Genomic DNA, 88,877 nt, shown 5'->3' with positions numbered 1-88,877 from the left:
CGCCCGGTTACATTCCGAACCCGGAAGCTAAGCCTTACAGCGCCGATGGTACTGCAGGGGGGACCCTGTGGGAGAGTAGGACGCCGCCGAACAATTCTTCGAGAGAAGCCCCCGCCGGGTGAACCGGACGGGGGCTTCTCTGTTGTAGGGTCAACGTGCATTGTCGTGACAAGGGACAGGAGGCCCCCGGGTGGAGGTCCAGGAGACGCGGGTCCAGACCGATCGCGTCCTCACCATCCCCAACCTGCTGAGCATGGGCCGGCTGGTCGGCGTTCCGCTTTTCCTCTGGCTCATTCTGTGGCCGGTCTTCGATGGGCCCAACAACGACGGCTGGGCTTTGCTGATCCTGGCGCTGAGCGGTATCAGCGACTACCTGGACGGAAAGCTCGCCAGGCGGTGGGGGCAGATCAGCCGGGTGGGGCAGCTGCTGGATCCGCTGGCCGACCGGCTCTATGTGCTGTCCACGCTGGTCGGATTGACCTGGCGTGAGATTCTGCCCTGGTGGCTGACGGCGATTCTGCTGGCCCGGGAGGTGTTTATCGCCGCTCTGCTGCCCATTTTGAACAAGCACGGGTACGGGCCGCTGCAGGTGAGTTTTCTGGGGAAGGCCGCGACCTTCAACCTGATGTACGCGTTTCCGCTTCTGCTGCTCGGCAGTGTGGACAGTTGGATCGCGCGGCCGGCCGAGGTGGTGAGCTGGGCCTTCATCTGGTGGGGCGCCACGCTGTACTGGTGGGCCGCCATTCTTTACGCGGTTCAGGCGCGGCAGATCGTCAAGGGCCGCCCGGCGGGCCCGGCGTCCGCAGTCTGAGACGTGATCTGAGAGAAGCCCCACGCTCCATCGGTGCGTCGGACGATACCTTCCGGGTAGAGAACCCTCTGGAACGGTTTGATGGACCTGCTGGTCCACCACCGCGAAGGAGGACGCACCCGTAATGAAAGCCGTTGTAATGGCAGGGGGCGAGGGCACTCGACTCCGCCCGATGACCTCCAGCATGCCGAAGCCGCTGCTTCCGGTCGCCAATAGGCCGATCATGGAGCACGTGCTTCGGCTGCTGAAGCGGCACGGTCTCCTTGACACCGTCGTCACCGTGCAGTTCCTGGCGTCACTGGTCAAGAACTACTTCGGTGACGGCGAGGAGCTGGGCATGCACCTGACCTATGCCCACGAGGAGACACCACTGGGCACTGCGGGGAGTGTCAAGAACGCCGAAGACGCGCTCAAGGACGACTCCTTTCTGGTGATCTCCGGTGACGCGCTGACCGACTTCAATCTCTCTGAATTGATCGACTTTCACCGCAGCAAGGACGCTCTGGTCACCGTCTGTCTCACCAGGGTGCCGAATCCACTGGAGTTCGGCATCACGATCACGGACGACGAGGGACGGGTCGAGCGGTTCCTGGAGAAGCCGACCTGGGGGCAGGTCTTCTCCGACACGGTGAACACCGGTATCTACGTGATGGAACCCGAGGTCTTCGACTACGTCGCGGCGGGTGAGTCCGTCGACTGGTCGAGCGACGTCTTCCCGCAGCTGTTGAAGGAGGGCAAGCGGGTCTACGGCTACATCGCCGAGGGCTACTGGGAGGACGTGGGCACCCACGAGAGCTACGGCAAGGCCCAGGCCGACGTCCTGGAGGGCAAGGTCGAGGTCGAGCTGGACGGGTTCGAGATCTCGCCCGGCGTCTGGGTTGCCGAAGGGGCCGAGGTTGACCCCGAGGCGGTGCTCCGCGGGCCGCTGTACATCGGGGACTACGCCAAGGTCGAGGCCGGCGTCGAGATCCGCGAACACACCGTGCTGGGCAGCAACGTGGTCGTCAAGCGCGGCGCGTTCCTGCACAAGGCCGTGGTGCACGACAACGTGTACGTCGGGCCGCAGAGCAATCTGCGGGGCTGTGTGGTCGGTAAGAACACCGATGTGATGCGGGCCGCCCGGATCGAGGACGGGGCGGTGATCGGGGACGAGTGCCTGGTCGGCGAAGAGTCGATCATCGGGGCGAACGTCCGGGTGTACCCGTTCAAGACCATCGAGGCCGGCGCCGTCGTCAACACCTCGGTGATCTGGGAGTCGCGCGGCCAGGAACACCTCTTCGGTCTCCGCGGCGTCTCGGGGATCCTGAACGTCGAGATCACCCCGGAGCTGGCCGTGCGGCTGGCCGGGGCCTACGCGACGACGCTGAAGAAGGGGGCCACCGTCACCATTGCGCGTGACCACTCGCGTGGTGCGCGTGCGCTCAAACGGGCGATGATTTCGGCGCTGCAGACCTCGGCGATCGACGTCCGCGACCTCGAGAACGTGCCGATGCCGGTGGCCCGGCAGCACACGGCGCGGGGGAGTGCGGGCGGGATCTTCCTGCGGACCACACCGGGAGTACCCGACTCACTGGACATCCTCTTCTTCGACGAGCGCGGGGCGGACCTCTCACAGGCCGGGCAGCGCAAGCTCGACCGCGTCTACGCGCGGCAGGAGTACCGGCGGGCCTTCCCGGGCGAGATCGGGGACCTGACCTTCCCGTCCAGCGTCTTCGACGCCTACGCGGGCAACCTGCTGCGGGCGGTGGACACCACCGGGGTCCGGGAGGCCGGGCTGAAGGTGGTGGTGGACACCGCGCACGGCAGTGCGGGTCTGGTTCTGCCGAGCATCCTCGGCCGGCTCGGCGTGGAGGCGCTCACCGTCTCCAGCGGGCTCGACGAGGCGCGGCCGACCGAGGACGCGGAAACGCGAAGGGCCGGGCTCGCCAGGCTCGGCGAGCTGGTGGCATCCTCGCGGGCGGCCTTCGGTGTCCGCTTCGACCCGGTCGGTGAGCGCGTCGCGTTCGTGGACGAGCTGGGCCGGGTGATCGACGACGACCGGGCGCTGCTGGTGCTGTTGGACCTGGTGGCGGCCGAGCGGCGCAGTGGGCAGGTGGCGCTGCCGGTGACCACGACCCGGATCGCCGAGCAGGTCGCCGCGTACCACGGCACCCAGGTCATCTGGACCACGACGACGCCGGACGACCTCGCGAAGGCGGCCTCCGCCGAGGGCACGGTGTTCGGCGGGGACGGGCGCGGCGGCTTCGTGGTGCCCGAGTTCAGCGGGGTGCTGGACGGGGCCGCGGCCTTCGTCCGGCTGGTCGGCCTGGTGGCGCGGACCCAGCTCACGCTGAGCCAGATCGACGCGCGGATCCCGCAGGCGCACATCCGGCGCCGGGACATCGCGACGCCGTGGGCGGCCAAGGGCATGGTGATGCGCTCGGTGGTGGAGGCGGCCGGCAGCCGGCGGCTGGACACCACCGACGGTGTCCGGGTCGTGGAGGCGGACGGGCGCTGGACGCTGGTGCTGCCGGACCCGGCCGAGGCGGTCACCCACCTGTGGGCGGAGGGCCCGGACGACGAGGCCACCGAGGCGCTGCTGGACGAATGGGCGGCGGTGGTCGAGGGCGCCGGGCGGTGACGGCCCGGAGCTGAGGACGAGACGGCCCGATCGGCGGGGCGCACGGCATGGTTCGTGCGCCCCGCTGTCCGTTTTCACATCATTCGGAATGGTCCGCCACTTCCGTCTTGTGTGCAGCGTGTGTGCAGCTCAGGGGCCGTGCACAAGGCCCCCTCGCCGCCATGGGACGATGGTTTCCATGCCAGCGACGCCGACACCGAGTGCCCCGAACGGGCGGTACAACCGCCCGGACGCCTCGATGTCCCTGCTGACCAATGTGATGGACCACAGCCTGGACGAGGGCTACGCCGAGGCGGCCGCGGCACGCGGCGGTGCCCGCGACAGCCGGATACCCGGAACGCTCCAGGGGCTGCTCACGCTGGCCGCCGGGCTGGCGCTGGTCGGAGCGGTGGTGACGGTCGGCGCGGTGAACGCGCACGAGGCCGAGCCGACGCTGGCCAAGGAGCGGGACGCGCTGATCCAGCGGATCAACGACAGCAACACCTCGGCCGACCAGCTGCAGAAGCAGGTGCAGGAGCTGCGGCGCAAGGTCGACAGCACCCAGCAGCAGGCGCTCCCCTCGGGGGACGGCGACGCGGGTGCTCTGACCGGAGCGGTGGGCCTGGGTGAGGTCACCGGGCCGGGCGTGAAGGTGGTCCTGGAGGACGCCGCGGGGACGGGCCTGGGCGGCAACGTCGACCCGCGGGCGGGACAGGGCTTCTCCAACAGTGGCCGGCTTCGGGACCGCGACCTGCAACTGGTGGTGAACGGCCTCTGGGGGGCCGGGGCCGAGGCCGTGGCGATCAACGGCCAGCGGCTGACCGCGCTCTCCGCGATCCGGGCTGCGGGCGAGGCGGTGCTGGTGGACAACCGGCCGCTGGTGCCGCCGTACAACATCCAGGCGATCGGGGACGGGCCGAAGCTCCTCACCGCCTTCGAGAACGACATGGCCGGGCAGTACCTGCGGCTGCTCCAGGAGAAGTACGGCATCAAGTCGACGCTCTCCACGCAGAAGAGCCTGACGCTGCCGGCGGCGGTGGGGGTGACGCTGCGGACCGCGCAGCCGGTCACGCCCGAGCCCACGGCGACGGCGACGCCGTCGGCCACGGCCACGCCGAGCGGAACGCGCTCCGCCGGCCCCGGAACCTGGGAGAGCCCGGGCGCGTCCGTCTCACCATCGGCCTTACCAACCGCTTCACCATCGGCGACCAGCGGTGGTGCGACCCCGAAGCGGCATCCGTCGACCGGATCCGCGAAGACCACGACAGGGACAGGAGCAGCCAGACCGTGATTGCCGTACTGGGTCTTGTGATCGGAGTGGTCGTCGGCCTCTTCGTCCAACCCGAGGTGCCGGACGCCGTCGTGCCCTACCTGCCGATCGCGGTGGTCGCGGCCCTGGACGCGGTCTTCGGCGGTGTCCGGGCGATGCTCGACGGGATCTTCAACGACAAGGTGTTCATCGTCTCGTTCCTGTCGAACGTGGTGGTCGCGGCGCTGATCGTGTTCCTGGGCGACCAGCTGGGCGTCGGCTCGCAGCTGTCCACGGGTGTGGTCGTCGTCCTCGGCATCCGCATCTTCTCCAACGCGGCCGCGATCCGGCGCCATGTCTTCCGTGCCTGAGTCGGGCCGCGAGGAGGCGGCGGAGAAGCGGGAGCCGAGGACCGTCGGGAGGACGGTTGAGGAGACGGTCGAGGAGGCCGTCGAGGCGCCCGAGCCGGAGACGGACCGGGAGTCCGGGCCGGACGGCTCTGCGGATCCGGACGGGGCCGCAGAGGAGGCCGGAGCGGCCGTCCCGGCTCCGGAAGCCGAGCCCGGCGAGAGCGCCGTGGAGAACGCGGCCGAGGACGCGGCCGAGGATGCGGCCGAGGACAAGTCTGACGCTAAGGCTGAGCTTGAGGCCGACTCGACCCCGGAGCCGACGCTCCGGCTGGTGAAGGCGGTCCGGCTCGAACCGGAGCCGGAGCCCGAGGCAGCGGCCAAGCCCGAGCCCGTCGAGTCGGGCTCCGGCGCAGGGCCCGTGCCGGAGCCCGAGCCCGAGCCGGTCGCAGCGGAGGCCGTCGAGCAGGCGCCCGCCGTGGACCGCAACGCCGGACGGCGGCGTCTGCAGGCGGCGCTGTGGCCGCCGCGGCTGTCGCGCGGGCAGTTGGTGGTGGCGCTGCTGCTGTTCTCGCTCGGCTTGGGGCTGGCGATCCAGGTGCGGTCGACCAACGACCACCACAGCCAGCTGCGCGGGGCCCGCCAGGAGGACCTGGTTCGGATCCTCGACGAACTGGACAGCCGTCAGCAGCGTCTCCAACAGGAGAAGGCGGAGCTGGAGCAGTCCCTGGCGAAGTTGGAGAACAGCTCCAACCAGGCCAAGGAGGCCCAGGAGCAGACCAGGAAGAAGGTGACGGAACTCGGCGTGCTCGCCGGTACCGTCAAGGCCACTGGTCCGGGCATCGTCCTCACGGTCGATGACCCCCAAGGGCAGGTGAAGGCAGATATGCTGCTGGACACCCTGCAGGAACTTCGAGCGGCGGGGGCGGAGGCGATTCAGATCAACGATGTGCGCGTGGTGGTCAACACCTACTTCACCGACCTGTCGGGCGGTGGGGTGCAGATCGACGGGAAGAAGGTCTCGCAGCCCTATCGGTTCACCGTCGTGGGGAACCCGCAGGACCTGACGCCCGCGCTGAACATCCCGGGTGGTGTCGTCCGCACGTTGGAGAGCCACCAGGCGCGGGCGACGATCACCCAGCAGCAGAAGGTGGTCGTGGACGCCCTCGTGGATCTGAAGACGCCGCAGTACGCCAAGCCGGCTTCGAAGTGACGAGGCGCCCGACGAACGGCCCGTCACGGGCCGGCGGCACCCGGTGCGGGGAGCCGCCGTCACGTGGGCGAGACTGGTTCGCACCAGTTCGCTCCGGAACAACAACCGCAGCATCAACTGTCGGAGTACCGCTCCAGCGGGCCCGAGCCGCAACCGGGCTCGCGGCCTGTCCGAGGTTCTCACCCTGCCCCGCGGGCGGGTCTGTCACACGCAAGGGGATTCGCCCGTGAGTTTCTTCTCGAAGTTGTTCGGTCGCAACAAGGGCCGTGACGCGGCCGCCGTGGAGGCGCCGACCGCGCGGCACCGTCGGCCTGAGGACGAGCCCGCCGTGCCGGGCATGCGACCCGCCCCCGAGGCCGCCCCGTACGCCGGACAGCAGCTGTTCCGGGACGGCGGCGCCCAGTACGCGGGGAATCCGGCGGGCTACGGCGCGTCGGTTGACCCCTCCGGCGACCCGCGCATAGGTTTCCCGTCGGGACCCTCAACCTCTGGTGGAGGGTTTGCTCCGGACCCGTACGCCGGGCACAACCCGTCGGGTGTGCCGCGCCAGGAGGCTGTGAACATGGCTGGCCCCTCTCCGTGCCCCAGGTGCGGCAACCAGAACCCGGCCGCGGCCCGGTTCTGCTCCAACTGCGGTGCGGCGCTGCGCGGCGGCCTGCTGCCGGAGGGGGCGGCGGAGACCACGTCGACCATCTCCATCTCCGGCCTGGAGTCGTACGACCCCACCACCACGACCGGCACCGGTGCCACGCCGGCCCTGTCGGCCGAGGTGCTGTCGGCGATCGACGCGCTGCCGCCGGGCTCGGCCCTGCTGATCGTGCAGCGCGGTCCGAACTCGGGCAGCCGCTTCCTGCTGGACTCGGACGTCACCACGGCGGGGCGTCACCCGCAGGGTGACATCTTCCTGGACGACGTCACGGTCTCGCGCCGGCACGTGGAGTTCCGCCGCACCCCGGCCGGCTTCAGCGTCGCGGACGTGGGCAGCCTCAACGGCACCTACGTGAACCGGGAGCGGATCGACGAGGTGTCGCTGAACAACGGCGACGAGGTCCAGATCGGGAAGTACCGGCTGGTGTTCTTCGCCGGCCACAACCGGGGGTACTGAAACCAACGTCGGCAGGAGCCCGAGTGAATACGAATACCCCTTCCTCTTCTCTCGGGGCGGCCACCCCAGTCCCGTCCGGTCCGCAGGCGGACCGCGGCGGGCGCGGGGTGGTCGCGGGCCCCAGGCAACCGGTCCGTGCGGAGCGGCCCGCCGGGCGACGGCGCGGCGGTGACGAACTGCTGAGCATCGGCGCGGTGCTGACCTTCCTGCGCGACGACTTCCCCGAGGTCACCATCTCCAAGATCCGCTTCCTGGAGGCGGAGGGACTGGTCGAGCCGCAGCGCACGCCCTCGGGGTACCGCAAGTTCAGCCCGGCCGACGTCGAGCGGCTGGCCTACGTCCTGCGGATGCAGCGGGACCACTACCTGCCGCTGCGGGTGATCCGCGAACACCTGGACGCCATCGAGCGCGGCGAGAGCCCGCCGGCGCTGCCCTCCTCGGCCGACACCCGGCCCGGGCCGATGGAGGAGGCGGACCGCGAGCTGGTGGCCTCCGCCGACGTCCCGTCCGGGGTCCGGCTGGGGCGTGCCGAACTGCTCGCCGCGGCCGAGGCCGGGGAGCGGGAGCTGGCCGAGTGGGAGTCGTACGGGCTGGTCGCGCCCGGCCCGGACGGCGGGTACGACGGCGAGGCCCTGCAGGTGGCCCGGCTGGTCGCGGAGCTCGGCCGGTACGGCCTCGAGCCGCGGCACCTGAGAGCCATGAAGGCGGCGGCCGACCGCGAGATCACACTGGTGGAGCAGGTGGTGGCGCCGCTGCGCCGGCACCGGAACCCGCAGACCAGGGCCCATGCCGAGGCCACCGCGCGGGAGCTCGCGACGCTGTCCGTACGACTGCACGCGGCAATGGTCCAGGCCGGTCTACGGACCCGCGGGTAGCCTCCCGGGCGGCCTCCGCATGCCGGGGGCACCGCGCTGACCAGCGGCGTCGGCTCTGCGCTTTCATATCCGGGACCGGAGCCATAGGGTTGCCTGTGTGAATGAGCTCGACGTCGTGGGTGTCCGAGTGGAGATGCCTTCCAACCAGCCGATCGTGCTGCTGCGGGAGGTCGGGGGAGATCGCTACCTGCCGATCTGGATCGGCCCCGGCGAGGCGACTGCGATCGCCTTCGCCCAGCAGGGCATGACGCCGGTGCGCCCGCTGACGCACGACCTCTTCAAGGACGTCCTGGAGGCGCTCGGCCAGCAGCTCACCGAGGTGCGGATCACCGATCTGCGGGAGGGCGTGTTCTACGCCGAGCTGGTGTTCGCCGGTGGGGTCGAGGTGAGCGCCCGGCCGTCCGACGCGATAGCGCTGGCGCTGCGGACCGGTACGCCGATCTACGGGAGCGAGGAGGTGCTCGCCGAGGCGGGCATCGCGATCCCGGACGAGCAGGAGGACGAGGTCGAGAAGTTCCGGGAGTTCCTCGACCAGGTGTCGCCCGAGGACTTCGGCGGCGGCGGCCCGCAGTAGCGGTTCTGCGAGCATTCGGCTCAGCGTTTTGCCAAAATTCGTCGACCTACCCACACTAGGGGCACGAAAAACCACTCTCCTGAGTGACGTGGATTGTCTGACCCGGCGTGGCGATCGTTGACGGGTCATAGGGGACTGCCTACCGTCAGGAGTGGCTGTCCGGGTGCCCGATGCCCGCAGTCGGGTTGCCCGCAGCACAAGTGGACGGAGGCAGGCATGAGCAGCACCGGCGATGACGCGGCCCTGGGAGGCCTGTGCGCCGTGCACGTGCCGCGCACCGCTCGTACCGTCACGGACATGGCCCGGGTGGGCAGGTTCCCGGCCGTGCAGCCGGGGCAGCCGGCCATCGAGCGGCTGGCCCCGACGTCCGAACTGATCGGCTTCCGCGGCCCGACGGCCTGTGCGGCGGCCGGCATCACATACCGTCAGCTGGACTACTGGGCCCGCACCGGGTTGCTGGAGCCCAGCGTCCGGACGGTGTACCCGGCGGCCAGTCAGCGGCTCTACAGCTTCCGCGACGTCCTGCTGCTCAAGATCGTGAAGCGGCTGCTCGACGCGGGGGTCTCGCTGCAGAACATCCGGGTGGCCGTCGCCCATCTGCAGGCCGCCGAGCAGGCCGACCTCGCCGGGATGACGCTGATGTGCGACGGCGCGACGGTGTACGAGTGCACCACGCCGCAGCAGGTGGTGGATCTGCTGAAGGGCGGTCAGGGGGTCTTCGGCATCGCGGTGGGAGCGGTCTGGCAGGAGCTGGAGCGCACCCTCGGGCGGCTGCACGCGGAGCGTACGGACACCGGCGAGACCCTGGTCGGGCAGGACCCGGCCGACGAGCTGGCCCAGCGGCGCAACCGGGCGGTCTGAGCAACGAGTCGACGAGGCCGCGGGCCCGGACGGGGAACCGTTCGGACCCGCGGCCTCGTCGTGTTGCCTGGCGAAACGATCGAGGGAGGGCCTGTGGGAGTCGGCACCGGTATAGCGGGACTGCTGCGGCGCAGGGCCGGACTGCTGCGGACACGGCTGGGGCAGCGGAAGACCCAGCGCAGGGTGTTCCAGGTCGGGACGGTGCTCTGCTCGCTGGCGCTGGCACCGAGCGCCTGGGTGTGGCTCTCGGCGGGTGACCGGGTGGGAACGGTGGAGAGCGCTCCCTCGGCGCCGGTCGCGGTGGTCTTCGGCGCCGGACTCGACCAGGGCAAGCCCTCGCCGTACCTGGAGCACCGGCTGGTCGCGGCGGTGGACCTGTACCGGGAGGGCAAGGTGCAGGCGATCCTGGTGACCGGGGACAACGGGCGGATCGAGTACGACGAGCCCGACGCGATGTTCACGTACCTGACCGAGCACGGCGTGCCGGCCGAGCGGGTGGTCCGGGACTACGCGGGCTTCGACACCTGGGACTCCTGCACCCGGGCGCACCGGATCTTCGGCGTGGACCGGGCCGTGCTGGTCAGCCAGGACTTCCACGTCCGGCGGGCGCTGGCGCTGTGTGAGGCGGCGGGCATCCGCTCGTACGCCGTCGGGGTGCCGGAGCTGCATGACGAGACCTGGCTGTACGGCGGGGTGCGGGAGGTGGCCGGGGCGGGCAAGGCGGCGGTCAACGCCTGGCTGCGGCCGGACCCGGTGTTCCTCGGGCCCCAGGAGGACGGCATTCCGAAGGCGCTCGCGGACGCGGCGAAGAAGCAGCCGTAGGCGTCCGACCGCGCCGGGCGTCCGGCCGGGTTCGTACGCACTGTCGGACCCGTACGCGATGATCTGCGGGTGCGATCACTGCCGAGCATCATCCACCTCGACATGGACGCCTTCTTCGCGGCGGTGGAGCAGGCGGCCAAGCCGAGCCTGCGCGGCAAGCCGGTGGTCGTCGGCGGGCTGGGCGGTCGCGGGGTGGTGTCCACGGCCTCGTACGAGGCGCGGAAGTTCGGGGTGCACTCGGCGATGCCGATGGCGCAGGCGCGTCGTCTCTGCCCCAACGCGGCGTTCCTGTCGGGTCGTTTCGAGGCCTACCGGCAGGTCAGCGAGATCGTGATGGGCCTGCTGCGGGAACTGTCGCCGCTGGTACAGCCGCTCAGCCTGGACGAGGCCTTCGTGGACCTGGAGGCCGGTCCGTACGGCCCGGTGCTGGCCGAGGCGGACCACGACACCGGCGAGCGGCTGGTGCTCGCGCTGGCGGAGGACCTGCGGTCGGACATCCAGCGGCTCACCGGGCTGACCGGCTCGGTGGGGGCGGCCGGGTCCAAACTGATGGCCAAGATTGCCTCCGAGCAGGCCAAGCCGGACGGCCTGGTGCTGATCGAACCCGGGCAGGAACGGGCGGTGCTCGGGCCGATGCCCGTACGGGCGCTGCCCGGGATCGGGCCGGCCACCGAGCAGGTGCTGCGGCGGGCCGGGCTGAGCACGGTGGCCGACCTCGCGGAGGCGGGCGAGGCGGAGCTGGTCCAGCTGCTCGGGCGGGCGCACGGGGCCGGGATCCACCACATGTCGATAGGGCTGGACGAGCGGCCGGTGGTGGCCGACCAGGACGCCAAGTCCGTCTCGGTGGAGGACACCTACGAGGTGGACCTGGCCGACCGGGACCGGGTGCTGCGCGAGGTGGAGGCGCTGGCCGCCCGGTGCGTGCGGCGGCTGCGGGCGGCCGGGCGCTCGGGGCGGACGGTGGTGCTCAAGGTCCGGCGGTTCGACTTCTCGACGCTGACCCGCTCGGAAACGCTCGGCGGGCCCACGGACGACGAGGCGGTGATCACCGCGACCGCGCGCCGGCTGGCCGAGCAGGTGGACATCACGGGCGGGGTCAGGCTGCTCGGCGTGGGCGTCGCCCAACTCGCCGACTACACCCAGGAGGACCTGTTCGCACAGGCCCTGCGCGAGGAGGCGGCGGAACACGCGGAGGCGGCGGCCGAGACCGAGGAGGCCGAGGAGGAGCCGGAGGCCGTCGTGATGCGGCGGTGGATGCCCGGACAGGACGTCCGGCACGCGGAGTTCGGGCCGGGCTGGGTGCAGGGCAGCGGCGTCGGGAGGGTCACCGTGCGGTTCGAGACGCCGTGGAGCGAGCCGGGGCGGGTGCGGACCTTCGCGGTGGACGACCCGGCGCTCGAGCCGACCCGGCCGCTGCCGCTGCGCCGGGGCGAGGACACCGAACCGGACCGGGACGGCGGTGCAGCCGAGCGGGACTGAGACACGAAAACGGCCCCACCCGGTGGGGGAGTACCGGGTGGGGCCGCATCACCGTGCCGGACCCCGTGCGTTCGTGATGCCCTCGCGACGTACGGAGACCGGGGCCCCGCGCCCTGTCCCTGAGCGCGGGGGCCGGACGCCTCGTCAGGCGTCGGTCTTCACCAGCTTGTCGCTGGAGTCCTGCTGGGCCGAGTCGCCGACGACGGTCAGCGGAGCGGCCGGCTTGACGGTGCGGATCAGGAACGGGACGACACCGGCGATGATGCAGACCACGGCCGCGGTCCAGAACGCGTGCTTGTACGCGTCCAGGGTGGGCAGCAGCAGCGGGATCTGCGGCGGCAGCTTCATGACGTCGCCGGTCAGGATGGCGGCCATGACGGCGGTGCCGATCGCGCCACCGACGGTGCGCAGCACCGAGTTCATGCCGTTGGCGATGCCGCTCTGCTCGGCCGGGACGGCGCCGTTGATGTAGGCCGGCATCGCGGCGAACGCGAGGCCGACGCCGAGGCCGAAGATCGCCGAGGCGGTGTAGATGTCGCCCTCGTGGCTGTGCCGCAGGGCCAGGTAGGCCATCGCGATGGCGCCGAGGACGCCACCGAGGACCAGCGGCATGCGCGGGCCGCGGCGGGCGATCAGCAGCGCGCCGAGCGGGGCGGCCACCATGGAGCCGATCGCGGACGGCAGCAGCATGACACCGGCGTGCAGGACGGTGGCGGTGAAGCCGTAGTGGGTCAGCTTCTCCGGGGTCTGGGCGAAGTTGCTGATGACCATGAAGGAGCCGTACATGCCGAAGCCGATGAGCAGGCCCGCCAGGTTGGTGAAGGCCACGGCCGGACGGGACATCATCTTCATGTCGACCAGCGGGTGCGCGACCTTGGTCTCGATGATGCCCCAGACCAGGGCGACGACGGCGGCGACGGCGAACAGGCCGAGGGTCTTGGTGGAGGTCCAACCCCAGTGGTTGCCCTGGCTGACCGCGACCAGCAGCGCGGAGAGCCAGCCCGCCAGGGTGATCGCGCCGAGCGGGTCGGCGCCGCCCTCCTTGTCGGTGACCGGGTCGGACGGGACCCGGAAGGCGACCAGGGCGACCGCGATCAGGCCGAAGACCAGGCCCATCCAGAAGATCGACTTGTAGCTCCAGTGCTCCAGCAGGAGACCGGTGGCGACCAGGCCGAGGCCGGAGCCGACGCCCATCGAGGCGCTGATGGCGGCGACGCCGCCGGTCACCTTCTGCTTGGGCAGCTCGTCGCGGACGATGCTGATCGCCAGCGGCATGACGCCACCGCCGGCGCCCTGCAGGACGCGGGCGACGACCAGCCAGGTGAAGGAGTGGGTGCTGACTGCCAGTGCCGAACCGGCGACCAGGCCCGCCAGCGAGATCAGCAGCATCGGCTTACGGCCCCGGAGGTCGCCGAAGCGGCCCAGGAGGGGAGTCAGCACGGCGGCGGAGAGCAGGTTGGCGGTCATCAGCCAGGTGACGCTGGAGGCCGAGACGCTCAGTTCCTTGGCCAGCGAGGGCAGGATCGGGACGACCGCGGTCTGCACCACACTGAACGACAGCATCGCCAGGATGAGGGCCGGCAGGACCCGGGCGCTGCTCTGCTTCTCGGCCGCGATGGTGGGCTGGGGTGCCTCACTCACGGTTGCTTCCTCCCGTACATAGTGAATGAACTGAAGTAACCATGCAGGGAGATACTTCAGAGTGTCAAATATCGAGCGGTTAAGCTTTGGCAAAGGGGAAGGCCCCGACCTCGGATGGTCGGGGCCCTGCTGGGGATCGCGGGTCAGACGAGCGGGCGCATCCCGGTGGCGCGGGAGGCGTCGGGGGTCGGGGTGACGGCGTCCTGGGGCGTGGTGGGGTCGTGGACCTCGACGTGTTCGCGGCGGAGTTCTTCCCGGATCACTTCCTCGTCGGTGTAGCGCTCGACGACCAGGCGGACGCGCTCGATGGGGGCGAGGTACTTGCGGACCGCCGGGCGCTCCTCACGGAGAGTGACTTCCTCGATGGCTTCGGCGATCTCCTTCTCGGTGAGGACGGCGCGCTCGGCCTCACCGACCGGGATCCGCTCGACCCGGATGCGCTCGCGGACCACCGGGACGCGGCGCTCGACCTGCTCGGTCGTCACGTACTTGCGCAGCTTCGCGGTGCCCACGTTGTGCCACTCGGTGGTGACCTCCAGACGCTCCTCGCGGCAGGTGATCTCGATCGGGTTGCCGGGAGCGGAGGAGTCGGCCCCCGAGCCGCGTGCGTGGGTGGTCGCCGCCGGCATCGGGTGCAGCTTGGGTTCCGTGATGGGCGCCGGGGAAGCCGTGGCGGGAGCAGGGGTGCTGAGGGTCCGCATGTTGCTCTCCATGGCGGTTACGGCGGTGGTCGCGCTGGTGCTCTCGGGCTCGGGGGAGTGGAAGGCGTGCGGCTTGGCGGCGACCGCGGCGGCGGCGGGGGTGGCGCCGAAGTCGAGGTCGGACTGCGCGGCGTGGCCGCCGTCCTCGCCGCCCGGGTGGTCCTCCGCTCGGGTGTCGAGGCCGTAGTAGCGGTAGAGCTGGAGCTCCTGGGAGGGGGACAGGTGCTGGCCCACGCCGAAGTCGGGGGACTCCTTGACCAGCGACTTGTCGTACGGCACCCGGAGCTCGTCGCCGGAGAACTCGCTCGTGGTGAGCGGGACGAAGGCGTCCCGGCCGAAGATGCCGGTCCGGACGGCGGCCCACTCGGGCTGGCCGGTGGCGTCGTCCAGGTACACCTCGTCGACCGTGCCGATCTTGTCTCCGTTGCGGTCGACCGCCTTGTGGCCGATGAGGTCCCGGGGGTCGATGTCGGTCTGCACTCTTTCCTCCAGTGCGCTGAGCCTGCGGAACTCCCACAGGAAGTCGGCCGGAGTACCCGTGCCGTCCGCCACTTCACACCAAATGCCATGAATCGGACGGGCGCGACCGGGGTGCGCCGGACGGGCTGCGGGCTGAGCCGTCCGGGGGACGCGCGTAGACCCGGGGTGACCCGAAGCACCCGTGATCCGACGGCCTCCCGCTGGTACCCTGGGCGGCGACCGCAGAGCCCGCTCGGGAGAGTCTCCGACCGCGAAAAGCGCTGGTCGGGGCGCCGAAGGAGCAACTCCTCCCCGGAATCTCTCAGGCATCCGTACCGTGTGGGGTAGGTCACTCTGGAAAGCAGGGCAGGAGTCTCGGCACAGAAGCCGGCGACCACCACCCTCACCGACGGTGCAAGCCGACGGAGCGCCCACAGCGCACCGTGCGGGCGAAGCTCTCAGGTCCCGATGACAGAGGGGGAGGCCTGTCGGGTCCGCCCGCCATGGCTCATTCGCTGTCCGCAGCGGGGAAGGCCGGTCGGCGCGCGTACCCCCGCCGGTCCGTGACCAGGAGGCCTCGACCACCATGAACGCCCAGCCGAACGCGGGACGCCCCACCAGCGCCTCGACCCTCACCGAGCTTGAGCTGGCCAGCCCCTTCGAGAACCGCCACATCGGCCCCGACGCCGCCGCGCAGGAGAAGATGCTGGCGTCCGTCGGCTACGGCTCGCTGGACGAGCTCGCCGCCACCGCCGTGCCCGAGGCGATCCGCTCCATCACCGCCCTGGACCTGCCCGCCGGCCGGACCGAGGCCCAGGTCCTCGCCGAGCTGCGCGAGCTGGCCGGCCACAACCGGGTGCTCCAGCCGATGATCGGCCTGGGCTACTACGGCACCTTCACCCCGCCGGTGATCCTGCGCAACGTCATGGAGAACCCGGCCTGGTACACCGCCTACACCCCGTACCAGCCGGAGATCTCGCAGGGCCGCCTGGAGGCGCTGCTCAACTTCCAGACCGTGGTCTCCGACCTGACCGGCCTGCCGACCTCCGGCTCCTCGCTGCTGGACGAGGGCACCGCGGCCGCCGAGGCGATGGCACTGGCCCGCCGCGTCACCAAGGTCAAGGGTGGCGTGTTCCTGGTCGACGCCGAGACCCTGCCGCAGACCATCGCGGTGATCGAGACCCGCGCGGTGCCGACCGGTGTCGAGGTCGTCGTCGCCGACCTGTCCGAGGGCATCCCGGCCGAGATCGCCGAGCGCGGTGTCTTCGGCGTGCTGCTGCAGTACCCGGGCGCCACCGGTGTGGTCCGCGACCTCGCCCCGGTGATCGAGCAGGCGCACGGCCTGGGCGCGATCGTCGCCGTCGCCGCCGACCTGCTGGCGCTGACCCTGCTCAAGTCCCCCGGCTCGCTGGGCGCCGACATCGCCTGCGGCACCTCGCAGCGCTTCGGCGTGCCGATGGGCTTCGGCGGCCCGCACGCCGGCTACCTCTCGGTGCGCGCCGAGTACGCCCGCTCGCTGCCCGGCCGCCTGGTCGGCGTGTCCGTCGACTCCGACGGCAACCGCGCCTACCGCCTCGCGCTGCAGACCCGCGAGCAGCACATCCGCCGCGAGAAGGCCACCAGCAACATCTGCACCGCCCAGGTGCTGCTCGCCGTGATGGCCTCCATGTACGCCGTCTACCACGGCCCGGACGGCCTGGCCGACATCGCCCGCCGCACCCACCGCTACGCCGCCGCCCTCGCCGAGGGCCTGCGGGCCGGCGGCGTCGAGCTGCTGCACGGCGAGTTCTTCGACACCGTCACCGCCGTCGTCCCGGGCCGCGCCGCCGAGATCGCCGCCGCCGCCCGCGCCAACGGCATCAACGTCCACCAGGACGGCGCGGACCGGATCTCCGTCTCCGCCGACGAGACCACCACCCGCGAGCACCTGGCCGGCGTCTGGGCCGCGTTCGGCGTCGAGGCGGTCGAGGTGGCCGAGGGCGCCGAGGCGCTGCCGGCCGCGCTCCTGCGCGACGACGAGTACCTGACCCACCCGGTCTTCCACAGCCACCGCTCGGAGACCGCCATGCTGCGCTACCTGCGCCGCCTGTCGGACCGGGACTACGCGCTGGACCGGGGCATGATCCCGCTGGGCTCCTGCACCATGAAGCTCAACGCGACCACCGAGATGGAGGCCGTGACCTGGCCGGAGTTCGGCCAGCTCCACCCCTTCGCGCCGATCGACCAGGCCCAGGGCTACCTGACCCTGATCCGCCAGCTGGAGCAGCAACTGGTCGAGGTGACCGGCTACGACGCCGTGTCGATCCAGCCGAACGCGGGCTCGCAGGGCGAGCTGGCCGGCCTGCTGGCCGTCCGCGCCTACCACCACGGCAACGGCGACACCCAGCGCGACGTCTGCCTGATCCCGTCCTCCGCGCACGGCACCAACGCGGCCTCCGCGGTGATGGCCGGCATGCGCGTGGTCGTGGTGAAGACCCTGGTCGACGGCGACGTGGACGTCGAGGACCTGAAGGCCAAGATCGAGCAGCACCGCGACAACCTGTCGGTGCTGATGGTCACCTACCCGTCGACCCACGGCGTGTACGAGACCCAGATCACCGAGATCTGCGCGATGGTGCACGAGGCCGGCGGCCAGGTGTACGTGGACGGCGCCAACCTGAACGCCCTGGTCGGCCTCGCCAAGCCGGGCAAGTTCGGCGCGGACGTCTCGCACCTGAACCTGCACAAGACCTTCTGCATCCCGCACGGCGGTGGCGGCCCGGGCGTCGGCCCGGTCGCGGTGCGCGCCCACCTGGCGCCGTACCTGCCGAACCACCCGCTGCAGTCGGAGGCCGGCCCGGCCACCGGTGTCGGCCCGATCTCGGCCGCGCCGTGGGGCTCGGCGGCGATCCTGCCGATCTCCTGGGCGTACGTCCGGCTGATGGGCGGCGAGGGCCTCAAGCGCGCGACGCAGGTCGCGGTGCTGAACGCCAACTACATCGCCAAGCGCCTCGCGCCGCACTTCCCGGTGCTCTACACCGGCCCGGGCGGGCTGGTCGCGCACGAGTGCATCATCGACCTGCGCCCGCTGACCAAGGAGACGGGCGTGACGGTGGACGACATCGCCAAGCGCCTGATCGACTACGGCTTCCACGCGCCGACGATGTCCTTCCCGGTGGCCGGCACGCTGATGATCGAGCCGACCGAGTCCGAGGACCTGCACGAGATCGACCGGTTCTGCGACGCGATGATCGAGATCCGGGCCGAGATCGACAAGGTCGGCTCGGGCGAGTGGGCCGCCGACGACAACCCGCTGCGCAACGCCCCGCACACCGCCGCCGAGCTGGCCGGCGACTGGGCGCACGGCTACTCGCGGCAGGACGCGGTCTTCCCGGCGGGCGTGAACCCGGCGGACAAGTACTGGCCGCCGGTGAGCCGGATCGACGGCGCGTACGGCGACCGCAACCTGGTCTGCTCCTGCCCGCCGCTGGACGAGTACGGCGTCTGACGGAGCCGGGCGCCACGGCGTCCGGACGAACGGCAGGGCCCCGGCGGAACTCTCCGCCGGGGCCCTGCCCGTACTGCCTCGAGTCGGTGTCCGGGCCGGCCGTACGGTCGGGACCGCGGTGCGGTCGCGCCCGGCGTACGGCCGGGGACCGGGTGGTCAGGCCGCGTGGGCGACGGGTCGGCGCGGCGCGATCACCCGGCCGTCCGGCAGCAGCTCTCCGGTGTCCTCGAACAGGACGACGCCGTTGCAGAGCAGGCTCCAGCCCTGCTCCGGGTGGCAGGCCACCGACACGGCCGCTTCGCGGTCTTCGGACTCGGCCGATGGGCACTCAGGACGGTGCTGGCACATACGCGTACCCTCGCTTCGCTCTGCGATCCTCCCCGTGGTGCGGTCGCCGGAGGTCGTGCCGTCCGGAGGCCGCCGCGGTAGTCGGATCCTGTCCGCACGCCGACCAGGTGTTGACCGGCGCTCAAGTGGGTAGGACAGGTGGTCCTTCCACGCTGGTTCCCAGTGTCGGCATCCGCGGACGTGCGCGCAGCGATTTCGTGACATGCGCCACAACTCCCGGGCAGAGATCACCCGTTCAGGTGGGGGCAGGGGGAAATCGCGCACCGGTGGGTCAGGCGGTGGATGGCCCGATCAGGCCATGGGGGATGGCCCGTTCAGGTGGTCGCCGTTCGGGTGACGCACCCGGGCCCGGGTGCGCGGGCACGACGGAGGGCCGCCGGGCGGTGGTCCGGCGGCCCGTGCGGATACGGGTGGTTCAGGAGGAGCCGAGGAGCAGCGGCCTGGCGAGCGGGGCCCGGGCGAGCAGCGGCAGCAGTTCGGCGGCCGGGTAGGCGCGGTGGGCGGTGACGCCGAGCGGGGCCGGGGCGAGCGGGATCAGCAGGTCGGCGGCCGGGCCGGTGTCGGGGCTGTGCAGCCAGAGCGCCGTCGCGTACTGGCCTGGGAAGGTCAGCAGTCTGGGCTGTTGGCGGATCCGGGAGTTCTGGGCGAGCTGCCAGGCCTCGCGCAGCGCCCGGACCGTCGAGTCGAGGTACGGGCCGGCGGTGAAGTGGGAGAAGGTGTGGCCCTCGACGGCCTGCACCACCTCGGCGGCGGCGGCCACGTCGGCGCCGTCCTTGATCAGGAAGCGCCACCCGGTGCGGCGGGCGGCGGGGAGATCGGGGTGCGGGCCGTGCAGGACATGGACCGCGAGCGGATGGGCGGGGATCAGGGGGCCGGCCGGATGGCGCAGTGCTGCGGCGGCGGGCTGGCGCAGCGCGGTCTCCGAGTCGAGTGCGCCCAGGACGGCACGCAGGGCGCTCGGCGGGGGCTGGGGGGTCTGCAGAGTCATGGCGGGGTCCGCCTCTCCAGGTGAGATCGGCGTGCGAGTGCGGCATACCGGCATGGCGTGGCGCGTCATCGGTGACGGGGGCCGGGCCGTGTCCGGTTGTGCAGGATCGCGGTGCCGGCGCGGTCGCCGCCGTCGACGAGGGCTTCGCGGTGGGAGCGGACCGGCCGGAGCGCTGTGCGAATTTTCATCGAACAGATGCGCAGGGTGATCTGTTTATCACGGGCGGTGGCGCCGAGCAAGTCTGCAGATAGTCTGAATTACCGTCAGTTTCCTTGCATTGCAAGCCAGTACAAGCATTCGGGTATCGATCTTCGAGGTGGGCATGATGCTTGCACGGTCGGTCGGCCGGGTGGCTCAACGGGGTGTCTCAGGAGGAGGGGACCGTGGGCGAGAAGGTCGTGGCGACTCGGGCGGATCTGGCGGACCGACAGCTCTACCGGCGAAAGCTCCAGGCCTGTCAGGAGGCGCTGGGGCGGATGCTGCGGGAGGACCGTTTCGACCGGCCGCGGGCGGTGATGGGGCTGGAGATCGAGCTCAACCTGGCCGACGAGCAGGGCCTGCCGGCCATGAACAACGCCCAGGTGCTCAGCGAAATCGGCTCCAGCGACTTCCAGACCGAGCTGGGCAAGTTCAACATCGAGGTCAACATCACGCCGCACCGGCTCTGCGGGCACGTCTTCGAGGAACTGCGGGAGGAGCTCGACATCGGGCTGCGCTACGCCGACCGGCGGGCCGCCGAAGCGGGCGCCCGGATCGTCATGGTGGGCATCCTGCCGACCCTCGAGCACGCCCACACCGGCCTCGACGCGATGAGCCACAACCAGCGGTACACCCTGCTCAGCGACCAGATACTGGCCGCGCGCGGGGAGGAGATCGCGCTCGACATCGAGGGCGTCGAGCACCTCCAGCTGGAGTCCATCACCATGGTCGCCGAGGCCGCCGCGACCTCGCTGCAACTGCACCTCCAGGTGACCCCCGAGCGCTTCTCCTCGGTGTGGAACGCCGCCCAGGCGCTCTGCGGGCCACAGCTCGCGCTGGGCGCGAACTCCCCCTTCCTGTTCGGGCGGGAGCTGTGGCGGGAGACCCGTCCGGTGCTCTTCCAGCAGGCCTGCGACACCCGTTCGGCCGAGCTCAAGGCGCAAGGCGTGCGCCCGATCACCTGGTTCGGCGAGCGCTGGGTGGACTCGGCGTACGACCTCTTCGAGGAGAACCTGCGCTACTTCCCCGCCCTGCTGCCGATCTGCGACGACGAGGACCCGCTGAAGGTCCTGGCCACCGGCGGCGCGCCCAAGCTCGCCGAGATGCGGCTGCACAACGGCACCATCTACCGCTGGAACCGGCCGATCTACGACGTCTCGGGCGGGGTGGCGCACCTGCGGGTGGAGAACCGGGCGCTGCCGGCCGGGCCGACGGTGGCCGACACACTGGCCAACGCCGCCTTCTACTACGGGCTGGTGCGGGTGCTCGCCGAGCAGCCCCGGCCGGTCTGGACCCGGCTGCCGTTCGAGCGGGCGGACGAGAACTTCCGGCAGGGCGCCCGGTACGGCATCGACGCGGTGTTCCAGTGGCCGCGCCCCGGACGGGCCGGACGCGGCGGCGGGCTGCAGACGGTGTCCGCCGTCGACCTGGTGCTCGGCGAGCTGCTGCCGATGGCCTACCAGGGCCTCGACGAGTGGGGCGTGGAGCCCGCCGACCGGGACCGCTACCTGGGCATCATCGAGCAGCGCTGCCTGCGCCGCACCAACGGCGCGGCCTGGCAGAGCGCGACCTTCCACCGACTGCGCGAGCAGTACGGGATGGACCGGCCGGCGGCGCTCGCGGCGATGACCCGGCGCTACGCCGAGCACATGCGCGGCGGGGAGCCGGTGCACACCTGGCCGGTGGGTTAGCCGGTACGCACCTGGCCGGTGGGTCGGCCGGTGTGTACCCCGGTCGGCCGGTACGCACCTGGCCGGCCGGCTGACCGGGCCGCTGTGTCAGGATGATCGCTCCGGCGGTCGGCCGACGGCCGGAGCGACCGCCCGTCCGCTGGAGCCCCCGTGACCACCGTCCCGACCGCGCCGGAGACCGAGCAGCCCACCCGCCGGCTGCTCGGGGCGGAGCTGCTGATCGTCCTCGGCCTCTCGCTCGGGGCCAGCGGGATCAGCGCGCTGATCAGCTTCGCCGGCTCGCTCACCGAACCGATCAAGCTCGGCCAGCAGGTCGCCACGCTGAACGGCTCGCGGGCGCCCGGGCGGCCCTGGCTGGACCTGGTGTGGCAGCTGTACTACATCGGGCGCGGCCTGATGCCGGTGGTACTGGTCGGCTACCTGCTGGTGCGCGAGGGCGCCGCGCTGCGGGTGCTGGGCTTCGACCTCGGGCAGAAGCTGCGCGACCTCGGCCGGGGCGCGGCCGTCGCGGCGGCGATCGGCGGGTCGGGGCTGGCGCTGTACCTGGCCTCGCAGGCGGCCGGGTACAACCTGACGGTCGCGCCCTCGGGGCTGCCGGACGTCTGGTGGCGGGTGCCGGTGCTGGTGCTGTCGGCCTGGCAGAACGCCATCCTCGAGGAGGTCGTCGTCCTCGGCTACCTGCTGCGCCGGGTCCGGCAGTTGGGGTGGTCCTGGCCGGCGGCGGTGGTGGCGAGCTCGGTGCTGCGCGGCTCGTACCACCTGTACCAGGGGGTCGGCGGGCTGATCGGCAACATGGTGATGGGGGCGGTGTTCTGCCTGCTGTACCGGCGCTGGGGGCGGGTGATGCCGCTGGTGGTGGCGCACGCGCTGATCGACACGGTGGCCTTCGTCGGGTACGCGCTGCTCGCCGGGCACGTCAGCTGGCTGCCGACCCCCTGAGCGCCTTGACGGGGAGGGCCTGGCCGCGCGGCGGTCGGGCGAGCAGCCGGTCGACGTGCCGGCGCTCCAGGCCCTGGCCGGGGTCGATCGGCAGCAGCAGGCGGTCGCGGCGCCAGAGCGATTTGCGGACCAGCCGGGAGGGGATGACGTCGTCCACCCAGGCGAACGGGCGGCCTCCGGCGTAGCGCAGCAGCGGGGCCCACTTGGCGGCGGAGAACAGCTCCATCAGCGGGACGTGCGGGTCGTCGGGCTGCGGGACGTAGCCGCTGAGGCGGACCACCGGGAGCGGGTCCAGGCCGATCGCCGGGGCGATGTGGGTGTTGGCGTGCTCCTCCCAGGTGGTGGCCCAGACCAGTTCGTACGTCCCGGCGAGCTCGCGCAGCCAGTCGCCGTGCCGGGCGGACAGCAGGACGGCGTAGCCGAGCAGGGTGTGGGTGTCGAATCCGGCGTCCGGATGCGGGCAGACCGGGTTCAGGACGCCGTCGACGTCCAGGAACAGCAGTGGCTTCGGCACCGGTGGCCCCCCAGAGCGGTCGTGATTCCTACCTGTCCGGACGTACCACCTGTCCCGTTGGTTGCCCACCGGTGGGCGCACGAGGGGCGCACGGGGCGCTCACGACGTGGGCACGGGCTCGGTGGCGGGCACCGGTGCGTCGGTGGTGCTCCGGCGGCTCAGCCGGCGCACCTGCGGCTCCAGCAGGACCGCCGCGCTGAGCACCAGGCAGGCGACGGCGCAGGTCCAGAGCGCGCCACCCAGGCCGAGCGCCACGGCGGCCGGGCCGGCCAGCGCGGTGCCGACCGGGGCGAGCGAGTAGGAGCCGAGCTCGTCGTACGCGGAGACCCGGGAGAACATCTCGGCTGGGATCTCCTGGCGGAGCGCGACCATCCAGTTGACGCCGAAGACGGTGACGCCGACGCCGGAGAGGAACATCGCGGCGATCAGCAGCGGCAGCGGTGCGGCGGCGGCGAGGGCCAGCGCGGGCACGCCGAACAGGAACACCCCCCAGTTGCCGACCAGCAGGATCCGGCGGGGCCGCCAGCGCGCCATCAGCAGGCCGGTGGCCACCAGGCCGACGCCGTAGGCGGACATCGCCAGGCCCCAGGCGCCCGCGCCGCCGAGCCGCTCCTTGGCGATGGCCGGCCCGTACACCGACTCGACCGCGCCGATGCAGGCGACCAGGACGGAGAACTGGAGCACGATCACCCAGAGCCAGCGGCGGGAGGCGAACTCCCGCCAGCCCTCCCGCAGGTCGCGCAGCATGCTGGCGCCCGAGGGGGCGGGGGCCTGCTCCGGCTCCAGGAAGAAGCGCAGCGCGGCGGCGATCAGGAAGCAGAGGGCGTCCAGGGCGAGCACCCAGCCGGGGCCGACCACGGCGGTGAGTGCTCCGCCGAGGGCGGCGCCGCCGATCTGGGAGGCGTTCTGGCCCATCCGGAAGACCGAGAAGGCGCGGGCCGCCTGCTCCTGGGGGACGGCCTGCATGATCATGCCGCCGGAGGCGGGGGAGTAGAGCGCGTAGCCGGCGCCGCCGGCGGCGGAGAGCACCAGCAGCTGCCAGAGTCGGGCGTTCCCGGCCAGGACCAGCGCGGCCAGTACGGCCTGGGAGGCGCCGCTGAACAGGTTGGCGGCGACCATGATCCGGTGGCGGGGCAGGCGGTCGGCGAGGGCGCCGCCGAGCACCAGGAGCAGCACCGTGGGCAGCAGGCGGGCGGCGGTGACGTAGCCGACCTCGGTGGTGGTGCCGCCGTTGCCGAGGACGGCGAAGGCGGTGGCGATGGGGGCGCCGGCATTGCCCAGGCCGCTGACCACGGTGGCGGCGGTCTGGATGCGGAAGTTGCGGCTGGCCCAGGCGAAGCGGCGGGGGCGCGGGGGTGGGGTGGGCACCTGGCGACTATGGCCGGAGTTCGTACAGGTGTCCATCGGGTTTGCGCACCTGTCGGGCCGCCTCGGTGGGTCGATGCCGGGTCGAGTCCGCCAGCCGGTGTCGAGCCGATCCCGGCAGCGGGGCCGGGCCGGCCCCGTCAGCCGAGGTGGCCCCGGAGGAAGGTGAGGGTGCGGCGCCAGGCGATCCGGGCCTGCAGGGGGTCGTAGGTGCCGAGGAGGTTCTCGTCGTTCATGAAGGCGTGCCCGGCCGGGTAGAAGTGGATCTCGGGGCGGACGTCGGTGGCCTCGCCGATCCGGATCGCGGCCTCGTCCACGGCGGTCATCGGGATCGAGCCGTCCAGCTCGCCGAAGTGGCCGAGGACGTGGGCGGTGAGGCCGCGGTAGTCGAAGTCCGGGTCGGGCGGGAGGCCGTAGAAGGGCGCCACGGCGGCCACCTTGTCGCCGGCCCGGGCGGCCAGCAGCAGGGCGAAGCCGCCGCCCATGCAGAAGCCGACCACGCCGACGGCGTCGCCGACCACCCCGTCCAGCGAGAGCAGATGGTCGACGGCCCCGGAGAGGTCCTCGACGGCCCGCTCGACCGGGAGTTCGCGTTTGAACCGGGCCGCCTCGGTGCGGTCGTGGGTGGTCGCACCGCCGAACAGGTCGGGGGCGAGGACGGTGAAACCCTCGGCGGCGAAGCGGTCGGCCATGGTGGCGACGTGCGTGGTGAGCCCCCACCACTCCTGCACCACCACCAGGCCGGGCCCGGCGCCCTGCGGCGGCCGGGCCAGGTACCCGTGCGCGGTACGGCCGTTGCTCGGGAAGGTGACGTTCTGCCGGGAGCCGCGCTGGTCGGGCATGGCTTCCTCTCGGTGGGTCGGGCCGCGTGCGGCGGGGTGCGGGGGGCGGGGGGCGGGGTCAGCCCATCTCCTCCAGGGGGCGGCCCTTGGTCTCCTTGATGCAGAAGGCCACGAACGGGATGGACAGCAGCGCGAAGGCCGCGTAGATGGCGTACGTCGCCGAGAGGTTCCAGTCGGCGAGGTCGGGGAAGCTGACGGTGATCGCCCAGTTGGCGATCCACTGGGCCGACGCCGCGACGGAGAGGGCGAGCGCGCGGATCCGGTTGGGGAACATCTCCCCGAGCAGGACCCAGACCACGACGCCCCAGGAGAAGGCGAAGCACAGCACGAAGACGTGCGCGGCGACCAGGGCGACGGTGGCGTGGGTGTTGTCCAGGGTGGCGGTGTCGCCGGTGCCGTACCGGAAGGAGAACGCCCAGGCGGCGGTGGAGAGCGCGGCCGCCATGCCGATCGAGCCGGCCAGGGCGAGCGGTTTGCGGCCGATCCGGTCCACCAGGGCCATCGCGATCACCGTGCCGATCACGTTGATGATCGAGGTGGAGAGGCTGATCAGAAGCGAGTTGGACTCGTTGATGCCGACCGACTGCCAGAGCAGGGACGAGTAGTAGAAGATCACGTTGATGCCGACGAACTGCTGGAACGCCGAGGCGCCGATGCCGACCCAGACGATCGGCAGCAGGCCGAAGCGGCCGCCGAGCAGGTCCTTCATCCGGGGCTTGTGGGCGGACTCCAGCACCGCGCGGATCTCCGCCACCCGGGCGTCCAGGTCCACGCCCTCGCCCTCGACCTCGACCAGCACCTTGCGGGCCTGCGCCTCGCGGTGGTCGGCGATCAGGAAGCGCGGCGACTCCGGGATGGCGAGCGCCATCAGCCCGTACACCAGGGCCGGGATCGCCTCGACGCCGAGCATCCACTGCCAGGCCTCGATGCCGCCGAGGTGGTTGGTGGACTCGCCGCCGGCGGCCTGGTTGAGCGCCCAGTTGGCCAGCTGGGAGACGGTGATGCCGAGCACGATCGCCATCTGCTGGAAGGAGGCGAGCCGACCGCGGTAGGCGGTCGGCGCGACCTCGGCGATGTAGGTGGGCGCGATCACCGAGGCGATGCCGATCGCGATGCCGCCGATCACGCGCCAGGTGGCGAGGGTCTCGATGTTCGGCGGGAACATCGAGCCGATGCCGCTGGCCGCGAACAGCGCGGCGGCCAGCAGCATCGTGCGCACCCGGCCGAAGTTGTCGGCGAGCCGGCCGGCGATCACCGCGCCGGCCGCCGAGCCCAGCAGCGCGATGGCGACCACGAAGGCGGTGGTGCCGTGGCCCACCGCGAAGTGTTTCTGGATGCCCGTCACCGCACCGTTGATCACCGCGCTGTCGTAGCCGAACAGGAAGCCGCCCATGGCCGCCGCCGCAGAGATGAACACCACGTGGCCGAGATGGGCCTCGCCGGCCGCCCGTTGGCCGTTGACTGTGGACACGCGCGCTCCCCGGGGTGGACGGGCCCGCTCTGACGCGGAGTGGGCAGGGCTCGTCTCACATTCGAGCAGCGGCGGGGCCGACCTGCCCGCGTTCAGGGCCGATCGGGTGACGCGGGGTCAGTCGGCGGCGCGCGGTGTGGTGGTGCGCCCCCGGGAGGTGGCCGGTTGGGCGGCGCGCCGCTCGTGGCGGCGGAGCAGCTGGGTACGGGCGGCGGCGTACTGGTCGCGGCCGCGCCCGCCGCCGTCCGCGCGCTCGGCGAGGCGGTCGGCCATCGCGTACTGCGTCTCGGCGGGCTTCTTGTCGTCGTACTTGAACTTGGCCCGCACCTCCTTCACGGTCAGCCGGAGCCCGCGCAGGCCGGGCAGCTGCCGGGCCAACTCGCCGCCGCCGGGCACCACTCGGACCTCCGGCGTCTCGGGCTGGAAGTGCGCCAGTTGGCGGTTGAGGATCTCCGCCTTGCCGGCGGCGGACTCCACGACCTCGGCGGTGCAGTGGAAGTGGACCGAGGCGTAGTAGCTGGTCGGTGTGCCGGGGGCGCCGCGCCAGTGGCCCGGGGCGAAGGCGTAGCCGTCGGTGACCGCGAGGGTGACCTGCGGGTCGGCCCGGACGGCGGCCAGCAGCGGGTTGGGCGCGGCGAGGTGGAGCAGGATCTCGCCGTGCTCGGCGTACAGCAGGAAGTGCGTCGGGACGAGGACCGGGCCCTCGCCCGGGCCGCCGTTGGCGGCGAGCAGGCCGAAGTCGCGGCCCTCGGCCAGCCAGGCGCGCCACTCGTTCTCGTCGCCGCGGTCCCAGGACCTGATCAGCATCGGAGCGCTCCTCGTCAGCGGGGGTAGGTGCGCAGGTGGGCGGGGAGCGGGATGGTGCCGTCGTCGTGCGGAACGGGGGTGCCGTGCACGGTGGTGACCGGGATCAGGCCGGACCAGTGCGGCAGGTCGGCGTCCTCGGGGTCGTCGGCGGCGTCGTCCTCGCGGGTCTTGGCCGAGACCTCGTCCAGCTCCAGCCGCAGGACGGCGGTGGCGGCGAGCTCCTTGGCGTTGGCCGGGCGGACCTCGGCGGAGCGGCCGGGTATCGCGTGGTCGACCAGGGCGGCCAGCGCGACGTCCAGCTCCTCGGGGTCGGTGACCTGGTGGGCGGTGCCGTGGGCGACGACCGAGCGGAAGTTCACCGAGTGGTTGAACGCGGACTTGGTCAGCACCAGCGCGTCGACCTGGGTGACGGTGACGCAGACCGGCATGCCCTGCTCGCCGGAGGCGCCGCGCATCGGACGGCTGCCGGTGGAGCCGTGGACGTAGAGCCGGCTGCCGACCCGGGCGTAGATCGTCGGCAGCACCACGGGGGCGCCGTCGGCGACGAAGCCGAGGTGGCAGATGTAGGCGCTGTCGAGGATGGCGTGGATCGCCTCCTGCTCCCAGGTGGCCCGGTCCTTGTACCGGGTGGGGGTGGTCCTGGGGGTACGGGAGTAGGTCGGCGAGCCTTCCGTGGTGTCTGACATGACATCCTCTATGTACTAGTGCATAATTTACTTTGTGCTAGGAGACTATCCGCTGAAAGGGCGACGCGCCAGCGAAATCGCGGCGCACATCGAACAGGGCGTGAGCAGCGGACTGCTCGCCCCCGGAACCGCGCTGCCCCCGCTGCGCGACCTCGCCGCCGAACTGGGCGTCAACCCCAATACCGTCGCCGCCGCCTACCGGCTGCTGCGCGACCGAGGCGTGATCGAGACGGCCGGTCGCAAGGGCAGCCGGATCCTCCCCAGACCCGCGCTCACCCCGCGCGACCAGATCCGCATCCCCGTCCCCCCGCACGCCCGGGACCTGTCCGCCGGCAACCCCGACCCGGCGCTGCTGCCCGACCTCGGCCCCGCCCTCGCGGCCGCCGCCGAGGCCGCGCGCGCCGAACCGGTGCTGTACGGACACCCGGCCGTAGACCCGGAACTGCTCGCGCTCGCCCGCGCCTCATTCGAGGCCGACGGCCTGCCCGGCGGCCCGATCGTCGTCGCCTCCGGCTCGCTCGACACCATCGAACGCATCCTCGACGCCCGGCTGCGCCCCGGCGACGCGGTCGCCGTCGAGGACCCGGGCTGGGGCAGCCTGTTCGACCTGCTGCCCGCGATGGGCCTCAAGCACCTGCCCGTCCGGCTGGACGACGAGGGCCCGCTGCCGGACGCGCTCGCGGCGGCGCTGGCCGAGGGCGCCCGGGCGGTGGTGGTCACCAGCCGGGCGCAGAACCCGACCGGCGCGGCGCTCACCGCGCGCCGGGCCGAGGCGCTGAAGGCCGTCCTGGCCGAGCACCCCGGGGTGCTGCTGATCGAGGACGACCACGGGCACGGCATGGTCGACCAGCCGTTCCATCCGCTGGCCGTGGCCGGGTCGCGGCACTGGGCGGTGGTGCGCTCGGCGGCCAAGGCGTACGGGCCGGACCTGCGGGTCTCGGTGGCGGTCGGCGACCCGGAGACGATCGGCCGGGTGTCCGGACGGCTGCGGCTGGGGGCCGGCTGGGTCAGCCACCTGCTGCAGCGCACCGTCGCCGAGCTGTGGCGCAGCGACGCCGCGCCGGTCGCGCGGGTGGCCGCGACCTACCGGGCCCGGCGGGACGCCCTGCTGGGCGAGCTGGCGGCACGCGGGATCGAGGCGCACGGGCAGAGCGGGCTGAACGTCTGGGTGCCGGTACCGGACGAGACCTCGGCGCTGGCGGCGCTGGTGCAGCGCGGCTGGGTCGCGGCGCCCGGCGCGCGGTACCGGATCCAGTCGCCGCCGGGGCTGCGGTTCACCACGGCCCGGCTGGAGTCGGCGCAGGCCAGGGAACTGGCGGAGGACCTGGCAGCGGTGCTGGGAGCGAGCGGGGACGGCTCCCGGCTCGTGTGAACGGCGAGGTGGGCGGTGGTGAACGGCGGGCTGCCGGTGGGGTGGGCGGGGCTGGTGTGACGGGTGTGCGCGGCGGGCGGCAGCCGGTCCGCGGTTGCCGGTCTGGTCTGAACCCGGCGGTAACAAAAGCGAAACCTGCTGCAGATACCTAGCGGTAACAGGCGAGGGCATGTCATCTTCATCGCGCCACCGGCCGGCGGCCCACCCTCACCTACGCGTCTTCCCGTTCCCCATCCACGGGAAGACCGAGCCGCAGGAGTTCCGCAGTGCCCGAAAACTGTTCGAGCATCAACCGCAGCGCACCTCGACTCGGCCGACGGCTGCTCACCGCAGCCTTCGCCCTCCCGCTCGCCCTCGCGGGCCTGGCCGTCGCCACACCGGCCTCCGCCGCACCGGCCGCCGTGCCCTCCGGGCCCACCGCCAGCGTCACGCTCGGCGACAGCTACATCTCCGGCGAGGCCGGCCGCTGGAAGGGCAACTCCGCCGGCACCAGCGGCAGCCGCAACGGCACCGACCGCGCCTGGACCGGCAGTTCGTACGACCCCTCGCGGGTCTACGGCGCCACGGCGGCGAGCGGCTGCGACCGCTCCGACGTCTCCGAGGTGATCAGCGCCTCCACCGGCGCCCAGAACGAGATCAACCTGGCCTGCTCCGGCGCCGTCACCGCGAACATCTTCCGCGCCTCCAACGGCGGCCAGTCGTACAAGGGCGAGGCCCCGCAGGCCGACCAACTCGCCGGCGTGGCGCGGCAGAACAACGTCAAGCTGATCACCCTGTCGATCGGCGGCAACGACCTGGGCTTCGCGGACATCATCTCCAACTGCGTGCAGGACTACCTGATCTGGTACTCGTACTGCCACGACTCCGCGCAGTCCCAGATCGACGACAAGATGCCCACGGCGATGGCCGGGGTCGGCAAGGCGATCGACGAGATCCGCGCCGTGATGGCCGGCGCGGGCTACGCGCAGTCGGACTACCGCCTGGTGCTGCAGTCCTACCCGTCGCCGATCCCGCGCAGCGCCGAGATGCGGTACCCGGAAAGCGGTTGGACCCGGTCCGACACCGGCGGCTGCCCGTTCTGGGACGGAGACGCCGACTGGGCCCGCGACACGATGGTGCCGCAGATCTCCCAGGCGCTGGCGGGCGTCGCCGCGTCCAAGGGCGCGCAGTTCCTCGACCTGTCGGACATGCTGCAGGGCCGCGAGGTCTGCTCGACGGCCACCAAGCAGCCGACCGCGAGCTCCGGCCCGTCCGCGACCACCGGCGAGTGGGCGCGCTTCCTGGACGGCGGGCTCAACTCCACGCAGGGCGCACTGCAGGAGTCGATGCACCCCAACTACTACGGGCAGCAGGCGGTCGGGCGCTGCCTGACGCTGCTGTGGGGCCGCCCGAGCGGTGACTACGCGTGCCGCAACACGGCCGGGCAGGACGCGAGCGGGATGTACCTCGCCGCGCGGTGACCGTGCGCTGGGCATGCGGTGACCGCGCGCTGAGCGCGCTGTGACCGAGTGCTGACCACATGCTTCGGCGCCCCCGCGGCCTTGGCTGCGGGGGCGCCGAAGTGATGTGCTGCGAGCAGGACTTGGTGAGCGCGGTCAGCCCTTGGCAAGCAGGGACTGGGCGTGCGCCCGCACCTGATCCTTCGTCAGATAGGCGTCGGTGTACTCGAAATCCTGAAGCCGGGCGGGCTGGCGGGCGAGGAAGCCGGTACGGACGAAGTCGTCCCCGGCGGTCGCGTTGAGCAGCCAGTTGGCGCCCACTCGGAACTTGGCCACATTGGTGCGCATCGCCATCAGGTGGTAGCCACGCGCGACCAGCTGGGCGGGCACCCCGCGCAGCTCCACACCGACCGGCTTGGAGACCGCGTCCTTGCCGCCGAGGTCGACCACCAGGCCCAAGTCCTTGTGGTAGTAAGGCTCCAGGGGCTGGTTGCGGAGCGAGGCGATCACGTTGTTCGCCACCGCGCGGCCCTGCCTGGCGGAGTGCTGGGCGGTCGGCGGGCACACCGCGCCGTCGCCCTTCGCCAGGTCGGGCACGGCGGCGGCATCCCCGAGCGCGAACACGCCCTCGAACTGCGGCACCCGCATCTCCGCCGTCACGGCGAGCCGGCCGCGGACCGTCTCGGCGTCCAGGGTGCCGATCAGCGGGCTCGCCGCCACCCCGGCGGTCCAGATCAGCGTCCGGCAGGGGAGCACCCGGCCGTCGGTGAACTTGACCGACTCGGCGCCGACCTCGGCCACCGACACGCCCAGCGACACCTCGATGCCGCGCTCCCGCAGGATTTCCAGGGCCGCCTCGCCGAGCGGGTCACCGAGCTCCGGCATCAGCTTCGGGGCGATGTCGATCAGGTGCCACTTGATCTGCCGGGCGTCCAGCCGCGGGTAGCGGTGGGACGCGGCGGTGGTCAGACGCTGCAGACAGGCGGCCGTCTCGGTGCCCGCGTAGCCGCCGCCGACCACCACGAACTGGAGCCGGGACTCCCGCTCCCGCTGGTCCAGGGTGGCCGAGGCGAGGTCGAGTTGGGCGATCACGTGGTCACGGACGTAGGCCGCCTCGGCCAGCGTCTTCATGCCGCGGGCGTAGTCGGTGAGGCCCGGGATGTCGAAGGTGCGGGTGACGCTGCCGGGGGCGAGCACCAGGAAGTCGTACTTCTGCGCGACCACCTCGTCGGTGATCTTGCGGACGACGCACACCTTGGAAGCCGGGTCCACGCCGATGGCGCCGCCCGGAACGATGTGGGTGCGGCGCAGCGAGCGGCGCAGGGAGACGGCCACGGACTGCGGGGTGAGGACGCCCGCGGCGACGTGGGGGAGGAGGGGGAGGTAGAGCTGGTAGCTGAACGGCGTGACCAGCGAGATCTCGGCCTCCGAGGGTGACAGCTTGCGTTCGAGGCGGCGGGCGCACTCCAGGCCGGCGAAGCCACCGCCCACGATCAGGATCCGAGGTCGTTCCATCGCTCATCCCTTTGCCGTGAAGGTCCCCATTACTGTCCGCCACACTCGCACGGAGCAGCGGGGGCTGCCACCGGGGTGGGGCGGATGAGGGAGGGGTGAAGGGTGGGCCGTGGTGGGGGCTTGGGACGGTGGTTGGTGCGCGGGGTGGGGCGGATGAGGGAGGGGAGGGGTTGTGGGCGTACGGCGGGGACGGATGCACCGATAGGCTGTGGGCGTGCTACCCGAGGTGACGGCGATCCGGTACGTGACGCCACTGAGAGAAGGCGGCTCGATGCCGGGCCTGGTCGAGGCCGATGATCGGCGGCTGTACGCGCTGAAATGGGTCGGTGCGGCGCAGGGGCGCAAGGCCCTGGTCGCGGAGGTGCTGGCCGGGGAGCTGGGGCGGCGGCTCGGGCTGCCGGTGCCGGAGCTGGTGACCGTCGACCTGGACCCGGTCCTCGCGCGCAGTGAGCCGGACCACCAGATCCAGGACCAGATGCGGGCCAGTGGCGGGACCAACCTCGGGATGGCGTTCGTCAGCGGCGCGCTCAACTTCGACCCGCTCTGCTTCGAGGTGGATCCCGAACTCGCGGGCCGGGTGCTCTGGTTCGACGCGCTGATCGGCAATGTCGACCGGTCCTGGCGCAACCCGAACCTGCTGGTGGCGACCGGCGGGCTGCGGCTGATCGACCACGGCGCGAGCCTGATCTTCCACCACAACTGGCCCGGTGCCGCCGCCTGGGTGCGCCGCCCGTACGACGCCTCCGACCATGCGCTGCTGCGCGCCAGGCCCGACCTGGAGTCGGCGGACAAGGCGCTCGCCCCGCTCGCGGAGACGGCGATCGAGGCGGCCGTGGCGCAGATCCCCGAGGTCTGGCTGATGGACGAGTTCGGCTTCGACTCGCCCGACGAGGTGCGCGCCGCGTACCGTTCCCAGCTGACCGGGCGACTGGCCGGTCCGCGTGACTGGCTGCCGGAGGTGCCCGCATGAGCGAGTCGTCGACGCCCGCGCTGCCGGCCATCGTCGAGCTGCACGACTACGAGTACGCCGTGATCCGCGCGGTGCCGAGGGTCGAGCGCGGTGAGTGCGTCAACGTCGGGGTGCTGCTGTACTGCCGGCAGAGTTCGCACCTGGCGGCGCGGACCCACCTGGACCAGGCGCGGCTGCTGGCGCTGGACCCGGTGACGGACGTGCAGGGGGTGCGGCGGGCGCTGCACGGGATCGAGGCGGTCTGCCTGGGCGGGCCGCAGGCCGGGCCGGCGGCGGGGGACAGCCCCGGGCAGCGGTTCCGCTGGCTGACCGCGCCGCGCAGCGCGATCGTCCAGCCGGGGCCGGTGCACACCGGGCTGACCGCCGACCCGGACGCCGAGTTGCGGCGGCTGTTCGACCAGTTGGTGCTGTGACCGCCGGGTGCATGTCTGTGAAGGTGTGAGGCGGCTCGCGACGGTTGCTCCGGTCAAAGCTTGAGTTGCTGAAGCACCTGGTCGTACCCTGACCCCATGGGTTCGACACCGACGACGACCGTACCGACCAACGCCGAGCTGATGGAGGCGTTGGCCGCCGTCGGCGCCGCGTATTTCCAGGACTTCGCGGCGGCCGCGGCCCGGCACGGGCTCTCCTCCTCGCAGGCCAAGGCGCTGGGCGCGGTCCAGGAGCCGGTGCCGATGCGCGCGCTGGCCGGACGGCTGGGCTGCGACGCGTCGAACGTCACCGGGATCGTGGACCGGCTGGAGTCGCTGGGCCTGGCCAACCGGGCGGCGGCGGCCGGTGACCGCCGGGTGAAGATCGTGGTGATCACGGCCGAGGGTCGGGAGATCCTGGGCCTCATCCGCAGCGAGATGGGCCGTACCCACCAGGCGTTCGAGGCGATGAACGACGAGCAGCGGATCGCCCTGCACTCGATCTGCACGCAGGTCCTGCCGGTGCTGGCCGGCCGGACGGGCGGCGCGCAGTAGGCCCTGCGCCGCCCGTACCCGCGGACCCGCGTCGGGCCGAGCGGTCCGGCGGGTTCCGGCGGCCGCGGCCGCCGGTGGAGCAGGGTGCCGACGTCCGGCGTGACCTCGGCTGTTACCCTTGCGAAGCGTGAGCGCGAAGCCCCAGATCCCCAATGTCCTGGCCTCCCGGTACGCCTCGGCGACCCTGGCCCAGCTGTGGTCCCCCGAGCACAAGGTGGTCCTCGAGCGCCACCTGTGGCTCGCCGTCCTGAAGGCCCAGCAGGACCTCGGCGTCGAGGTGCCGGCGAACGCCGTCGCCGACTACGAGCGGGTGATCGACCAGGTCGACCTCGGCTCGATCGCCGCCCGTGAGCGGGTCACCCGCCACGACGTGAAGGCCCGGATCGAGGAGTTCAGCGAACTCGCCGGCCACGAGCAGATCCACAAGGGCATGACGTCCCGGGACCTGACCGAGAACGTCGAGCAGCTGCAGATCCGCCGGTCGCTGGAGCACGTGCGCGACCGCGCGGTCGCCGTGCTGGTCCGCCTGGCCACGCTGTCCGCCCAGCACTCCGAGCTGGTCATGGCCGGCCGCTCGCACAACGTGGCCGCGCAGGCCACCACCCTGGGCAAGCGCTTCGCGTCGATCACCGACGAGCTGCTGGTCGCCTTCCGCCGGCTGGAGGAGCTGATCGCCCGCTACCCGCTGCGCGGGATCAAGGGCCCGGTCGGCACCTCCCAGGACATGCTGGACCTGATGGGCGGGGACACCGAGAAGCTGGCCGAGCTGGAGCGCCGGGTCGCCGCGCACCTCGGCTTCGACAACGTGCTGACCAGCGTCGGCCAGGTCTACCCGCGCTCGCTGGACTTCGAGGTGCTCACCGCGCTCGTCCAGCTGGCCGCCGCGCCGTCCAGCCTGGCCAAGACCATCCGCCTGATGGCCGGCCACGAGCTCGTCACCGAGGGCTTCAAGGAGGGCCAGGTCGGCTCCTCCGCGATGCCGCACAAGATGAACACCCGCTCCTGCGAGCGCGTCAACGGCCTGGCCGTCATCCTGCGCGGCTACGCCTCGATGACCGGCGAGCTGGCCGGCGACCAGTGGAACGAGGGCGACGTCTCCTGCTCGGTGGTGCGCCGGGTCGCGCTGCCGGACGCCTTCTTCGCCTTCGACGGCCTGCTGGAGACCTTCCTGACCGTCCTCGACGAGTTCGGCGCCTTCCCCGCCGTGGTCGAGGCCGAGCTGGACCGCTACCTGCCGTTCCTCGCCACCACCAAGGTGCTGATGGGCGCGGTGCGCGCGGGCGTCGGCCGGGAGACCGGGCACGAGGTCATCAAGGAGCACGCCGTCGCCTCCGCGCTGGCGATGCGCGCGGGCGCCCGGGAGAACGAGCTGCTCGACCGCCTGGCCGCCGACGAGCGGATCCCGCTGGACCGGGCCGCGCTGGACGCGCTGCTGGCCGACAAGCTCTCCTTCACCGGTGCGGCCGGTGCCCAGGTCGCCGAGGTGGTCCGTCAGGTGGAGGCCGTCGCGGCCGCCTACCCGGAGGCCGCCAAGTACGTCCCCGCCGACATCCTCTGACCACTCGTCAGCTGTCGGGCGAGGGCCCCGCCACCGGACCGGTGACGGGGCCCTCGTGCGTGTGGACGTGGCCCGGGTCGAGCGGCGGGGTGGTGCCGCAGGTCCACGCGCAGTCCGGCTCGGCCACCAGGTGGTCCTCGGGGGCGAGGACGTTGCCCCGGACGGTGGCGAAGGCGATCAGCCCGCCGCCGGCCAGCAGACCCGCGCAGATCAGCATCGCGGTGTGGAAGGCGGAGTCGACCGCGGACGGCACCCGGTAGGCGTCGCCGCTCAGTCCGGCCAGGGCCGGGAGGGCGGCCACCGCGAGCAGGCCGGCCGCGCGGGCGGCGGCGTTGTTCACCCCGCTCGCGATGCCCGCGTGCCGGACCTCGACGGCCGCCAGCACGGTGGCCGTCAACGGCGCGACCAGCAGCGTCATGCCGCAGCCCATCACCGTGACGGCGGGCAGCACGTCCGCCCAGTAGGAAGAGCCCGGGCCGATGCGCAGCATCAGCAGCACCCCGGCGGCGCACAGCAGCGGGCCGACGGTGAGCGGGATCCGCGGGCCGATCCGCTTGCCGAGGCGCCCGGCGCGCGCCGACAGCCCCAGCATCAGCACCGTGATCGGCACCAGCGCGAAGCCCGAGACCAGCGGCGAGAACCCGGCGACGATCTGCAGCTGCACCACCAGCAGGAAGAAGACGCCGCTGAACGCCGCGTACACGCAGAGGGTGACCAGGTTCACGGCGGTGAACAGCCGGGAGGAGAACAGGCCGAGCGGCAGCATCGGATCGGGCGCGCGGCGCTCGACGGCCACGAAGGCGACGCCGAGCACCACACCGATCAACCCGCTGACCCAGACCACGGCGGACACGCCCTCCCCGGCGGCGGTCAGCGCGTAGGTGATCGCGCCGAGGGCGAACGCGGCGAGCACCGCGCCGAGCACGTCGAAGCGGCCGGTGGCGCTCTCGTCCCGGCTCTCCGGCACGTACCGCGTGGTGACCGTGATCACGGCGGCCGCGAGCGGCAGGTTCAGCAGGAAGATCCAGCGCCAGCCCGGGCCGTCCACCAGCCAGCCGCCGAGGAAGGGGCCGACCGCGGCCGACACGCCGCCGAGGCCCGACCACAGCCCGACCGCGGCCGAGCGGTCGTCAGGGTCGAAGACGGCTTGGAGCATGGCGAGCGAGCCGGGGGTGAGCAGCGCCCCGCCGATGCCCTGGACGGCGCGGGCGGCGATCAGCACCTGGATGTTCGGCGCGGCGGCGCAGGCCGCGGAGGCGGCGGCGAACCAGACCACGCCGATGAGGAAGACCCGGCGCCTTCCGTACCGGTCGCCGAGCGCGCCGCCGAGCAGGATCAGGCCTGCCAGGGTGAGCAGATAGCCGTTCAGCGTCCACTGAAGGGACGCCAGGGAGGCGCCGAGGTCGGCGCCGATGCGGGGCAGGGCGACGTTCACCACGGTGCCGTCCAGCATCGCCATGCTGGAGCCGAGCACCGTCGCCAGTAGTACCCAGCGACCCTGCGCGGTGCCCAGGCGCAGGGTGCCGGCCTCGGAAGTGGCCACGGCCCGATCCTGCTCCCCGTGAGGCCCGCGTGACAAGGGTCACCGGCGGGTGTGTCGGTGGTGTGCGGTGCGTGAGCGGACGACCGCGCAGTGCCGTCGATGTCGGCGCAGGGTCGTGGATCAGTGGCGCGGGGTGAATGGATCGCGTACGCACCGTGCAGCGGATCATCCGGAGAGTCACCGCACCCCGGGGGATGGTTGCCGATTCAAGAGATCGACATTGCTTCACCCGAACGGATGGGTTTTAGTTCAGCGACCGCCCGGCCAGTCCGGACGGATCCACCGGGTGGAACGCCGAGTCCTGCCGCTTCCCGGTGGTTCGAACTGAACTCTGTACGGCAGGAGCGGGGGACCCACAGGTAAGTCGCCGGACCGGAAGTTCGCGCCTCAGGGCGCGGCGTCCAGGGCCGGCTTGGGGTGAAGCCGCGCATGCGGCCGGGCAACTCCAGCCCGAACCCGACAGCTCACCTCGCAGGCGTCGGAGAGGAAACTTCCATGCCTGCTCAGGCTCGTCGTATCGCCCTGCCCCGCGCCGCCCGCATCGGCATCGCCACCGCCGTCACCGGTGTCTCCTTCGCCCTCCCGCTCGTCACCGCGATGAGCGCCCAGGCCCACACCGCCCTGGTCGCCCCGGCCCCGCAGACCGCCGCCTCCACCACCGCCGTCGACGCCGCGCCGGCTCAGGCCGCGCCGGCCCAGGCCGCTCCGGCCGCCGCGCACGAGAGCTACCGCGTCGTCAGCGGCGACACCCTGTCCAAGATCGCCGACGCCAAGCACGTCGAGGGCGGCTGGCACGCGCTGTACGAGCAGAACCGCTCGGTCGTCGGCGCCAACCCGAACCTGATCTTCCCGGGCCAGCAGTTCGCGATCGCCGGCCACGCTGCCGCGCCGTCCGCGGACGTCGCCCCGGCCAAGCCCGCCAAGCCGGCCGCTCCGGTCACCCAGGCCACTTCGGCCGCCAAGCCGCAGGCCCAGGTCCAGGTCAAGACCGAGGCCGCCAAGCCGGCCGCCCAGGTGCAGACCCAGGTTCAGACCGCCGCTCCGGCCCAGGCCGTGACCGCCGCTCCGGTCGCCGCCGCCTCCGGCTTCGTCGCGCCGCTGGCCCACCCGGTGCTCGGCGAGGCCTACGGCGTGGCCGGCTCGATGTGGGCCTCCGGCCACCACACCGGCCAGGACTTCGTGGCCTCCACCGGCACCCCGCTGCGCGCCGTCGCCAACGGTGTCGTGGTCAAGGCCGGCAACGGCGGCGCCTACGGCAACGAGGTCGAGATCAAGCTCGCCGACGGCCACTACGCCGAGTACGCGCACCTCTCCGTGATCGGTGTGAAGATCGGTCAGACCGTCACCGTCGGCCAGCAGCTCGGCCTCTCCGGCGCCACCGGCAACGTGACCGGCCCGCACCTGCACTTCGAGATCCGCACCGGCCCGGAGTACGGCTCGGACATCGACCCGGTCGCCTACCTGCGCGCGCACGGCGTCGCGCTCTGACCCTGTCGGGGTTTCAGGAACCACCGCTGCTGCGGAGCGAATCGATCCTCCGGGATGGTCATGTCGGGTGACCGCTCGACCGGGTGATCGCCGTGCAGTGGACATGGGCGCGGGACACGCCCAGGCCGGCCCGGCTCGCGGGATTCACTTCCTCGCGAGCCGGGCCGGCCGCTGCCGTTTTCGGGGTCGGCGGTTCGTTTTCGGGGCGGGGTCGGGGCGGGGTCGGGGTGGCGTTCGCGGTGCGCCGGTGGTGGTCCGGGCGGTACGTGAGGAGGACGCGGCCGGGCGGTGAGCCGGCGACTCAGCTGCGGTGGGCCGGCTGACCGTACCGGGCGGCGGCCAGCAGGTCGTGCATCCGGTGGCCCAAGTCCTCGGTGTCGCGGGCCGGTTCGGGGAAGACCAGGCGGACGTCGCGGTGGCCGTCGGGGTGGTCCAGGCGCAGCACCAGGCCGTGGCGGTCCAGGGCGAGCGGGCGGACGTCCGGGTTCCGGGCGAGCAGCACCGGGTCGAGCAGGCGGGTGAGGACCTCGAGTGCGTCGGCGTGGTCGTCGGCGAAGTGGGTGAGCATTGCGGCCTCGTGGCGGGCCATCGGGTCGGGGGCGGCGAGGGCGAGGTCGGCGGCGGTGACCGCGCCGGTGCCGTACGGGGTGGCGAGGACGGCGTGGGCGACGTCCACCCGCAGGTGGGCGCTGAGGCCGTCGTCGGCGAGGTGGGCCAGGTGCAGCCGGCCGGCCAGGGTGAGGCGGGCGCGGACGCGGTCGCGGACGGCGACGGGGGCGACGTCGGTGACATCGAGGATGACGGCGAGGCCCTCGGCGGCGTGGGCCGCGGCCACGGTGAGCGGCGTGTCCAGCGGGGCGCGCAGCCGCAGGCGGGAGCCGTGGGCGGAGACCGGGCCGTCCAGGTCGTGCTGCTCGCCCAGGGTGCGGACGGCGAGCGAGGAGGTCGTGCTGAGCAGGCTGTGGATCCGTTCGGCGGTGGTGGGCTCGGGCACCTCGGTGTCGCCGGTTGGCAGGCTCATGGACGGACCTCCAGATAGTTAGGTGAGCCTAACCTAATGTTGCTGGCGAAGTGTGGCAAGCAGGCCTCGGGGAACGCCGAGGGCCCGGACGTGCCGTCCGGGCCCTCGGGTCGGCCGGATCGTCAGGCGACGACGGCCTGGGCGTCGATCTCGACCAGCATCGGCTCCTGCGGCAGCTCGACGAAGACGGTGGTGCGGCAGGGCTTCACGCCGCCGGGCTTGACGTTCTCCTCGATGAACTCGGCGTAGACCTCGTTCATCAATGGGAAGTCCGCGCGCTTGGTGAGGTAGACGCGGAACATCACCACGTCCTCGATGGTGGCGCCACCGGCCTCGACGATGGCCTTGACGTTCTCCAGGGTGCGCCGCGTCTGTGCCTTCACGTCGCCGCGGTGGAGGTACTCGCCGGTCGCGGGATCCTGCGGGCCCTGGCCGGAGACCTGCAGGATCGGGCCCTTGCGGACGCCCTGGGAGAACATCCAGGCGGGGGCGGGGGCCCCGTCGGTGCGGATCTCGATCTTGTCGGAGGACATGGGGGTTCCTTGCTCCTTGGAGTTCTCGGCGGCTGTTTCGGGCTGTCTTGATGATCCGTCAACTGTGGCCGGGGAGGCCGCAGTCGGCCGACACCGCGCGGGCGGTGGCGACCAGCTGCGGGAGGAGGTCCAGCACCTGCTCGTACGGGAGGACGACGTCCGGGACGGAGATGGAGGCGGCGGCGACGACCCGCCCGCTGGCGTCCCGGACGGGTGCGGCCACGCAGTTGATGAAGGCCTCGTGCTCGGCGTGGTCCTGCGCCCAGCCCTGGGCGGCGACCTTCTCCAGCTCGGCGAGCAGCGCCCCGGGCGTGGTGAGGGTGCGTTCGGTGTGCGGGGCGAAGTCGATCCCGGCCACCACCCGGCGCCGCTCGGGCAGCGGCAGGTCGGCCAGCAGCACCTTGGAGACGGCGGCGCTGTGCAGGGCGGCGCGCAGGCCGATCCGGGAGTACATCCGCACCGGATGGCGGGAGTCGAACTTGTCGATGTAGACCACCTCGCCGCCCTCGTACGCGGCCAGGTGCACGGTCTGGCCGGTGGCGGCGTTCAGCTCGGCCAGGTGCGGGGCGGCGATCCGGCGAATGCCGCGCTGCTCAAGAGCCAGGCCGGACAGGGCGAAGAGGCCGGCGCCCAGGTGGTAGCGGTAGGCCGCGTCGCGGTAGACGAATCGTTCCTCTTCGAGGCTCTGGAGCAGCCGGAGCACGGTCGTCTTGTGGACGCCGAGCACCTCGGCGAGCTGGTCGAGGGAGCGTTCGCCCTCGCCGAGCTGGGCGAGGATGCGCAGGGCGCGGGTGACGGTCTGGCTCATCGTGCTCCGCTTCGAGGGCTGGGGTGGCTGCTCATCGGGCCCGGGCCCGGCCGGCGGGCGGCGTTCGGTCGGTCGGCGGTGCTCCGTCGGTGGGGTGCGCGCCGTCGGTGGGGTGCGGGCGGTCGGTGGGGTGCGGGCGGTCGGCCTTGTGGGCGCCGTCGGTGGGCAGGGTCGGGCCGGTGATGCCGGCCGCGGTGACCCGGGTGGCGGCCCAGTCGGCGGCGGAGGCGTCGAGCAGTGCCGTCACGACGGCGGCGGGCGGCAGCTCGGCCTGGTCGCCGTGGGCGGTCAGCGCGCAGGCGGCGCTCAGGTGGCCGAGCCGCAGCCGGCGGCGCTGGTCCAGGCCCCGGACGGTGCCGGCCAGGTAACCGGCCGCGAAGGCGTCGCCCGCGCCGGTGGCCTCGACCACCTCGACGGCGAGGGCCGGCTCGGTGACCGCCGTGCCGTCCCGCTCCAGGGCGGTGACGTGCCGGTCGGCGTCCTTGACCACGAGGGTGGCGGGGGAGGGGAAGCGGCGGCGCAGGGCGGTGGGGTCGCCGGTGCCGAAGGCGGCCTGCGCCTCGTCGGCGCCGAGCAGCAGCAGGTCGGCGGCGTCCAGCAGCGGCGGCAGTACGGCCGGGTCCCGGTCGTGCCAGAGTGAGGGGCGCCAGTTGAGGTCGAAGCTGACCAGCCGGTCCGGGCGGCGGTCGGCGAACAGGGCGCGCAGCAGGGCGAGGCAGTCGTCGGAGAGCGCGGCGGTGATGCCGGACAGGTGCAGTAGACGGGCGCCGGCCAGCAGTGCGGCGGCGGCCGGGTCGGCGAGCAGTGCGGGGGAGAGCGCGGCGGCCGCGGAACCGCGCCGGTGGTAGTGCAGTCGGCTGCGGCCGGGGCCGAGGTCGTGATCGTGGCCGGTGGTGCCGCCGACCTCCTTGAGGTAGACGCCGGTCGGGCGGTGTGGGTCGACCGCGACCGCCGAGACGTCCACGCCGCGGGCGGCGACCTCGGCGACGAGCCGCCGACCGAAGCCGTCGTCGCCGACCCGGCTGACCCAGGCGGTCGGCACGCCGAGCGCGGCCAGTGCGCCGGCCACGTTGGACTCGGCGCCGCCGACGGCGAGCCGGAAGTTCTCCACCGACTCCAGTGGGCCCGGGCGGTCCGGGAGCAGGACCGCCATCGACTCGCCCACGCACACGGCCGTCGGGGGAGGACCCGGGCGGGTCGGGCCCGGGGTGTCCTGTCGCGGCATGTGCTGGGCTCCTCGTCTGCGGCCGTTCCGTCGGGTGCGGGCCGGGACTCCTGAACGTGGGTCGGGTTCGTTGAGCGTGGGTCAGTTCCGTTCGGCGTGGGTCTGAGTGGGTCGGTCCCGGTCGGCCTGGGACGGTTCCGTTGACCGTGATCCGGCGCCGATGCTAGAACCGTGCTGCCAGCATGTGCAACCCTCGTTGCGCATGTTGCAACATGGCAAATGGAGGAAGACCGTGGAGCAGACCTTCGCAAGCAGCGGCACCGGGCCGGGCATCGCCGGCGGCGCGGTGGCGGCCCTGGCCGACGAGCAGCTGGACTGGCGGTTCAAGGCCGCCCCGCCGGAGTCGTGGGGCCACACCGTGCGGGAGTGGCTGGCCACCGGCCCGACCCTCTCCTCGCTCGGCACCCCGCTGCTCACCCTCGACGCTGCCGCGCTCGAGCACAACGTCCGCACCATGGCCGACTGGTGCGCCAAGGCGGGCGTCGCGCTCGCCCCGCACGGCAAGACCACCATGGCACCCGCCCTCTGGGAGGCGCAGCTCGCCGCCGGAGCCCACGGCATCACCCTCGCCAACCTGCCCCAGGTGCGAGTCGCCAGGGCCTTCGGGGTGCAGCGGATCCTGCTCGCCAACACCCTGCTCGACCCGGCCGGACTGGCCTGGCTCGCCGACGAACTGGCCTCCGACCCGGGCTTCGCCTTCCTCTCCTGGGTCGACTCCACCGAGAGCGTGCGGCTGATGGACGAGGCACTGCGCGCCGCCGGGGCCGAACGGCCGGTCGAGGTACTGATCGAACTCGGCGGCCCCCACGGGCGGACCGGCGCCCGCGGCGTGGACGCCGCCGTCGAGGTCGCCGCCGCCGTGCTGCGCGCCCCCACCCTGCGCCTCGCGGGCGTCGGCGGGTACGAGGGCGCGCTCGCGCACGACGCCACGACCGACGGGCTGGCCACCGTCCGCGGCTACCTCCGGGCACTGGCCCAGCTCCACGGCCGGCTCGCCGGCGCCTACCCCGACGACGCGCCGCCGGTGGTCACGGCCGGGGGCAGCGCCTACTTCGACCTGGTGGTCGAGGAGTTGGCCGACCTGCCGGACGCCCTGGTGGTGCTGCGCTCTGGTGCGTACATCGCCCACGACGACGGCTTCTACCGGGGCATCTCGCCGCTCGCCCGGCACGGCGGTGAGGCACCCTTCCGCGGTGCGCTGCACGGCTGGGCCCGGGTGATCTCCCGCCCCGAGCCGCAACTCGCCCTGCTGGACGCGGGAAAGCGCGACCTGCCCTTCGACGACGGCCTGCCCGAGCCGCAACGGGTCCGCGGCGGAGCCGAGTTGACCGGGACGGCGGCCCGGATCACCGCGCTCAACGACCAGCACGCCTTCCTGCGTGACGCGGGCGACCTCGCGCCGATCGGCGCGGTGCTGCGCCTGGGCGTGTCGCACCCGTGCACCGCCTTCGACAAGTGGACGGCGATCCCGGTGCTGGACTCCGCGGACGCGGCCGAGCCGAAGGTCACCGGATTGGTCAGGACCTTCTTCTGATGGCCGGGGCGACACCGGACGGGGTGCCGGCGGGCAGGGCGAAATCGGACGGGGTGCCGGAGGTTGGGTCGAGTGCGGCCGAGGCGAGGGCGGGCGGGACGGGAGCAGGCCGATCCGGGGCACGGGCAGGCCGATCCGGGCCGGGTGCGACGGTCTTCCGGGGCGCCACCATCGTGGACGGCACCGGCGCGGACCGCTACCGGGCGGACGTACGGATCGCCGACGGCCTGATCACCGAGATCGGCGACCGCCTCGACGCGCCCGAGGTAGTGGACGCCGACGGCCTGGTCCTGGCCCCCGGCTTCATCGACATGCACGCCCACTCCGACCTCGCCCTGCTGCTCGAACCCGAGCACCCGGCCAAGGTCACCCAGGGCGTCACCTGCGAGGTCCTCGGCCAGGACGGCCTGTCCTACGCCCCGGTGGACGACACCACGCTGCCCGCGCTGCGCCGCCAACTCGCGGGCTGGAACGGCGATCCGGCCGAGCTCGACTGGGACTGGCGCGACGTCGCCGGCTACCTGGACCGGATCGACCGCACCGGCGTCGCCGTCAACGCCTGCTACCTCGTCCCGCACGGCACGCTGCGCACCCTCGTCATGGGCTGGGCCGACCGCCCGCCCACCCCGGCCGAACTCGACCGGATGCGGCAGGTGTTGGCGAGGAGCCTGCTGGACGGCGCGGTCGGCATGTCCAGCGGCCTCAGCTACACCCCCGGGATGTACGCGGACACCGCCGAACTGGTCGAGCTGTGCACCATCGTCGCGGCCTACGGCGGATTCCACGCTCCGCACCAACGCTCCTACGGTGAGGGGGCATTGGAGGGCTACGCGGAGATGGTGGAGATCTCCCGGCGGAGCGGCTGCGGGCTGCACCTGACCCACGCCACGATGAACTTCGGCGTCAACCGGGGCCGGGCCGGCGAGCTGCTGGAGCTGGTCGACGAGGCGCTCGCCGACGGCGTCGACCTCACCCTGGACAGCTACCCCTACCTGCCGGGCTCCACCACCCTGGCCGCCCTGCTGCCGAGTTGGGCCACCGAGGGCGGACCGGCGCCGACGCTGGCCAGGCTCACCGACCCGGCGCAGTGCGCCCGGATCCGGTACGAGATGGAGGAGAAGGGCAGCGACGGCTGCCACGGCGTGGTCGCCGACTGGGCGACGGTCCAGATCTCCGGCGTTCGGTCGGCGGAGCTGGCACCGGCCGTCGGCAGGACCGTCGCCGAACTCGCCGACGGGGAGCGGCGGACCGGCACGGAGGTCTTCCTCGACCTGCTGCGCCGGGACGAACTGGCCACCACGATCCTCCAGCACGTCGGGCACGAGGAGAACGTCCGGGCGATCATGCGCCACCGCGCGCACACCGCCGGCAGCGACGGACTGCTGGTCGGCGCCCGGCCGCACCCGCGGGCCTGGGGCACCTTCCCGCGTTATCTCGGCCACTACAGCCGGGAGTTGGGCCTGCTGACACTGGAGGAGACGGTCGCCCGGATGACCGGCCGGCCCGCCGCCCGGCTGGGCCTGCACCGGCGCGGCCGGATCGCCCCCGGCCACCACGCCGACCTGGTACTCCTCGACCCCGAACGGGTCCGGGACGCCGCCACCTTCGAGCACCCCCGGCGGCCCGCCGAGGGCATCGAGTGCGTGTACGTCAACGGCACCGCCGTCGTCCGGCAGGGTCGCACCACCGGCGCCCGGCCCGGGCGCGCCCTGCGCCGCACCGACCGAGGAACCCGAGCCGCATGAACTCTCTCTCAGCCCTGCGGGACGACCGGGTGATCGCGGTGGTCCGCGCTCCGCGCATCCCGGACGCCTCCGCGCTGTGCGAAGCGCTCGCCGCCGGCGGCATCGAGTGGACCGAATTCACGTACACCACACCGGATGTGACGAAGCATCTGCGTCGCGCCGCACAGGCCGGCCACCGGGTCGGTGTCGGCACCGTGCTGACCGCGGAGCAGGCCGAGCGCGGGGTCGCGGTCGGGGCGTCCTTCCTGGTCACGCCCGGCTGCCGGCCCGAGGTCGCGGAGGCGGCGAAGGCCGCCGGGGTGCCGGTGGTGCTCGGGGCGCTCACTCCGACCGAGGTGGCCCGGGCGGTGGACCTGGGGGCGGCCGCCGTCAAGATCTTCCCGGCCAGGGCGTTCGGTCCCGGCTACTTCAAGGACCTGCGCGGCCCGTACCCGGACGTCCCGCTGGTGGCCTCCGGCGGGGTGAACGCGGGCAACGCCGCCGAGTTCCTGGGGCAGGGCGCGCTCGCGGTCTGCGCGGGGACGGACGTGGTGCCGCCGGAGGCGGTCGTGGCGGGGGACTGGGCGGAGATCACCCGGCGGGCCCGGGCGTTCACGCAGGCGTGCGGGGCGCCGTAGGAGCGGGGGAGGCGGCGGGGCGAGGCGGGCTGTCGGGACGCCGTAGGAGCGGGGGGAGGCGCCGGCGGGGCGAGGCGGGCTGTCGGGACGGCCGCAATTGGACGAGAATCGGGGGCACCCGGTTCGGCCCCGGCCGAGTCCGGCCCGGCTCAGCCCCGCCCGGTGCACCCCGGGCCCCGGACCCGGTAGGAGGACCTCCGCCCATGACCTCGACCCGCCCCGGCCCCGACTGGCTCGCCGACGCCGTCCTCTACCAGATCTACCCGCAGACCTTCGCCGACTCCGACGGCGACGGCATCGGCGACTTCGCCGGCATTGCGGCGCACCTCGACCACCTCGCCTGGCTCGGCGTCGACACCGTCTGGCTCAACCCCTGCTTCGCCTCGCCGTTCCGCGACGCCGGGTACGACATCACCGACTACCTCGCCCCCGCCCCGCGCTACGGCAGCACCGAGGACCTGGTCGCGCTGGTCGAGGCCGCCCGCGGCCGGGGCATCCGGGTCCTGCTGGACCTGGTCGCCGGGCACACCTCCGACCGCCACCCCTGGTTCCTGGCCGCCGCCGAGGACCCGTCCGACCAGCGGTACATCTGGTCCGACCGCCAGGTGGACGGCTTCGTCCCCTCACCCGGCAGCCGCCCGGGCTGGTACCGGCCGAACTTCTTCGACTGTCAGCCCGCCCTCAACTTCGGCTACGCGCGCAGCAGTTCGGACGAGCCCTGGCGCCAGCCGGTGGACGCCGAGGGCCCGCGCGCCAACCGGGCGGCGCTGCGCGACATCATGGCGCACTGGCTCGGCCTCGGCGTGGCCGGCTTCCGGGTCGACATGGCGTACTCGCTGGTCAAGGACGACCCGGGCAAGGCCGAGACCGCCAAGCTCTGGACCGAGCTGCGCGACTGGCTGGACCGCGCCCACCCCCAGGCCGCGCTGCTCGCCGAGTGGGGTGACCCCTCCGCCGCCGTCGCGGCCGGCTTCCACGCGGACTTCTTCCTGCACTTCGGCGGGGAGGACCACGGCCTCCCGCTGCGCTCCCTGTGGAACAACAACGGCGGGACGGTCGAGGAGTTCTGGCAACAGGAGGCCTGCTACTTCGAGGCCGAGGGCCGCGGCACCCCGCAGCCCTTCCTGGACGCCTGGCGCTCCGCCGCCGAACTCACCGAGGGCAGCGGGCACATCGTGCTGCCGACCGCCAACCACGACTTCTCCCGGTTGGCCGCCGGTCCGCGCACCGCCGAGCAGCTCGCGCCCGCCTTCGCCTTCCTGCTCACCTGGCCCACCCTCCCGGCCGTCTACTACGGCGACGAGATCGGCATGCGCTACCTCCCCGGCCTGCCCGACACCGAGGGCAGCGTGCTGGGGCCGCGCTTCAACCGGGCCGGCTCGCGCACCCCGATGCAGTGGACGCCCGGCCCGACGGCCGGGTTCTCCAGCGCTCCGCCCGAGCGGCTGTACCTGCCGGTGGACCCGGACCCGCACCGCCCTGACGTGCTCTCCCAGCGCGCCGATCCGACGTCGCTGCTGCACACCGTCCGGCGGCTGATCGCCCTGCGTCGGGCGCACCCGGGGCTGGGTTCCGCCGGCGTGGTGGAGGTCCGGCAGGCCGGGTACCCGCTGGTGTACACCAGGGGCGGGCGGTACCTGGTGGTGGTCAATCCGCGGCGGGAGCCGGGGGTGGTGCCGCTGTCGCACCTGTTGTCGGGGCCGGCTGAGGGTGTCCGGTCGTTGGAGGCGCAGGGCGTGCGGGTGGCGGACGGGGAGCTGCGGGCGGACGGGTTCTCGTACGGGGTTTTCGAGCTGGGCTGATCGCGGGCGAAGGGGGCCGGTTGTCGGGGCCGGCTTCCGCTCGATGTCGGATGGTTGTAAGCTACATCAATAGATGGTTGCATTTACCACCTGCATTGGTTGTATTTGCCACCCTCTCGACTGTGCGAGACGCCACCGGAGGACGGTACGAACACCATGAGCACACCCCAGAACCCCGCCGCGGCGCCCACCCTGGGGCACTCGCTCAAGCACCTCGCCGTCCACCTGATCACCCCGCTGCTGATGTGCCTCGGCATGGCGCTCGCCTACCAGGGCGCCTTCCACCAGCCCGAGCCGCACCACCTCAAGGTCGCCGTCGTCGGCACCACGCCGCAGGCGCACGGCCTGGCACAGACGATCCGCGAGAAGGCCGGTGACGCGCTCGACGTCCGTACCGTCGGCGACCGGTCCGCCGCCGAGCGGCAACTGCGCGACCGCGACCTGGTCGGCGCCTTCGTCCCGGACGCCAGGAGCCCCGAGCTGATCGTGGCCAAGGGCAACTCGGACACCTCGGTGGTGGCCGCCACGGCGGTCTTCACCAACGTCACCGACCAGCAGGGCGTCCCCCTGCACGTCACCGACCTGACCACCCCCGCCAAGGGCGACCCGACCGGCCAGGGCCTGTTCTTCCTGCTGGTCGCCCTGAGCATCGGCTCGTACGCGAGCGTGGCGGCGATCGGCGCCGCCGGCGCCGCGCTGAGCGTGAAGGTCCGGGCGCTGGTCGGCGTGGCGGTCTCGCTGGTGGTCAGCGTGATCGGGATCGTCACCGCCGGGCCTCTGTTCCACGTCGTCGACCACGACCACGCCGCGATCTGGGCGCTGGGCTGGCTCTACTCGGCGGGCATCGTGCTGATCGGCATCGGCCTGCACAGCTTCCTGAAGAAGTGGACCACGCTGACGATGATGGTCCTGTTCGTGATGCTCAACTTCACCTCCTCGGGCGGTATCTACCGGCCCGAGCTGCAGAACGGCTTCTTCGGCGCCCTGCACGGCTTCTGGACCGGCGCCGGCTTCCTCGAGGGCGCGCGCAGCATCATGTACTTCGACGGCGGCGCGGGCCTCGGCGGGCACGTCGTGACCCTGCTGGTCTGGCTGCTGCTGGGCGGGGCGGCCCTGGTGGCCGCGGCGCTGTACGAGAGCCGTGGGCGCCGTCCGGTGGAGACGCCGGCGGAGGCCGAGGAGGAGATGGAGGAAGCGGTCGCGGTCTGACCGCACCCCTCGGAAAGACTTCACCCGGCGCCAGGGCATCGGCACCGGGTGAGGATTCGCGGCCCGCGCCCGGCCCTGGACAAGCCGGACGCGGGCCGCTTCACGATGCGGCCTGGTCGTGGCTCATGCGTGGTCCGTGCCGTGCGGGTCATCTGTGCCGTGCGCGTTGTCCGTGCCGTGCGCGCCGCGCGTGCCGTCGGGCGTGGCGGACCGGGTGGTGGTGCGGGTGTGACGGCTCCCGTGGGGCGGTAGCGATGCGGCGGTGACGATGACCTTCACTGGTGCAGGTCTCGGTCGCTCCGCTCCCTCCGCGTGGGCGGCTCGGTGAAGCAACAGTCCCCGCAGAGTCCGGCGTTCGGCCCGACCCGGTAGTAGAGGCAGCAGCTGTTCCGCCGGAACGCGGTGCCACGCGGCCCGGCGAGTAGCGGGCTGGTGACCAGTGTGCCGGACCCGGCCAGCGGCGGGCGGTCCAGCAGCTCCGCGACCAACGCCCGTGCCACGCCCGGCGCGTGGGCGTCCAGGACCCGCAGCGTGCCGGCCAGTGCGGAGGCGACGTTGCCGAGCAGCAGGCGCGCCGAGAGCGGGGCGGCGGCCCGGACGGCTGTCGCCAGGGGCGCCAACTGGCCTACCAGGACGGCGGAGTGGAGCTGGTCGGTGAGCGGTCCCGCGTCCGGCCGGACGGGCTCCGGCGGCGTCCAGAGATCGAGCGGGCCCTGGTCCGGGATCCGTACCCAGGCGCGCTCCAGTGTCGGGACCGTCCCCAGCAGGACGGCCGAGCCGAGGCCCACCGACCAGAAGCGGGCGGCCAGTCCCAGGTGCAGGATCGAGGCGGCGACCCGGGGTTCAGCCGTGCCGAGCCGCTGCGCCACCACCTGGAGGCGCGCGGCCAGCGGCGCGTCCGGCCCGGTGCCGTAGAGCTCGGGCAGCGGGCGGAAGCCCTCGGGCGGAGCGCCGGCGGGGGAGGTGTCCAGCGCGAAGTACGGCCCGACGGCGGCGAGTCGGTGGTACTCGGGCAACGGCGACTCGGGCGCGGGGTTCTCGGGCGTGGGGTCCTCGGGTGCGGGGTTTGACGGGTCGGGCGCGGGGTTCAACGGCCGTCCCCTGTGCGGTCGTTGGACCCCGCGCCGGCTTCGGATGGCCCGGGTGCGGTCGGGCGGTCGGGCGAAAGCGGTGGCATCGGTGGCCTCCAGGGGTCCGGGTGCTCGGGGCGCAGCAGCCGAGCGGCAGCGGCCGGGCGGCGGCGCACCGCCCCGTGCGGACCCCGGAGGACCGGGAACGCCCTGGTCGGGCGGGTGTCAGCCGCGCACGGTGAAGTCGCCACCGGTCGTGCGGATGAACGGTACCGTGCCCTGGCAGTCCGCCACCGGCAGGCCCAGCGCGCCCCAGACCCAGCCGAGCCGGTCACCGTGCCGGCCGTTGTCCTCCACCGACAGCGAGACCTTCTGGCCGACCACCTCCAGGCCCGGGAACCACGGTGCCTCGCCCTTGGTGATCACACCGGTGGCGATCGCCTCCCGGCCACCGACGCCCAGGCAGGTGATGTCGCCCTCGAAGTCGGCGACCAGCCGGCCGTCGTTGTGCACGTGGCGGACGTGGAAGTGGCCGCTGGTGCCGCCCGGGTCGGTGCTGGTGGCGGCGCGGGCGTCGACCGAGATCCGGACCGGGTCGCCGGCGAAGCCACCGAACGCGGAGGTGAGGACGGTGTCACCGGTCCCGCGCACGCTCACCGCCCCGGGGCCGCCCGCGGCTGCGGCCGGATGCGCGTCGGCGGTCGACACTGCGGAGACCGATGCTTCGGAGACCGATGCTTCGGAGCCCGGTACTGCGGAGATCGGCACCGCGGAGGCCGGTACGGCGGCGACGACCGTCGCGGCCAGCAGGAGGAGCGAGGCTGCGGCGGTGGCGAGACGACGGTTCATGACGGTTCGTCCTTCTTCGGGGTGGTTGCTTCGACGACAACGAGTCTGCCGCCGCCGGGTCGGGCAAACCTCCCGCTGCGGAGGGGAGTCGGCGGCCACCGGCTCCCTCCCGGGGAGGAGCCCCGCCTCCCCCGGGAGAGCTGCCCGTAGGCTCGGCCGGGTGCGCACCGAATCCCCGACCCGCCCCGCCCGGCCGCGTTCCGTCCGGGTCCGGCGGCCGCTCGCCGTCCTCGCCGCGCTGGTCCTGTCGGCGCCCGTCGCGCTCGCCCACCCGGGCGACCACGGCGCGGCCCTGCTGCTCGCCCTGACGGCCGCGCTCGCGGCGGTGGTGGCGCTCCTGCCGTGGCCTGCCGGACGGATCACGCTCGGCGCGGCCGCCGGGGCGGTGGCCGGCGCCTCGCTGCTGCTCGACGTGCTCTACCCGGGGCCGTACCGGCTGCCCGCGTTCTGGCTGCCCTTCGAGTGGCTCGCCCTGCTCGGGGTGCTGTTCCGGACCGTGCGTCGGCTGCCCGACCGGTGGGCCGGGCCGGTCGGCGGGCTGGTCGGGTCGGCGGCCGTCCTGCTGCCGTTGCGGTTCGCCCTCCGCACGCCCCAGGGCGGCGCGGCCGGCCCGGTGATCAGCGTGCTGCTCTCCCTGCTGCCGGTGCTCGGCGTCGCGGGGGTGGCCCTCTACCTGCGTGTCCTGGACGCCCGCCGGGAGCGGGCCGTCGTGTGGGCCCGGCGCGAGCAGCGGCTCGAAGTGGCCCGGGGGCTGCACGACTTCGTCGCCCACGAGATCACCGGCATTGTGCTGGAAGCCCAGGCCGGTCAACTCCCGGGCCAGGACGCGGAGGAGACCGCCGTGCTGCTGCGCCGCCTGGAGGAGGCCGGGCTGCGGGCGCTGGATTCGATGGACGAGATGGTCGGGGCCCTGCGCGATGGCCCGGACGGGCAGGGCGAGCGGTCCGCCGGGGCGGCCGCGACGACGCGCCGCCTGGGCCTGGCCGATCTCCCCGAGCTGGTCGCCCGCTTCGGTACGACGGGCGGGCCGGGGGCCACCGTCGACGTGGCCCCCGACGCCGTCGACGTGCTCCCCGCCGAGACCCAGGCGACCGCCTACGCCGTCGTGCTGGAGGCCCTCACCAACATCCGCCGCCACGCCCCGCAGGCCACCGAGGTCGCCGTACGGGTGGCCCCCGGTCGGGACGGCGCCGTCGAGGTGACGGTCACCGACAACGCGGGCCCCGCCCGCAAGCCGCTGCTGCGCCGCCGCCCGGGCTCCGGCGGCACCGGACTGGCCGGCCTCACCGCCCGCACCGCCGCCCATGGTGGCGCGTTGACCGCGGGCCCGGTCGAGCCCGCGGGTTGGCGGGTCAGCTGCACGCTGCCGGGGCGGTAGCGCGCTAGGCACGGCACCGGCCGAGGGGGCTCGGCCGGCGTTCGCCGCTTCCGTGCGTGCCGTGCGTGTGGCGCGTGCCGTGCGTGTGGCGAGTGTGGCGCGTGCCACGCGTGCGGAGCGGGTCGGGCATTCCGGGCGGTCAGCGGCCCCGGCCGCCGCCGCGGGCGCCGCGCGGGCGGGTCAGGGTGAAGCGGTCGACGGGGACCAGGTCGCCGTACGGGCCGCTGACGGAGTAGTAGGTGACGTCGATGGTGGTCCGCCCACCGCGCTCACCCGGGTTGACGTCGAAGGACGCGAAGCCGTACGGGTTGTCGGCGTCGCGGAAGGCCGACCAGGGGGCGTCCTCGATCACGTACACCGGCGGGCGCTTGCCGGTGGCCGGGTCGGCGGCGCCGACGCCGGTGATGACGCGGGCCTTCGGGGGGTTGAAGAACAGCTGGTTGGACGGGGCCGAGGTGCCGCCTCCGCCGATCACCATGTGGACGGTGCCCTTGGTGGTGTCGATGGTCTGGGTGCCGGTGGCGACCGGGATCGGGGTGCGGGTGTCGGTCGGCTGCTGGCCGCGGATCGGGTGGGAGCGCTCGTAGTGGTGCTCGTGGCCGCAGACCACCAGGTCCACGCCGTACTTGTCGAACAGCGGCACCCAGGCCTCGCGTACGCCGAGGTCGGCACCGTTGAACTTGTCGGCGGTGGAGATCACCACCTGGTGCATGCAGACCACGATCCAGTCGATCTCCGGGTCCGCGTTCGCCGCGGCCAACTCCCGCTCCAGCCAGCGCTGCTGGGCGCCGCCGGAGTAGCCGTGGACGTAGGAGTTGCCGCCGTCCTGCAGGGCCACGTCGTCGTTGTTGAGGCTGATGACGCGTACCGAGCCGGCGGTGAACGAGTACCAGAGGCCGTGCAGTTCGTCGTCCGAGCCGGAGCCCGGCAGGTCGAAGTAGGCCTGGTAGGCGCCGTAGCCGATCGGGCCGTTGCCCTTCTCGTTCTCGTGGTTGCCGGCCGCGGGCATCCAGGGGCGGTGGCGGGCGGAGCGGGTGTTGTTCTCGAACCAGTCGGACCAGGTGCGGACCCGGTCGGTGGAGATGTTCGCGTAGCAGAGGTCGCCGTTGAGCAGGTGGAACAGTGGGGCGATCCGCTCGACCCCGGCGGTGGTGTCGCCGGCGGCGGGGCTGCCGAGGTTGTCGTTGACGTAGCCGTTGGCGGTCTTCTTTCCGAGGGTGGGGGTGCCCTGGTCGCCGAAGCTGGTGAAGGTGAAGGCGGACCGGCCGCGCGGGGCGGTGCGGACGGTGCCGAGCTCGGGGGTGGTGCCGTCGTGGACGGCCGCGTAGACGTAGTCCGTGTCGGGGTGCAGGCCGGTCAGCCGGGCGTGGTGCACCTGGACCTCGGTGCCGGAGGCGGCGTCCCGGTAGGTGCGGGTCGCGGCCTGCGTGGTCCGGCCGAAGCCGCCGTTCGAAGTCCCGTACATCACCCGCGGGTTGGCGACGGACCTGGTGGTGTGCCACGACACCACCACCTCGCGCGAGGCGTCCGAGCCGAACTGGAGGTGCAGACCGGCCACCCGCGGGGCACCGGAGCGCCCGGGCCGCTGCCACAGCAGCGGCGAGGCCGCGGGGGCGGCGGGGGCAGCGGCGGCGGGAGTGGCCGCGAGGCCGGAGAGGGACACGGCGCCGCCGAGGCCGAGGCCGAGGCCGGAGGCGCCGGCCAGGAGGCCGCGCCGGCTGACGGGGAGACGTCCACTGGAAGCGTTCATGGCGGTCAGCTCACCGTACGGAGGTGAACCGCGCCGGGGTCGCCGCGTGAATTTTCCGGCGGGCCGTACAGGGGTTGCCGGGGGAGCTTCCCGGCGGGCTGCGTGTGACGGATCGCGTGGCAGACTGCTGGGCGTGACGAGCGCGAACGGCGAGTGCCCGCGGGTGATCCGCACCCTGATCGCGGACGACCAGGAGGCCGTGCGGCGCGGCGTGCGGCGGATCCTGGAGGCCCAGCCGGACATCGAGGTGGTGGGGGAGGCCGCGGACGGGCTGGCCGCGCTGCGGCTGGCGGCCGAACTGCGGCCGGACGTCGCACTGGTGGACATCCGGATGCCGCGGATGGACGGGCTGGAGCTGACCCGGCGGCTGGCCGGGCCGGGGGTGGCCGAGCCGGTGCGGGTGGTGGTGCTGACCACCTTCGACTTGGACGAGTACGTGTACCCGGCGCTGCAGTACGGGGCTTCGGGGTTCCTGCTGAAGCGTTCCGGCCCGGCGCTGTTGGCCGAGGCGGTGCGGGCGGCGGCGGACGGGGAGAGTCTGATCAGCCCGTCGGTCACGGTCCGGCTGCTGCGGCACGTGACGGCGCCGCGCCGGCCGGAGCGCCGGGGGCCCGCGGCCGCGGCGCCGTTGACCGAGCGGGAGGTGGAGATCGCCGGGCAGGTCGCGGCGGGCCGCACGAACGCGGACATCGCCGCGGAGCTGTTCATCTCGCCGGGCACGGTGAAGACCCACGTCGCCAGCATCCAGCGCAAGCTCGGGGTGGCGAACCGGGTCGGGATCGCCGTGCACGCCTGGGAGATGGGCTACGCCGTACCGAACTAGGCATACCGAACCGGCGGTACTGATCCAGCGGTACTGATTCAGCGGTGCCGAACGGACCGCGCCGAACGGGCCGTGCCGTACGGGCGGTACGAACGAGTGGCCCGGATGGACATGCTCGGCTGTGCACATGGACGGCGCGTCCACGGAGCCGAGGGGATGCTCCGTGGACGCGGGGAACCTACGAGGTGGGGGCGGCCTCCGGACTTGACGTCCTCCGGCCAGTAGTTCGATCGTCGACCGAGGTAGAAAACCAGCGGCAGACCCTGATCCGTCTCGATCTGTCGCCACTGCCTCCTGCGGTCGAACTTCCTTCAGCTACCTCGCAGGTCCATTTCCCATCATGCGCCTCGTACGCCGTGTGCACCAGGGGTGAACAGCATGAATTCGGGCAATTTTCGCAAATCGATCAATGCGGAGAATCGATCACCGGGGGGCGGTTCAGGACCGCGGCCACCCGTCCACGAAGCTCAGCGTCCGGTGGTACGGCCCCTCGGGCCCGGTACTGCGGTAGTCCTCCGTGCTGCTGCCGGTGCGGACGGTGCGGTCGCCGTCGTGGCGTTGGGCGGTCGGGCGCAGGGTGTGGTCGACGGTGGAGCGCTCGGTGACGTGGCCGCCGGTCGCCGTGCCGGCCTCGCGGTGGTAGCCGAGGTCCATGGCGGTGGTCTGGTCGGTGTTGCCGGCCGCGTCGTGGCTCACCTTGTAGGTGACGTCCAGCGGTTCGCCCTCGTGGACGGTGGTGGTGCGGTGCGGTCCGCCGCCCCAGGTCGAGGTGGTGCGGGTGAGGTCGGTGCCGTTGTGCAGCGTCACGTCGTTGCCGCTGTCGCGCAGTTGCTGGCCGGAGCGGAAGGAGAGGTCGTCGCGGACCTCGGTGGTGATCCGGCCGTGCGAGGTCTGCACCCAGCCCCGGGCGAGATCGTGCCGGGCGGCGGTGACGGTCCAGTCGCCGCTGCCGCCGCCCTGGTCGGCGAGCGCGGTGCTCACGGCGGCCTCGGGGGCGACCCGGTGGTCGGTGAGCTGCCCGGTGGTGCGGGCGGCGCCGTGGTCGACCTCGGCGAACAGGTTGACCTGGCCGGTCCAGGTGTCGTTGCTCTGCGCCTCGGACGCGTTGACCGTGACGCCGACGGTGTGCGGGCGGCCGTCGAGCAGCAGGCCGACGTACGGGGTGAGGTCGAGCCGGTAGGCGGGCAGGTCGAAGGCGAAGATACCGGGGACGGGCCGCCAGAGCAGCGGGTCCCAGCCGCCGGTGTAGATCACCGGGTACGGCCAGACCGCGCCGGCCACCCGGCCGTCCACGGTGAGGCGCAGCTCGCGGAACGGGCCCTTGCCGCAGAGGCCGAGGCCCGGGTTGGCGGTGACGAAGGCGTCCGGCGCGGAGGCGTACGCGAACTCCTCGCAGGCGCCGCCGCCCCGGGTGTAGACCTCGGCGGTGAGGCGTTCGAGGTTCTGCGGGAAGGTGAGTTCGCGCCCGGCGGCGGGGGCGGCCTGGGTGAGCGCGAACGGTCCGGTGGTGAGCAGCCGGTCGGCGCCGCGGGCGGCCGGCCAGCGATCGTTCGCGGTGTAGAAGGTCAGGGTCGCGCTGATCGTGAAGACGCCGGTGTAGGTGGCGTCGGTGACGTTGGCGAGGTCGAAGGAGAAGTCCTGCGGACCGGACGCGAACAGCGGGGCGTAGCGGGTGACGTCGTGCTCGACGTTCCACTCGATGCCGTCCTTGGACGGCTCCGGGGTGGAGGAGAGCAGCACCTGGACGCCGCCGACCCGGACGCTGAACATCCGGTCGAACTGCCGCCCGGCGACCTGCCCGTGGAGGTCCAGCACCACCGCCGACCACGGGCCCGCGCAGTCGGCGGGCGGGGTGAGGGTGGCGGTGTACGGGGTGTCGGGCGGGTTACCGTACCCGTTGCGGAACTCGCGCTGGTGCATCGCCTCGACGGTGCAGGAGCGGGTGTCGGGACGGGTGAGGGGCTTGGTGGCGGTGACCGGGTCGTGGTAGTCGGTGCCGAAGTCGGCGTGGGCGGGGCCGGCGGCGGTGAGGGTGCCGGCGAGGGTGAGCGCGGCGGCACCGAGTAAACCGGCGGCGCGGCGGAGCAGTGGGCGCAGGGTCAAGGCGGATCCCCGGGGTCGGGCGGCCCGTGGCGCTGCCGCGGGCCGGAGGGATGATCCGGCATCCTTCCGGCGGTGGCATGCCAGCGTCAAGGGTGGTGGTCGGGGGTGGTGGTCAGGGGTGCGTGGTGGGGGCCGTGGTCGGCGGTGCCGGGTCGGGGCGCGGCTACTGCTCCTCGAGCGCCGCCGCCTCCTGCCGGATGAGGTCCCGCAGGGTGGCCAGCCGGGGTCGCCGGTCGTCCAGCCGCCACTGCATCTCCAGCGGCAGGGTGGCCCGCCCCTCCAGCCGTACGGTGGCCACGTCCTCGGTGAGGTGGCCGGTCATCGAGCCGGGCACCAGCGAGAAGGCGCGGTTGCGGGCGAGCAGGTAGAGCCGGGACCCGACGATCCGGGGCGGGCTGACCAGCACCGGCGGGTCCACGCCGTGGTCCCCGCAGAGGCCGAGCACGTGGTCGTAGTAGCGGGGGTGCTGTTCGCGCGGCCACAACAGCAGGGGCAGGTCGCGCAGTTCGGCCAGGCCCAGGCCGGTCCGGCCGGCCAGCGGGTGGTCCCGGCCGAGCGCGACCAGCACCGGCTCGTCGGCGATCCGCTCCAGTCGGTAGCCGGCCACCTCGTCCAGGAAGCGGCCGAGCCCGATGTCGGCGAGTTCGGCGGCCAGGGTGGCGGAAACCTGGCCGGTGTCCACGGCGAGTTCGGCGGTGTCGAGCGCGGGCAGTTCCTGCTCGGCCCGGCTGACCACGGCGGGCAGCAGCCGGTTCACCACGCTCGGCGAGGCGACGATCCGGGCGGTGCCCACCCGGGACTCCTCGTGCAGCCGGACCCGGGTCAGCATCGCCTCGGCCTGGCCGAGCAGCCGCGCGCTCTCGGTGGCCATCACCGCGCCGGCCTCGGTGAGCGCGACGGAGCGGCGGCTGCGGTCGAACAGCTCGACGCCGACCGTCCGCTCCAGCCGGGCGACCTCCTGGCTGACCGTCGGCTGCGAGATGTGCAGCCGTTCGGCGGCCCTTCCGAAGTGCAGCGTCTCGGCGACGGTCAGGAAGACCTCCAGCTGACGCAAGGTGAAACCCATGGTCGTCAGGGTAGGCGAAGGGGTGGACGAACCAATAGCTGACGGCCTATCGGAAGCCCCAGGACTCATTCTGGATTCCGATGCGAGCCGTCCATACGCTGGCCATCACGTTGCCCCACCGCAGTGGCATCTCAACAGAGAGTTCGCATCATGACCGGACTTCCGCCCAGCACCCCCAGCACCCCCGCTACCCCCGCCATCCGCGTCGCCGAGGAGGTCGCGCGGGCCCTCGCCGACGGCCGGCCCGTGGTCGCCCTGGAATCGACCATCTTCACCCACGGCCTGCCGCGCCCCCGCAACCTGGCCGTCGCGCTGGAGGCGGAGAAGCAGCTGCGGGAGGCGGGCGTCGTCCCGGCCACCATCGGCGTGCACGCCGGGGTACCGACGGTCGGCCTGAGCACCGAACAGATCACCGAGCTCTCCGCCACCGACGGGCTCGACAAGGTCAGCCTGCGCGACCTCCCGGTGGTTGCCGCGCTCGGCCGGCACGGCGGCACCACCGTCGCCGCCACCGCCTTCCTGGCCCACCGCGCGGGCATCCGGGTCTTCTCCACCGGCGGCCTCGGCGGCGTCCACTTCGGTGCCTCCGAGAGCTTCGACGAGTCGGCCGACATGACCACCCTGGCCGCCACCCCGGTCACCGTGATCAGCGCCGGGGTGAAGTCCATCCTCGACATCCGGGCCACCCTGGAGCGCTTCGAGACCTTCAACATCCCGGTCATCGGCTACCGCACCCGCAAGTACCCCGGCTTCTACATCACCGACTCCGGCCACGAGATCAACTTCAGCGTCGAATCGCCCGAGGAGGCCGCGAAGGTCATCGACGCCCGCGACCGGCTCGCCCTGCCGCAGGCCGTCCTGATCGCCAACCCGGTCGACCCGGCCAAGCAACTGCCGCCGGAGGAACTGGACGGCATCCTGGCCCGCGCCTGGGCCGAGGCGGAGCGCCAGGGCATCACCGGCAACGCCTCCACCCCCTTCCTGCTCGACCACATCCAGCGCGACACCGACGGCCGCAGCCTGGAGGTCAACGTCGAGGTCTACCGGGGCAACGTCCGGCTCGGCGGCGAGATCGCCACTGCCCTGGCTGCGTCAGACGCCTCGGCTGCGTCGGGCGGGTCGGCCGCTTCGGCCGCCGAGACCGGGGCCTGAGCCGTGCTGGGGGTGCTCGGCGACCTCGTCGAGGACATCGTGGTCTGGGTCGACGGCCCGCTGCGGCACGGCACCGACTCCGGGGCCCGGGTCTTCCGGCGGCGCGGCGGCAGCGCGGCCAACGTCGCCCGCTTCGCCGCCGGGCAGTACCCGGCCCGCTTCCTCGGCTGCGTCGGTGCGGACCCGGTCGGGGACGGCGTGGTCGCCGAACTGAACGGCCACGGCGTCGACGTCCGGGTCTCCCGGCAGGGCCGGACCGGGAGCATCGTGGTGCTGATCGACCCGGACGGCGAGCGGACCATGCTGCCCGACCGGGGCGCCGCCACGCTGCTGGAGCGCGTCCCGGACGACTGGCTGGCGGGCCTGACCCACCTGCACGTGCCGGCCTACTCCTTCGACGGCGAGCCGGTCGGCAGCACCGCGGTGGACGCCCTCGCCCGGGTCCGGCAGGCGGGCGGCACCACCTCGGTCGACGCCTCCTCGACCGGCATGCTGGAGCAGTTCGGGCGGGAGCGATTCCTCGACCTGCTAGCGGAGTTGGCACCCACCTTCGTGTTCGCCAACCGCTCCGAGTCCGCCTTCCTCGGCCTGCTGGTCGACGGCCTGCCCGGGCCGGAGCGCGCCCGACTGGCGGCCACCACGGTGGTCACCAAGTCGGGCGCCGAGGCCACCACCGTCGACGTGCCCGGCGAGGGGCTGTTCACGGTGCCGGTACCCCCGGTGGCGGAGGTGCGCGACCTCACCGGGGCCGGGGACGCCTTCGCGGCGGGGTTCCTGGCCGGATTCCTGGACACCGGGGACCTGCGGCTGGCGGCCGGGCTCGGGCACCGCAGCGCTGCCCGGGTGCTGGCCTCGCCGGGGGCCTCCTGCGGCGAGGGGTGACCTGGCGGGGACGTGCTGACGTTCTGACGTTGCTGACGCCCTGATGTCAATGACGCCCTGGTGTTGCTGACGCCCTGCCGTGCTGACCGGCGGCCCCGGCCTCGGCGCGCCGAGGCCGCCCGGTCGGGTGACGGCGGGGTCAGCGCAGGGCGTCCTTGTGGAGGAAGCGCTTCAGCCGTTGCCACGTCCAGGTGTTGACGACGTCCTCGGCGGTGAGCCAGCCGCGCTGCGCCGTGCCGACGCCGTAACGCGGGTAGGCGAGGTGCGGGGTGGCGTGGGCGTCGCTGTCGATGCTGAACCGGACGCCGTGCCGCCTGGCCCGCAGGATGTCCTCGTCGCGCAGGTCGAGCCGCTGCGGGGAACTGTTGATCTCGATCGCGGTGCCGGTGCGAGCGGCGGCCTCGAACACGGCGTCCAGGTCGACGTCGATCGGGCCGCGACTGCCGATCCGCCGGGTGCTGAGGTGGCCGATGACGTGCACGTACGGGTTCTCGCAGGCGCGGACCAGGCGGCGGGTCTGGGCGGCGCGGTCGAGGGCGAAGTGCGAGTGCACGGAGGCCACGCAGACGTCGAAGCCGGCCAGGAACTCGGGTGGCCAGTCCACGCCGCCGTCCGGGTCGATGTTCAGTTCGGTGCCGTGGAGCAGCCGCATCTTCTTGTGCCGGTCGGCGAGTCGGCGCAACTGCTCGCGCTGGGCGAGGATCTTCTCGTCGGTCATCCGCTGCATGACCAGGTTCGGCGCGTGGTCGGTGACGGCGAAGTAGGAGTAGCCGCGCGCGGCGGCGGTGTCGACCATCTCCTCCAGGGTGGCCAGCCCGTCGGTCAGGTCGGTGTGCGTGTGCAGGTCGCCACGCAGGTCGGACTCCTGGACCAGGTCCGGGAGTTCACCGTTCAGGGCGGCCTCGATCTCGCCCCGGTCCTCGCGCAGCTGGGGCGCGATCCACGGCAGGCCGAGCGCGGCGTACACCTCCTCCTCGGTCTCCGAGACCACCTTGGCGCCGCCGTCCACCTCGAACAGCCCGTACTCGGAGAGCTTCAGCCCGGCCCGCACGGCCATCGTGCGCAGCTTGATGTTGTGCGCCTTCGAGCCGGTGAAGTAGACCAGCGCCGCGCCCCAGTCCTCCTCCGGGACGACCCGCAGGTCCACCTGGACGCCCTGGGTGGTGCGCACCGAGGTCTTGGTCGTCCCGCTCCCGATCACCTCGGCCACGTACGGGAGTTCGGTGAGCGCGGCCATCAGCGGGGCGGAGTCCTCGGCGGTCGCCAGCACGTCGATGTCGCCCACCGTCTCGCGCATCCGGCGCAGCGAGCCCGCGTACGCGCAGCGCGTGCAGCCGGGGACGGCGGAGAGCGCGGCGACCAACTGCTCGGCCAGCTCGGTGGCGTTGTCCAGCAGGGACCGGCCGCCGGACTGCCGCATCAGCTCGATGCCGTGCAGGATCTTCTCGCCGCTGCGCTCGCCGAAGCCGGCCAGGTCGGACAGCTTGTCGGCGCGGACCGCCTCGGCGAGTTCGTCCACCGAGGCGATGCCGAGGTCGCGGAACAGGGCCAGGGCGCGCTTCGGGCCGACGCTGGGGACGGCCATCATCTCCCGCACGCCGGCCGGGATCTTGGCGCGCAGCGTCTCCAGGGCGGGGATCCTGCCGGAGGCGAGGTACTCGGCGATCTTCTCGGCGGTGGACTTGCCGACGCCGGGGATCTGCTGCAGACCCTTGACGTCCAGGCCCGCGAGGTCCTCGGGGTGGCCGCCGACCGCGCGGGCGGCCTTCTCGTAGGCGCGGGCCCGGAAGGCGTCCCCGCCGGTGATGTTGATCAGGTCGGCGTACTCCTGGAGCAGCTCCCTGACCTGGTCGTTGAGCCGGGGCATGGGGCAAGTCTAGGTTCGGCGGGGCGGGTTCGCCGGATCGGCGTGGGGAGGGTGCGTCCGGGGCTCGTCCGGGGTGCGTTCCGGGTCCGTTCGGGGTTCGTCCGGGTGCGCGTCAGTCGTACGCGACGGTCATCAGCAGGACCACGGTCAGTCCGCCGCCGGGGGTGGACTCGACCGCGAGCCGGCCGCCCGCCGCGAGCACCAGACTGTGCAGGGCGGGCCCCACCGGGCCGGCGGGCCGTACTCCCGCGAGCAGCCACTCGCGTGCCTCGGGCAGCTCGTAGGCGCCCCGGTCCGAGATCCGGATCTCCACCCGGTCGCGTCCCCGCGCGCCGTTCCTCAGGTCGTTTCGTATGCCGCGCACGTCGAGTGCATCGCGTACGTCCCGTACGTCGCATGCGTCGCCCCGGCGGCCGCCGCCCGACACCTCGGCGCGGACGAGCACCCGGCCGCCCAGCGGGCTGCGCCGGATCGCGTGGTCGACCAGCCCGGCGAGGGCAGCCTCCAGCCGCCGGGCGTCCCCGGCCACCACCGGCAGCCCGGGCGCCGCCCGGACCGTGACGGCCGCCGAGCGGCCGCCGCCGCGCATCACCCGGCGGAGCACATCGGCCACCTGGACGTGCCGGGCCATCGGTTCGCAGCCGGCCTGGCGGCCGGTCCACCGCAGCCGCTCCAGCTCCGCGCGGGTGAGCGCCCGGGGCGCGGCCATGGTGCCGGACTGGAACGGCCCGAGGCCCTCCTCGGCCTTGACGGCGACCGTGCCGCCGCCCGCGCGTCCGGTGTCGCTCCTGCGTCCGGTGCCGCCCGTGCCGCCGAACGCCGCGAGCGCCCGGGCCCCCGACGCGACGTAGCCCCAGAGCCTCCCGCGTGTCATCGTCCTGCCCCTCGTGCCTCACCGGCAGCCGTCATCGGTTCCGCGGCCGACCGGGACGGGCCGCTTTCCGGGCCCTCCTGCCAGCCTGCGCCTCACCCGCCCGGGTGACAATCCCGCCCCGGGACGCGAACCCGGCCCGCGCCCCCGCCGAGCGGCCGGTCGTGCACCCGCCGACTGGCGGGGCTCGGGTGGGGCAGCCCGCTGGGGCAGCCCGGCGAGGCCCCGGTGAGGCAGCCCGGCGCGGCCCGGTGACCAGGCCTGCCGGGAACCGCAAAGAACTCTTCGCAGAAAACCCTTTGCAAAGCATTCTTTGCGGTCCTACGCTCCTGCCATGAGCGAAGACCGCGGCTGGAAGCACAGCGACGACCCGCACATCGCCATCACCGCCAAGGGCATGCGGGCGATGGCGCACCCGGTGCGCATGCAACTGGTCGGGCTGCTGCGCAAGCACGGCCCGTCCACGGCGACGAGGCTCGCCGCGCAGCTGGGGCTCAACTCCGGGGCCACCAGCTACCACCTGCGCCAGCTCGCCGCCGCGGGCTTCGTCGAGGAGGACCAGGAGCGCGGCAACGCCCGTGAGCGCTGGTGGCGTTCGGCCCACCGGCTCACCGTCTGGACGGGCGACGACATGGCGGACGAGGAGCCCGACACGGCCGTCGGCTTCCTGCGGTCCGTCCTGGCCGCACACACCCTGACCGGCCAGCGCACGCTGGACGCCTTCGAGACCATGCCGCGCGAGTGGCGCCGGGTGACGGACCTCAGCGACCTGATCCTGCGGCTCACGCCCGCCGAGGCCGAGCAGCTGACCGGCGAGCTGTCCGAGGTGATCGGGCGGTACCGCCCGATCGACGCCGACGGACCGGCCCCGGAGGGCGCCGAGCAGGTCTCCGTGATCGTCCACGTCCTGCCGGATCCGAGCACCACCACCGAGGGGGGAAGCGCATGACCACCACCGCCGTCGACCCGCCCGTGCGCAGCTTCCGGCCGCTGGCCGGGGTGCTGACCGCCACGGTCGTCTCCGTGACCGGCACGCGCGTCTCGGCCATCGCCCTGCCCTGGTTCGTCCTGGCCACCACCGGCAGCGCCACCATGACGGGCCTGGTCGCCTTCGCCGAGATGGCGCCGTATGTGCTGGTCAAGGCGCTGACCGGGCCGGTGGTCGACCGGCTCGGGCCGCGCGTGGTGTCCTGGACGACGGACGCGGTGAGCGCCGTCGCGGCCGGGCTGGTGCCGCTGCTGCACGCGCAGGGGCTGCTCCCGTTCTGGGTGCTGCTGGTGATGGTCGCGGTGATCGGCGGAATGCGCGGCCCGGGGGACCTGGCCAAGTCGGTCATGGTCCCGGAGGCGGCCGACCGCGCCCGGGTGCCGATGGAACGCGCCACCGGGCTGTCGGGCGTCACCGAGCGGCTGGCCTCCACGATCGGTCCGGCGGTCGGCGGCGGGCTGGTCGCACTGATGGGCCCGCTGGCCGGGCTGGCGGTCAACGCGGCCACCTTCGCGCTCGGGTCGCTGGTCATCGCCCTCGCGCTGCCGCGCGGCATGGGGCGCCCGGCGGCGCAGGTCGCTCCGGCGGCTTCGGTTGCTCCGGCGGTGGCCGGCGCGGCCGCCGCGTCGGTGGAGGAGCGGGAGCAAGGCGGCGGCTACTGGCGGATGTTCCGCGAGGGATTCGCCTTCCTGCGGTCCGAGCCGCTGCTGCTCGCCGTGATCGTGATGGTCGGCATCACCAATCTGCTCGACGCCGGCTTCGTGACCGTCCTCGTCCCGGTCTGGGCGCGGGAATCCGGCAACGGCCCGGCCGCCATCGGGCTGACCGCCGGTGTCATGGGTGCCACGGCGGTCGTCGGCAGCCTGATCGCGGCAGCCGTCGCCTCGCGCCTGCCCCGCCGGACGGTCTTCTTCGTCGGCTTCCTGCTGTGCGGTGCGCCCCGGTTCGTGGTGCTCGCCCTCGGCGCGCCGATGTGGGTGGTGCTCACGGTCTTCGCGATCGGCGGCTTCGGCTCCGGCTTCCTCAACCCGATCCTCGGCGCAATGCTCTTCGAGCGGGTGCCCCGCCACCTCCTCGGCCGCGTCCACGCCCTCGGCGACTCCCTCGCCTGGGCGGGCATTCCCCTCGGCGGCCTCGTCGCGGGCGCGTCGGTCGCCCTCGTCGGGCTGATACCCAGCCTGCTCGCGGCCGGCGCCCTCTACTTCGCCACCACGACGCTGGCCGGCCTCCGGCCCGAGTGGCGCGAGATGGACCGCCTCCGGGGGCACGTGGGCGGCTCCGGGAGCTCGGGCAGTTCCGGCAGCTCGGGCGGCTCCGAGAGCCTTGGCAGCTCGGGCAGCGAGGCCGTCGACGGGCAGTCGGCGGCGGACACGACGAGGCAGCCGGCTCCGGCGCACTCGTAGGAGCTGTCCACCCGTCGGAACCGCTCAGCGGATGGGTTCGGGGGCCTCGGCGACAGGTGGGTGGCCCGCCCAGTGGAGCAGCAGGAGCGCGGCCAGGGCCGCGAGGGCACACCAGGTGGAGATGAAGGCGAGGCGCCAGAGCAGGGCACAGACGAGGGCGCCCGCGCCGGTGACCAGGCCGAGGCGGCGGAGCAGGTGGTCGCCGCTCGCGAGGAAGGAACCGACCGTGGCCAGGAGGTATCCGGTCAGGAGGAGGGCCGGATGCGGGATGCCGATGGCGTAGCCGAGCGTGTGGCCGTGCGCGGAGGCCGTCACCGGGTGGGAGCCGACAGCTGCGGCAAGCGGGACGGCGACGGCAACGCCGAGCAGGGTGAGCCCGGCGAGCACGCGCCGGCGCGGTCCGGTGGTCGCGCACCACACGGCCGCCGGGACCAGCACGGGCAGCAGCGGCAGGGCGATCACCGCCCAGGCGGTGCGGGCCGCTCCGGCGACGGCGACGGGCAGTTCACCGTCCGTACCGCGCCAGACCAAGGCCTCGATCAGCTGGTGCAGACCCAGCACCAGCGGGAGCGCGGCGAGCGGTAACCGCTGCGGCCGGCCGACCCGGTGCGCGCGGACCAGACACGCCACCCCGGCGGCCGCGACCACCCCACCGGCCACGGCGTCCGCCTCCGCGCTCCAGCACATCGGGGCCTCTAGCCGGACTTCCCGGGGCCGCCGTCGGGTCCGTCCTCGGGCCTGCTGCCGGTGCCGGTGCCGTTCCCGGTTCCGCCCTCGGGCCGGTCCCCGGTGTCGTCCACGGACTCGTCCTCCGGCGCCGCCCCGATGCTCTCCAGGTTGTCCCGGGCGGTGCCGGGCATCGCCGGGTGGCGGCCGATCACGATCACCCCGATCACGATGGCCAGCATCCCGGCCGATTGCCAGGCCAGCGCGGCCGGGGTAACCCGCAGTCGGTCGCCGAGGAAGCCGACCGCGCAGGCGATCCCGGCCAGCGGCTGGGCGGCGGTCAACGCCGGCAGCGACATCCGCAGTGGCGCGGCCTCGAAGGCGCTCTGCACCAGCAGCAGTCCGACCACGCCCGCCACCACCACCGCGTACGGCTGCCAGCTGCGCAGCACGGCCGACAGTCCCTGGTGGTCGAGGCGCAGGGTGGTGGTTCGGGTGAGTGCGTCCTGGAGGCCGTAGAGCAGACCGGCGGCGAGCGCCAGCAGGGTCGCCTCCTCGAACAGCGGCATCCGCCGAGCCATCGAGACCAGTAGCACGACCAGCCCCACCACCGTGCCGACCACCAGCCAGTGCCGCAGCTCCCCGGCGGGCGCCCCACCGCCGGTCGGCTTCCCGGCCACGATGAAGGCCGTCACTCCGAGACCGAGCAGCAGCACCCCCGCCCAGCCTGAGCGGCCCAGGGTCTGACGGGTCAGCACCCGGGCGAGTGCCATGGCGAACAGCAGGTTGGTGGCCAGCAGCGGTTCGACCAGGGACACCTCGCCCTGGTTGAGCGCGAGCGCCGAGAGGATCAGCCCGCTGACCATGAAGCCGGTGCCGAGCAGCCACTCGGGCATCCGCATCAGGTCCAGCAGCAGCCGCCAGTGCAGGAGATCGGCACGGGGGGCCCGCTGCGCCGCGTGCTGCTGGAGGACGAAGCCCAGACCCAGACAGCAGGCCGCACTGAGGGCGAGGAGGAAGACCGCCACGGAGGGACCACCAGGTTGTCGCTGCCCGCGCCGCGCCGAAGGGCCCGGGGTGGGTCGGCGGTCGCGGCCCGCTTCCGTCAGCGTACCGCCGGGGCGGCGGCCGGGCCGATCGGACGCGACCGGCGGGGCGCGGGGCCGAGCGTTGCGCCGGGCGTTGCGCCGGGCACTGCACCGAGCGGGCGCCGGGCGCTGGGCCGGGCACCCGCCTGCGGGAGGTGGCGCGACGGGGGGTGCCGGGCTGCCGCGCCCGGTGCCGTCGTCCGCGCTTGCCGCCTCGGGCGGGGCAGGCGCACGCTGGTGTGAGCGGCCGCCACGGGTCACCGTCCGTGCCGGTCAGGACAGGCGCGACGGGGGCCTGCGCCAGGAGGTGTGGCATGCACAACCAGTGGGACGTGGAGCTGACATTCGACGAGGACGGCGTGCACACGGCGTGCGACGCCAGGTTGACGGGCGCGAGGGCGCCGGGCCTGAGCGCGCACGGCGAGGCCGTGAAGAGCGCCGACGACCGTCCGCTCGCCAGGATCGGCGAGGAGGTCGCGGCCTCCCGCGCCCTGGAGGAACTGTCCCGCAAGCTGCGGGCCCAGGCCACCGGGGAGATCGACGACGAAGGGCACCGCCCGGGGTACCTGATCTACTGACGGCGGCCCGTCACGGTCCCGGGCGGCACGGTCGTACGGCCAAGGCGACGGCCACGGCAACCCCGCCCGGGCCCGTTCGCTGCCGCCCGGGTCTGCCCCGCCCGGGCCAGCGTCCCGGGTCTGCGTCCCGGGTCTGCGTCCCGGGTCTGCGTCCCGGGTCTGCCTACCAGGTCGGGAACGGGGTGCGGCAGAGCCGTTCCGCTGCCGAGCGGAGCGCCTTTTCCCAGGCTCGGAAGGCCTCGGGCCGTTCGGCCGCGATGAGGTCGACGTGGTACTCGTAGCCGACGGCGTCCACGAAGTCGCGCTCGGCTTCGGTCCAGCCCGCGAAGAGGCGCCGCCAGACCTCGGCCGCCACCTGCGACGGCGTCATCGCACCGGCCACCAGCCGGTCCGCCACATGGTGCAGCACACAGCACTCGGTGATGTCCTGGTCAGGGAGAGCGGTGCCGAACTCGCCCAGCACCACCGGGAACAGCTCGGCATTGCTGTCACTCCGCGACAGCCCCGCGAGTTCGCGCAGGGCCGGGGAGTCCAGGCCGGCGACGAGCAGGTGCGCCGCCGCCATCGGCAGCTCCTCGTTGGGACCAGCCCGGCACGGTACTGCCAGGCAAGGGTGAGTAATTGTTCCATGCAGGCAATTTCTGTGGCACCGGACGCGGCCGAGGAGTGGGGCGGTGAATCCTCCGTCGAAGCACCCGCCCCGGGCACCGCGCCCGATCGCCGAAGACGAACGCGAGTCGGCCGTGACGCGTCTCCAGCAGGCTTACGCCGAGGGGCACATCACGCACGAGGAGATGGACCAGCAACTCCACCGGGTGCTCACCGCCGGCACGCGCGGCGAGCCGGCGCAGCTCCTGGCCGCGCTCCCGCAGGAGGACCCGGGCCCGACGTCCGTGATCGCCGCCGTCGGCGGACGGATCCGGCACGCCTGGCGCTGACACCGGCCCTTGGCCGACATCGGCGGCTGGCCGGCACCGGCCCTACGCGGCACCTGCGCAAGGCCGACAGGCGCGTCCCGCGCGGCGTCCCCATCCCGAGCGTCCCCGCCAACGTGAGCACCGGGATCGCGAACACCATCGCCGACGCCATCACATGAGCCGCACTCACCTGCGATCCGCCCGCCCGCGTCCTCTCGGTGATCCGGCAGCGCTACGATCACCACCCGCACCCGCACCCGCACCCGCACCCGCACCCGCACCCGCACCCGCACCCGCACCCGCACCCGCACCCCCACCCCCACCCCCACCCCCACCCGCGAGACACCGGACCGGCGGCGGCCCGTGCACCTCGTGGCCCAACTCGACACCCGGCATCGGACGGACATGCGCCATTACTGGACCGGCGAGGCCCCTGGGTCCACCACCTGACGCAGGACGCGCAGGGGGCCGCGTTCCTCCTGCCGCCGTCGGGCACCAGCTTTGTGGCCCGGCTGGACGGCGCCGGGATGAGCGACGAGCAAAGGCTCTTCGAACAGCTGAGTGCCCGCCTTCGGCTCCCGGTCTACTTCGAATGGAACCGGAACGCGCTCGCCGACTGCCTGCGCGACATGACATGGGTGCCCGCCGACCACTACCTGCTGGTCATCGAGCGGTCGGCGCTCATGCTGCAGGAGTGCCCCGAGGACCGCGAGACGTTCCTCAGGACCCTCGATGCCGCCGGTCGACACCAGGGGCACCGGTTGGATCGGCCGGGCACGTCGTTCAACTCGCTGCTGCTGTAGGCGCTGACGGCATCCTTGCGCCCGACGGCATCCTTGCGACCGACGGCACCCTCGCGCCAGTCCTTCGGCGCCCCCGAACTTCCCTCGAGATCCCTGCGGGCGCTGACGCTCAGGTCCGGGCGGCGGACAGGAAGTCGATGAGGCGCCGGTTGACCTCGGGGGCGGCCGCCATCGGGAGGTTGTGGTGGGTGGCGTCCGGGAGGACGGCGACCTCTGCGGTCGGGAGGGTGCGGCGGGCGGCCTCGGCGACCTGGGTGGGGTTGTGGGTGCGGCTCCGGGCGGCGAAGAGGGTGAGGACGGGCGGGCTGAGGGTGCGGAGGCGGGCGGGGGTGGGCCGGGGGCCGGTGACGACCCGGGAGGCGGGGAAGTCGGCGTAGCCGAGGGCGTAGAGGTCGCGCCAGGCGGGGTCGAGGTGGGGGCCGCCGCCGGTTTCCCAGTCGAGGTAGGCGTGGGCGCGAGCGGGGGTGCGGCCGGGGAGGAAGAGGGGCACCACGCGCAGCAGGTAGCGGGGGCGGTAGCCGGCGAAGCACTGGGTGGGGTCGAGCAGGGCGAGCCGGCCGACCCGGGCGGGGGCGTGCAGGGCGTACTCGAGGGCGATCCAGCCGCCGTACGAGTGGCCGCAGAAGTCGGCCTCGGGGACTCCCAGTTCGTCGAGGACGGCGTCCAGCCAGCCGAGCAGTCCGGGGATGCCGTCGAGTGCGGCGCCGTCGTGGACGCTGCGCCCGGGGTCGCCGATGAGGTCGACGGCGAGGACGCGGTGTCCGGCTTCGGCCCAGGCGGCGGCGTTGGCGAACCACATGGTGGAGGTGGCGCCGCCGCCGTGGAGGAGGACGAGGGGGCGTCCGTCGCGGGGGCCGCAGGCGTTGATCCGGGTGGCGCCGTGGGCGGTGCGGACGGTGAGGGCCTCGACCGGAACGGGCCAGCGGGCGAGCAGGGCGTCGTAGGCAGCGAGGAAGGGGGCGGTGCGGGCGGACATGGCGGGCCTCCGCGGGTGTGGTGGGATGGCGTGCGAACCACTCGCCCAGCGAGTATCTTGCCTGGCTGGTACTTTGTTCGCCAAGCAAGTCGCTCGCCAAGCAAATCGCTCGGCAAGTAACTTGCTCAGCAACTATCTCGCTGGACGAGAGAATAATGGCACAGGTGTGCCCAGGGAAGGACGGCAGGGTGCCCGAGGTTGAGGAGCCGATGCGGCTGGTTCACCTGCTGCGCGGTCTGACGGTCGAACTCGATCTGTTCGGGGCCGAGTTCGCGTCCCGCAACGGCCTGCATCCGACCGATCTGCGGGCGCTGATCCATCTGCTGGACGCCGCCCGGGCCGGGGAGGTGGTCACCCCGGGCCGGCTCGGTGCGGCGCTGCAGCTGAACTCGGCCGGCACGACCGGCCTGGTGGACCGGCTGGAGCGGCTCGGGCTGATCCGCCGCGAGCGTGACCCGCAGGACCGGCGCAGGGTGCGGCTGCTGGTGGAGGAGCGGGCGATGGAGCTGGGTCAGGGCTTCTTCGGCGGGTTGATCGGCGATCTGCTCGCGGCGATGGGGCGGTTCGACCCGGGGGAGCTGGCCACGGCCCGGCGCTTCCTGGAGGCCATGACCGAGGTGGTGGCCACGGCCAGGCAGGGCGCGTCGGAATGACGGCCGGGCAGGGCGCGCCGGGGTAGGTAGACGAGGGGCTACGCCGGTCCGAGGGTCCAGCTGATCACCGACAGCGTCGCCATCGACGCCAGCGTCGACCAGAGCACCACGTCCCGGGCGAGCTCTGTGTTCTGCCCGTACTCGCGGGCGTAGGTGTACACGTTCTGTGCGGTCGGCAGCGCGGAGAACAGGACGACGGTGAGGAGTTGGTGGGCGGGCAGGTGGAGGAGCGGGCCGGCCACGGCGAGCGCGACGAGCGGCTGGACCAGGGTCTTGACGGCGACCGTCAGCCCGACCTCGGTGCGGCGCGAACGGCCGTCCGCCGGGGGGCGGTTGTGCAGCGATATGCCGAGGGCGATCAGGGCGGTCGGCACGCCGGCGCCGCCGAGCAGTTCGCAGGAACGATTCAGCTCGGCGGGCAGGTGCACCCCGGTCGCCGAGGCGACGGCGCCGAGTGCGGTGGCGAGCAGGATCGGGTTGCGCACCGGCAGGGTGCGCAGGGCCCGGCGGCCGGCCGCGCCGCCGTCGAGCACGGCGAGGACGGCCGGAGTGACCAGCAGGATCTGGAACAGCACCACGGGGGCCACGAAGGAGGCGTCGCCGAGGACCTGCATGGTCACCGGGATGCCCAGGTTGGCGGAGTTGACGTACCCCGAGGCCATCGCGCCGATGGCCAGTTCGCCGGACTTGCGGCGGAACAGCAGGCGCCCGGCGAGCAGCCCGAGGCCGGTCGCGACGGCGGTGCCGGCGGCGAAGGCGAGCATCGACGGGTTGGCGAAGCGCCCCAGCGGGGTGCGGGCGATCATCAGGAAGAGCGCGGCCGGCATCGCCACGTGGAAGACGAACCGGTTGAGCACCGCCTCGGCGTGCGGCCCGAGCAGCTTGGTGCGGCCGACGACGTAACCGACTCCGGTGAGCGCCCAGATCGGGGCGAAGCCGGAGAGCAGCGGATGCAGGGATGGCATGGGTTCCTCGGATCGCTCGGGCGTGTCTGCCGGGTGCGGCGGGGATCGCCCGCCGGGGGGCGTCAACACCGGGCCGGTGGACCCTCGAAGCCGTGAACCCCCCGCGGCAGTAAACCAGTGACCCGCGCCACGTCGATCACGGGCCTACGATGAGCCGATGGAGGAGCCGATGGACGACGAATACCTGAGCCTGTCCGAGGTGGAGACGATCGCGCGCGGTGCCCACCAGGGGCAGGTGGACAAGAACGGGCACCCGTACGGCGAGCACATCGCGGCGGTCGCGCGCGGGACGGCCGCACGCGGCGGCAGCGAGGCGCAGATCGCGGCGGGCTGGCTGCACGACACCGTCGAGGACGACCGGTTGAGCTGGGAGTGGCTGGCGGCGGCCGCGCTGCCCGAGGAGACCAAGGCGATCGTGGACGCGCTCACCAAGCGCCCGGAGGAGCCGCTGGAGGACTACACCGCGCGCATCCTGGCCACGCCCGGTGCGCTGCTGGTCAAGCGCGCCGACCTGGCCCACAACTCCGACCCGGCCCGGCTGGCCGCGCTGGACCGGGCGACCGCCGAGCGGCTGGCCGCCAAGTACGCGCGGATGCGCGAGCTGCTGGGGCTGACCGGCGAGCTGTAGGGCGGGCTGCCGGGCGTGCTGTACGGCGGGCTGCCGGGCGTGCTGTAGGGCACGCCGGAGGGATCCCGAGCAGGTCGGGAAAGCGGAAAAACCACGAGAGGGCCCGGGCCACGCGGATCGCGCGGGTCCGGGCCCTCTCGGGCACCCCGGTGGTCCCTGTCCGACCCCCGGGGTGAGGGGAGTGGTCAGGGGACGGGAGGGAATCGGTGGGCCGACGGGGCCGGCTTAGTACCAGTGGTGGTTCTGCCAGAAGGCCCAGGCGGCGTTCGGGCTGCCGTAGCGGGAGTTCATGTAGTCCAGCGCCCACTTGATCTGGGTCCTCGGGTTGGTCTTCCAGTCCGCACCGGCCGAGGCCATCTTGGAGCCCGGCAGCGCCTGGGCCAGACCGTACGCACCCGAGCTCGCGTTGGTCGCGGTCACGTTCCAGCTGGACTCGTGGGAGATGATCTGGCTGAACGAGGCCAGCTGGTTCGCCGGGACGATCTGGGCGGCGATCGCCTGCGGGGAGGCGGTGGCGGCGTTAGCGGTGGCGGGCAGGACACCGGCACCCAGGGCGGTCAGACCAGCGGCGCCGGCAAGAATCGCGGCCGAAGTACGCATACGGAGCTTGAAAGCGGGCATGAAGAACAAAACCTCAATCAGGTTGGGCCGGGTCACACCCCGTCCAGGACCACAGGCCGGACAGGGGCCGATGTAGTCGCGGGGCGTGACTCGGCAGTAAGCCGTTCACCGGCGGGACAGGAGCCGGTGTGGCTGGCGACGAGAGCCATTGTTGCCAGACCGGATCGGCCGCCGCCAAGACCCCCTCATTACGACCGACGGTCGTACGGAAGCGGCGGCCGTGGATTCGAAGGGCCGGTCGCGCCGGGTGCGCGGACCGGCTCTGACGTGCGTGAACGTGGGGGACATAGGGCGGGGGCGGATGGTCCGGCAGTGTCTACTACGGTCCGTCGTGGCCATCGATTCCGTGTGAGCGCACTCACCGTTCGGGCCTGCGCCGCCGTCACCCGCCGGTTCGGGGGAAGCACTTTGGGTACAGACGATCAATCGGCTGCTGAGACCGGCGCCACACCCTGAAACGCACGGCTGGCTGACGGCCGACGGTTACTGACCGCGCAGGTCGCCCAGCCGCCGGTGCCGTACCGCCCGGGCCGCGAGCCGGTCCGCCTCGGGGGTCGCCGCGAGGGCGCCGAGCGCCGCGCCGACCGCCCGGCCGAGCCGGATGCAGAAGGCCTCCGGTTCGTCGGCGGCGTCCGGCAGCTCCGGGACCACCTGGTCCACCAGCCCGACCTCCGCCAGGTGCTGCGCCCCGATGCCCTGCGCCCGGGCCAGCTCGGCGGCGTGCCCGCCGTCGCGGTGGACGATCGCCGAAGCGCCCTCCGGCGGCAGCGGCGCCAGCCAGGCGTGGCTCGCGGCGAGCACCCGGTCGGCCGGGAGCAGCGCGAGCGCGCCGCCGCCCGAGCCCTGGCCGAGCAGCACCGCGAGGACGGGGGTGCGCAGCGCGAGCAGCGTGGTCAGGCAGTGCGCGATCTCCACGGCGATGCCGTCCCGCTCGGCCTCGGCCGACAGCTCGGCGCCCGCCGTGTCCACCACGGTGACCAGCGGCAGCCCGAGCTGCTCGGCCAGGCGCGCGGTGCGACGGACGGACCGCAGGTCGGCAGCCGTGAAGGGGCGCTCGTGCTCCGGGGTCTGTCGCTGCTGGCCGACCACCAGGACGGGCCGCCCGCCGAGGACGGCGAGCGCGCGGACCAGCGCACCGCTGCGACCTCCGGGGGCGTCCAGCAGTACCAGCTCCTCGGTGGTGTGCCGCAGCAGCTCGCGGGTGCCCGGGCGGCCGGGGCGGCGGGTGCGGCGGACGGAGTCCCAGGCGTCGGGGCGCTCGGGGGTCGCGGCGGCGCCCGCGTTCCCGGTAGGAGGGGTGTCGCCTGCGTTCCCGGTAAGCGGAAGGGCACCCGCGTTGCCGGTAAGAGGGGTGTCCATGGGAAGGGTCGGCGGCGTGGTGGCGAGGACGGCGAGGGTGCGGCGGACCAGCTCGCGCAGCTCCTGCGGCGGAACGACGGCGTCCACCAGCCCCTGTTCGGCCAGTGTCTCGGCCCGCTGGACGTCCGGCGGCAGCTCCACGCCGCGCAGCTCCTCGTACACGCGCGGGCCGAGGAAGCCGAGCCGGGCGCCTGGCTCGGCGAGCACCAGCTGGCCGAGCGTGCCCCAGGAGGCGAAGACCCCGCCCATGGTGGGGTTGCGCAGGTAGGTGAGGTAGGGGAGGCCGGCCGCGCGGTGGGCCTGGACGGCGGCGGTGATCCGCAGCATGCAGAGGAAGGCCGCCGAGCCCTCCTGCATCCGGGTGCCGCCGGAGACCGGCAGGGCGAGCAGGGGCAGCCGCTCGGCGGTGGCGCGCTCGACGGCCCGGGTGATCCGTTCGGCGGTCGCGACGCCGATCGAGCCGCCGAGGAAGCCGAACTCGGAGGCGACCAGCGCGACCGGCCGCCCGTCGATCAGGCCGAGGCCGGTGAGGACGGCCTCGTCCAGGCCGGTGCGCTCGCGGGCCCGGTCGAGCGAGGCGCGGTAGTCGGGGTCGGCGGACGGGCCGAGCGGCGGCTCGTCCCAGCTGCGGAAGCTGCCGGGGTCGACCAGCAGGCCGATCAGCTGATGGGCGGTGAGTGCGGTGAGCGCTGTGAGCGGGGGCGGTGCGGTCTGCTGTGTCGGCGTATTCGTCAGCCCCGGAGGCGTGGTCCGCGCGTTGTCCTCGTTCGCTGCCATGGCCCCACCCCGTCAGAGATCGTTCCGGTCCGCCGTGATCCGTCACTCTATGCGGCGCGGTCCGGGGGCGGCGAGAGCCCTCGGGGCGGGGCGGGGCGGCCTCGACGCTAGTTCGATGACTGTCGACCCTTGTGTCGTCCGGGCGGTTCGTGGACGGTGCCCGGGGGATGCCGTCGGACGTCGGGGTACGGGTCAAGTCGCCTTAGGTAAAGGAGAGTTACTCGCCGGTTAATACTTGGATGGAGGGGTTCCGGAGTTGACGGTGTCTCGCCACACTGGGGGCATGACTCGCACTCTACGCGCGTGGAAGTCCCGCGCTGCCGCCATCACCGCCGTTGCCCTGATGACCCTCGCGCCGGTCGCCGTCGCCACCGAGGCGCACGCCGCCGTGAGCGGTTCGGTGTGCCTCTCCACCCTCCCGCCGGAGGCCACCGACACCCTCGACCTGATCGCCTCCGACGGGCCGTTCCCCTACTCCCAGGACGGCGTGGTCTTCCAGAACAGAGAGGGCGTCCTGCCCAGCGAGTCCTACGGGTACTACCACGAGTACACCGTCGTCACCCCGGGCTCCCCGACCCGTGGTGCCCGCCGGATCGTGACCGGCCAGGACTACCAGGAGGACTACTACACCGGCGACCACTACGCCACGTTCTCCCTCGTCGACCAGACCTGCTGACCCTCCCGGCACGACGACGGCCCCGGCGCACGTCCCCGCCGGGGCCACCGTCGTACCGCCGGAGCGGTTGCCCGGTTGCCCGGTTGCCCGGTTGCCCGTGCCTGGTTGCCCGGTTGCCCGGTTGGGCGGCAGGGTCGGTCGGGGGCGCCGCGGGACGGTGGGCTGGTGCGGCACGGCAGTTGAGTGGCACGCCGTCACCCGCCCGCGCGCTTGCTAGGGTCGGACGCATGGCACCGAGCAGCGCGAACCCCCCGGGACGGCTCCGGCGAGACGCGCAGCGCAACCGCGACCTGCTGCTCGCCGCCGCCCGCGACCTGTTCTCCCGCCAGGGCCTGGACGTGCCGCTGGACCAGATCGCCAAGGAGGCCGGCGTCGGCAACGCCACCCTCTACCGGCACTTCCCGACCCGTGAGGCGCTGATCGGCGAGGTGTTCGCGGACGCCGGCGCCGCCCTGGCCACCGCCGGGGAGGAAGCACTCGCCGCCGAGGACGCCTGGACCGGCCTCGAACGGTACTTCGAGCGGATCTTCGAACTCGTCGCCGCCGACCGGGGCATCAACGACCTGGTCACCCAGGCCATCCCGACCATCCCCGGCATGATCGAGATCAGCCGGCAGCACGCCGCCACCGTCGGCGCCCTCATCACCCGCGCCCAGGAGCAGGGCGCCATGCGGCGCGACGTGGTCACCATGGACCTGCTGTTCCTGCTCGGCCCGCTCTGCCGCGCCCTGCCCGCCGCCACCGAGCTGCGCCCCGACCTCTGGCGCCGCTACCTCGCCCTCCTCCTGGACGGCTTCCGCGCCCGGGCCACCCACCCGCTGCCGGTTCCGCCGATCGGCGAGGAACACCTGGACCGGATGTTCGCGGACCTCTGGGAAGCGGAGTCCCCGGAAGCCTGAGAGCACGGCTCCGGCTGCATCAGGGACGCGTACGGAACGCCGGGCGTCGCGTCAGAGCTCCGTCAACGGGCGGCGGCCACGCGGTCGCGAAGCGCTTTGCTGGGATGCGACGGAGCGCGGTTCGGCGGCCCACCGGGTCCGGCCGGTCCGTCGGTTCGGTGGCACGGCGGATGGGCCGGGAGGGGCAGGGGCGGGGCATGGCGGACGGCGCGGACAGTGGCACGGACACTGGGGTGGACGAGGGCCGGATCGTGGTCGGCGTCAGCGGCTCGCTCGGCAGCCTCGCCGCCCTCCACCATGCCGTCGCCGAGGCCCGCCGGACGGACGTCGACGTGCTCGCGGTCCTCTGCTGGACCCCGCCCGGCGACGAACTCGGCTACCGCCGCTCCCCCTGCCCGCCGGTGATCACCGCGGGCCGCGACGACGCGGTGGCCCGGCTGCGGCAGGCCCTCGACGAGGCCTTCGCCGGCCGGTTCGTGGGCGTCCGACTGCAGTGCCAGACCGTCCGCGGCGACACCGGCCACACCCCGGTGCGGTGCGCCGACCGCCCCGGTGACCTGCTCGTCCTCGGCGCAGGGCGCGAACGCGGCCGGCTCGCCCGGCTGGTGCACCCGTCCGTCACCGCCTACTGCGTCCGGCACGCGACCTGCCCGGTGCTCACGGTCCCGCGCCCGCCGCTGCAGCGCGACCTGGAGGCACTGGAGCGCGGGCACGGACTGCGGGCGCCGCTCGCGCGGAACTGACCGTTCGCTCACAGTCCGCGATCCGGGCACCGGCCGCCGCCCCGTCGCTACGACAGCCCGGCCGCGTCGGCGAGGACGGCGGCGGTGCGGCGGCCGGCCTCCACGGTGTCGGCGGCTGTCGCGGGGAGGCAGCGCCGGGCCTCGGGGCTGTACGCGGTCATCACCACGCCCGCGTGGTCGGTGGGGAGTTCGAGCAGTGCGGCGGTCGGTACGGCGGCGCTCAGCTTGCGGGTGTGCTCGACGTCCACGATGTCGTCCGCCGTGCCGTGCACCAGCCAGAGCGGGACGGGGGAGGGGCTCGCGGTCAGCTGGTCGAGCGGGGCGTCGCCGGTGGTGACGGCCGGGTCGGCGTAGCGCGAGGCGATGCCGACGGCGGCGGTGGGCCGGAGCTCGGCGGGGGTGTCCGGGTGGGTGGCCACGGCGATCGCCTCCCGGCCGCCCAGGGACCAGCCGGCCAGCACGAAGCGGGTCGGGTCCCCGCCGAAGTCGGTGGCGATGCGGCGGGCCTGGGCGAGGGAGGCGAGCAGCTCGGCGGCGCCGCCGTCCGCCTGCTCGGTGTCGAAGTCCGGGACGAGCACCAGCAGTCCGAGCGCGGCGGCCTCCCGGGCCAGCGGCCGGAGGACGTCCCGCTCGTTCGGCCCGCTGCCGTGCCAGAGCAGGACGACGGGAGTCGGCCCGGTGGCACCGGCGGTCGGCCGGTGGACGTCCAAAAGCCGCCCGTCCGCGTACGGAACGACCTCGGATGGAGTGCTCGTCATGCGGGGTTCGCCTCCGGTTCGGTGACTGATCACTGAACTGGTACTGTACTTCTCGTCGCGAGGGAGATGATTCCTCGCCAGGCGTCAGCGGTGCTACCAGAGCACGTCCTACTTTCAGTAGGAAGAGTCCGTGCGATCCGGGCCTGGCGCTCTACCGTCGGACGGGGTCCGGTGCCTTTCACAGGCGCCGGGCCCCGTTCGCGTTTTCGGGGGCGGTTGTCGGCGGTTGTCGGCGCTTGGTCGGCGGCTGCCGGGGATTGTCCGTGGTTCGGCGCATGGGTGTTGAGCTGCTAATATTCTTCCTGTCGCGAGGGAAACGAATCCCTCGTCAGGCGTCAGTGGTGCTACCAGAGCACGTCCTACTTTCAGTAGGAAGAGTCCGTGCAACCCGGGCCTGGCGCTCAACTGTCGGACGGGGTCCGGTGCCTTTCACAGGTGCCGGGCCCCGTTCGCGTTCGCGAGGCGGGCCAGTTCCTCTCCGCTGAGCACCAAGTCCCCTGCGGCGGCGGAGTCGCGGATGGTTTCGGGGCGGCTGGCGCCCGGGATCGGGATGGTCACCGGGGAGGCGGCCAGCAGCCAGGCGAGCGCGACGCGCTGCGGGCTGACTTCACGTTCGGCCGCGATGGCGACGAACTCCTCGCCGGCTCCGCCGAGTTCGGCGGAGCGGCCGATGCCGCCGAGGGGGCTCCAGGGGAGGAAGGCCAGGCCCAGTTCGGCGCACAGGTCGAGTACTGGCTGGTGCGTGCGGACGGCGGGGGAGTACTCGTTCTGCACCGAGACCAGGGCGTCGCCGAGGACCTCCCGGGCGAGGCGGACCTGCGCCACGTCCACGTTGGAGATGCCGGCCGCGCGGATCTTGCCCTCCTCGTAGAGCTCCCGGATCGCGCCGAGCGAGTCGGCGTACGGGACGGTCCGGTCCGGGTGGTGCTGCTGGTAGAGGCCGATCGCCTCGACGCCGAGGCGGCGCAGTGAGCCCTCGCAGGCGCGCTTGAGGTGGGCCGGGTCGCCGTTGACGGTCCAGGAGCCGTCGCCGGGGCGGCCGCGGCCGCCCTTGGTGGCGACCAGGACCCGGTCGGCGTCCGAGCCGTAGGCGGCGAGGGCCCGGGCGATCAGCTCCTCGTTGTGGCCGTACTCGTCGGCGTGCCAGTGGTAGGAGTCGGCGGTGTCGATCAGCGTGATGCCCGCGTCCAGTGCGGCGTGCACGGTGGCGATGGCGCGGGCCTCGTCGGGGCGGCCCTCGACGGAGAGCGGCATCGCCCCGAGGCCGATGGCGCTGGTCCGGACGGTGCCGAGGAGGCGGGTGGTGGTGACGGCGGTCATACGGGGAGCTCCTGTCCGCGGGTGGCGGCGATCAGGCCGGGCAGCCAGTCGCGGGTGTGTGAGAGGGGGTGGCCGAGCTGCTGGGCCCGGGAGTTGTCCATGCCGTAGTAGCGGTCGAAGGAGAACGGCGAGGCCTGCTGTCCGGGTTCGGGCGCGGCCGTGCGGTACGGGCGGCCGGCGGCGAGAAGGTCGCAGAGGTCCGTGGCGGTCAGTTCGCCGTGCGAGGCGAGGTTGACCGGGCCGGTGAACGGCTCGCCCGCCGCCCACGCCAGGAAGGCGGCTGCTTCGGCTTCGTGGGTGTAGGAGGAGGGCTGGTTCTCCGGGTGCACCAGGACGGGCAGGCCCGCGTCGATCCGCTCGGCGTATTGGGCCAGCCGCCCGGTGAAGTCGGCGGCGCCGAGGACGTGCCCGAGCCGGACGGAGACGAACGGGAACGGCGCGTCGCGGGTGAACACCGCCTCCGCCTCGCGCTTGCCCTCGCCGTACGATGCGTCGATGAACTCCGGTGCCGTCCAGGGAAGTTCGAGCCGAACCGGCCACCCGGCCGGGTCGACGGCGGACTCGGCCAGGGGGCGGCCCGCCGGGCGCGGCTCGCCGGTGTCGTAGACCTCGATCGTGGAGGTCATCAGATAGCGGCCGGTCCGCCCGGCGAAGGCACGGACGGCGAGTTCGGCCTGTCGCGGGGTGTAGCAGACCTGGTCGATCACGGCGTCGAAGTCCCGCCCGGCGAGGGCGGCGGTCAGCGCCGTCTCGTCCGCGCGGTCGGCGACGAGCCGGGTGACGCCGGGCGGTGGCGGCGTCGAGCCCCGGTTGAGCACGCTGACCCGGACTCCGGAGTCGCGCAGCCGGGTGACCAACTGCCGTCCGAAGTACCGGTTTCCCCCGATGACGAGCACGTTTTCCATACCCACAAGTGTTATGGTGCGGCGCGGTTCGATGAAGGGGTGATCATGGGAGTTCAGGCGCTGCGACCGAAAGACCAACGGCAGTCCGGCGGTTCGGCCGACGATTCGTCGGCGGGCTCCCGGAGCGGTGTCGGCGGCGGCCTGGACGCGGTCGACCTGCGGCTGCTGGAGCTGCTCCAGTCCGAGGGCCGGATCACGCTCAGCGAGCTGGGCCGGCGGGTGAACCTCAGCCCGGCCGCGGTCGGCGAGCGGGTGCGGCGGCTGGAGGCGAGCGGCACGGTCACCGGCTACGCGGCGCAGGTCGCGCCCCAGCGGCTGGGGTACGGCATCCGGGCCTTCGTCCGGGTCTCGCCGCACGCCCGGATGACGGTGAAGTACCTGCGCAGCCAGGAACTGCTGCACCGGCCGGAGGTGCTGGAGGTGCACCACGTGATCGGCGAGGACTGCTGGGTGTTCAAGGTCGCCGCGCGGGACACCACCCACCTGGAGGAGCTGATCGAGGCGATCGCGGTGCTCGGCCGGACGACGACCTCGGTGATCCTCTCCTCGCCCGTCGAGCAACGGGTGCTGCTGCCCTCGGAATGACCCGGATGTCCTGTTCCGGGGGTCCGTCCCGGGAGGTTCAGGACGACGGCTGCCGGTCGGAGCCCAACTCGCGCGAGATCCGCAGCCCGACCTGCGCCGCGACCGGCCCGAGGGAGCGCACCCGGGCGGCCGTCATCCGCGAGGTGAGCCCGGAGACGGACAGCGCCGCCGTCACCTCGCCGGTGTGGTCGAAGATCGGCGCGGCGACGCACCGCACCTCCGGCTCGTTCTCCCGGTCGTCGATGGAGTAGCCGCGGGCGCGGATCCGGGCGAGGTCGGCGCGCAGCCGGGTCTCGTCCGAGATGGTCCAGGCGGTCACCGGGCGCGGGCCGGCCGCGACCACCTCGGCGACGGCCTCCTCGGGCAGCGGACGGGGAACGAGCTGTGAACGGCCCTCGGAACGGCATCGGGAACGGCATTGGGAACGGCATTGGGAACGGCATCCGGGACTCCCTTCGAACTCCCGGAGCCGGTGGCGGCTCGCGGCGAACACCGCCGCGATCGCGCTGGCCGTCGTCACGGCCTTCCCGATCTTCTGGATGGTGCTCTCGGCCTTCAAGCCCATGGGCGGGGAAGGACTGACGGGCAGGGGGGAAGGACCGGCGGGCGCGGGGCCGGGTCAGGCGGCCGCCGCGGACTCGACGGACGGGACGGTGACCAGGACGAACACCGCGCCGGCGTCGTCCCGGACCAGTGCGGCGCGGCCGTACGGCGTCGGCTCGGGCCCGGTGAGGACGGTGCCGCCCAGGGCGCGCAGCCGGTCGGTCGCGCGGTCGGTGTCGGTGGTCCCGAAATGGGCCAGCCAGCTCGCGCCCGTGGCGGACGGGCCGATGCTGCAGGCGGGCAGGCCGGCGGCCCGGGCGAGGGCGTGGCCGGCCTTCGGCCGGTCGTAGGTGTAGCCGAAGACGCGTCGGTAGAAGGCGCGCGCGGTGTCGGGGTCGGGGGAGAGGTGCTCGTTCCAGGCGAGGGCGCCGGGCTCGTCCACCAGGCCGGCGCCGTCGATGGTGCCCGCTTGCCAGAGGCCGAAGGAGGCGCCGAGCGGGTCGACGGCGAGCGCGGCCCGGCCCTGCTCGGGCACCTCGTACGGCTCGCGGGTGATCCGGCCGTCCGCGGCGCGGATCAGCGCCGCGGTGTGGCGGAGGTCGGCGCAGGCGAGGTGGGTGGTCCACGCGGCGGGCTCCGGGCTGTCCGCGGGCTGTCCTCCGAGGGCCGCGGGCTGTCCGATGGCCGCGACCTGGGCGCCGTACCGGGTGGCGACCGCCTCGGCGGGGCCGGTCGGGACGAACTCCCAGTCGAACAGCGCGCCGTAGAAGTGCTGAGCGTGTGAGGAGTCCGGCGCCGTCAGGACGACCCAGCACGGGACGCCCTCGCGGTACCTGCCCGCCTTCGGCATGCCGCCTCCTGGTGCCGCCGACCCCACTCGCCAGCCTCCGCGCCGGGCGGGTGTGCGGCAACCGGGGGCAGGCCCGGGGCTGATCCGCAGGCTCGGGGCGTTCGGCAGCCGGGGGCTCAGGCGACGCCGTGCGGCCGGAACTGGATGCTGATCCGCGGGCCCACCGGGCGGGCGGTCTTGGGGATGGCGTGTTCCCAGGTGCGCTGGCAGGAGCCGCCCATCACCACCAGGTCCCCGTGGCCGAGCGGGCGCCGGACGACCGTCCCGCCGCCGTACCGCGGTCGCAGGGCCAGGGTGCGGGGCTCGCCGACGGACAGGATCGCCACCATGGTGTCCTCGCGGGCGCCGCGCCCGATCCGGTCGCCGTGCCAGGCCACGCTGTCCCGGCCGTCCCGGTAGTAGCAGAGCCCGAGGGTGCGGAACGGCTCGCCCAGCTCGTCCGCGTAGTGCCGGCTCAGCGCGGTGCGGGCCTGCCCGAGCACCGGGTGCGGGGGCTCGGCGTCCGCCGGGTAGGAGGCCAGCAGGCGGGGGACGTCGACCGTCCGCTCGTACATCTCGCGGCGCTCGGCCCGCCAGGGCACGGTCTCGGCGAGGTGTTCGAACAGCTCGTCCGCGCCGTGCAGCCACCCGGGCAGCACGTCCAGCCAGGCGCCGTCGCCGAGCACCTGCCGCCGCAGGCCGTCGAGCGGGCCGAGGCGGATGCCGTCGTGTTCCGCGTCGTCGAACAGCGAGGGCTGGCGGGGGAGGGTGTCGTGCATGGGGCCAGCGTACGCCTTCATTCGAACATCTGCTCGAAACTGACGCCCGCATCGTCCGCTTCCCGGGGCCTGCGCGAAAACCTGTTGGCGGACCACGTGACCACTGATACGTTTCCGGAGGCCGTGCGAGAGAACGAGGAGGTGGTACCCGTGAACGCAGTAACGACATGGGTGCTCTCCTCCGGGGTCACGGTCGGGCGATAGGTCGTCCGGGAGCGCCGTTCACGAGCACTCCCGAAAGGCACGACCGTGCACTTCACTTCCGAACAGCGCCTCGACGACGGCGTCCTCGAGCGCGAATTCACCCTCGGCGAGATCCCCGGCATTCTGTGGACCCCTGTGTCCGCGTCCGCGTCCGTACCGGTGCCGCTGATCCTGCTCGGCCATCCCCCGCTCGGACTGCGCAGGATGTACCCCCGCCTGGCGGGGCGGGCCCGGCAGGCCGTGGCGGACGGCTTCGCCGCAGCCACCATCGAGCTCCCCGGGAGCGGCGACCGGCCCCGTTGGGCCGCCGTCGAGCAGGCCCGCGCCGACCTGCGCCGGACCATGGAGGCCGGCGAGCCGGTCGGCGACGAGATCATCGACGCCCTCGTCCTCCCGCTCGTCGAGAAGGCGGTCCCGGAATGGCAGGCCGCGTTGGACGCCCTCCTGTCGCTGCCCGAGATCGGCGGCCCCGTCGGGTACTCGGGGGGAGTGATATCCATCGGCGTTCGCCTTGCGGTCGTCGAGCCGCGCATCGTGGCCGCCGGTCTCTTCGCCGGAAGTCTCGTGCCCCGCGCCATGTTCGAGGAGGCCCGCCGGGTCACCATTCCGCTGCACGTCCTGCTGCAGTGGGACGACGAGGGCAACGACCGGCAGGCGGCCCTGGACCTGTTCGACGCCTTCGGCTCCGAGGAGAAGTCCCTGCACGCCAATATGGGCGGGCACACGGGCGTCCCGCAGTTCGCGGGGGACGCCGCGGCCCGGTTCTTCACCCGTCACCTGAAGTGAGGCCGGGCCGTCAGGCCGACGCCAGGCGGTAGGCCGTGTCGGCCGGGATACCGCGCATCGAGGACGGGACCAGGCCCTCCTCGATGACGGTGGCCGGCCGACGCACAACCGCCCCGACCGCAGCGGTACCGGCCCCGACCGCAGCGGTACCGGCCATCGGCGGTACCGCTGCGGTCAGGGCGCGCCGGTCAGGCCGGCGGCGGGAGCCTGAGGAGAGGCCCTAGCCTGCGGGTATGGCGATCAACGGCTTCGGGGTGACCGAGTTCCAGTTGGTGCTGCTGCGCCGGATGGCCGACTACCAGCCTGACCTGGTCGAGGACGCGGTGCGGCGGCTGGGTGCCACCCGGGCCTCGATGCGGGAGGCGAACAAGCGCTGGCAGGCGATGGTCCGGGCGCCCCGGTTCCCGCGCGGGGCCGCCCGCCACAGCGCCGTGCTCGGCCCGGCGGAGGCGAGCGTGCCGCGCCGGATCGGGGACCTGGCGTGCACCGCGCGGCAGTGGGCGCTGCCGCTCTGGCCGGAGCTGCGGTTCGAGGTCCTGCTCGGGCCGGCGGAGATCGGCTCGCCGGTGCTGAACGAGTGGCTGGTGCGGGCGGCCGGCGCCCCGGTGCCGGCGTTGCGCACGGTCGCCGACCTGGTGCCGTGGAGCTGCGTGGTGGAGGACGTGGGTGCGGCGTTCCCGCCCGCCGTGCCGCGCGAGGGAAGCGCGCCGACCCGCTTCCAGCTGGACTTCGAGGCTCCGGGCGGCGACGCGCGGGTGTGTCCGTGGACGGCCGACTTCACCTGGGGGCTGCTCCAGGAGGTCCGGCCGACGGACGGCCAGAACCTCGGTGTTGTCGAGTGATGCAAGGCGATATTCACTGAATGCCTTCGATTTGCAGGTCTTGGCGCAGATGTGGCAGCATAATCGCAGACATTCAAGAAGCTCGACATCGGAAAGTGAAGGATCATGTCGTCGGACGGCGCTCGCGTCATCGTCGGAGTCAGCGGCTCACTGCACAGCCTCACCGCCCTGCACCGGGCGGCGGAGGAGGCCCGGGCCCGGCAGGCCGTCCTGGTCCCGGTGCTCGCCTGGGCGCCGGTGGGCGGCGAGCGCAACTACCGTGCGCGGCCGTGCCCGCCGCTGCTCCGGGCCTGGCAGGACCTCGCCGACGCCCGCATGGAGAGCGCGCTGGAGCAGGCCTTCGGCGGCCTCCGGATCGGGGTGCCGGTGCGACCGCTGGTCGTGCGCGGCGAGGCCGGGGCCGTGCTGACCGAGCTGGCCGACCGCCCGGGCGACCTGCTGGTGGTCAGCACCGGCGAGCAGGGCGGTCTGCGCGCCGGGCTGCGCCGGCTGACGCGGCGCTCGGTCACCCGCCGCTGCCTCGACCAGGCGCGCTGCGGCGTGCTCGTCGTCCCGCCGTCCACGCTGCACGAGGACCTGCGTGCGCTGCACCGCGGTATCGACCTGCGGGAGCTGGTCACGGCCTGACGAACAGTCAGGACGTGTGCACTGTGCGGCCGTTGACCACCGTGAGCGCGGGGAGCAGGTCGCGCAGCGCGTCCGCCGGGCAGTCCAGCGGGTCCTGCGGCCACACCGTGAGGTCGGCGAACGCCCCCGGCCGCAGGCTGCCGCGTACGGCGCTCTCCCCGGTCAGCCGGGCGGCGTTCACGGTGTGCAGCGCGACCGCCTCGGCCCGGCTGATCGCGTGCTCCGGGCCGACCACCCCGGCCGTCGTGCCCCGGGTCGTCATGCCCCACACCGAGACCATCGCGCCGTACGGGCCGACCGGGAAGTCCGAGCCGCCGGTGAGAAGCGCGCCCTCGTCCAGCCATTCGCGCAGCGGGAAGAGCGCGGCCGTGCGCTCCTCGCCCCAGGCCCGCTGCTGGGTGAGCGCGCCGTCGTGCAGCAGCGGGTGCTGGACGGTCACCGGGATGCCGAGCGCGATCGCCCGGGCGCGTTGGTCGGGGCGGGCCAGGCCGCCGTGCTCGACCACCAGGGTGCCGGGCGGCAGGCCCGGGCGGCGCTTGAGCACCCGCTCGAAGACGTCCAGCAGCACGCGCAGGCCGCGGTCGCCCCAGGCGTGCACGCCGACCCGCCAACCGCGCTCGACCACCCGGTCCACCGCCGCGAGCAGCTCGGCCGGCTCCCAGAGCAGTCGGCCGTGGTAGCACGGCTGCCCCTGGTACGGCTCCTCCAGTGCGCCCGCCTCGAAGCCGCCGTCGATGCCGAACTTGACGCCCCACAGCTGTAGTTGCTCGTCGTCGCGGCCATCCGCGCGCCAGGCGTCCATCCGGTCCAGCAGGGCGTCCACCTGTTCGGGCGTCCGGGCGGTGAAGCCGGAGACCAACGCCCGCACCCGGACGGCGAGGGCGCCCTCGGCCCGGGCCGCGTCCAGCACGTCGAGGTCCTCGACCGGGACGAGGCAGTCGCGGACGGTGCCGATCCCGGTGGCCGCGTAGTTCGCGGAGGCGGCGCGCAGGCCGTCGATCCGCTCGGTGAGGGTGGGGCGCGGCAGCACCCGCTCGACCGGCTCGACCGCCCGGTTGATCAGTCGGCCGGTGAGCCGCCCCCGCTCGTCGCGCTCGATCACGCCGCCGGGCGGGGCCTCGGTGGCCTCGGTGATCCCGGCCAGCCGCAGCGCGGCCGAGTTGAGCACCATGTTGTACGCGCCGCGGCGCACCAGCACCGGATGGTCGGCGGTGGCGGCGTCCAACTCCTCGGTGGTGGGCATCCGCTGCTCGGTCAGCAGCACCTCCTGCCAGTTGACCGTGGTGTGGATCCACTCCCCGGCGGGGGTGCGGGCGGCGCGCTCGCGGATCAGGTCGAGGAATTCGGGGAGGTTGCGGGCGCGGTGGACGGGCACGCCGTGGACGCTCTGGGCGGCCATGATCAGGTGGGTGTGGGTGTCGTCGAACGCGGGCAGCACGGTCGAGGCCGGGGCGTCAACGACCTCGGTGGCCGGTCCGATCAGGGCGTCCAGTCCGCCGGGTGCGGGGGAGAGGGCGGTGATCCGTCCGCCGGTGACGGCGATCGCGCGCCGCGGCGGCTCGCCGGGGACGAGCGTGTGCACGGCCGCGGCACGGATCAGCAGGTCGGCGGGGGGCTGGGGGGTCATGACGGCTCCTGGGAGGGGGACAGACCGGTGACCTTCTCGACGTACCGCAGGCCGGGCTCGGCGAGCAGCCCGTGCAACTCGGTGAAGACCGCGCGGGCCGGGACGGCGTTCCAGTCGGCGGGCAGCAGCTGCGCGGGCAACCCCGGGTCCAGGTAGGGCAGTCGGCGCCACTGGGTGAGCATCGGGACGTAGGCGCGGAACGCCTCGGCCGGGTCGATCCGGGGCGGTGGCAGTTCCCCCGGCTGCCCGCCCGGCCCCTGGTGCTCGCCCGGCCCGCGCAGGTCCTCGGCCACCGGGCGCCACGCGTCGGTGAAGGCCGCGTACTGCGCCTCGATCGCCGGGAGGTCCCACCAACTCGCCACCGCCGTCCGGAGATCGGCGAAGCCGGCGTACTCGGCGGAGAGGAAGAGGTGGACGTAGGCGCTCAGTCCGAGGCGCTCCAGCAGGCGGCGGGCGTCCGGCAGCAGTCGGGCGGGGGCCAGCCAGACGCCGGGGGCGGCGTTGCCGAAGCCGAGCCAGCTCAGCCGGGAGCGCAGCTGGTGGCGGTGGGCGCGCTCGGACTCGGGCACCGAGAAGACCGCCACCACCCAGCCGTCGGCGAGTTCGGCGGGCCCCAGGCTGTGGAAGATCCGGCGGTCGCCTTCCTCGAACACCGGCTCCATCGCGGGGGCGAGCCGGTAGCCGGTGCCCGCGCGGCGTTCCTGGAGAAGGGTGCCGGCCTTCTTCAGCCGGGACATCGCCGAGCGGACCGCCGGACCGTCGACGTCCAGCTCGGCCATCAGCGCGATCAGGTCGGCGATGGATATCCAGCCGCCGAGGCGGCGGACGAACTCGCCGTAGACGGTGTGGATCAGGGAACTCGGCCGGGGTGTGCTCTCCGACATGCGTGGGCGCTCCTCCCCGGCGATCTGCGGCGGCCCGGTGACCGGTGGTGATCATAGCGTTGGTCCGGAAGGTTCAGACCTCTGCGTAGGCACCGGACAGCAGGTGCCCGGCGCCGGGTGCGAAGGCGGGCAGGCCGAGGGCCCGGAGCAGCTGGTGGGCGGTGCAGATCGCGGCCGAGACCACCGGCTTGCCCAACTGCTGCTCGGCCTCCTCGACGGCG

Annotated in this window: 84 protein-coding genes, 1 rRNA gene and 3 riboswitches (1 of these 88 only partly in view); of the genes, 45 read left to right on the top strand and 40 right to left on the bottom strand. The window is 73.2% G+C overall.

The features are described from left to right. From rrf to ACZ51D_RS32455, 12 genes are all read left to right on the top strand, one after another. Positions 1-92: ribosomal RNA gene (rrf, locus tag ACZ51D_RS32510) — 5S ribosomal RNA — on the top strand; the annotation flags it as partial. Between the two features lie 98 nt (positions 93-190). Continuing rightward, positions 191-811: a CDP-alcohol phosphatidyltransferase family protein gene (locus ACZ51D_RS32505; protein WP_360508202.1), complete on the top strand. Its 621-nt coding sequence runs from the start codon at positions 191-193 to the stop codon at positions 809-811. A 124-nt stretch (positions 812-935) separates the two neighbouring features. Beyond that, complete coding sequence (locus ACZ51D_RS32500; RefSeq protein WP_465623255.1) at positions 936-3,431, top strand: sugar phosphate nucleotidyltransferase; 2,496 nt, start codon at positions 936-938, stop codon at positions 3,429-3,431. A 178-nt stretch (positions 3,432-3,609) separates the two neighbouring features. Continuing rightward, positions 3,610-4,701: a DUF881 domain-containing protein gene (locus ACZ51D_RS32495; RefSeq protein WP_465623257.1), complete on the top strand. Its 1,092-nt coding sequence runs from the start codon at positions 3,610-3,612 to the stop codon at positions 4,699-4,701. Beyond that, the gene (locus tag ACZ51D_RS32490; protein WP_030062488.1) at positions 4,698-5,030 is read left to right on the top strand and encodes a small basic family protein; all 333 of its coding nucleotides are present in this window, start codon (positions 4,698-4,700) and stop codon (positions 5,028-5,030) included. The genes ACZ51D_RS32495 and ACZ51D_RS32490 overlap by 4 nt, the downstream gene beginning before the upstream one ends. Then, the gene (locus ACZ51D_RS32485; RefSeq protein ID WP_465623258.1) at positions 5,023-6,219 is read left to right on the top strand and encodes a DUF881 domain-containing protein; all 1,197 of its coding nucleotides are present in this window, start codon (positions 5,023-5,025) and stop codon (positions 6,217-6,219) included. Before ACZ51D_RS32490 ends, ACZ51D_RS32485 begins: the two co-directional genes overlap by 8 nt. Positions 6,220-6,445: 226 nt before the next feature. After that, entirely contained in the window at positions 6,446-7,324 is an 879-nt protein-coding gene (locus ACZ51D_RS32480) for an FHA domain-containing protein (protein WP_465623260.1), read from the top strand. 179 nt (positions 7,325-7,503) lie between these two features. Beyond that, positions 7,504-8,199 carry a transcriptional regulator FtsR gene (gene ftsR, locus ACZ51D_RS32475; protein WP_360508278.1) on the top strand — a complete coding sequence of 232 codons (696 nt, stop codon included), beginning with the start codon at positions 7,504-7,506 and terminating at the stop codon, positions 8,197-8,199. A gap of 97 nt (positions 8,200-8,296) precedes the next feature. Next, positions 8,297-8,773: a bifunctional nuclease family protein gene (locus ACZ51D_RS32470; protein ID WP_030062493.1), complete on the top strand. Its 477-nt coding sequence runs from the start codon at positions 8,297-8,299 to the stop codon at positions 8,771-8,773. A 216-nt stretch (positions 8,774-8,989) separates the two neighbouring features. Then, on the top strand, positions 8,990-9,634 hold the full coding sequence (locus tag ACZ51D_RS32465; RefSeq protein ID WP_465623261.1) for a MerR family transcriptional regulator: 645 nt from the start codon (positions 8,990-8,992) through the stop codon (positions 9,632-9,634). 93 nt (positions 9,635-9,727) lie between these two features. Then, positions 9,728-10,456, top strand: coding sequence for a SanA/YdcF family protein (locus tag ACZ51D_RS32460; protein ID WP_465623263.1), 729 nt, complete (start codon positions 9,728-9,730; stop codon positions 10,454-10,456). Positions 10,457-10,525: 69 nt separating this feature from the next. Then, positions 10,526-11,935: a DNA polymerase IV gene (locus ACZ51D_RS32455; RefSeq protein ID WP_465664281.1), complete on the top strand. Its 1,410-nt coding sequence runs from the start codon at positions 10,526-10,528 to the stop codon at positions 11,933-11,935. Positions 11,936-12,079: 144 nt separating this feature from the next. On the opposite strand, the gene ACZ51D_RS32450 is transcribed toward ACZ51D_RS32455, so the two are convergent. Together ACZ51D_RS32450 and ACZ51D_RS32445 are read right to left on the bottom strand one after the other, a co-directional pair. After that, positions 12,080-13,576 carry an MFS transporter gene (locus ACZ51D_RS32450; protein ID WP_465623266.1) on the bottom strand — a complete coding sequence of 499 codons (1,497 nt, stop codon included), beginning with the start codon at positions 13,574-13,576 and terminating at the stop codon, positions 12,080-12,082. A gap of 143 nt (positions 13,577-13,719) precedes the next feature. After that, a complete protein-coding gene (locus tag ACZ51D_RS32445) occupies positions 13,720-14,829 on the bottom strand; it encodes a PRC and DUF2382 domain-containing protein (protein ID WP_465664280.1) in 1,110 nt (369 codons plus the stop codon). Positions 14,830-14,980: 151 nt separating this feature from the next. Then, a riboswitch (glycine riboswitch) is annotated at positions 14,981-15,084 on the top strand. 1 nt (position 15,085) lies between these two features. Continuing rightward, a riboswitch (glycine riboswitch) is annotated at positions 15,086-15,218 on the top strand. A 104-nt stretch (positions 15,219-15,322) separates the two neighbouring features. On the opposite strand from ACZ51D_RS32445, the gene gcvP reads away from it, so the two are divergent. Further along, entirely contained in the window at positions 15,323-18,223 is a 2,901-nt protein-coding gene (gene gcvP / locus ACZ51D_RS32440) for an aminomethyl-transferring glycine dehydrogenase (protein WP_360508228.1), read from the top strand. Between the two features lie 156 nt (positions 18,224-18,379). Here the strand turns inward: gcvP and ACZ51D_RS32435 are convergent, their stop codons facing one another. Then, positions 18,380-18,571, bottom strand: a complete 192-nt coding sequence (locus ACZ51D_RS32435) for a DUF5999 family protein (protein WP_030256473.1) — start codon at positions 18,569-18,571, stop codon at positions 18,380-18,382. Between the two features lie 415 nt (positions 18,572-18,986). Further along, positions 18,987-19,559: a hypothetical protein gene (locus ACZ51D_RS32430; protein ID WP_360508230.1), complete on the bottom strand. Its 573-nt coding sequence runs from the start codon at positions 19,557-19,559 to the stop codon at positions 18,987-18,989. 383 nt (positions 19,560-19,942) lie between these two features. Between ACZ51D_RS32430 and ACZ51D_RS32425 the strand changes: the two genes are divergently transcribed. After that, the gene (locus ACZ51D_RS32425) at positions 19,943-21,448 is read left to right on the top strand and encodes a glutamate-cysteine ligase family protein (RefSeq protein WP_360508235.1); all 1,506 of its coding nucleotides are present in this window, start codon (positions 19,943-19,945) and stop codon (positions 21,446-21,448) included. A 150-nt stretch (positions 21,449-21,598) separates the two neighbouring features. Next, a complete protein-coding gene (locus ACZ51D_RS32420; protein ID WP_465623270.1) occupies positions 21,599-22,387 on the top strand; it encodes a CPBP family intramembrane glutamic endopeptidase in 789 nt (262 codons plus the stop codon). Here ACZ51D_RS32420 and ACZ51D_RS32415 read toward each other — a convergent pair. The 6 genes from ACZ51D_RS32415 to ACZ51D_RS32390 form a co-directional block, all read right to left on the bottom strand. Further along, entirely contained in the window at positions 22,365-22,901 is a 537-nt protein-coding gene (locus ACZ51D_RS32415; RefSeq protein WP_465623271.1) for an HAD domain-containing protein, read from the bottom strand. The genes ACZ51D_RS32420 and ACZ51D_RS32415 overlap by 23 nt on opposite strands. Before the next feature lie 99 nt (positions 22,902-23,000). Then, a complete protein-coding gene (locus tag ACZ51D_RS32410; protein WP_465623273.1) occupies positions 23,001-24,269 on the bottom strand; it encodes an MFS transporter in 1,269 nt (422 codons plus the stop codon). 137 nt (positions 24,270-24,406) lie between these two features. Further along, entirely contained in the window at positions 24,407-25,108 is a 702-nt protein-coding gene (locus ACZ51D_RS32405; protein ID WP_360508247.1) for a dienelactone hydrolase family protein, read from the bottom strand. Between the two features lie 58 nt (positions 25,109-25,166). Further along, a complete protein-coding gene (locus ACZ51D_RS32400; RefSeq protein ID WP_465623275.1) occupies positions 25,167-26,579 on the bottom strand; it encodes a sugar porter family MFS transporter in 1,413 nt (470 codons plus the stop codon). Between the two features lie 117 nt (positions 26,580-26,696). Beyond that, a complete protein-coding gene (locus ACZ51D_RS32395; RefSeq protein WP_465623277.1) occupies positions 26,697-27,386 on the bottom strand; it encodes an FMN-binding negative transcriptional regulator in 690 nt (229 codons plus the stop codon). A 14-nt stretch (positions 27,387-27,400) separates the two neighbouring features. Then, the gene (locus tag ACZ51D_RS32390) at positions 27,401-28,072 is read right to left on the bottom strand and encodes a pyridoxamine 5'-phosphate oxidase family protein (RefSeq protein ID WP_360508255.1); all 672 of its coding nucleotides are present in this window, start codon (positions 28,070-28,072) and stop codon (positions 27,401-27,403) included. 34 nt (positions 28,073-28,106) lie between these two features. Between ACZ51D_RS32390 and ACZ51D_RS32385 the strand changes: the two genes are divergently transcribed. Both ACZ51D_RS32385 and ACZ51D_RS32380 read left to right on the top strand, forming a co-directional pair. Beyond that, complete coding sequence (locus ACZ51D_RS32385; RefSeq protein WP_465623278.1) at positions 28,107-29,444, top strand: aminotransferase class I/II-fold pyridoxal phosphate-dependent enzyme; 1,338 nt, start codon at positions 28,107-28,109, stop codon at positions 29,442-29,444. A gap of 266 nt (positions 29,445-29,710) precedes the next feature. Next, a complete protein-coding gene (locus tag ACZ51D_RS32380; protein ID WP_465664279.1) occupies positions 29,711-30,904 on the top strand; it encodes a GDSL-type esterase/lipase family protein in 1,194 nt (397 codons plus the stop codon). A 135-nt stretch (positions 30,905-31,039) separates the two neighbouring features. On the opposite strand, the gene ACZ51D_RS32375 is transcribed toward ACZ51D_RS32380, so the two are convergent. Then, positions 31,040-32,398 carry an NAD(P)/FAD-dependent oxidoreductase gene (locus ACZ51D_RS32375; RefSeq protein ID WP_360508263.1) on the bottom strand — a complete coding sequence of 453 codons (1,359 nt, stop codon included), beginning with the start codon at positions 32,396-32,398 and terminating at the stop codon, positions 31,040-31,042. Between the two features lie 214 nt (positions 32,399-32,612). On the opposite strand from ACZ51D_RS32375, the gene ACZ51D_RS32370 reads away from it, so the two are divergent. The 4 genes from ACZ51D_RS32370 (at position 32,613) to purB (ending at position 35,891) form a co-directional block, all read left to right on the top strand. Next, positions 32,613-33,368: a HipA family kinase gene (locus tag ACZ51D_RS32370; protein WP_360508266.1), complete on the top strand. Its 756-nt coding sequence runs from the start codon at positions 32,613-32,615 to the stop codon at positions 33,366-33,368. Then, positions 33,365-33,781, top strand: coding sequence for a DUF3037 domain-containing protein (locus ACZ51D_RS32365; protein ID WP_465623281.1), 417 nt, complete (start codon positions 33,365-33,367; stop codon positions 33,779-33,781). The genes ACZ51D_RS32370 and ACZ51D_RS32365 overlap by 4 nt, the downstream gene beginning before the upstream one ends. Before the next feature lie 96 nt (positions 33,782-33,877). Continuing rightward, positions 33,878-34,333 carry a MarR family winged helix-turn-helix transcriptional regulator gene (locus ACZ51D_RS32360; RefSeq protein WP_465664278.1) on the top strand — a complete coding sequence of 152 codons (456 nt, stop codon included), beginning with the start codon at positions 33,878-33,880 and terminating at the stop codon, positions 34,331-34,333. 127 nt (positions 34,334-34,460) lie between these two features. Further along, entirely contained in the window at positions 34,461-35,891 is a 1,431-nt protein-coding gene (gene purB / locus ACZ51D_RS32355) for an adenylosuccinate lyase (protein ID WP_360508275.1), read from the top strand. Between the two features lie 7 nt (positions 35,892-35,898). Here purB and ACZ51D_RS32350 read toward each other — a convergent pair whose 3' ends face one another. After that, positions 35,899-37,434, bottom strand: coding sequence for a DHA2 family efflux MFS transporter permease subunit (locus ACZ51D_RS32350; protein WP_465623284.1), 1,536 nt, complete (start codon positions 37,432-37,434; stop codon positions 35,899-35,901). 312 nt (positions 37,435-37,746) lie between these two features. Further along, positions 37,747-37,927: riboswitch (cyclic di-AMP (ydaO/yuaA leader) on the top strand. A gap of 2 nt (positions 37,928-37,929) precedes the next feature. Here ACZ51D_RS32350 and ACZ51D_RS32345 point away from each other — a divergent pair. After that, entirely contained in the window at positions 37,930-38,922 is a 993-nt protein-coding gene (locus ACZ51D_RS32345; protein WP_465664277.1) for a M23 family metallopeptidase, read from the top strand. A 301-nt stretch (positions 38,923-39,223) separates the two neighbouring features. On the opposite strand, the gene ACZ51D_RS32340 is transcribed toward ACZ51D_RS32345, so the two are convergent. From ACZ51D_RS32340 to ACZ51D_RS32325, 4 genes are all read right to left on the bottom strand, one after another. Further along, on the bottom strand, positions 39,224-39,943 hold the full coding sequence (locus ACZ51D_RS32340) for a DUF2470 domain-containing protein (protein ID WP_465664276.1): 720 nt from the start codon (positions 39,941-39,943) through the stop codon (positions 39,224-39,226). A gap of 122 nt (positions 39,944-40,065) precedes the next feature. Next, a complete protein-coding gene (locus tag ACZ51D_RS32335; RefSeq protein ID WP_465664275.1) occupies positions 40,066-40,476 on the bottom strand; it encodes a RidA family protein in 411 nt (136 codons plus the stop codon). A 58-nt stretch (positions 40,477-40,534) separates the two neighbouring features. After that, positions 40,535-41,284 carry an IclR family transcriptional regulator gene (locus tag ACZ51D_RS32330; RefSeq protein WP_465664274.1) on the bottom strand — a complete coding sequence of 250 codons (750 nt, stop codon included), beginning with the start codon at positions 41,282-41,284 and terminating at the stop codon, positions 40,535-40,537. 31 nt (positions 41,285-41,315) lie between these two features. After that, positions 41,316-42,509 carry a sugar kinase gene (locus ACZ51D_RS32325; RefSeq protein ID WP_465664273.1) on the bottom strand — a complete coding sequence of 398 codons (1,194 nt, stop codon included), beginning with the start codon at positions 42,507-42,509 and terminating at the stop codon, positions 41,316-41,318. 232 nt (positions 42,510-42,741) lie between these two features. Here ACZ51D_RS32325 and ACZ51D_RS32320 point away from each other — a divergent pair, with 232 nt between their 5' ends. The 5 genes from ACZ51D_RS32320 (at position 42,742) to ACZ51D_RS32300 (ending at position 49,416) form a co-directional block, all read left to right on the top strand. Beyond that, the gene (locus ACZ51D_RS32320; protein ID WP_465623293.1) at positions 42,742-44,043 is read left to right on the top strand and encodes an alanine racemase; all 1,302 of its coding nucleotides are present in this window, start codon (positions 42,742-42,744) and stop codon (positions 44,041-44,043) included. Between the two features lie 173 nt (positions 44,044-44,216). Further along, a complete protein-coding gene (locus tag ACZ51D_RS32315) occupies positions 44,217-45,788 on the top strand; it encodes an N-acyl-D-amino-acid deacylase family protein (protein ID WP_465623295.1) in 1,572 nt (523 codons plus the stop codon). Beyond that, entirely contained in the window at positions 45,785-46,405 is a 621-nt protein-coding gene (locus ACZ51D_RS32310) for a bifunctional 4-hydroxy-2-oxoglutarate aldolase/2-dehydro-3-deoxy-phosphogluconate aldolase (protein ID WP_360503128.1), read from the top strand. Before ACZ51D_RS32315 ends, ACZ51D_RS32310 begins: the two co-directional genes overlap by 4 nt. A gap of 203 nt (positions 46,406-46,608) precedes the next feature. Continuing rightward, entirely contained in the window at positions 46,609-48,207 is a 1,599-nt protein-coding gene (locus ACZ51D_RS32305; RefSeq protein WP_465623299.1) for an alpha-amylase family glycosyl hydrolase, read from the top strand. 156 nt (positions 48,208-48,363) lie between these two features. Further along, positions 48,364-49,416, top strand: a complete 1,053-nt coding sequence (locus ACZ51D_RS32300) for a hypothetical protein (RefSeq protein ID WP_465664272.1) — start codon at positions 48,364-48,366, stop codon at positions 49,414-49,416. 275 nt (positions 49,417-49,691) lie between these two features. Here the strand turns inward: ACZ51D_RS32300 and ACZ51D_RS32295 are convergent, their stop codons facing one another. Continuing rightward, on the bottom strand, positions 49,692-50,507 hold the full coding sequence (locus ACZ51D_RS32295; RefSeq protein WP_465664271.1) for a (2Fe-2S)-binding protein: 816 nt from the start codon (positions 50,505-50,507) through the stop codon (positions 49,692-49,694). A gap of 204 nt (positions 50,508-50,711) precedes the next feature. Continuing rightward, a complete protein-coding gene (locus tag ACZ51D_RS32290; protein ID WP_465623303.1) occupies positions 50,712-51,335 on the bottom strand; it encodes a hypothetical protein in 624 nt (207 codons plus the stop codon). A 160-nt stretch (positions 51,336-51,495) separates the two neighbouring features. On the opposite strand from ACZ51D_RS32290, the gene ACZ51D_RS32285 reads away from it, so the two are divergent. Beyond that, positions 51,496-52,713 (top strand): sensor histidine kinase, encoded by a 1,218-nt coding sequence (locus ACZ51D_RS32285; protein ID WP_465623304.1) that lies wholly within the window; start codon positions 51,496-51,498, stop codon positions 52,711-52,713. A 139-nt stretch (positions 52,714-52,852) separates the two neighbouring features. On the opposite strand, the gene ACZ51D_RS32280 is transcribed toward ACZ51D_RS32285, so the two are convergent. After that, positions 52,853-54,463: a purple acid phosphatase family protein gene (locus ACZ51D_RS32280; RefSeq protein WP_465664270.1), complete on the bottom strand. Its 1,611-nt coding sequence runs from the start codon at positions 54,461-54,463 to the stop codon at positions 52,853-52,855. A gap of 133 nt (positions 54,464-54,596) precedes the next feature. Here ACZ51D_RS32280 and ACZ51D_RS32275 point away from each other — a divergent pair, with 133 nt between their 5' ends. Beyond that, a complete protein-coding gene (locus ACZ51D_RS32275) occupies positions 54,597-55,286 on the top strand; it encodes a response regulator transcription factor (RefSeq protein WP_360503148.1) in 690 nt (229 codons plus the stop codon). Positions 55,287-55,724: 438 nt separating this feature from the next. Here ACZ51D_RS32275 and ACZ51D_RS32270 read toward each other — a convergent pair whose 3' ends face one another. Both ACZ51D_RS32270 and ACZ51D_RS32265 read right to left on the bottom strand, forming a co-directional pair. Continuing rightward, positions 55,725-57,389, bottom strand: a complete 1,665-nt coding sequence (locus ACZ51D_RS32270) for a peptide-N4-asparagine amidase (RefSeq protein WP_465623307.1) — start codon at positions 57,387-57,389, stop codon at positions 55,725-55,727. A gap of 163 nt (positions 57,390-57,552) precedes the next feature. Further along, positions 57,553-58,455, bottom strand: coding sequence for a LysR family transcriptional regulator (locus tag ACZ51D_RS32265; protein WP_465623308.1), 903 nt, complete (start codon positions 58,453-58,455; stop codon positions 57,553-57,555). 150 nt (positions 58,456-58,605) lie between these two features. Here ACZ51D_RS32265 and ACZ51D_RS32260 point away from each other — a divergent pair, with 150 nt between their 5' ends. Further along, positions 58,606-59,607, top strand: a complete 1,002-nt coding sequence (locus ACZ51D_RS32260) for a pseudouridine-5'-phosphate glycosidase (protein WP_465623310.1) — start codon at positions 58,606-58,608, stop codon at positions 59,605-59,607. A gap of 3 nt (positions 59,608-59,610) precedes the next feature. Next, complete coding sequence (locus ACZ51D_RS32255; RefSeq protein ID WP_465623311.1) at positions 59,611-60,489, top strand: carbohydrate kinase family protein; 879 nt, start codon at positions 59,611-59,613, stop codon at positions 60,487-60,489. Positions 60,490-60,628: 139 nt separating this feature from the next. On the opposite strand, the gene polX is transcribed toward ACZ51D_RS32255, so the two are convergent. Then, positions 60,629-62,356 carry a DNA polymerase/3'-5' exonuclease PolX gene (polX, locus tag ACZ51D_RS32250; protein WP_465623312.1) on the bottom strand — a complete coding sequence of 576 codons (1,728 nt, stop codon included), beginning with the start codon at positions 62,354-62,356 and terminating at the stop codon, positions 60,629-60,631. A 112-nt stretch (positions 62,357-62,468) separates the two neighbouring features. Further along, a complete protein-coding gene (locus ACZ51D_RS32245) occupies positions 62,469-63,230 on the bottom strand; it encodes a histidine kinase (protein WP_465664269.1) in 762 nt (253 codons plus the stop codon). A 331-nt stretch (positions 63,231-63,561) separates the two neighbouring features. On the opposite strand from ACZ51D_RS32245, the gene ACZ51D_RS32240 reads away from it, so the two are divergent. Continuing rightward, positions 63,562-64,176, top strand: a complete 615-nt coding sequence (locus tag ACZ51D_RS32240) for a helix-turn-helix domain-containing protein (RefSeq protein WP_465623316.1) — start codon at positions 63,562-63,564, stop codon at positions 64,174-64,176. Continuing rightward, the gene (locus tag ACZ51D_RS32235; protein ID WP_465623318.1) at positions 64,173-65,618 is read left to right on the top strand and encodes an MFS transporter; all 1,446 of its coding nucleotides are present in this window, start codon (positions 64,173-64,175) and stop codon (positions 65,616-65,618) included. Before ACZ51D_RS32240 ends, ACZ51D_RS32235 begins: the two co-directional genes overlap by 4 nt. Positions 65,619-65,642: 24 nt before the next feature. Here ACZ51D_RS32235 and ACZ51D_RS32230 read toward each other — a convergent pair whose 3' ends face one another. After that, on the bottom strand, positions 65,643-66,305 hold the full coding sequence (locus tag ACZ51D_RS32230; protein WP_465623319.1) for a DUF6629 family protein: 663 nt from the start codon (positions 66,303-66,305) through the stop codon (positions 65,643-65,645). A gap of 8 nt (positions 66,306-66,313) precedes the next feature. Next, on the bottom strand, positions 66,314-67,312 hold the full coding sequence (locus ACZ51D_RS32225) for a DMT family transporter (protein ID WP_465623321.1): 999 nt from the start codon (positions 67,310-67,312) through the stop codon (positions 66,314-66,316). Between the two features lie 374 nt (positions 67,313-67,686). Here ACZ51D_RS32225 and ACZ51D_RS32220 point away from each other — a divergent pair, with 374 nt between their 5' ends. Further along, entirely contained in the window at positions 67,687-67,950 is a 264-nt protein-coding gene (locus ACZ51D_RS32220) for a dsRBD fold-containing protein (protein WP_350524766.1), read from the top strand. 163 nt (positions 67,951-68,113) lie between these two features. On the opposite strand, the gene ACZ51D_RS32215 is transcribed toward ACZ51D_RS32220, so the two are convergent. Next, positions 68,114-68,515, bottom strand: a complete 402-nt coding sequence (locus tag ACZ51D_RS32215; RefSeq protein WP_465664268.1) for a hypothetical protein — start codon at positions 68,513-68,515, stop codon at positions 68,114-68,116. A gap of 109 nt (positions 68,516-68,624) precedes the next feature. Here ACZ51D_RS32215 and ACZ51D_RS32210 point away from each other — a divergent pair, with 109 nt between their 5' ends. Both ACZ51D_RS32210 and ACZ51D_RS32205 read left to right on the top strand, forming a co-directional pair. Then, positions 68,625-68,888, top strand: a complete 264-nt coding sequence (locus tag ACZ51D_RS32210; RefSeq protein WP_465664267.1) for a DUF1707 SHOCT-like domain-containing protein — start codon at positions 68,625-68,627, stop codon at positions 68,886-68,888. A gap of 197 nt (positions 68,889-69,085) precedes the next feature. Continuing rightward, positions 69,086-69,670 carry a barstar family protein gene (locus tag ACZ51D_RS32205; protein WP_465664266.1) on the top strand — a complete coding sequence of 195 codons (585 nt, stop codon included), beginning with the start codon at positions 69,086-69,088 and terminating at the stop codon, positions 69,668-69,670. A gap of 109 nt (positions 69,671-69,779) precedes the next feature. Here ACZ51D_RS32205 and ACZ51D_RS32200 read toward each other — a convergent pair whose 3' ends face one another. After that, on the bottom strand, positions 69,780-70,646 hold the full coding sequence (locus ACZ51D_RS32200) for an alpha/beta fold hydrolase (RefSeq protein WP_465664265.1): 867 nt from the start codon (positions 70,644-70,646) through the stop codon (positions 69,780-69,782). A gap of 209 nt (positions 70,647-70,855) precedes the next feature. On the opposite strand from ACZ51D_RS32200, the gene ACZ51D_RS32195 reads away from it, so the two are divergent. After that, on the top strand, positions 70,856-71,299 hold the full coding sequence (locus ACZ51D_RS32195; protein WP_465623401.1) for a MarR family winged helix-turn-helix transcriptional regulator: 444 nt from the start codon (positions 70,856-70,858) through the stop codon (positions 71,297-71,299). 38 nt (positions 71,300-71,337) lie between these two features. Here the strand turns inward: ACZ51D_RS32195 and ACZ51D_RS32190 are convergent, their stop codons facing one another. After that, a complete protein-coding gene (locus ACZ51D_RS32190) occupies positions 71,338-72,264 on the bottom strand; it encodes an AEC family transporter (RefSeq protein ID WP_360503190.1) in 927 nt (308 codons plus the stop codon). A gap of 169 nt (positions 72,265-72,433) precedes the next feature. On the opposite strand from ACZ51D_RS32190, the gene ACZ51D_RS32185 reads away from it, so the two are divergent. Next, positions 72,434-72,892: an HD domain-containing protein gene (locus ACZ51D_RS32185; protein WP_465623402.1), complete on the top strand. Its 459-nt coding sequence runs from the start codon at positions 72,434-72,436 to the stop codon at positions 72,890-72,892. 225 nt (positions 72,893-73,117) lie between these two features. Here the strand turns inward: ACZ51D_RS32185 and ACZ51D_RS32180 are convergent, their stop codons facing one another. Together ACZ51D_RS32180 and ACZ51D_RS32175 are read right to left on the bottom strand one after the other, a co-directional pair. Then, entirely contained in the window at positions 73,118-73,492 is a 375-nt protein-coding gene (locus tag ACZ51D_RS32180; protein WP_465664264.1) for an aggregation-promoting factor C-terminal-like domain-containing protein, read from the bottom strand. Between the two features lie 504 nt (positions 73,493-73,996). After that, positions 73,997-75,649: a carboxyl transferase domain-containing protein gene (locus tag ACZ51D_RS32175; RefSeq protein WP_465623333.1), complete on the bottom strand. Its 1,653-nt coding sequence runs from the start codon at positions 75,647-75,649 to the stop codon at positions 73,997-73,999. Between the two features lie 283 nt (positions 75,650-75,932). Between ACZ51D_RS32175 and ACZ51D_RS32170 the strand changes: the two genes are divergently transcribed. The 3 genes from ACZ51D_RS32170 to ACZ51D_RS32160 all read left to right on the top strand — a co-directional run bounded on the left by ACZ51D_RS32170 (position 75,933) and on the right by ACZ51D_RS32160 (position 77,967). Continuing rightward, positions 75,933-76,325, top strand: a complete 393-nt coding sequence (locus ACZ51D_RS32170; RefSeq protein WP_465623334.1) for a ribonuclease — start codon at positions 75,933-75,935, stop codon at positions 76,323-76,325. 227 nt (positions 76,326-76,552) lie between these two features. Beyond that, on the top strand, positions 76,553-77,224 hold the full coding sequence (locus ACZ51D_RS32165; RefSeq protein ID WP_465623336.1) for a TetR/AcrR family transcriptional regulator: 672 nt from the start codon (positions 76,553-76,555) through the stop codon (positions 77,222-77,224). Positions 77,225-77,421: 197 nt separating this feature from the next. Further along, complete coding sequence (locus ACZ51D_RS32160) at positions 77,422-77,967, top strand: universal stress protein (RefSeq protein ID WP_465664263.1); 546 nt, start codon at positions 77,422-77,424, stop codon at positions 77,965-77,967. A 47-nt stretch (positions 77,968-78,014) separates the two neighbouring features. Here ACZ51D_RS32160 and ACZ51D_RS32155 read toward each other — a convergent pair whose 3' ends face one another. The 3 genes from ACZ51D_RS32155 to ACZ51D_RS32145 form a co-directional block, all read right to left on the bottom strand. Continuing rightward, complete coding sequence (locus ACZ51D_RS32155) at positions 78,015-78,725, bottom strand: alpha/beta hydrolase family protein (RefSeq protein WP_465664262.1); 711 nt, start codon at positions 78,723-78,725, stop codon at positions 78,015-78,017. A 429-nt stretch (positions 78,726-79,154) separates the two neighbouring features. Continuing rightward, a complete protein-coding gene (locus ACZ51D_RS32150; protein WP_465664261.1) occupies positions 79,155-80,045 on the bottom strand; it encodes an aldo/keto reductase in 891 nt (296 codons plus the stop codon). Continuing rightward, complete coding sequence (locus tag ACZ51D_RS32145) at positions 80,042-80,950, bottom strand: NAD-dependent epimerase/dehydratase family protein (protein WP_465664260.1); 909 nt, start codon at positions 80,948-80,950, stop codon at positions 80,042-80,044. Before ACZ51D_RS32145 ends, ACZ51D_RS32150 begins: the two co-directional genes overlap by 4 nt. Positions 80,951-80,995: 45 nt before the next feature. Between ACZ51D_RS32145 and ACZ51D_RS32140 the strand changes: the two genes are divergently transcribed. Next, a complete protein-coding gene (locus tag ACZ51D_RS32140) occupies positions 80,996-81,535 on the top strand; it encodes an Lrp/AsnC family transcriptional regulator (RefSeq protein WP_465664259.1) in 540 nt (179 codons plus the stop codon). A 37-nt stretch (positions 81,536-81,572) separates the two neighbouring features. Here ACZ51D_RS32140 and ACZ51D_RS32135 read toward each other — a convergent pair whose 3' ends face one another. From ACZ51D_RS32135 to ACZ51D_RS32125, 3 genes are all read right to left on the bottom strand, one after another. Continuing rightward, entirely contained in the window at positions 81,573-82,100 is a 528-nt protein-coding gene (locus ACZ51D_RS32135) for an IclR family transcriptional regulator (protein WP_465664258.1), read from the bottom strand. A gap of 54 nt (positions 82,101-82,154) precedes the next feature. Next, complete coding sequence (locus ACZ51D_RS32130) at positions 82,155-82,928, bottom strand: VOC family protein (protein WP_465664257.1); 774 nt, start codon at positions 82,926-82,928, stop codon at positions 82,155-82,157. A gap of 116 nt (positions 82,929-83,044) precedes the next feature. Continuing rightward, complete coding sequence (locus ACZ51D_RS32125; protein ID WP_465664256.1) at positions 83,045-83,686, bottom strand: alpha-ketoglutarate-dependent dioxygenase AlkB; 642 nt, start codon at positions 83,684-83,686, stop codon at positions 83,045-83,047. Between the two features lie 249 nt (positions 83,687-83,935). Here ACZ51D_RS32125 and ACZ51D_RS32120 point away from each other — a divergent pair, with 249 nt between their 5' ends. Continuing rightward, entirely contained in the window at positions 83,936-84,676 is a 741-nt protein-coding gene (locus ACZ51D_RS32120) for an alpha/beta hydrolase (protein ID WP_465664255.1), read from the top strand. Positions 84,677-84,686: 10 nt separating this feature from the next. Here ACZ51D_RS32120 and ACZ51D_RS32115 read toward each other — a convergent pair whose 3' ends face one another. After that, complete coding sequence (locus ACZ51D_RS32115) at positions 84,687-84,833, bottom strand: hypothetical protein (RefSeq protein WP_465664254.1); 147 nt, start codon at positions 84,831-84,833, stop codon at positions 84,687-84,689. Positions 84,834-84,909: 76 nt separating this feature from the next. Here ACZ51D_RS32115 and ACZ51D_RS32110 point away from each other — a divergent pair, with 76 nt between their 5' ends. Then, on the top strand, positions 84,910-85,518 hold the full coding sequence (locus ACZ51D_RS32110) for a hypothetical protein (RefSeq protein WP_465664253.1): 609 nt from the start codon (positions 84,910-84,912) through the stop codon (positions 85,516-85,518). A 105-nt stretch (positions 85,519-85,623) separates the two neighbouring features. Beyond that, positions 85,624-86,145 carry a universal stress protein gene (locus ACZ51D_RS32105; RefSeq protein ID WP_465664252.1) on the top strand — a complete coding sequence of 174 codons (522 nt, stop codon included), beginning with the start codon at positions 85,624-85,626 and terminating at the stop codon, positions 86,143-86,145. Positions 86,146-86,152: 7 nt separating this feature from the next. Here the strand turns inward: ACZ51D_RS32105 and ACZ51D_RS32100 are convergent, their stop codons facing one another. The 3 genes from ACZ51D_RS32100 to ACZ51D_RS32090 all read right to left on the bottom strand — a co-directional run. After that, complete coding sequence (locus ACZ51D_RS32100; protein ID WP_465664251.1) at positions 86,153-87,772, bottom strand: amidohydrolase; 1,620 nt, start codon at positions 87,770-87,772, stop codon at positions 86,153-86,155. After that, positions 87,769-88,656 (bottom strand): PaaX family transcriptional regulator, encoded by an 888-nt coding sequence (locus ACZ51D_RS32095; protein ID WP_465623355.1) that lies wholly within the window; start codon positions 88,654-88,656, stop codon positions 87,769-87,771. Before ACZ51D_RS32095 ends, ACZ51D_RS32100 begins: the two co-directional genes overlap by 4 nt. 73 nt (positions 88,657-88,729) lie before the next feature. After that, a protein-coding gene (locus tag ACZ51D_RS32090) for a maleate cis-trans isomerase family protein (protein WP_465664250.1) crosses the window boundary here: on the bottom strand, positions 88,730-88,877 show its 3' portion. It continues 611 nt past the right edge of the window; the window shows 148 of its 759 coding nt (coding positions 612-759); its start codon lies beyond the right edge, outside the window — the gene reads right to left on this strand; it ends in the stop codon at positions 88,730-88,732.

The organism is Kitasatospora sp. NPDC033851, assembly GCF_055576085.1.
The sequence above is the reverse complement of the archived record's forward strand: the minus strand, read 5'-3'. Positions and strand labels throughout refer to the sequence as shown.

Excerpts from the sequence above, each read along its gene's own strand:
- ACZ51D_RS32335 (WP_465664275.1), bottom strand. The coding sequence starts at position 40,476 with ATGTCCTCCGACAAGATCGAGATCCGCACCGACGGGGCCCCCGCCCCC.
- ACZ51D_RS32155 (WP_465664262.1), bottom strand. The coding sequence starts at position 78,725 with ATGACGAGCACTCCATCCGAGGTCGTTCCGTACGCGGACGGGCGGCTT.
- ACZ51D_RS32105 (WP_465664252.1), top strand. The coding sequence starts at position 85,624 with ATGTCGTCGGACGGCGCTCGCGTCATCGTCGGAGTCAGCGGCTCACTG.
- ACZ51D_RS32465 (WP_465623261.1), top strand. The coding sequence starts at position 8,990 with ATGAGCAGCACCGGCGATGACGCGGCCCTGGGAGGCCTGTGCGCCGTG.
- ACZ51D_RS32495 (WP_465623257.1), top strand. The coding sequence starts at position 3,610 with ATGCCAGCGACGCCGACACCGAGTGCCCCGAACGGGCGGTACAACCGC.
- ACZ51D_RS32175 (WP_465623333.1), bottom strand. The coding sequence starts at position 75,649 with ATGGCAGCGAACGAGGACAACGCGCGGACCACGCCTCCGGGGCTGACG.
- ACZ51D_RS32365 (WP_465623281.1), top strand. The coding sequence starts at position 33,365 with ATGAGCGAGTCGTCGACGCCCGCGCTGCCGGCCATCGTCGAGCTGCAC.
- ACZ51D_RS32390 (WP_360508255.1), bottom strand. The coding sequence starts at position 28,072 with ATGTCAGACACCACGGAAGGCTCGCCGACCTACTCCCGTACCCCCAGG.
- ACZ51D_RS32260 (WP_465623310.1), top strand. The coding sequence starts at position 58,606 with ATGACCGGACTTCCGCCCAGCACCCCCAGCACCCCCGCTACCCCCGCC.
- ACZ51D_RS32140 (WP_465664259.1), top strand. The coding sequence starts at position 80,996 with ATGGGAGTTCAGGCGCTGCGACCGAAAGACCAACGGCAGTCCGGCGGT.
- ACZ51D_RS32095 (WP_465623355.1), bottom strand. The coding sequence starts at position 88,656 with ATGTCGGAGAGCACACCCCGGCCGAGTTCCCTGATCCACACCGTCTAC.
- ACZ51D_RS32430 (WP_360508230.1), bottom strand. The coding sequence starts at position 19,559 with ATGACTCTGCAGACCCCCCAGCCCCCGCCGAGCGCCCTGCGTGCCGTC.
- ACZ51D_RS32200 (WP_465664265.1), bottom strand. The coding sequence starts at position 70,646 with ATGTCCGCCCGCACCGCCCCCTTCCTCGCTGCCTACGACGCCCTGCTC.
- ACZ51D_RS32195 (WP_465623401.1), top strand. The coding sequence starts at position 70,856 with ATGCGGCTGGTTCACCTGCTGCGCGGTCTGACGGTCGAACTCGATCTG.
- ACZ51D_RS32340 (WP_465664276.1), bottom strand. The coding sequence starts at position 39,943 with ATGAGCCTGCCAACCGGCGACACCGAGGTGCCCGAGCCCACCACCGCC.
- ACZ51D_RS32190 (WP_360503190.1), bottom strand. The coding sequence starts at position 72,264 with ATGCCATCCCTGCATCCGCTGCTCTCCGGCTTCGCCCCGATCTGGGCG.
- ACZ51D_RS32185 (WP_465623402.1), top strand. The coding sequence starts at position 72,434 with ATGGACGACGAATACCTGAGCCTGTCCGAGGTGGAGACGATCGCGCGC.
- ACZ51D_RS32145 (WP_465664260.1), bottom strand. The coding sequence starts at position 80,950 with ATGGAAAACGTGCTCGTCATCGGGGGAAACCGGTACTTCGGACGGCAG.
- gcvP (WP_360508228.1), top strand. The coding sequence starts at position 15,323 with ATGAACGCCCAGCCGAACGCGGGACGCCCCACCAGCGCCTCGACCCTC.
- ACZ51D_RS32235 (WP_465623318.1), top strand. The coding sequence starts at position 64,173 with ATGACCACCACCGCCGTCGACCCGCCCGTGCGCAGCTTCCGGCCGCTG.
- ACZ51D_RS32160 (WP_465664263.1), top strand. The coding sequence starts at position 77,422 with ATGGCGGACGGCGCGGACAGTGGCACGGACACTGGGGTGGACGAGGGC.
- ACZ51D_RS32405 (WP_360508247.1), bottom strand. The coding sequence starts at position 25,108 with ATGCCCGACCAGCGCGGCTCCCGGCAGAACGTCACCTTCCCGAGCAAC.
- ACZ51D_RS32230 (WP_465623319.1), bottom strand. The coding sequence starts at position 66,305 with ATGTGCTGGAGCGCGGAGGCGGACGCCGTGGCCGGTGGGGTGGTCGCG.
- ACZ51D_RS32135 (WP_465664258.1), bottom strand. The coding sequence starts at position 82,100 with ATGGGCTTGAAGGCCGAGAGCACCATCCAGAAGATCGGGAAGGCCGTG.
- ACZ51D_RS32170 (WP_465623334.1), top strand. The coding sequence starts at position 75,933 with ATGACTCGCACTCTACGCGCGTGGAAGTCCCGCGCTGCCGCCATCACC.
- ACZ51D_RS32500 (WP_465623255.1), top strand. The coding sequence starts at position 936 with ATGAAAGCCGTTGTAATGGCAGGGGGCGAGGGCACTCGACTCCGCCCG.
- ACZ51D_RS32290 (WP_465623303.1), bottom strand. The coding sequence starts at position 51,335 with ATGAACCGTCGTCTCGCCACCGCCGCAGCCTCGCTCCTCCTGCTGGCC.
- ACZ51D_RS32220 (WP_350524766.1), top strand. The coding sequence starts at position 67,687 with ATGCACAACCAGTGGGACGTGGAGCTGACATTCGACGAGGACGGCGTG.
- ACZ51D_RS32180 (WP_465664264.1), bottom strand. The coding sequence starts at position 73,492 with ATGCGTACTTCGGCCGCGATTCTTGCCGGCGCCGCTGGTCTGACCGCC.
- ACZ51D_RS32265 (WP_465623308.1), bottom strand. The coding sequence starts at position 58,455 with ATGGGTTTCACCTTGCGTCAGCTGGAGGTCTTCCTGACCGTCGCCGAG.
- ACZ51D_RS32345 (WP_465664277.1), top strand. The coding sequence starts at position 37,930 with ATGCCTGCTCAGGCTCGTCGTATCGCCCTGCCCCGCGCCGCCCGCATC.
- ACZ51D_RS32115 (WP_465664254.1), bottom strand. The coding sequence starts at position 84,833 with ATGGCCGGTACCGCTGCGGTCGGGGCCGGTACCGCTGCGGTCGGGGCG.
- polX (WP_465623312.1), bottom strand. The coding sequence starts at position 62,356 with ATGCCCCGGCTCAACGACCAGGTCAGGGAGCTGCTCCAGGAGTACGCC.
- ACZ51D_RS32110 (WP_465664253.1), top strand. The coding sequence starts at position 84,910 with ATGGCGATCAACGGCTTCGGGGTGACCGAGTTCCAGTTGGTGCTGCTG.
- ACZ51D_RS32215 (WP_465664268.1), bottom strand. The coding sequence starts at position 68,515 with ATGGCGGCGGCGCACCTGCTCGTCGCCGGCCTGGACTCCCCGGCCCTG.
- ACZ51D_RS32395 (WP_465623277.1), bottom strand. The coding sequence starts at position 27,386 with ATGCTGATCAGGTCCTGGGACCGCGGCGACGAGAACGAGTGGCGCGCC.
- ACZ51D_RS32325 (WP_465664273.1), bottom strand. The coding sequence starts at position 42,509 with ATGCCGCGACAGGACACCCCGGGCCCGACCCGCCCGGGTCCTCCCCCG.
- ACZ51D_RS32300 (WP_465664272.1), top strand. The coding sequence starts at position 48,364 with ATGAGCACACCCCAGAACCCCGCCGCGGCGCCCACCCTGGGGCACTCG.
- ACZ51D_RS32245 (WP_465664269.1), bottom strand. The coding sequence starts at position 63,230 with ATGACACGCGGGAGGCTCTGGGGCTACGTCGCGTCGGGGGCCCGGGCG.
- ACZ51D_RS32150 (WP_465664261.1), bottom strand. The coding sequence starts at position 80,045 with ATGACCGCCGTCACCACCACCCGCCTCCTCGGCACCGTCCGGACCAGC.
- ACZ51D_RS32375 (WP_360508263.1), bottom strand. The coding sequence starts at position 32,398 with ATGGAACGACCTCGGATCCTGATCGTGGGCGGTGGCTTCGCCGGCCTG.
- ACZ51D_RS32310 (WP_360503128.1), top strand. The coding sequence starts at position 45,785 with ATGAACTCTCTCTCAGCCCTGCGGGACGACCGGGTGATCGCGGTGGTC.
- ACZ51D_RS32330 (WP_465664274.1), bottom strand. The coding sequence starts at position 41,284 with ATGAGCCAGACCGTCACCCGCGCCCTGCGCATCCTCGCCCAGCTCGGC.
- ACZ51D_RS32280 (WP_465664270.1), bottom strand. The coding sequence starts at position 54,463 with ATGAACGCTTCCAGTGGACGTCTCCCCGTCAGCCGGCGCGGCCTCCTG.
- ACZ51D_RS32100 (WP_465664251.1), bottom strand. The coding sequence starts at position 87,772 with ATGACCCCCCAGCCCCCCGCCGACCTGCTGATCCGTGCCGCGGCCGTG.
- ACZ51D_RS32240 (WP_465623316.1), top strand. The coding sequence starts at position 63,562 with ATGAGCGAAGACCGCGGCTGGAAGCACAGCGACGACCCGCACATCGCC.
- ACZ51D_RS32360 (WP_465664278.1), top strand. The coding sequence starts at position 33,878 with ATGGGTTCGACACCGACGACGACCGTACCGACCAACGCCGAGCTGATG.
- ACZ51D_RS32125 (WP_465664256.1), bottom strand. The coding sequence starts at position 83,686 with ATGCACGACACCCTCCCCCGCCAGCCCTCGCTGTTCGACGACGCGGAA.
- ACZ51D_RS32305 (WP_465623299.1), top strand. The coding sequence starts at position 46,609 with ATGACCTCGACCCGCCCCGGCCCCGACTGGCTCGCCGACGCCGTCCTC.
- ACZ51D_RS32165 (WP_465623336.1), top strand. The coding sequence starts at position 76,553 with ATGGCACCGAGCAGCGCGAACCCCCCGGGACGGCTCCGGCGAGACGCG.
- ACZ51D_RS32435 (WP_030256473.1), bottom strand. The coding sequence starts at position 18,571 with ATGTGCCAGCACCGTCCTGAGTGCCCATCGGCCGAGTCCGAAGACCGC.
- ACZ51D_RS32130 (WP_465664257.1), bottom strand. The coding sequence starts at position 82,928 with ATGCCGAAGGCGGGCAGGTACCGCGAGGGCGTCCCGTGCTGGGTCGTC.